Consider the following 115,343-nt stretch of genomic DNA (forward strand, 5'->3'; position numbering starts at 1 on the left):
CAACCATGAACGATCAAAGAAAAAATTAGCTGGATTGAGTCCAGTTGAATACCGAACTCAATCCAGCCAATCAGCTTCATAATAAAACTCTAACTTTTAGGGGTAACCACCTCAGGTTTGGGCTATTTTTAATCTAACTATCAATCAAGCAAAAGCTGGTATGCTTTACGCTCACCGTGTTCAATCGGAAAATAGATCATTCCACTATAATTAAATCCTGCATTCACAATCACTTTTTGCATAATCTCATTTTTTGGATATGTATCAACGCGTACATCTTTAAATTCCTTTTGACGGGAAAGTACAATTAAATCATGTAATAATATTTTAGATAACCCTTTTCCACGAACATGTAAATCTACCGCAATTCTATGGATAACGATGTAAGAATCTTCTTGTTCTTCCCATGATCCTTCTGTTATATTTTCATAAGGCGCTTCTGGTCCAGGGACTAACGCGCCATAACCTGCTACCTTGTTATTGTAGATTAAGACATGTGCATATCCTTTTTCGATATCCAGTTTAACTAATTCAAGTGTCGGGCCTTCACCATTTTGCCATTGTGGTAGCCCTTGCTCCTTTAAATAGGCAATTCCATCATTTAAAATCGACATGATTGCTTCTGCGTCATGTATTGTTGCTTTTCTTGTATAGACGAACATCGTTTAATCCTCCAATTTTTTAAAATGTGTTTTCTTATTATTACCGAGTTTACAGCGTTTTAACAAGCAAAACGCATTTCCTAAACAAGGATAGCAAGTGGTTTTAAATTGTGTGCTTCGTTTAATTCAACTGTTTCTTTATACCGATTAAAGCTAAAAGAATAATAGTTTTTATCAAAAGATGACCAACTTCCTAACGACTCCCAAACAAAATGACTAATATTGCATAAATCATAATCATTACTATTTACGTTTTGGTTTCAATGGGTTATAATATCATATAATCGTAATGATTACGATTTGTGAAGTTTTTGGATAGTTAAATTGATTCTTAATAGAAAGGAGAACGCTACTAATGTTGGTAGGTTTAAAACTGCTTTTATAACTTAAATCTATTGATCGAGAAGATAAATAAATGCTGCTATTTAAAACGTAATCATTATTATTTGAAAAATAAATATATATATAGGAGAGAAAAGAAAAATGAAGAGACTACTTATTAGTTTATCAAGCTTATTGCTACTAAGCTTCTACTTAACAGCATGTCAAGGTACAGAAGATGAGCAAGTGGACGGAACAGTAGAAGAATCAGAGGTACATACCGATGAGGAACATGATCATCATGAAGACGAAGGACAAGAGATAGAAGCACCAGAAGGCATTGAAATCGAAGGAGTTGCTGACCACTATCATACAGGAGATACGATTGAGTTAACTGCTGTATTAGATGAAGAAGCAGCGTTTGACCATTGGCACTGGTATAGTAGAGAAAGTAAAGATGATGAATGGGAAGTTGTTTCAGGTCAAGAGTCGGAAACATTTACAGGTGAAGCAACTGTTGATGGTGTAGAAATTAAAGCTGTTTTATTCGATAATGATCACGAGCCTTACGTTCAATCGGCATCTGTTGTTGTGGTAATTGACGATCATCACGGACATGATGAAGAAAGCCAACAAATATATAATGGCTATTTTGAAGATAGTCAAGTGGAAGATCGTGAGTTGTCAGATTGGGAAGGAGATTGGCAATCGGTTTATCCTTATCTTTTATCTGGGGATTTAGACGAAGTGTTTGAACATAAAGCAGAAAATGGAGATATGACAGAAGAAGAGTACAAGGAGTATTATACGATAGGATATGAAACAGATGTTGACCGCATCATCATTGAGGACAATGTTGTAACCTTCTTTGAAAATGAAAACGAGTATTCAGGAGAGTATGTATCAGATGGTTACGAGATTCTCACCTATGAAGCAGGTAATAGAGGTGTACGTTTTATCTTTGAATTAGTAGATGGAGCTGATGAAATGCCTCCATACATTCAATTTAGTGATCATCATATTTTCCCAGTTGATTCACACCATTATCATTTATATTGGGGAGATGATCGAGAAGAGCTTCTAGAGGAAGTTACTAATTGGCCAACGTATTACCCTTCTGAGTTAGATAAAGATGGTATAGTGAATGACATGCTAGCACATTAATTTAGGTAAAGCCACTTTAACTTTCAAGAAAATCTGATAAGCTAAGTGGGGATAGCTGCCGCAACATTGCGATAAGCGTTTTGTTCACCTTCAACGGGGGACAACAACTCCATTAGGGGAACTCGCTTTATTGTCTGTTATAACAAATTGGTTACTAGTTTATATCTTACTTAAGTTTTATTATGGAGAAAGCAATAGATTAATAGTTTTTTTTAGGCTCTAAATCGTAATCATTACGTATTTGTGATGTAAGGAGAATGAATAGTGAAAAGAAATTGGTTAGTTACTTTTTTATTTAGTTTAGTTGTAGGTGGTACTCTGTTGGGATGTACGCAAAATGAGGATGAAAGCACAGAAAACGAAAAATTATCCGTTATAACATCGTTTTATCCTATGTATGAATTTACACAACAAGTTGCAGGGGATCGAGCAGAGGTATCATTAATGGTCACTGGAGAAGATGCACACCACTATGAACCAAGTGCGCAAGATGTTGCAGGTGTTAATGAAGCAGATGTATTTGTGTATAGTAGTGAAGAAATGGAACATTGGGTGGAAAGCTTATTGAATACAGTAGAGAATGATGGTCTTATAATAGCTCGTACAGCAGATGGTGTTGATTTCGTTGATACAGATCACCATCATGATGATCGACATGGAGAAGAAGAAAGTTTATTCATTAACGGTGTTGCTGATCATTATCATACTGGTGACGTGATTGAATTAACAGCGGAATTAGCTGAAGATGTGGATTATGATCACTGGCATTGGTATACAAGAGAAAGTGTTGATGATGAATGGGAAACTGTTCCGAATCAGGGAGGACCAGAATTCCAATATGAGGCATCAGATGAAAGCTTTGAAGTGAGGGCAATGCTTTTCGATAATGATCACAATGAATATGCTGAGTCAACAGTAGAAATTGTTGTGGATAATCATGGACATGATCACGGTCATGGAGAAGAAGGCGATCACGACCACGCTCATGGTCATGAGGAAGAAGATGATCACGGAGAAGAAGGTAGTCATGAACATGGAAGTGATAATACACTTGAAATCGTTGGATTAGCTGATCACTATCATACAGGAGATATCGTTACACTCGTTGCTGAGCTTGAAGAAGATGTAGATTACGATCACTGGCATTGGTACACACGGGAAAGTGAAAATGAGGAATGGGAAGCTGTATCTGGTCAAGAAACGGATCACTTTGAGTATAAAACAACTGGAGAAAGCTTTGAAGTAAAAGTAGTACTATTTGATGCCGATCATAATACGTATGCGGAATCAGATTCAGTATCCGTGTTGATTGATGACCATGAATCACACGATCCTCATATTTGGTTAGACCCTGTATTAGCCCAAGAGCAAGTGAATGTCATTCGTGATGCACTAATGGAAGCAGATCCAGATGGGCAAGAAATTTATGAAGAAAATGCAGAAGCATTTATTGAAGAACTTCAAGCATTAGATGAGGAATATCAAGCTGCCCTTAAGGATGCAGAAAGTCGTACTTTTGTAGTACAACACCAAGCATTTGGGTACCTTGCACAACGTTATCATTTAGAGCAAATCGCTATTGGAGGTTTATCTACAGAAGTAGAACCAAGTCCATCACGTATTGCTGAGATTGGAGATCTGGTGGAAGAATACGATGTACCAGTTATTTATTACCAACAAGGGGCCAATTCAGCAATTGCCGAAACTGTTGCTATTGAGACAGGGACAGAGACAGCTGCTTTGTATGATTTAGAAGTATTGTCAGAGGAAATACAAGCAGAGGATTTAGGCTACGTGGAGGCAATGCGTCAAAACTTGGAATCATTACAGTTAAGTATCAAATAACGAAATGATTACAGAAAGTCATGATATTTATAGGTCTCCTGAAAAGATCAGTGGAAAGAATACAATAAAAGAAAGGTCGCTTAATGGTGCATTATATTGAAGTGAAGAATCTCGCCTTTCAGTATGAGGATGAACCTGTGTTAGAGAATATTTCATTTGAAGTAGATGCAGAAGATTTTGTAATGCTAACTGGAGAAAATGGTGCCGCAAAGACGACCCTATTGCGCAATATTTTGGGCTTACTTAAACCATCGAAAGGAAGTGTCCAAATATCTCCAAAAAATCGCTTTGGTGAAAAATTAGTTGTCGGATATGTTTCACAACAGGTTGCATCCTATAACGCTGGATTTCCAAGTACTGTATTGGAACTTGTGAGATCTGGCCGCTATCAAAGGGGCAAATGGTTTAAAAGATTAGATAAAGAAGACAAGGAGCATGTTCGTCGTTCACTCGAATCAGTAGGGATGTGGAATATGCGCCATAAAAAAATTGGAGAATTATCTGGTGGTCAAAAGCAGCGGATTTCTCTTGCGCGAGTATTTGCAACAGATCCAGATTTGTTCATACTAGATGAGCCTACAACAGGCATGGATGTGAATTCTCGCGAAGAATTTTATAAATTATTGAAGCACAATAGTAGTGAACATGGTAAAGGAATTTTAATGGTTACCCACGATCATGAAGAAATTCGCCATTACGCTGATAAACATATTGAGCTGGTTAGGAAGGAGGATTCTCCTTGGAGATGTTTTTCCATGGATTCATGCAAAGAGCTTTCCAAGCCTCACTCTTAATTTCATTAATTGCACCAATGTAAGGTTTATTTTTGATATTGCGTAGGCAGTCGCTAATGGCGGATACTCTATCACATGTCTCCTTAGCAGGTGTAGCATTAGGTCTGCTAATCGGTGTTAATCCAACATGGACCAATATTTTAGTAGTAGCGCTCATTGCAATATTGCTTGAATATTTGCGTGTAGTGTATCATACGTATTCAGAAATTTCTATTGCGATTTTAATGTCTGTCGGAATGGCCCTAGCACTAGTTCTGATGGGATTAAATGAAGGTGGGGCCACTTTAAGCATGAACCAATTTTTATTTGGTTCCATTGTCACGATTAGTGTGCAGCAAGTTTGGATGTTATTCGTGCTAACCATTATTATTGGTCTCCTATACTTAGTTTTTCGAAAACCTATGTATGTTCTGATATTTGATGAGGAGACAGCCTTTACCGCTGGTTTGCCTATCAAAACGATGTCTATTTTATTTAATGTGTTAACAGGGGTAACCATTGCAGTAATTATGCCGATAGTCGGTGCTTTATTGGTCTCTGCTATTATTGTTTTACCGGCAGCTATCTCGATGCGATTAAGTAAAAGCTTCAATGGTGTTATTCTAATTGGAATAATTATTGCATTAATTGGAATGTTAAGTGGTTTAGTTGCTTCTTATGATTTAGGGACACCTCCTGGAGCTACTATCACTTTAATATTAATAGTGATTTTTGCTGTCATTACACTTATTAAGAGTATATTACGTCAGTTAAAACTGGAGAGACTATTTAATCGAAGCAATCTATCCTAAGTCTGGGTTAAATTATTGAAGCAATAAAGAAGAAATCGCGACATCTTTATAGATGTCGTGATTTTTTCATGAAAAAGAAAATATAAATTGACTGAAAAATAGGAAGGTTTCCCAAGCTTTGAGAAGCGATTATAATAGGTATAGTAACTTAGGGAAACTAAGCATTTTTTATTTTTGAGTGAAAAGTTAAGCATGCACAAAAACCAAAAACGAACAATGGTAACAAATAAATAGAAAATATTCGGATTCAGACTTGACGAAAAGATGATTGCCTAGTAATATATGAGTTGAACTTAATATGAATTATAATCATTCATCGTATAATATTGGGAATATGGCCCAAGAGTTTCTACCAGAGCACCGTAAAATGCTCTGACTACGAGGAGGATGTAGATATTAGATTGATTTATTACTTTACTACACCGAATTGTAAAACACTCTTGGAATTACTAAGAGTGTTTTTTTTTTCGGTCTATAACAAAGGGAGGAAAGAAAAAGTGAGAAAGTATTTTGAATTTGATCGATTGGGGACAAATTATCGTACGGAAACAGTAGCAGGTATTACAACCTTCTTAGCGATGGCCTATATTTTATTTGTTAACCCTGACATGTTAGCTACAGAAGGAACAGGTATGGATAGAAATGCTGTATTTGTTGCCACAGCTTTAGCGGCAGCAATCGGTACTTTACTTATGGGTGTTTTTGCCAAATATCCTATTGCACTTGCCCCAGGGATGGGATTAAATGCATTCTTCACCTATACAGTTGTATTAGGACACGGAATTCCATGGGAAACAGCATTAGCTGGTGTTTTAGTTTCAGGTATTATCTTTATCATTTTAACGCTAACAGGTATTCGTGAGAAAGTAATTAATGCCATTCCTCCAGTATTAAAAATGGCAGTAGGTGCAGGTATTGGTTTATTTATTGCTTTTATTGGCTTTCAAAATGCGGGAATTATCATTGCAGATCCATCCACAATGGTAGCATTAGGTGATCTTACAGCAGGACCAACATTATTGGCAGTGTTTGGTGTTGTAATTACGGTTATTTTACTTGCTATGGGCCTAAAAGGTGGCGTTTTTTATGGAATGATCATCACGGCCATTGTGGGGATGATCTTTAGCCAGGTGCCAACACCAGATGGTATTGTGGCACCAGTTCCAAGTATCGCACCAACATTTGGTGCTGCATTTGCTCACTTAGGGGAAGTATTTACTTTAGAAATGTTAGTGGTTATTTTAACCTTCTTATTTGTAGACTTTTTTGATACGGCGGGTACCTTAGTTGCGGTTGCTTCAAAGGCTGGTTTTATCAAGGATAATAAATTGCCAAGAGCAGGAAAAGCATTATTTTCTGATTCAGCAGCTACGGTAGTGGGAGCCTCACTAGGTACATCAACAACAACTTCTTATGTAGAATCCGCAACTGGTGTTGGTGCAGGTGGACGTTCCGGTTTTGCTTCAGTAGTAACAGCATTATTGTTTGTTTTGGCATTATTCTTTTCACCTTTACTAGGTGTAGTAACTTCATCTGTTACAGCTCCAGCATTAATTATTGTCGGGGTACTAATGGCATCATCTTTAAAGGATATTCCTTGGGATGAATTTGATGTAGCAGTACCAGCATTCTTAACTGTTGTAACAATGCCGTTAGCATATAGTATAGCGACAGGTATTGCAGTAGGGTTTATTTTCTATCCAATCACAATGGTTGCTAAAGGTAAGGTGAAAGAAATCAACCCGATTATGTGGGTCTTATTCGTTATTTTCATCCTCTATCTAGCATTTTTACATTAAAGCAAACAAAGGCTTTGGCAAATTGTCAGAGCCTTTTCTGATTCTTGAAATAAATTACTGGAAATGACCTGAATGCTCTAGTATGCCTATCATTTTCCCCTACCATCAGTACGCTTCTTACATCTCATCTATAGGATAGATATCTATAATGACATAATACATGATAGCCTTACTACACAAGGGTTAGTAGGCTTACATAAACTTTTAATAAACTAATTGGCAGAGGAGCGTACTGAATGTCCGAACATTGCATTTCTGTTCCAATTGTTTATGATTGGATAACGAAAGAGGAAGATATTAAAAAATGCAAATATATTCCTTCTAAAAGTAATGTCAAACAAATTGAAGATTGCATTTGTATTAATTTTCTTGTAGACTGTCAGACTGATACCCCAACTACTATTTGGCAAGCTGTTGGGGAAACAATAAATGCAGCCTCGTTTTCTATCGAACACAAAGGAGGATGTTCTTGTGATTGGCTGCTATTAGCCAATGATGAGGAATTATCGAGCGTTTCGCGGAATAATACGTTTAGTGCAACCGTTGGAGAATTAGAAAGGCTTTCTGTTATTTGTGCTAATGATTGCTCTGATGAGATACATTGTGAAGGAACACTTTATATTGTTGTTCATTATCAGATTTGTACGAACGAAAAATCAGAAAAAAATATTACATGCTTTTTATCGGACAAACATGGAAATCCAATTGATTCAAGTGCTGGAAATGCGTTTATTTGTAAAGAGGTTAGTAAAGATACAGGTAGGATAAGTGAATGGTTTCTATCACCAAATGGAGATAAAATATTTCTACAGAAAGTGACTATATTAATAGAAGGTTATTATAGTGTGAAAATAGCTGATTTATGTGATAATAGCTTTGTACTATGTACTTTCCCCATATCCATATTGAAATCATTCTTCCTTTGTGCACCTGATGGAACACGTGTAGAGTGTGATGTGGCTAACTTTAATTGTAATGCATGTATTAAAGATGGGAAGAATTATAAGCATTGTTTGAAAGTCATGGTAGAGATGGATTTCTGTTTGAATGTTCGGTCCATTTACCGTTCAGTAATCGCTATAAAAGGAAAGTTATGTGAACCAAGAACATTCATAAATGAAAAATTATATAATGGTCATTAAAGGTAAGCAGATTCTAAAAAATAGAATCTGCTTACCTTTTTTATACGAGTGTGTCATCTATTCTTATAATCGTTAAGGAAGCACCTTGACCGGCTTGTAATGTTGCAAGACCTAACAAACCGAATAATTCAAGTGTAACGGTATCCCCTGCGTTTAAATTTGTAATAACTGAGGCGCTTAAACTACTTACTGTAAGAACAGGGTTTCTTGAAGAGCTTGCTAATGGGGTGCCGTTTATTACAAGTCGTGCACCAACTAATAATCCTGCGGTAAAGTTTACATTATATTGGATGAAATATCGACCAGTCTCGGAAACAGTAAAAACTGTATTTGCAGCATTGGCTGTAATACCATTTAAATTCTGAGCATTTGGTAAAGGTACAGAAGTTCCTCCAAGTATAACTGAAATTACTGATTGTGAAGTATTAGCTGCAAAACCTGAAGTCTCAGTTATTACTGGCCCAGGAGGTCCTTCAGGTCCAACAGGTCCTTCGGGTCCAACAGGTCCTTCAGGTCCAACAGGTCCTTCGGGTCCAACAGGTCCTTCAGGTCCAACAGGTCCTTCGGGTCCAACAGGTCCTTCAGGTCCAGCAGGTCCTTCGGGTCCAGCAGGTCCTTCAGGTCCAACAGGTCCTTCGGGTCCAGCAGGTCCTTCGGGTCCAACAGGTCCTTCAGGTCCAACAGGTCCTTCGGGTCCAGCAGGTCCTTCAGGTCCAACAGGTCCAACAGGTCCAACAGGTCCTTCGGGTCCAACAGGTCCTTCGGGTCCAGCAGGTCCTTCGGGTCCAACAGGTCCTTCGGGTCCAGCAGGTCCTTCAGGTCCAGCAGGTCCTTCAGGTCCCACAGGCCCTTCGGGTCCAGCAGGTCCTTCGGGTCCAACAGGTCCTTCGGGTCCAGCAGGTCCTTCAGGTCCAACAGGTCCTTCGGGTCCAGCAGGTCCTTCAGGTCCAACAGGTCCTTCGGGTCCCACAGGTCCTTCAGGTCCAACAGGTCCTTCGGGTCCAGCAGGTCCAGCAGGCCCAGCAGGCCCCTCTGGCCCTCTAGGTCCTCTTGCACATCCTCCGCTACTACTATCATGAAAATTTATACCTGACAATTGCTCATCACCTCTCTAATAGTTTTTACAGACTACTAACCTCTTGGCTAAACAGAAAGAGCATAGCTAATAAATTGGTGTGAAATAAGCTTATAGTTGAACAGTATTAAAAGTCGCACTCTACCTGATAGCGCGGCGTAATACATAGTTGTCCTATTGATATAGCTCCTTCTTCTCCTGCAGGAATGGTAACTTCAATACGTGTGAAATTGATACTCGTGAACGCCACACTGCTTCCTTCATATACTGTAAGCGGACCACCAACTAATTCGCCACCATTGAAAAAACTAAACGTTACAAATTCAAACGCCCCTTCATCATATGCTAAATAACCAGATGCAACTACATTCAAGCCAGATGCAACGTATATATCCTGAGATATACCCTGAGGGGCACTCCATCCAGAACAGATTTGATCCGTGACAAAGTCACAGTCACTCTCATTACGTTGATAGCAATTGCTGCATATTTTCCCCATATAAGCACTACTCACCCTTTCGTCTAAAGTTATTTACACCTGAAGGAAGAAAAAAACAACTGGGATATATATTAGATGTAACTGCTTTTTTCACCATTCTTCTAGTACAGGAATACAATTTTATGCATATATTAGTAGCAAAATTGGATACTAGACTATTATCTTCCAAAGAAATGGATCGAATATTTTCCTCCTATCTCTGTATTCTTAGCATTATATGCGGTAGGATTGAAATGAATATGGTCATTTATAGTGGATAAGCTTCAATTTAGGCAAACTAGTTTTCTAATGTCACTAGCATTCACCTAGATATGAAAAGCATTTGCTTATGGTTAAACTGTTTAGCTATATTGAAATACCTTTGTAAATATAAAACTATCGTGGTATACTTTTAACAAAGTGAACAAATGAAAGAGGTTACATTAATATGCCAATCATCCAGTCTGTCGATAGAGCATTAAAAATTCTTGATTTATTTAATGAACAACAAAGTGAAATGAAAATCACGGAAATCAGTAGAAAATTAGATTTAAACAAAAGTACTACACATTCGTTATTAAAAACACTTAAAGAGCATAACTATATTAAACAAGATACCGACAGTGGCAAGTACAGCTTAGGATTAAAGCTGCTGGAGCGAGGTCAATTTATGTTAAATAGTATGGATATTAGAGAGATTGCTCGAAAATATCTGATTGATCTATCTGCTACTACCGGTCAAACAACGCACTTAGTTATATTAGAGGGTATGTATGGTGTTTATATTGATAAGGTGGAAGGTGCATCGGCCGTTGTTTATTCTCGAATTGGCAAGCGGGTTCCAATTCATAGTAGTGCTGTTGGTAAATCTTTAATGGCATTTAGACAACAAGAAGAAATCGAAGAGTTATTACAAGGTTATCAATTTTTCTCCCAAACAGATAATACCATTACAGATAAACAAGTATACCTAGACGAATTAGCAAAAGTTAGATCACAAGGTTATTCTATTGATAATGAAGAAAATGAACCTGGTATCTACTGTATAGCCGTACCAATATTTGATCATACGAATCAAGTAGTCGCAGCTATTAGTATTTCTACTACGAAGCAAACAATAACATCAGCATTAGAAGCGGAAATCGTCCGTACATTGAAACAAACATGTTCCGAAATTTCTAAAGCATTAGGTAATAGAAAAATTTATCTGTAACAAGATAAATTTTTTAATAACTATATTAGAGAACTATGTTTTATATTATAAAACAAAAGGAGGTTGTGACATTATTTGTTTCTATAAAAAATAGGAGGGGAATAAAATGAAGGTAATCAGATTTAAAAAAGAATCAGGTGCAGATCAATTAGCGGTAGTGACGGATGACAATCAAATCTTTGAGCTCTCTGTAGCTTCCTTTCAGGATTTAATACGGAAAGCTGACAAGCTGAATAAGAGTTGCAGTCAAGTGATCATAGAGGAAATAATAAATAAACAACCAATCACCAAAGATTTATCAGATTTAGAATTATTGGCGCCAGTTGTATCAGATGAAGTTTGGGCTGCAGGTGTTACCTATTTAAAAAGTAAAGAAGCACGAAACCGCGAAGCTAATGTAAAAACTAATTCATTTTACGATAAAGTATACGATGCCGATCGACCTGAAATATTTTTGAAATCAACTGCGAGAAGGTTGATAGGTCCTGATGTGCCTGTTGGAATTAGAACGGATTCCAATTGGCAAATACCAGAGCCTGAATTAGCACTGGTTATAAAAGCTGATGGTGAAATATTAGGATATACAATAGGTAATGATATGAGTAGCCGTGACATAGAGGGAGAAAATCCCCTTTATTTGCCACAGGCGAAAATGTGGAAGCACTCTTGTGCAATCGGTCCGGCAATTTTGTTAGCGGATACAATTGAAGATCCTTACAATCTAGCAATTGAATGTCGTATTGAACGTGATGGTGAATTAGTGTCGAAAGGTAGTGCGAATACATCGATGTTAAAAAGGTCTTATGATGAATTAGTTACCTATTTAATAAAAGACAATGATATTGTAGATGGAACTACTTTACTTACTGGGACATGTATCATTCCAGATGACAGCTTTACCTTACAGGAGGGAGATATCATAGAAATACAAATTGAATCGATTGGTATACTAAGAAACCCAGTTAAATTAACGAGCAATATTAACAAAAAGGAGAGTCTAATATGAGTGGAGAAGCATTCCTAAATTATATCGGAGGAGAATGGCGAGCATCTGTATCAGGTAAGGTATTCGAAAGTTACAATCCAGCGAATAAAAAAGAAGTGGTAGGCTCTGTGCAAGATTCTACAAGGGCTGATCTAGAGGAAGCAGTAGCACAAGCAAAGAGTGCGCAAAGAGCTTGGCGAAAATTATCGGGAGCAGACAGAGGTAATTATTTGTACCAAGCAGCGAGATTATTAGAAGAAAACTTGGAAGACATTGCAACGACCATGACGAAAGAAATGGGGAAATCCTTGCCTGAAGCCAAAGGGGAAACAAGTCGTGGAATTCAAATCCTGAAATACTATGCAGGTGAAGGCATGAGATCAGACGGTGATATGATACCATCTACCGACGCAAGTGCACTAATGTTCAGCAAACGAGTACCGATAGGAGTTGTTGGTGTTATTACACCGTGGAATTTTCCAGTGGCAATACCAATTTGGAAGATGGCTCCAGCGTTAATTTACGGAAATACCGTTGTCCTAAAGCCTGCAACAGAGGGAGCAGTTACAGCGGCTAAGGTTATCGAATGCTTTGAAAAAGCTGGTTTCCCAGCAGGTGTTGTTAATTTTATCACAGGGAGAGGTTCTGTTATCGGTCAAGGCTTGGCTGAGCATGCTGATGTCAATGCAGTGACTTTTACCGGTTCTAATAATGTCGGACAGAATATTGGAAAAATTGTTGCAGCACGTGGAGGCAAATATCAATTAGAAATGGGTGGTAAGAACCCGATTATTATAGCGGAAGACGCGGATATCGAAGCCGCAGTTGATGCAACATTAAGTGGAGGTTTGAAATCTACTGGACAAAAATGTACCTGCAGTAGCCGAGTTATTGTTCAATCCAGTATTTATGAGCAGTTCAAAGACCGTCTCATTGAAAAAGCGAAAGAAATAACGGTAGGGGACGGAATGGATGCTTCCACTTGGATGGGGCCATGTGCAAGTGAAGGGCAATTTAATACTGTTAAGCATTATATTGCAAAGGGAAAAGAAGAAGGAGCAACATTATTATTAGGTGGTAACCAGCTAACTGAAGGGAAATTAAAAGATGGCTACTATATCGAACCAACCATTTTTGATAATGTGACAACTGATATGACCATCGCTCAAGAAGAAATATTTGGACCAGTTCTTGCCTTAATGAAGGTAGATACCGTGGAAGAAGCAATCGAATTAGCGAATGATGTAGATTTCGGGCTTAGTGCGTCTATCTTCACGAAAAATATTGATCATATTCTATCCTTTATCGATGATATCGAAGCTGGGCTGGTTCGTATCAACTCTGAAACAGCAGGTGTAGAACTACAGGCGCCATTCGGAGGAATGAAAGCATCTAGCTCTTACTCGAGAGAACAAGGTCAAGCAGCAAAAGAATTCTTCACGACGATGAAGACGGTGTTTATTAAAGGATAAGTACAAAAGCGGAAGTCAGGGAAAAAGACTTCCGCTATTTAAATGGATAGAAAGAAATACAACTAATAGTTATATATCGTTTATCGTGGTACTAAACCTCTGTAAGCCCCCCTGATCATAGCCCCATATTATCAATGATCTTGGACTATTTTTTCTTTATCATTTGCCTCTAATGCCTTCTCCCCAGCTTCCAACACCTCAATAATACGATCCACATCATACACGCTGCCTTTCCATGTCCCACCGCTCACTTTCTGTAAAGCAGCCCAAAGACGTGTATCATCAGGTAGATCATCTGATGGTTTAATATTTGGATTGACTTGTCTGGAGGCAAGAATTCGAGCACCTTCATCAGGGGTAACCTCTTGCCCTGATTCCCCTAAAAAGTGAAGCGAACCTTCCAGATTTTTAGCATCTATTTTCACTTCTATAAGATCTCCATCTTGAAGTTTGCCAATAGGACCGTCTGCTAATCCTTCTGGCCCAACATGACCAATACATGCACCAGTTGAAACACCTGAAAAGCGTGCATCGGTTATTAAGGTTACATATTTACCATAGGATAGATGCTTTAAAGCAGAGGTAACCTGGTATGTTTCCTCCATTCCAGTCCCCAAAGGACCACAGCCAGTGAGAACCATGATATCACCTTTTTTAATTTGTTTCGTTTTTATTGCTTCAATAGCACTTGCCTCACTGGTAAACACTTTTGCCTCGCTTTTGTGGTAATATACTTGGTTTTCGTCTAACCTTGATGGATCAATAGATGTAGATTTAATAACCGCTCCTTCGGGGGCGATATTACCAGAAGGAAATGTCACCGTAGAGGTTAATCCACGTTGCTCTGCTTTTTCCTTTGACATAATTACTTCATCAGCATCAATTTGATCGGCTTCCATTAATTTTTCTTTCATTTTTTGACGACGTTCTGATTGCTCCCACCAATCCAGATTTTCTTTTAGCGTTTGACCAGTGACAGTCATGACATGTTCGCGTAATAAACCTAAATCACGGAGATGTAGCATAACTTCAGGAACACCCCCTGCCAGAAAAGCACGGATAGTTGGATGTGGTGTCGGGCCATTTGGCAATACACTGACAAGGCGAGGAGTCTCTTTATTGATTCGGTGCCAGTCTTCCAAAGATGGAATGTTACATTTGGCAGCATGAGCAATAGCAGGGATGTGTAATAGTAGATTCGTAGATCCGCCGAATGCTGCATGTACTACCATTGCATTATGGATTGCATCATCTGTCACAATATCTTTCGTAGTTAATCCTTCTTCTTCCATTGTAATAATTGCCCTGGCAGATTGTCGAGCCATCTCCTTCCATACCTTTTGACCAGAAGGGGCTAGTGCAGCGTGTGGCACCGTCATCCCTAATGCTTCGGCAATTACTTGTGCAGTCGCAGCTGTACCAAGGAATTGGCAGCCACCACCAGGAGTCGCACATGCCATGCAGCCTAATTCAGCAGCTTCTTCTAATGACAATTCATCATTGGCATATCTTGCACCGATGGTTTGCACTTTCCCAGCATCTTCACCATATAACGGTGGCAATGTTACACCGCCTGGTATAACCACTGTAGGTAAATCATGCATCGATGCTAATGCAATGATCATGGCTGGCAGTCCTTTATCACAGGTAGCTATTCCGAGCACAGCATCCCGAGTTGGCAAGGATCTGATCAAACGGCGGTATACCATAGCGGCATCATTGCGATAAGGAAAAGAATCAAACATTCCGGTCGTTCCTTGAGATCTTCCGTCACATGGGTCACTAACATATGCTGCAAAAGGGATACCTCCATGATGACTGACTTCATTCGCGGCATTTTTCATTAAGATATCTACTTCCCAGTGTCCAGTATGGTAACCTAAAGCTAGTGGATTACCGTTTTCATCCTTTAAGCCACCTTGTGTGCTTAACAATAATACCTGTTTCCCATCTAGCATATTTGGACTCCAGCCCATTCCAACATTTTGAGAAAGCCCAAATAAATTCCCACTTGGAGATTTTCGAAGCATCTGGTCAGTTAAGGGTAATTTGCCGATCGGGCCCCTAGCAACAGTTTTAATATCATAGATATCTTCAGGGTGATGCATTAAATGATCTAATGTATTCATAAAGAACAACCCTTCCTTTAAAGCGTTTTCAAATACTTAGTATAAGTATAGAAGTATTAACTATCAGTGTCAATAATATAAAAATAAGTTTTATATTATAAAACAAAATGAGTGGTTAAACGTTTACATTTTGTTATTGACATTAAATTACCAGCTAGTTATAATAGCCTTGAATCGCTAAAAAAGTTTTATAATAATGAACACAGTTTTATAATTACACCATAATATATAAATTTAAATGGGCTTGGTGTGATCAATACAAAATTATAAGGGAGGGTGACACATAATTAGTTTTTAAATGTAAGCGGTGACAAAAATGAGAGAGGGGTTGGAATATGTTCAATAAAAAATTGCTTTGGATAATGTTAATATTAATTTTATTGGTTTTCGCTGCTTGTGGCCCAACAGATTCATCTGGCACGAATGACACACCTTCTGATGATACAGGAGGAGATACGAATACAGAAGATAACAGTGAAGAGGCTGAAGGGAATGGCGAACAGGTTACATTAACGTTATGGCATATTGAAACAGGTCCTTCTGAGCAAGCAATAGAATCGGCAGTAGAACGATTTGAGGAGAACAATCCGAATGTTACAGTGGAAGTTTCACAACAAGAAAATGATCCATATAAATCTCAATTAAGTGTCGCGATGGGGGGAGGTAACCCGCCAGATGTATTCCATTCCTGGGGTGGCGGTTGGCTGAAGCAATTCGTGGATTCTGACCAAGTAATGGACATTACTGATTCGGTTGATGCAAGTCTTTACAATGAAGCTGCTTTATCAGTATCTACTTTTGATGAGCAGATATATGGTACGCCAGTAAGTATGGACGTCGTACCGGTTTTCTATAATAAAGACATATTTGAAGAATATGGACTAGAAGAACCGGAAACATATAATGACCTATTAGAAATAATTCAAACATTAACTGATAATGATGTAACTCCTTTTGCGTTGGCGAACCAAACGAAATGGACAGGTTCTTTTTATTTAATGTATTTAGCGGAACGAATTGGTGGTCCAGAGTTATTTAATGAAGCTTTTGAACGTTCTGGCCGTACATTTGATGACGAGGCTTATATAGAAGCAGGTCATAAACTTCAAGAATTAGTGGATATGGGTGCCTTTCCAGAAGGTGTAAATGGAATGAACTATGATACTGGACAATCTCGTCAAATGCTATACACAGAGAGTGCAGCAATGATGACAATGGGAGGATGGTTAGTAAATAACATACGTGATGAGATGCCGGAGTTTGAAGAGAAATTAGGTTTCTTCTTGTTTCCATCAATTGAAGGAGGAGAAGGTGCAAAAAACCATGTAGTAGGTGGAGTTTCTCCAGTATTTTCCGTTGCTCAGCAAACAGAGCATCCGGAATTAGCTGTTGAATTAGTGAATGAACTATCGAGTCTCGAAACTGCTACAGATATGTCCAATAACGCAGGTTCTATCTCAGCGTTGAATGGTGTTGAATATGATGATCCATATATAGAGGAGATGAGTGAAGTACTAGAAACTTCTGAGGCAATGCAAACATATTATGATCAAACATTGCCACCAGAATTAGCACAGGTTCACTTAGATACAACACAAGCTTTGTTTGGATTGTCGATAACTCCAGAAGAAGCAATGGGTGAAGTAGAAGAGACGGCTCAACAGGTATTAGAAGAATAATCATTTTTGAGAACTACATGAAGCGTGTCTTTAATGTAGTTCTCTAATTATTAACCAGGTGGTGATTAGGTGAGTAGCTCACAAGAATTGAGTTTAGATTCCGTAAAGGTACGCAAAAAGAGAAAAAATAAAGATACCTGGGCAATTATTGGGTTCATAGCACCTGCTTTTATTATCTATGGGGTATACGTTGTTTACTCTATCTTTATGACATTCTACTACAGTATGTTTAACTGGACGGGTATCGATGCGAATATGGTTTTTGTAGGATTAGAAAACTATTTCCGTTTGTTTCAGGATGGTGTATTTTGGACATCTATTCAGAATAACTTCTTGCTAGTGATTGCCTCATTAGTAACACAGCTACCTGTAGGTTTAATTATGGCGCTGTTGCTATTCAGTCCAATCAAAGGAATGAGGTTATTCAGATCAGTATATTTCATGCCATTCTTAATGTCCACGGTAGCGATTGGTATACTGTTTATTTTTATTTATGAAGGTAATTATGGTCTGTTGAATGCAATATTAGGTGCGATCGGCTTAGAATCTCTGCAAACTGCTTGGATAGGAAAGGAAAGCACTGCTATTTGGGCGGTTATTGCAACAGTTTGTTGGCAATTTGCACCTTTTTATATGATCCTCTTTCGAGCAACGATTGTCGGAATTCCAGAGGAATTATATGAAGCAGCAGATATTGACGGGGCAAGTGGATGGCAAAGATTTAAAAATATTACCCTCCCCTTATTAATGCCTATTATTATTACTTCTGCGATTCTATCTGTAATAGGCTCCTTAAAATACTTTGACTTGATCTATGTAATGACTGGCGGAGGGCCGAACAACTCTACCGAATTAATGGCTACCTATATGTATAAACAAACGTTTACGAATTTTAACATGGGATATGGTAGCAGCATTTCCTTCTCCATGTTTATAATTGCCTTTATTGTAACGCTCTTCATTTTATTAGGCGACAGATCAAGAAGGGGGAATGAATAATGATTAGAGTGATAAAAGGGATTCCGTTATATTTATTAGCGATCGCCATTCTAATTGTGACTGGTCTTCCTTTTTTGATTATGCTTCTTACATCCTTTAAAGGACAAATGGAGTTTATGACCTCGCCATGGTCTATTCCTGAAAGTTTTTCGTTAGACAATTACCTACTTTTAGTGGAACTTGAGTTTTTTGGATATTTTATGAACAGTCTAATTGTATCGGTTATTTCTGTGATAATTGTTATTATCATCGCAGCAATGGCCAGCTACCCACTAGCAAGGCTGAAATTCCGTTTGAACCGGCCGATCTTTATCTTATTTATGGTCGGGATGATGATACCAATTCATACGACACTTGTTCCGATTTTTATCATAACAAATAAAGCGGGTTTATATGATTCGTTATTTGGTTTGATCGGCCCTTACATTGCATTTGCATTGCCGATTTCTATTGTTATTTTTACACAGTTTATGCGGGATATTCCAAAAGAACTTGAAGAATCTGCTAAGATAGATGGATGCAGTCATTTTAGACTGTTTTGGAGAATTATTTTCCCTTTATTAACACCGGCGGTAGCAACAGTTGCCATTTATAATTTTATTCATATTTGGAATGAATTTATCTTTGCTTTAGTCCTTACAAATTCCACTCAGAATGCTACTCTCCCAATAGGTTTACGAGAGTTTTATGGAGAGTTCTCTGTAAATATACCTGGAATAATGGCAGCCCTTACACTTGGAAGTTTGCCACTATTATTGGTATACTTTATAGCACAGGAGAAAATAGTTACAGGACTTGCTGCAGGTTCTGTGAAAGGTTAGGAGGTAAATATGAAAACGATAACAAATCCAGTGTTACCTGGTTACCATCCGGATCCATCAATTGTAAGGATAGGAGATGATTATTATCTTGCGGTTTCCACCTTTGAATGGTTTCCAGGTGTGCAAATCTATCATTCTAAAGATCTGGTAAACTGGGAGCTGACAGGCTACCCGTTAACGAGATCCTCCCAATTAAATATGATTGGGAATGTAAACTCAGGAGGAGTATGGGCTCCGTGTCTATCCTACTCTGAAGGTGTTTTTTACTTGATTTACACAGATGTAAAAAGTAGACAAGGTGCATTTAAAGATACCCATAATTATTTGGTAACAGCTGACAATATTGAAGGGCCTTGGTCAGACCCTATTTATCTGAACAGTAGTGGGTTTGATCCATCCCTTTTCCATGATGATGATGGCAGGAAATGGCTCGTCAATATGATTTGGGACCATCGAAAAGGAACCAATTCCTTCGCTGGTATTGCTTTGCAAGAATATTCGCTTGCAGAACAAAAATTAGTTGGTCCAATTAAGAATATTTTCAAAGGAACTGAACTAGGATTAACTGAGGCACCTCATTTATATAAGAGAAATGGCTACTATTATTTACTAACAGCTGAAGGTGGGACATGGTATACCCATGCAGCAACTGTAGCACGATCAAGGTCTATTGATGGTCCATATGAGGTGGATCCAACCAATCCAATTCTTACTTCTGATAAGTCAAAAGAGGATCAGCTCCAAAAAGCAGGGCATGGTTGTTTTGTCGAGACACAAAATGGCGAATGGTATATGGCCCATTTATGTGGACGTCCTGTTGTTGAAGACAAGTGTATATTAGGGAGAGAAACAGCTATTCAAAAATGTTATTGGACAGATGATAATTGGATTAGAGTAGTAGATGGCCCCAATCCTAGCCTGGTGGTTGAAGCACCTAATCTTCCAGAATTTAAAGCAGAAAAACTGCCAAACAATGATGATTTTAATCATACGAATTTATTGAAATATTGGAATGCACTTAGACGACCCTTTGATGATGATTGGTTTTCATTAACAGATAGACCAGGTTACTTGCGTTTATATGGCGAAGAGTCAATGAGTTCGTTGCATCGACAAACTATGTTGATGAGAAGATTGGAACATTTTCATGTAGAAGTCGAGACTAAACTAGATTTTAGCCCAGAAAACTTTCAACAAATGGCGGGCTTAATGATTTATTATGACACGCATGATCATGTTTATTTGCGAGTGACAGATCATGAAGAACATGGCAAATGTTTAGGAATAATTGAAACCAAGTATAACAAATACGATGAACTGTTGGAGCAAGAGGTGTCCTTACCTGAAAATACCGAAATATACTTGAAAGCTGTGATTAATCGCCACCTTTTACAATTCTTTTATGCAATAGAGGCAGAAAAGTGGCAAGCAATCGGAGAGCAAGTAGATATCGGGCATTTATCGGATGATGACGCAGAATATATTCGCTTTACTGGAACATTCGTTGGTATGGCGGCACAGGATTTAAGCGGTCAGCGCAAAAATGCTGATTTTGATTATTTTCACTATAAAATATTAGATGATAGGCAATAATGGAGGGATTGTATTGAAGAAAGCACTGATTTTTCAAGGTGGTTGGGAAGGTCACGAACCAGAAGAAGTAGCAGGAATTTTAGGGGGTATTCTTGAGGAAGAAGGATTCGAGGTAAAAATAACCGATACATTAATGACATTACAAGAAGAAGATTTAACACAATATGACTTAATTGTTCCTAACTGGACACAAGGAACGATTGAAAAGGAACAATTGCAACCATTATTAGAAGCAGTTGCTCAAGGAACAGGATTGGCTGGTTTACATGGTGGGATGGGTGACTCATTTCGTTGGGAAGTTGACTATCAATTTATGGTTGGTGGCCAATGGGTAGCGCATCCAGGAAATGATGGGGTTTCCTATAACGTACATATTGTAGACCCGGACCACCCTTTAACAGAAGGTATGGAGGATTTTACTGTCGTATCTGAGCAATATTATATGCATGTGGATCCAGCAGTAAGGGTGCATGCGACAACACGTTTTCCCGTTGCGGAAGGACCATATCAGACGAATGGTGAAGTGGATATGCCAGTAGTTTGGACGAAAAAATGGGGAGAAGGAAAAGTGTATTATTGTGGGTTGGGCCATGTTGCAGAAATCGTTCGAATGCCACAAGTGATGAAGTTGATGAGAAAAGGAATGACTTGGGCAAGCAGATAATTGGGGGGAACAGCATGAAAGTAGGAATTATTGGTTGTGGGAATATCAGTCGTATTTATCTACAAAACGCAGCACGATTCGGTAATTATAATATCGAAGCAGTAGCAGATATCGTCAAGGAAAGAGCGGAAGAGCGTGCGCAGGAATTCAAGGTTCCTAAGGCCTACACTACCGAAGAATTGTTAGCGGATCCAGAGATTGAACTAGTGATTAATTTAACGATTCCAGCTGTACATGCAGAGATTGCCATTCAAGCTTTAGAGAATGGTAAGCATGTTTACGGAGAGAAGCCGTTAGCGGTTAGTCGTGAAGATGGTAAGCGGATGTTGGAAGTAGCAAAAGAAAAAGGCTTATACATTGGAAATGCCCCTGATACATTTTTAGGTGGAGGAATTCAAACCTCAAGAAAACTGATTGATGACGGCTGGATTGGGAGACCAGTTTCCGCTACGGCCTTCATGATGATTCCTGGCCATGAAAGCTGGCATCCGGATGCTACCTTTTATTATCAAGAGGGCGGTGGTCCGATGTTTGATATGGGACCATACTATTTAACAGCACTCATCAATTTGATGGGACCTGTATCACGTGTTACCGGATCAGCGCAAATGACATATAAGGAAAGAATGATTACTAGTGAACCGAATTATGGCAAAAAAATTCAAGTAGAAGTACCGACACAGATTAACAGTGTACTTGATTTCACATCAGGTGCTGTTGCTTCTGTCATTACAAGCTTTGATACATGGCACCATCAGTTACCTACAATCGAAATTTACGGGACAGAAGGCACTATTTCTGTGCCGGATCCGAATACATTCGGTGGACCAGTATTTATAAGAAGAAAAGAGCATAAAGAATGGTCAGAAATACCTCTTACACATGGTTTTAGCGATAATAGCCGTGGATTAGGTGTTGCAGAAATGATTGATGCTATTGAGAATAATCGAACTGCAAGAACAGACGGTCAGCTTGCATACCATGTGTTAGATATTATGCATGGAGTCCATGAAGCATCACGAGACAGTAAACATTATGTGTTAGCTAGCAGTTGTGAGCAGCCCGAACCATTACCAATAGGCATTGATGAAGCATTCTTTAACAATAGGTAAGCATATACATGAAGTGTAAAAACATCATTTTGGGAGTAACGATGTTGTGAATTTCTCTCTTTCCGTGGGCACGATCTCAGCTAACTTGGTAAAGAAAAGTATGTTATCAAGTTAGCTGAAGCAGAGCCGAAGGCATAGAAAACACTGCGAAAGCGATTCTTGCTTGGGTAGATGTTGCACTTATGCATTAGGTGAAAGGGAGTGTTTTTCCGTAACGTCAACATAGCACTTATCAACAATCACAATGGTAGAAAGCCTCACCAAAAGGGAATTGTCGCTATGTCGCAGTATGTTTCTATCCGGCTTTTGTCCGGTTAAAAAATATTAAATGAGGTGAATGGAATGAAATTAGGTGTATTTGCTGTTTTATTTGGGGATAAGTCGTTGGATGAAGCACTTGATACAGTGAAAGAGGCAGGATTGCAAACTGTCGAAATCGGGACAGGAGGTTATCCGGGGAATGCGCACTGTAACCCGGCAGAGCTTTTAGCCGATGAAACAAAATTACAAGCATTCCAACAAGCTTTTACCGATAGGAGCCTCGAAATTAGTGCACTTAGTTGCCATGGTAATCCATTGCATCCAAATAAAGATATTTCCAATCAACACCATCAACAATTTGAAGAGACCGTGTTATTAGCAGAAAAAATGGGTGTTGATACAGTCGTCACATTTGCAGGATGTCCTGGAGAATCTGAATATTCCCAATATCCGGTGTGGGTGACAGCAGCTTGGCCAGACGATCATCCAGAGGTATTGGAATGGCAATGGCAGGAGAAGGTTATTCCTTACTGGAAAGAACAAAATGACTTTGCTGCTGAACATAATGTGCGCATTGCCATTGAACCACATCCAGGCTTCGTAGTGTTCAATAATGAAACCGCTTTGAAGCTCCGTGATGCATGTGGAAAAAATATTGGTGTCAACTTTGACCCAAGTCACTTATATTGGCAGCAAATGGATCCTGTCGTTAGCATTAAAGAACTTGGTAAGCATGATGCGTTGTTCCATTTCCATGCCAAAGATACCGCAATTGATCCACAAAACACGGCAGCTAACGGGGTTTTAGACACCAAGCCATATAGTGATGAATTAAATCGCTCGTGGATTTTCCGTACTGTCGGATATGGTCATAGCGAGGAAGAGTGGAAACGAATTATTAGTGCACTACAACTGATCGGCTACCAAGGGGCGGTTAGTATTGAGCATGAAGACAGCCTTATGTCTGTTGACGAAGGTTTTCAGAAAGCAGTTGAGGTACTAAAGAATGCTTTAATTAAAGAAAAGGTTGGTGAAATGTGGTGGGCATAAACCGAAAAGTCAGAATTGGGATGATTGGTTATCAATTTATGGGGAAAGCACATAGCCATGCCTATCGTGATCTGCCATTTTATTTTGATAACCCACTCGAACCGGAATTAAAGGTGATTGCCGGTAGGAATGAGGAAGCAGTAAAAGAAGCACAGGAAAAAATGGGATGGGAAAGCTATGAAACTGATTGGAAAAAAGTAATAGAAAGAGACGATATTGATGTAATTGATATCGTAACTCCAAACCATACCCATGCAGAAATTGCAATAGCTGCAGCAAAGGCTGGTAAACATATTATTACGGAAAAGCCATTAGCATTAACAGTAGAGGAAGCAAAAGAAATGCTTCAAGCTGTTGAAGAGAATGGTGTGAAACATATGATTTGTCATAATTATCGGTTTGCACCAGCAGTTCAATATGCAAAGCAATTAATCGAGGATGGTAAAATAGGGCGGATTTATCATTATCGAGCAAACTATCTACAAGATTTTATTATGGATCCGAATTTCCCACTAGTATGGAGACTAAAAAAAGAAGTTTCGGGTTCTGGTGCATTAGGAGATATCGGTGCACACAGCATTGATCTTGCCCGTTTTCTAATTGGAGAATTTGCAGAAGTAACAGCTACCATGGAAACATTTATTAAACATCGTCCACTTGGTGAGATGACGGGTGGTTTAAGTGCAAAAGGCGATGCTAGCAAAATGGGAGAAGTAACAGTAGATGATGCTGCCCTATTTATTGCTCGCTTTGAGAATGGCGCATTAGGTACATTTGAAGCAACTCGTTTTGCTGGAGGAAACCGTAACAAAAATAAATTTGAAATTAACGGTGAAAAGGGATCGATACGCTGGGATATGGAAAACATGAACAATTTAGAAGTTTACTTTGCGGATGATGAAGAAGGGGTGCAAGGCTTTAGACTAATCAATTGTACGGAGGAAGTCCACCCATATGCAGGGGCATATTGGCCACCTGGACACATTATTGGATATGAGCATACATTTATTCATTTAATCGATGAATTTTTCCGTGGTATTGCGGAAGATTACCAACCGGCACCCAATTTTGATGACGGAGTGAAAAATCAAATTGTCTTAGAAGCTATAGAGAAATCATCAGAAAGTAAATCCTGGGTAGCCATTAATGAGTGAATTGTGCAATAAGTTATAACATGTCGATAAATTGAATGGAGCAGGAGAGACCAACGTGTTTCTCCTGTATTAACATTGTCTTCGTTTGTCTGTCAATCTTCAAATTCCTCTATGTCGATTACTTGCTTTTTCTTTTTATCATTTACTAGTCGGTGAAGATGAATGGTCATTAATCCTTGTTTTAAGGAAGCTGTGATACGATCTTCCCTCACTGGAAAAGGCAAGTCAATTTTCCTTGAGAACTCTCCATGTAAAATCTCCTGTTTAATAAGTGTACCTGCCTGCTTTACAGGGAAAAGGGTCCCCTTTACTTCCAAAACATTATAATCAACAAATACTTTTACTTGTTTACGATCTTTTATTCCGGGCAAATTAACATAAATGATTAACTCATTGTCCAAATCATACACATTTACCGCTGGAATAGGCGGTTTAATAATATGTTCAAAATCGTTCCAAAAGTTTCCACCAAAAAATTGGTCTAAGTTATTTTTCCAGTCATGCATATGTTGAAATGGATCCAAGACTATCTCTCCCTTTTCTCTTTTAGCTGTGGTAAAATGGTTTCGCTATAATATAAGATATGACTCTGATAAATCATTGTGCATAAGCGGAGGTGTGTCCATAATGCTTGAAAATGCAATCATGATGGTTGTAATTATTATGACTATCAATATTGTCTATGTATCTTTATCTACATTAAGGGTAATTCTTACGTTAAAAGGCAGAAGGTATGTTGCAGGAACGATCGGTACCTTTGAAATAGTTATCTATACACTCGGTCTGGGGCTTGTGTTAGATAACCTCGGTGAGATTCAAAATTTGATTGCTTATGGTCTAGGCTACGGCCTTGGCGTGATCATTGGTTCCAAGATAGAGGAAAAATTAGCACTAGGATATATCACCGTGAATGTCATTTCCTCTGATCCGAATATTAGTTTCACAAAACAATTAAGGGATAAGGGTTACGGAGTGACAAGCTGGTATGCCTATGGAATGGATGGTGACCGATTAGCAATGCAAATCCTGTCACCAAGAAAGTATGAGCTACATTTATACGAAACCATTAAAACTATTGATCCGAAAGCATTTATTATTGCCTATGAACCGAAACAGATATATGGCGGCTTCTGGGTGAAACAAGTAAAGAAAGGAAGGATTCGTAAAAGTGTCCAAAAAGCAGAGGAACAAAAACAGCAGGAAGCCAGTCAAGAAGAAGTTCGAAGTGATGGAGAATGAAACAATAGATGATTGCTTAGCAAGAATAAAACGAGAAGGTTATCAGCCGACCAGACGTGTGGAAGAACCGGTCTTCATTGAAGAGAAAGGGCAGCCGGTTCCTACTGGCAGAAAAATAGTATTTGATGCTAAGTTAGAAAAAAACGAACATTAGAAGTGAGTCCAACTCGCTCTAAAAGGATAATAGGAGCTTGTATGTCCATACTTGGATGGCAAGCTCTTTTTGGTTGGGGAAATTCTGTTGGTAAGATTATGCCTTTTGTTTGCAAGAAAATGGAGTCTGTTGGTGAGATAATACCTCCTGTTCACAAGGTAATCCAAAATATCTCGTGAAGAGTGACCGATATCTCGCAAGCAGCAGAGAAATCGCTTGTTTTCTTATATGGGTTAAAATGAATCCCCTAACCTAAATAAACGGTTCTATGCTTGATTTTTTAAAAATTAAGCTATTTATAAACTGAAAACCGAACGATGAAATAAATCATTTGCTTAATGTTCGATTTTTTGTTGACAGGATTGATATGCTCTTGTTATCATATCAGTGTAGTAAAAAAATCTAACACAATAACTACCTCATATAATTTGGGAATATGGCTCAAAAGTTTCTACCCATCACCATAAATGATGGACTATGAGGGAAGATGGACGATGATTTTACATGAGAAAAATCATCAGGATAGTTATGGAAATCAAACCTATTCATCTTCTCTCCTGATAGAGAAATGAATAGGTTTTTTGTATCCAAATAGTAATGCGTAGAGAGAGGACTGTTCTTCGTTCTAATTGAATAGATACGCTCTGGAAGATATTATGCTTGTCGAAGCCTTTAAAAGTATTAATTAATATCCAAGAAAGCATATGATGAGGAATCATACAGACATTATATAGAGGGAAGTGGATTGAATGGCACTAGTTGGTGTGATTATGGGAAGCATATCAGATTGGGAAACGATGAAGCATACTTGTGAAGCATTAGAAAACTTAAATATCAGTTATGAAAAAGAAGTCATCTCTGCACACAGAACACCGGATGACATGTTTGAATACGCTGAAACAGCAAGGGACAGAGGTTTGAAAGTAATTATTGCAGGAGCAGGTGGCGCAGCCCACTTACCAGGAATGGTTGCTTCTAAAACAACCTTACCAGTGATCGGTGTGCCTGTTAAAACAAGCACACTTAGCGGTGTCGATTCACTCTATTCTATCGTCCAAATGCCTGGGGGTGTACCAGTTGCAACTGTGGCAATTGGTAATGCAGGTGCAAAAAACGCAGGTATTCTCGCAGCACAGATCATTGGCACAAGCGATGCAGAAACAGCAGTACGTTTAGCGGACCATCAACTACAACTAAAAGTAAAAGTAGCAGAAATGAGGGAGAATCTTGCAGACAAATAAATTGTTATTCGGATCTACTATCGGAATCATTGGTGGAGGACAACTAGGCCGAATGATGACAACAGTAGCCAAGCATATGGGATATCGTGTTATTGTGCTTGACCCGACTCCTGATTGTCCGACAGCACAAGTAGCAGACGGGCAAATCGTCGCTGCTTATGATGATTTAGCTGCAGTCCAACAGCTTGCTGACAAATGTGATGTAGTAACATACGAATTTGAGAATGTTGATTTAACTGCAGCACAAATCCTGGAAGAGGCAGGTATTCTCCCACAAGGTGCCAACTCACTAAAGGTTACACAGGATCGAGAATTAGAGAAAAAAGCAATGGTGGATAGTAACCAGCCTGTTGCGGATTTTGCCATTGTTACTACAAAAGAGGAGTTGCAAGTAGCAGCTACAAAAATCGGCTACCCATCTGTCGCTAAAACATGTCGTGGAGGCTATGATGGCAAGGGACAGGTAAAGCTATCAAATGAAGCAGATATCGAAACAGCAACTGAAATGCTTCAGCAAGCAGGTCGTTTAATCGTGGAAAGATGGGTACCTTTTGATAAAGAAATCTCGATTGTTTTCACCAGATCCCAGACAGGGGAAATCACTTACTTTCCAGTAGCAGAAAACATACATCGCGATCATATTTTACATGCTACGATTGCACCGGCACGGGTTTCTGAACAAATTGCTGAGAAAGCACGTCAGGCAGCAAAAGCAATTGCAGAAACCATTGATGTAGTTGGCACATTTGCTATCGAAATGTTCGTCATTGAGGAAGGTATTATGATTAATGAACTGGCACCACGCCCACACAACTCTGGCCACTTTACAATCGAAGCATGTGACGTCTCACAATTTGAACAGCATATAAGGGCTATTTGTGGCTTACCATTAATACCGATTCATGCTCATGGCGGGGCGGTAATGGTTAATTTACTTGGAAAAGACGTAGAACCATTTTTCCGTCAATTAGATAAGAATCCACATGCACATATTCATATGTATGGAAAAATAGAAAATAAGCCATTGCGTAAGATGGGACATGTAACTTTTATTGGGGACGATCCTATTCTCATATATAATGAACTAGTGGAAAAAAAGATAATCGAAAACTAGGAGGAAACATTTTATGATCGAACGTTATACAAGAGAAGAAATGGGAAAGATTTGGACAGATGAGAATCGCTTTAACGCATGGCTTGAAGTGGAGATTTTAGCATGTGAAGCATGGAGTGAATTAGGAATTATTCCTAAAGAAGATGTGAAAAAAATTAGAGAAAATGCATCTTTTCATATCGATCGTATTTTTGAAATTGAAAAAGACACTCGTCATGATGTAGTTGCATTCACTCGTGCAGTTTCCGAAACATTAGGGGATGAGAAGAAGTGGGTACACTACGGCCTAACCTCAACAGATGTGGTGGATACGGCACTCTCTTATTTACTAAAACAAGCAAATCAAATCATTCGTCGTGATATTGTCAACTTCATTGATATTTTAAAAGAAAAAGCAATCGAGCATAAAAATACTGTGATGATGGGTCGTACACACGGTGTTCACGCAGAACCGACAACTTTTGGTTTGAAAATGGCGCTATGGTATGAAGAAATGAAACGTAATCTGGAACGTTTTGATGCAGCAGCAAAAGTAATTGAAACAGGTAAGCTTTCAGGTGCGGTTGGTACTTATGCTAATATCGATCCATTCGTTGAAAAATATGTATGTGAACAATTAGGATTGCAGCCGGCACCAGTTTCGACCCAGACATTACAACGTGATCGTCATGCTCACTATATGTCGACACTAGCATTAATCGCAAGCTCAATTGAAAAATTCGCAACGGAAATCCGTGGTCTTCAAAAAACAGAAACACGTGAAGTAGAAGAATTTTTCGCAAAAGGTCAAAAGGGTTCATCCGCCATGCCCCATAAACGGAACCCGATCGGTTCAGAGAATATGACGGGAATGGCACGTGTTATCCGTGGTTATATGATGACTTCGTATGAAAATGTGTCCCTATGGCATGAACGTGATATTTCTCACTCATCTGCAGAGCGTGTCATTTTACCGGATGCGACGATTGCATTGAATTATATGCTCAACCGATTTGGTAACATCGTGAAGAATTTAACGGTATTCCCGGAAAACATGAAACGTAATATCGATCGTACGTATGGCGTTATTTTCTCACAACGTGTGTTGCTTTCCCTTATTGATCAAGGTATGAGCCGTGAGGAAGCATATGATATCGTTCAGCCAAATGCGATGAAGGCATGGGAGACAGCTACACCATTCCGTCAGCTAATTGAACAAGAAGAACGCATTACCAATACATTATCAAAAGAGCAATTGGATGATTGCTTTGACTATACGTATCATTTAAAGAATGTCGATCAGATTTTCAAAAAAATAGGCCTGGCATAAGGAGAGGGATCCAATGAAAGACAAGCTGTTATATGAAGGGAAAGCAAAGCAAGTATTTACGGTGGTGGATAATCCGAATTTATTAGTCCTTTCTTATAAGAATGATGCAACAGCCTTTAATGGGGAGAAAAAAGCACAATTCCAAGGAAAAGGTCGTTATAATAATTTGATTTCAGCTAAAGTGTTCGAATATCTTCATGACCATGGCATTCATAGCCATTTTAAAGAGGCATTAAATGAGACAGAACAATTAGTAGAAAAAACAACGATTATTCCACTTGAGGTTGTCATTCGTAATGTTGCGGCGGGGAGTATTGTCCGTCGCACTGGAATAGAGGAAAAAACAATCTTTCATCCGCCTTTAGTAGAACTCTTTTATAAAAAAGATGAGCTCGGTGATCCGTTAATCAATGACGATCATGCATTACTTTTAACAGATGTAACCGAAGCAGATTTGGAACAAATTAAAGAAATGGCACTTCAAGTAAATCAACAATTGCAAGCTTTCTTCAAAGAAATTCATTTACAGCTTGTCGACTTCAAATTAGAATTTGGTCGCAATATGAATGGTGAGATTGTGTTATCGGATGAAGTAAGTCCTGATACTTGCAGACTTTGGGATATCGCAACAGGTGAGAAGATGGACAAAGACGTATTCCGAGAAGACTTAGGTGACTTAGTTACTGTATATGACAATATATTATCGAGACTGGAGGCAAAACAATGAAACTAGTAAAAGTACACATTACATTAAAAGAGGGTGTGTTGGACCCTCAAGGAAAAGCAGTTCAAGGTTCATTACATACATTAGGGTATGCTAATGTTCAAGAGGTCCGTGTTGGTAAGTATCTAGAATTAACGGTTAACGCTGATGCGAATATTGAATTAGAAATTGAAGAAATGTGTAACAAACTACTTGCAAATCCAGTTATCGAAAATTATTCGTATACAGTGGAAGAGGGGGTTGTCCAGTGAAATTTGCTGTGATTGTCTTCCCTGGCTCCAACTGTGACCGCGATATGTATTATGCGGCAAAGGATGCACTGGGGGAAGAAGCGGATCTACTTTGGTATCAGGAAGCAAACCTTGAAGGCTATGATGCGATTTTAATCCCTGGTGGCTTCTCCTACGGTGATTATCTTCGTTCCGGCGCAATCGCGTCAACCTCAGATATCGTCGTGCAATTACGTGAACAAGCAGCCAAAGGGATTCCGATTCTTGGAGTCTGTAATGGTTTTCAAATTTTACTAGAATCAGGATTATTGCCAGGTGCAATGCTACGCAATAAAAACTTGAAATTCATGTGTCATTTTGAGAACTTAATCGTGGAAAACAATGACACCCTTTTTACTTCAAAATACGAAAAAGGCGAAGTAATTTCCATTCCAATCGCACACCATGATGGAAACTATTATTGTGACGAGGAGACACTTGCTAGATTAAAAGAAAACAATCAAATCGTCTTTACGTATCAAAATAACCCAAATGGTTCTGTAAGTGACATAGCCGGAATCATTAATGAACAAGGAAATGTGTTAGGCATGATGCCTCACCCAGAACGTGCGGTAGAAGCTATTCTAACTAGTGATGATGGATTGAAACTATTCCAATCAATGCTGGAAAACTGGAGGGAACGTTATGTTGCAGGCGCCTGAGATTACTCCTGAATTGATAGAACAAGATAAGGTCTATCAAGAAATGGGGTTAACAGATAAAGAGTATGACATGATAAAAGATATTATGGGCCGTCGCCCGAATTTTACCGAAATCGGTATTTTCTCGGTAATGTGGTCGGAACATTGTAGCTATAAAACTTCTAAGCCTTTATTAAAGAAATTCCCGACAGAGGGACCTCAAGTAGTGCAAGGTCCAGGAGAAGGTGCTGGTGTTGTAGATATCGGGGATGGCCAGGGGGTCGTATTTAAGGTCGAAAGTCACAATCACCCTTCAGCAGTAGAACCTTATCAAGGAGCTGCAACAGGTGTTGGTGGTATTATCCGTGACGTTTTCTCCATGGGGGCTCGTCCTATCGCATCATTGAACTCATTACGTTTCGGTAATTTAAACACTGGTCGTGTGAAGTACCTTTTTGAAGAGGTTGTACATGGTATTGCTGGCTATGGCAACTGTGTAGGGGTACCAACTGTTGGGGGAGAAGTGCAATTTGATGATTGTTATGAAGGCAACCCACTAGTGAATGCGATGTGTGTAGGGTTAATTGATACGAAAGATATTCAAAAAGGAATCGCAGCTGGCCTTGGCAATACGATTATGTATGTTGGTTCCAAAACAGGCCGTGATGGAATCCATGGTGCAACATTTGCATCAGAGGATTTGTCGGAAGACTCTGAAAGCAAACGCTCCAATGTACAGGTTGGCGATCCTTTTATGGAAAAATTGTTAATCGAAGCATGTTTAGAAGTAATTCATTCTGACGCATTAGTTGGCATTCAAGATATGGGGGCTGCTGGTCTTACCTCATCTGCAAGTGAAATGGCGAGTAAAGCTGGCATGGGAATGGAAATGAACTTAGACTTAATTCCACAGCGTGAAGAAAACATGACTGCTTATGAAATGATGCTGTCAGAATCCCAAGAACGCATGCTTTTATGTGTGAAAAAAGGGCAAGAACAGGAAATCGTCGATATCTTCAAAAAATATGGATTGGAAGCAGTAGCAGTAGGTAGGGTAACAGACGATAAAATGTTCCGTTTATTGCATAAAGGGGAAGTGGTGGCAGACATCCCAGTTGATAATTTGGCAGAGGATGCACCGATTTTCCATAAAGAATCAAAAGTACCTAGCTTTTATGAAGAGTATCAAGCAATGCCTGCCTATCAACCAGAAATTAACGATCATGCAGAAACATTAAAACAATTGCTCCAACAACCAACTATTGCAAGTAAAGAATATGTCTATGATCAATATGACTCAATGGTACAGGCAAATACCGTTTTCTCCCCAGGCTCTGATGCTGCCGTTGTTCGTGTTCGTGGCTATGATAAAGCACTTGCGATGACAACAGACTGTAATTCCCGTTATATCCATTTAGATCCGGAAACAGGCGGTAAAATTGCGGTAGCAGAAGCAGCACGTAATATCGTTGCCTCTGGGGCAAAACCACTTGCACTTACAGATGGCTTGAACTTCGGTAATCCGGATAAACCGGAGAACTTCTGGCAAATGGAAAAAAGCGTAGAAGGAATGAGTACAGCCAGCTTAAAGCTGAACACGCCGGTTATTAGTGGGAATGTTTCTCTTTATAATGAATCGAACGGTCAAGCAATTTTCCCCACACCAGTTGTTGGTATGGTCGGCTTACATGAATCACTAGAACATATTACACCATCCCATTTCCAACATGAAGGTGACTTGATTTATGTGATCGGTGAAACAAAAGCAGAATTCGGCGGTAGTGAATTGCAAAACTTGTTGGAAGGTAAATACTTCGGTAAAGCTCCAGCAATTGATTTAGATGTAGAAGTAAAACGTCAAGATCAATTATTAGCAGCAATTCGGGCTGGTCTTGTAGCTTCTGCTCACGATGTTGCTGAAGGCGGGCTTGGTGTTGCATTGGCAGAGAGCTTATTTAGCAACAAAGATTTAGGCGCAGATGTTCAGTTAGAGGGTGATCTAACTACGGTGCTTTTTAGTGAATCACAATCACGTTTTGTTGTGTCAGTTCCTGAGAAGGATCGTGAGGCATTCGAAGCAAAAGTAGAGGATGCGCAATTAGTAGGAACAGTTATCGCAACTAATAAACTAATTGTCCGTAATGGTGAGAAAGAAGCGATCACAGAAGATGTAACAGCACTACAACAGCTGTGGAAAGGAGCTATCCCGTGCTTGCTGAAATCAAAGGCTTAAACGAAGAATGTGGTGTATTCGCGATCTGGGGACATGAAAAAGCAGCCGAAATGACTTACTATGGTCTGCATGCTCTCCAGCATCGTGGGCAAGAAGGTGCTGGTATTGTCACAACAGATGGAGAAAATTTACATGTCCATAAGGGAGTCGGCTTGATAAATGATGTTTTTTCAGAAGGGGAATTCTCCCGATTACAAGGACATGCGGCAATCGGTCATGTTCGCTATGCAACACAAGGTGGCGGTGGCTTTGAAAACGTCCAGCCACTTGTCTTTCGCTCACAAACAACTAGCATGGCATTGGCGCATAATGGTAACCTCGTCAATGCCCATGCACTGAAGAGCCAACTGGAAGCGCAAGGTAGTATTTTGCAGACGACATCTGACACAGAAGTAATCGCACACTTGGTAAAACGAAGTGGTAATGTACCAATGGAAGAAGCGATCGCTTCCGCCTTAGGGATGATTAAAGGTGCTTATGCATTTTCCATTTTAACAGAGGATCAGCTGTTTATCGGATTGGATCCACGGGGATTACGTCCATTATCAATTGGTCGTCTAGGTGATGCTTATGTTGTTGCGTCAGAAACCTGTGCATTTGATTTAATCGGTGCGACCTATGAACGGGAAGTGAAACCAGGTGAATTAATGGTCATTGATGAGCATGGACTAAGAACCAAACAATTTACCTCTCCAATGCAACGTACGCTCTGTTCGATGGAGTATGTCTACTTTTCTCGCCCGGATAGTGATTTGAACGAAAAAAATGTACACGCAAGTCGTAAAACAATGGGTAAACAATTAGCAACAGAATCTCCCGTAGATGCAGATGTTGTCACAGGTGTACCAGATTCAAGTATATCGGCAGCAATCGGTTTTTCGGAAGCAACAGGGATTCCGTATGAGCTCGGTTTAATTAAAAACCGGTATGTCGGTCGTACTTTTATTCAACCATCACAAGAATTACGCGAACAAGGTGTAAAAATGAAGCTGTCAGCGGTTCGCGGAATTGTGGAAGGTAAGCGTGTTGTCATGGTCGATGATTCGATTGTTCGCGGTACGACAAGCCGTCGAATCGTGCGTTTGTTGAAAGAAGCAGGCGCGACAGAGGTGCATGTCCGAATTGCTTCACCGCCAATTCAAAATCCATGTTATTACGGAATTGATACTTCTACGAAAGGCGAATTAATCGCAGCTAATCATTCGATTGAAGAGATGCGTGAAATTATCGGTGCCGATAGCCTATCCTTTTTATCTACTGAAGGATTAGAAGCGTCTATCGTAGAAGGCCGCGATCGACAGGAGCATGGCGTGTGTCAAGCATGCTTTACTGGTAATTATCCGACAGAAATTTATCCGGATACAGTTATTCCGGCTTATAAAGAGTAAAGTGGCCATCAAATAGTGAAAAGTGGCCAGCAAGTGCGCAAAAGTGGCCATCAAAATGAAAAAAGTGGCCATAAAACGCATAAAAGTGGCCATTAAATCACCAAAAGTGGCCAGCAAAATTCCGCATCAAAAAGGAGTCCAAATCATGAGTGATATTTATAAAGATGCTGGTGTAGACGTACACGCAGGTTATCAAGCAGTTGAATTAATGAAGAAGCATATCGCCAAAACGAACCGTCCTGAGGTTATTGGTGGTGTGGGTGCTTTCGCCGGCCTTTTTGATCTGAGTAAGTTTTCATATGAAGAACCAGTGCTTGTCTCAGGGACAGATGGTGTCGGAACGAAATTGAAGCTCGCCTTTACAATGGATAAACATGATACGGTCGGCATTGATCTTGTGGCGATGTGTGTCAATGATATTGTTGCTCAAGGTGCCGAACCACTCTTTTTCTTGGATTATATTGCGTGTGGGAAGAACAAGCCGGAAAAAATTGAACAGATTGTAAAGGGAATTACAGATGGCTGTGTCCAAAGTAATGCTGCACTTATCGGTGGCGAAACAGCGGAAATGCCCGGAATGTATGACGAGGATGAATATGATCTCGCTGGCTTTGTTGTTGGTATTGCTGATAAGAAACAGATTATTACAGGTGACAAGATTGAAGCCGGTGATAAGGTAATTGGTCTTGCTTCATCTGGTGTTCATTCCAATGGTTTTTCACTTGTTCGAAAAATTATCGAAGATAAAGGGTTAAGCTATCATGACGAAATTGTCGAGCTCTCGACAACATTAGGGGAAGCGTTGCTGGAACCGACGAAAATTTACACGAAAGCAATTCAACAGTTGAAGCTAAATCTTACGATTAAAGGAATCAGTCATGTCACAGGCGGTGGTTTCTATGAAAACTTACCACGTGCACTCCCTGATCATCTAGGTGTAAAGATTCAGCGAGGATCATGGCAAAAGCCTGTTATTTTTGATTATTTACAACAACAAGCAAACGTAAAAGAAGAAGATATGTACGGAGTCTTTAATATGGGAATCGGCATGGCCGTTATCGTTGAAGCACATGAAGCAGATATGGCACTTCAATTATTAGCAGATATCGGTGAAAATGCAGCTATTATTGGTGAGGTTACGAAAGAAGCTGGGGTGACATTTTCCAATGACTAAATTAGCCGTGTTTGCATCTGGAACAGGAAGTAACTACGATGCTATTGTTGCAGCTGTGAAAAATGGTACACTGGAAGCTGAGGTATCCTTACTAGTTTGTGACAAGCCAAATGCAAAAGTAGTCGAAAAGGCTCAAAAAAACGGTACACCTACATTTGTATTTGATCCTAAACAATATCAAAATAAGCATATGTTCGAAGCGAAAATAGTAGAAGTTTTACAGGAAAAACAGATTGATTGGGTTATTCTTGCTGGTTATATGCGTCTAATCGGTGAGACGCTATTACGTCCCTTTGAAGGAAAAATAATTAATATTCATCCCTCACTTTTACCAGCCTTTCCAGGTTTAGACGCAATCGGTCAAGCATTTCGCGCTGGAGTCAAAGTATCAGGAGTTACCGTCCATTATGTCGATGCTGGCATGGATACCGGGAAAATTATTGCCCAACAAGCAGTGAATGTAACAGAAGGTATGTCGAGAGAAGCGTTGCAACAAGCAATTCAACAGGTCGAACATCAGCTTTATCCAGCTACGATTCAAAAACTGATCACGAGAGGAGAATAACGTTGAAAAAACGTGCATTACTAAGTGTGTCTGACAAAAGTAATTTAGTACCTTTTGCAGAAGGACTAGATAAATTAGGTTATGAATTGATCTCTACAGGTGGTACATTAAGAGCACTACAAGAGGCTGGTCTGCCTGCAAAAGGTGTTTCGGAAATCACTAATTTTGATGAAATTTTAGATGGTCGTGTCAAAACATTACATCCATATATCCATGCAGGGCTTCTTGCTCGCCGTGATCAAGCATCACATGTAAAGCAACTAGAAGAACGTCATATTGCACCAATTGATGTGGTTGTTGTAAATCTTTATCCCTTTAAAGAAACGATTGCTAAAGAAGGGGTAACAGAAGAAGATGCAATTGAAAATATTGACATCGGCGGTCCAACAATGCTCCGTGCTGCATCGAAAAACTTCCGTGATGTGACGGTTGTTGTTGATCCATCTGATTATGATGCGGTACTAGAAAATTTAGCTGACAATGGCGGAACAGTGGCATTCCGTAAGCAGTTAGCAGCAAAAGTATTTCGTCATACTGCAAACTACGATGCAATGATTGCTAACTATTTTGTTGATATTACTGATGAAGAAGATCCGGAAACATTTACACAAACCTTTGAAAAGGTTCAATCTCTTCGTTATGGTGAAAACCCACATCAGCATGCAGCATTCTATAAAGAAGGAAATGTCCAAGGTGCATCCATTGCTAACGCAAAGCAATTACACGGGAAAGAATTATCTTATAACAACATTCAGGATGCCAATGCAGCATTAGAAATTGTGTTAGAATTCCCTGAACAGCCGGCAGCAGTAGCAGTGAAGCATATGAATCCATGTGGTGTTGGTGTTGGTGATTCTATTTCTAATGCTTTTAAGAAAGCATATGATGCCGATCCAGTATCGATTTTCGGTGGAATTGTGGCATTAAACCGCGAAGTGGACGAAGTAACAGCGAACCAACTAAAAGAAATTTTCTTAGAAATCGTCATCGCACCAAGCTTTTCAGACAAAGCAATCGAAATTTTAACCGTGAAGAAAAACATCCGTTTACTGGAAACACCAATGAAAGTAAATGAGAACGATACGAAAAAAGTAGTCAGTGTAATCGGCGGACTCCTCGTACAAGATCGTGATAATGGTAAAGTATCAGCAGACGATTTAGAAGTTGTAACAGAACGTAAACCTGATAAAAAGGAAATTGATGAGCTACTATTTGCATGGAAGGTAGTAAAACATGTGAAGTCGAACGCGATTGTGGTGGCAAAAGGTGATCAGACTATTGGGGTTGGTGCTGGCCAGATGAACCGTGTTGGTGCCGCTGGCATTGCTTTTGAACAAGCTGGAGAAAAAGCGCAAGGTGCCGTCATGGCTTCTGATGCATTCTTCCCAATGCCCGACACAGTAGAAAATGCAGCAAAAGCAGGTATTAAAGCGATTATCCAACCAGGTGGTTCTAAACGTGATCAGGACTCCATCGATGAATGTAACAAACATGGTATTGCGATGGTATTCACGAAAATGCGTCACTTTAAGCATTAAACTAGAGGGGATTGGCACACAAAGGAGGAGTGGAGAAAGAATGTTTCTGTTCTATCACTGCTCCGTCAAAATACATTCGGATTTTGCATTCTATGTCAGAGTTTTGTCACCATATTCTTTTCGTTAAAATAGAGGAGGGCTCCCATGAAAGTATTAGTAATCGGCGGCGGTGGTCGCGAGCATATGATCGTCAAAAAACTAAAGATGAGTGAGCGAGTAACAGAGATTTTCGCTGCCCCTGGAAACGGTGGGATGACACAAGATGCTACATGTGTGCAGATTAAGGATGATGCTATCGAGGAATTAGTTGCATTCGCACAAAAAGAACAAATCGATTGGACGATTGTCGGACCTGAAGTTCCTTTGACAAAAGGGATAGTAGACGCCTTCCGCGGAAATAATTTGAAGGTATTTGGTCCATCAAAAGCAGCAGCACTTATTGAAGGTAGTAAAGATTTTGCCAAAGCATTTATGAAACAATATAATATTCCAACAGCAAAATACCGAACATTTACGGATGTGGAAAAAGCAATAGCGTACATACAACAAGAAGGTGCACCAATCGTCATTAAAGCGGATGGACTAGCTGCCGGAAAAGGTGTCGTCGTTGCAATGACCGAACAGCAAGCAATCGATGCTGTTGAAAAAATGTTAGTTGGAAATAAATTTGGAGAAGCCGGTAGCAGAGTGGTAATCGAGGAATATCTAGAAGGAGAAGAGTTCTCCCTTTTTGCTTTTGTCAATGGTGAAAATGTTTATCCAATGGTACCAGCTCGTGATCATAAACGTGCCTTTGATCATGATGAAGGGCCCAATACGGGAGGGATGGGTGCCTATTCACCGGTTCCAGATTTAGACCCGAAGCATATTGAATTTACTGTTGAAAAGATTCTCAAGCCAGTTGCCCAAGGAATGAAAAAAGAAGGTCGCAACTATACTGGCGTACTCTATGGTGGTTTAATTGAAACGAAGGAAGGTCCGAAAGTCATCGAATTTAATGCCCGTTTCGGTGACCCGGAGACACAGGTTGTACTACCGCTATTGGAGAATGATCTTATCCAAGTGATCGAGGATGTAACAGCAGGAAGAGATCCACAATTAAAATGGAAGAAAGGCTATGCTATCGGGGCAGTGGTTGCTTCCAAGGGCTACCCCGGATCATATGCTAAAAATGTAATGCTTCCTGATCTTGCGGCAAATGATCAGATTGATGTAATCCATGCCGGCACGGGCCGAGCGGAAGATGGCTCATTTTACTCAACAGGCGGCCGTGTTCTTTTAGTAAGCTCCCTCCAGGATAGCCCTGAACAAGCACAAAAAGAGATTTATCAATACTTGCAGCGTTTTGATGAAACAGACGACTTTTTCTACCGAAAAGATATTGGATTTCACAAGAAAGGGAAAGCTACTATTCTGTAATGGATTAGTAGCTTTTTCTTGATCTCCATTACTTACAAAAGTATAATTACTTACATAAAATAACCTATAGAGGAGAAAAATCATGAATTTTCACCGAAAACCGATTACATTTGTTAGTAATGTGACGATTAAAGTACTTGATATAGAGCGCTCCATTTCCTTTTACCAAAGAGTCATCGGATTTGAGCTATTAGAAAAATCAACGACAACTGCAGCACTTACCGCAGATGGTAAAACAAGTATTCTGACACTTGAACAACCAGAGAATGTGGAGCCTAAAAAAGGGCGCACGACAGGCTTATACCACTTTGCGATTCTATTGCCAACAAGAGAAGACCTCGCCAATTTTGTCTATCATAGTATCGATGTGGGCTTACCTTTAGCATCATCTGATCATTTAGTAAGTGAAGCATTATACTTCTCAGATCCAGACGGAAATGGTATTGAAGTGTATCGTGACAGAGAACCTGAGGGATGGAGTTGGCAAGGTGATCAAGTGGAAATGGCGGTTGATCCATTAGATTTTGAGGATCTCTTAAAAACAGGTGAAAAAGGTGGATGGCAAGGTCTACCACAAGCAACCGTAATGGGACATATCCACCTTCACGTATCGCAATTAGATGATACGAAGTATTTTTATGAAGAAGGTTTAGGATTTGAAACAGTAAGCCAATTCGGTAATCAGGCATTATTTATTTCAACTGGAAAATATCATCATCACATTGGCCTAAACACATGGAACGGAGTAGGCGCTCCAGCACCATCAGAAAACAGTGTCGGATTACAATCCTATACACTAACCTATCCAACAAAAGAAGCGGTTCAGCAAACAGTTAAAAATCTCCAAACAATAGGCGCTTCTGTTCAGGAAGAGGGGAATCAAGCTGTTACACAAGATCCGTCTGGGAACAAAATCATTATTACGTATTAGAGAAAAGATGATGCAATGAAAAGAAAGAGGTGAAATCAGAATAAGCACCTATCATCACGCAATGAAGGACAGAAAAGCGACAGAATCGGAAAAAGTGTCCATCATTAGCGTTATGAAGGACAGAAGAGCGACAGAATCGGAAAAAGTGTCCATCATTAGCGTTATGAAGGACAGAAAAGCGACAGAATCGGAAAAAGTGTCCATCATCAGCGCTATGAAGGACAGAAAAGTGGCAAAATCGGAAAAAGTGTCCATCATCAGCGTTATGAAGGACAGAAGAGCGACAGAATCGGAAAAAGTGTCCATCATCAGCGCTATGAAGGACAGAAAAGTGACGAAATCAGAAAAAGTGTCCATCATCAGCGCTATGAAGGACAGAAGAGTGGCAAAATCGGAAAAAGTGTCCATCATCAACGCTATGAAGGACAGAAGAGTGAGAAAACCGAAAAAAGTGTCCATCATCCACATGATCATTACAAAAAGAACAAAAGCTTGGTAAGTACCAGGCTTTTGTTTATTCTTCAAAATTTATTATCAAGCTGCTGTCCATCGATTTCCAAATCTGTTGTAAGGCTACGGTATCTACTTTTTCGCAGAGTCCCTGTCAAGGGTTCTTTGAATTTTTTCTTTTCTTACTTCCTTAATAGATTACCATTAACTTAATTTTCCAAGGTGTCGTATAATAGTTCAAGAGGAGGAGCACATGATGCAAAAAGTTTTAATAGCACTCAGTTGTATGATCGTCCTAATCGTTATCTTTTCGGTAATCTATGAACAAAATCGCGAACCGGTCTCTTTACCTTCATATAATATTGAAGAGAACCAACAACATGCAGAAAGTAATCCCCCAGAAGAAAAAGAGCCGCCATTGGTTCCGATAAATATAGAGGACGCAATAGGTTACAGTCTGCAGAATGATCAATTACAAATCACTTATGACAACGGTAATTCATGGTTGTCTGTTCCGATCAAAAAAGACCTACTTTTTCAAGGAGAGTACCAAGGCGACACAATGGCATTAATTGATAATAGCTTTATTTTAACAGAAAATGTTGCTGCTTTTCTTTATTCAGAAGGAGCAATAAAAGTGATCTATTCACAAAATCAAGGGGAAACATGGGAAGAGAGTGTGGTAGTCGATAGTCTGCCTGCCATCAGATTCCGAAAAATAACATTCCTTGATGACCAATTTTGGTATGTAATTGTTTCTGCTGATCGAACGATGTCATCAGAAGCGGCGTTCATCTACATATCTACTGATCAAGGTGAAAATTGGGAATCTATTAACATGCCGGATACATTTAGACTAGTAGCGGATGGCGGCTTTGTCGATGAGGATACAGCCTTTATGAGTTACGGTACCATTAATCCGGAGAAGCCTGATTTATATGTAACAAACGATCAAGGTGAAACATGGGAACAGGCGGCCTTTGATATGCCTTCTCAATATGATCAAGTCTTTGTCATTGCCAGAGCACCCTTTAAAGAAGAAGATCATTTAGCATTAATCATGGAACAAGGACCAAATGGTGATTACTATCGAGACGGGTTGATTAGGGCGAAATTCATTTCAACTGATAATGGACATACATGGGAATTTGCAGAGGAGGTAGAACCAGAAAATGAAGAAGTGGACTAAGTGGAGCGGAATCAGCTTTTTTTTAATGGCTATTGGATTTAGTATATTGCAAATAGGTAGTTTAATTGTTCAATCACGCTTTCAGGCGGAATATATTGATAATCGTTTACTTTACATCTTTAATATAATCATCATTATTAGTCTAGCAATAAGTATGTTGTTACTCTTGTCCTTTAGGAAAATAGGGAATAGCATACTTATAGTGATAGCAATCTTAATGGTAAGTGCAAATGGCTATTGGATGTATCAAAGTAATCAAACAATTGAAAATATTACCAGTATATCACCAGATAGGAAGCAAGTTTTTTCACTTAAGAAAAATGCTGACACGGATGCAGCAACCTATTATCGCAGTTATTACTGGATATTAGCTCGTCCGAAAGAAGCTTTGCCAAGTCCGATTGATACGGAAGGAGAGGTAAAGTGGTTAGCTGATGATATAGCTGTTTTCACGTATAGAGATAAACAGGAGCAGATACAGCAATTTGTTGGTACATATGGGGATCGAAATGACGGGTTATCCTATTCCTATGTTGGATCCCAAATTCATGGGCAATGGGAAGAGGAGAATACGGAAGTAACGGTTAGTTCAGAAGGCATTATGGTTGTCCATCAGGGCTACCAACACCTGTATGAATGGGAACAGGTTCATCAATATGGTACATTGGCAATCGTATTAGAGGAAAATAATGAAGCGGAATGGACGATTGGATTAGGCGATGATTTTTCCTATGATCAAAACACATTAGATTCTCCTACCGGTGAAATTTTGTTATATGAAGCTACTCTAGCAGACAATGAAGCGATCTCCAATACCAAGGAGGGTAATGGAAGCTCACCAGAAAAGCCTCATTAACAAGATAAGAGCTTGTAAATCACGAATAGAATAAGAGTAATACCACAAAACTATATAATTATTACAAAATCAGTGTTGAATACTATCAATCTATGATGGTCAGATTTTGTACATGTTATAATTAGGTTCAAATAACAAAGAGGAGTGAAACGATGTCAAAGGCACACAAAGCGGAAGCCCCTCAAACAGTTAGATGTAAAATCATTACGGTAAGTGATACTAGAACAAAAGCTACCGACAAAAGTGGCAAATTGATGCATCAATATTTAGAAGAATACCATCATCAAGTCAATGCTTACGATATCGTTAAAGATGAACAGAGTGCAATCAAACAAGCAATAGAGAAAGGGATACTACAAGAGGACATTGATGCAATCTTAATCAATGGTGGTACAGGCATTGCTAAACGGGATGTTACGATTGAAGTGGTGGAAACCTTACTAGATAAAGAAATGCCGGGATTTGGAGAAGTATTCCGCATGCTTAGCTTCACAGAAGATATTGGTTCAGCAGCAATTCTTTCTCGTGCAACAGCAGGTGTAGTCCAAGATAAAGCCGTTTTTGCAACACCAGGTTCTTCAGGCGCGGTAAAATTAGCGATGGAAAAGTTGATCATTCCTGAATTGGGGCATTTGATGAGAGAGATACATAAAGATCTATAATGATGATTAATTTAAGGACCGTTAGCTTCTTTATTTAAGAAATTCTGTACTTAAGAGCTTAAGAGCCAGGTTCCAAGTAAATAATGTGTTCGAGTAAGCTTCTTTGAGAATATTCACAAAGTAAAAACAATAAATATTGCTCTTTATAGTAGTACAAACAGTAATTTGCCCAGAAATAAAATTTGAAGGCATACCCACCATTTCTAGGAGTACGGTGGATATAAGCGTCATTGAAGTTAATTAGGATCTCATGAATTAGATATTTCGATGAGTTACCTACGTATTACCCAGTGTAGTGCAGGCTATAAGATTATTGACAAACGGATGTGAGCAGGAAGGAGAGGAGAGACATAAAAATAGTTTTATATATACGGCGGTCATTCTTAACTACTCGGGAATACTTTAAGTAGAAGAAGCTGGTGATGCTAAACAGAGTTATACCATCGCATACAATCCAAAAGAAATAGCATGGGAAGGCAGAAGAAAGATTAAATCGTCTAAACAATTGAACATAGGTAGAGAAACTAAATCAGTAAAGAAATATGATAGTAAGTATTTAATTCGAACTTACGAGGATACACTATAAAATGAAGGTGCACTTGGTTACAAACAATTCTTTCAAGTAAAAGATGCCTTTAGAACTTAAAAATTCCTGTTGTCTTTAAATTTGAGGTGTTATAACGATTAATGGATTGGATACCGACGCATGTGACTATTAGTAGTACGAGACTATTAGAGATCGAACGGATGAAGCTGAGGTTAGCGGTGTCAAAGTAAAACGATTATAAATTGGTCACTTTCCCGTAAAAGAAGTAGAAAGTAATAGTTGAAAAAATACAGCTACTTCTAGAAATCTTTGACATTCATCTTAGGGTTAGTAACACGATGAGTATGTCCATTAACCTCCTTTATTTCTTATCTCTCAAGAAATAGAGGAGGTTTCATTTAAAGATAAGAAAGTATAAAAGTCCAGGTCGCCTTTGGCTCTAGCACAGTCTTTATGACTGTGGTATCTTTAACCTATTAACTGTTTTATTCAAAAAATATCAATTTAATTAGGATAATATAATTTTGCGAAGGTGTGAATTATTAATAGATAGTAGCTTTTTTATTGATGTTTATCCGTATCAATTCAAAAGTTATTATCTTATTAGAGTGATGTTATTTATATCAATTTATCAAAATAAATTGTAATAGTATGAATTCTCTTGCACATTATTACAAAAAAATACAAAAAAATACAAAAAAATACAAAAAAATATAAAAATATATTATTTACCATTTATTGTCAGGAATGTATAATAGAAGTGAGGTTACTTTTAACAAAAGGAGGTGATAAAGGTGGTAGATGAGTTTGATTTAGATATTAAATTAAAAAAATCAGATGATAGTGTAGAACCTGATAGTCTAACTCCTGTATTAACGTCTAGTGTTCCGTGTGCTAATGCAATAATAGCTAGTGTGCGTTTATGCACACGTATTACTTGTAGAGGATGTTTTTAGAATAAAAGAGGGCATCTGCCCTCTTTTATTCTAATATTATTAAAGGAGTGTAATGAACAAATTTGAGATTGAAATAAAAGCGCTCTTGGTATCATAAGAGGTGTCCAAATCTTCAAAGCAAAAAATAGACCCTTAAGAAGTAACCAAAGGAGTATTCATAACACGTGCAACTATTACTCTTGTAAATCGAATGCATTGCTTTCAAAAACTAGTTGCATAGGCAGAAAATCTTCGGAAAAGAACATGACAAAATTATGACGTTCTAGGTGTAGAACTTACTGGTCAATGTTGGTTTAGCATAGGCTTGTTTCCAGTGGTGCAAGGATAAGATTTTGTCATCATACGTTAAGGGAAAAGGGGCTTGAAAATCAGCTCAGGCAACTTCAAAGCTGAAGCGAATTACGAAGAGAGGGAGCAACCGTTTGAGACTGTGATTTTGTGTAGAAACTTTCAGAACGGTTATCAACTTATTTTCCAAACTAATTCAGTTTTGGTTGATAGGATTACCATCCCCTCCTTGGGAAGTATTTATAGATATTCATATCACTCAATAATTTTGGTGAGTCAACTATACGGTGTTTATTAAATGTTGAAAATAATGAAGTATTTCGAAGAGAAATTAACTTTTTTGAGGGGGGTTAAAATTTATGAAAGATGAAAAAAAACCTACTGATAATGTGTTTGAAGCCGAGAATTATTATATGTTGAGAACACCAGCTCTTCCTTTGGGCTCTTATTTTAATCATAACAATTACGAAATTGATAAGTTTGTAAAAGAAAAAATTAATGATAGTACTTTTTTAGAAGCTATAGCAATCGCAAACCCAAACCTAAAGAAATCATTACAAAGATATAAAGAGGATTTATTTGAAAACAAAGATACAAAAAAAGTGAGGAATATTATTTCTAGTTTGATAAAGTATCATACTAGAATGAGTACAAGACCCACGCCATTTGGTACGTTTGCTTCTGTATCTTTAGGTGAATTTACTGATAAGGAAGTTAGTAAAATTAAAATTCAAGGTGTGCCCAAAAAAGCTGTTAGACCTGATATGGAATGGTTGCTAGGTTTAGTAAAGGAATTAGAAAAGTATGATAATATCTTTTATAATTTAAAAGTAAAAGCAAATCCTACTATTCACAATGTAGGTGATAGGATTCTAGTAAAAGTTATCACCCTTTATGGTCAGAGCAAAACAAATGAAGAAAGAGAGATATCTGTTTCACTAACGAACCCTCTTGAAAAAGTATTGAAATTAACAAAAAATACAATTACAATAGGAGATATTTTACATGAACTTGTTAGAGCCTTTCCTGATCAGAAAAAAGGTAAGTTGTTAGATTATTTAAAAAAATTAATTGAACAGGAAATTCTAATTTCAGAATTAAGGCCTTCTATTAACGAAAACTCTTTAATGTGTAATTTATCAACGACACTACAAAGAATATATCCACTATTACATGATGAGGATAAAGAAAAATATTACATAAAAAAAGTAATAGAAATCGATAAGGAAATTGCAGAATTTAATCAAATAAATTATAAACAAACTCATGCTAATTATATTGATATAATAAATAACATGAAAAGTATAAATTCCTCAAGATCATACCTCAAACTTGATTCTTATTCGAAGGTTGAAAACAACTATCTTCCATCCAAATTAAAGCCCGAAATAGAAGACGCAGCAAATTGTTTATGGAAATTAAACAGGCACAAAAAAAATACAGTCATAGAAGACTACAAGGATAAATTCGTTGAAAATTATGGATTATTCCGTGAGATTCCTATCCTAGAAGTAATTAACGAAGAAACGGGAATAGGCTTTCCTAAGTTTAACAATAATAAACAACAAGATCACTTGAAGGACCTGTTGCATACTCAGGAACCTGCTAGGCAAATATTACTTAATACACTAGTTCAAAGGGCGATTAAAAACAATGATAAAGAAATACTACTTGATGATGACCACCTCGACCATTTATGTGATATTTCATACAGTGGAGAATACCCAGAAGGAATGGACATATATGCAGAAGTGATTAGAGAGGAGAATTTGGAATCAAAATATAGGATTATTCTTAATTCTAGTGCAGGATCTCAAGGAGTAGGAAAGTCCTTTGGTAGATTTTTGTATAATCATAGTAAAATGAAACAAAAATTCATGGAAACTAATAAAAATGTAATAAAAAAAAATAAGGAAATAGAATATATAGAATTGATATATACTCCATCGCTAGGTAAACTTAGTAATGTTATGCAGACAGTAATTCCAACTAATTATAAGCTAGATCTAAGTAACATTAATGAAGACGAGATTACAAACTTAAAGTTGAATGACATAATGCTGTTATGTGATGGAGATTCTCTTCGATTAAAGTCAAAGATGTTAAATAAAGAAATACGAGTAATTAGTAGTCATATGTTTAATTATCATAATTCGCCAATATTATGCAGATTATTACTTGAAATTACAGATAGCATCTACTCCCATTGGAATGTTTTTGATTGGGGATTATTAAAATTTAATGAGTATTTGCCGAGAGTAAGAAGAAATAATATTATTTTATATCCTCAAACTTGGAGATTTATTTATGATAAAAACCATAAGATTTCAAGAGATAGTGAGCATAATATAAAGAGTAGTATAGAAAAGTGGATTAAAGTCTGGGAAATTCCAAGATATGTATATTTGGTATATTCTGACTTGAAGTTACTTATTGATTTATACAATGATATGCATGTAAAAGAGCTTATAAATGAAACTAAGAAAAATCATCAATTTGAGTTACAAGAAATAATAGGTAATTTTAATGATAGAATTGTAGAAAGTGAAAATGGAAAACATATGATGGAAATTATAGTTCCTGTTATATGTCAAAAAAAGCAAACTGATAGTAATAAAAAATTCTATGATATATCTCAAAACTTTTATTCCGGTTCTAATATCGTAAAAAGAACTTTTCTCCCAGGAGAAGAGTGTCTATTTATAAAATTATATTGTAATTATAGTGAACAAGATTTATTTATTTCAAATGAATTATTTAAAAAAATGGAAAACATGAAAGACAAAAAATTAATTAGTAAATGGTTTTATATACGATATTATGATACGGAATCACATTTACGTATACGAATATTCGGAAATAAAGAAACATTAAACTCTAACGTGTTGCCGGAAATCACAAATTTTGTACGTTACAATATTAAAAAAGGAAAATTAAAAAGTTTTAGTATTGCCCCGTATGAAAGAGAAATTGAAAGATACGGTGGACCATACGTATTCAGAAGTGTAGAAAACTATTTTTACATTGATAGTTATGTTTCTTCAATGTTATTAAAACAAATGAGGGAGAATTATGCAGCAGAACTTACTGATAAAGTAACATTGACAATAATTATTATTATAAAAATGCTATATGATTTTAAATTAACAAATGATGAAATTATGAATCTAATTTACCCAGAATCACTAAGTAAAGCTTTTATGGATGAATTTCGAAAAAGAAAAAAATATTTAAATTTCGTAATAGGTCCACAACTAGATTTTACTTGTCTTAAAAATGAAAAAGGTGGAGAAATGATAATGAGTTTATTAAATGAAAGAATTTCTTATATACAAGAAATAAGTGAAAATATTGAAAATCTTCAAAATGAGAATTTGTTAACACAACAACAAATTAAAATACTAATTGATAGCTTAGTGCATATGACATGTAACAGATTTCTTGGTGATACAGCACAGGAAGATTGTGTACGAGCGCTAATACAACTACTTATCAAATCTTTCGAGTACCAAAATCAAAATACGGTATTGTAAAAAAATGTAGCTAATACTTTGATTAATGTTAATTCAAAATGTTTTCAGTTGATCATATATTTAACGTTTAAGTTTTAAATATGCTCATCTCTACTTATTCATGTCAAGTCGTGTTCGTGGAGATTTAATTGTAAGCATGTATTTTAAGAAATGCAAATATTAAATGTAAAAATAAGATACGTATTTGAAAGGAAGGTACTTTTGATACTAAAAAATGAAAATATTAGTAAAGTAATAAGTACTTTTAAAGTCTGGCCTAAAATGTACAAATTTATATGGGAAACTAACAAATTATATTTTTTATTTATACTTACCTTAACATTTGTATCAGGTTTAATTCCAGCTGCTATGATTTATTTGTTAGAGACCTTGGTTGATAGTTTGGATAATCAAAGTTATAAAACTTTTAATATAATATTCATATTTGCAATATCTTATATTGCATTAATTGCCTTATCTACTATCCTGGATTCATATCTTGAATTAATTAAAGGATTATTTCAAGAATCGCTACTTAAAAAGGTTAATATCACAATTATAGATAAGGCTTCAAAGATTCCATATATATATTTTGAAGATAACCAAATATACGATATTATCCAACGCACAAGAGATGAATCTACATACAGACCCTTTCAAATATTCGATCAAAGTTTGGCAATAGTAAAAGGTTTTATTATTGTCATTTCAGTCGCTAATATTCTTATACAATGGAAATGGTGGATAATAATATTGTTATTAATTATTCCATTTCTATCTGCAGTTTCATTTATTAAATTAGGCGAACAAGAGTATCTTATTAATTTCTTTCAGGCTTCGAAAAGGCGTGTCCTTTATTATCTTACTCACTTGATTACAAAAGATGCTCACATTAAAGAACTAAAGACATTTAATAGGACGAGCACAATTAAAAATAAATACGAGAACCACTATAAAATTGTTTATAATGAAAACAAAGAGATTGCTGTACATAGATTTAAAGTCTCTCTTACATATGACTTATTAACAATTTCAATTGTGGGATTAATCGTTTTTTTTATAATTCAACAGGCCTATATTGGAATTATTTCTATTGGATCAGTTGTTGCGTACATACAAGCTGTTAACAAAACACAATCTACTTCATCGGGAGTAATAAGACAAATTTTTAGTTTGTATGAGAATAATCTTTTTATTAACTTGCTCTTTGATTTTTATTCACTTCCAGAGGAAAATGAAGGAGAAGCAAAATTAAATCATCCATTGTCGAATAATAGCAAAATGCTAGTTATGGAAAATGTATCCTTTTCTTATCCCTCCAGAAATGAATTTGCTGTAAAAAATGTATCACTCAGTTTCAAACCAGGTGAAACGGTAGCTATTGTTGGAGAGAATGGATCCGGTAAATCCACTTTAATTAAACTTTTGTGTAACTTATATGAGCCGAATAATGGCACGATAACTTATAACAATATTCCCTTGCAAAATTACCCAATCAATGTTTGGCGTGATAAATTAGGTGTAGTCTTTCAAGAATTTAATAGATATGAATTCACAGCCGAGGAAAATATAACCTTAGGTGGAGAATATACAGAAACAGAGATTAAACAAGCTGCATGCTATTCGGGAGCCGATGAATTTATTACATCACTGAATAAAAACTATAAGTCGCAGCTGGGAGTTCAATTTTTAAATGGTGTACAATTATCAGGTGGTCAATGGCAAAAAATAGCAATATCACGTGCGTTTTTAAAAAATGCTGATATTTTTATTTTAGATGAACCTACAGCATCATTAGATGGTCTTTCTCAAGAAAAGATATTTGAAAATTTCAAAACAATATGTCAATCAAAAATAGGTATATTCATTTCTCATAGATTATCTAATATAAAACATGCAGATAAAATTATTGTAATGAACAGTGGTGAAATAGATGACATTGGAACTCATAATGAATTAGTAGTGAAGAAAGGTTTATATTTTGATTTATATCAATCACAAGTAAGTACTAAAGGTATCGATGAAGAATATATTATAGGTTGAAGGTTAATATATAATTCTAGTGGATGGGATAGTGATTCTAATGGATAACACCACAAATACTGTACTAATAGAAATGTGTTTAGAAAAAGTAAAAAAATTCAAGGATCCTGATAGGATAAAAAGTGATAATATTATAGGAGATTTGGAGGAAAAGGATTTACTTTCTATCGCATATGGTTATCCGGGTATAATTGTAATGTTCGCAGAATTAGATGCTTTTTTTCCAAATGAAGGTTGGGATAAGGTAACACATGAATATATGAAAAATTTAAAAAAACTGTTGGAACAAAACTCTATTTCTGACATTTCATTGTTTCATGGATTAGCGGGTATTAACTATTCAGTTCAGTTAGCTTCAAAGAAAGGAACAAGGTATCAAAAAATAATAAAAGAGTTGGATACTTTATTAATTAATAAGGCATCATTTTTTTTGATGAATGTAAAAAAAATAAATAGTAATCTAGAATTAGGGACATCGGAGTTTGGATATGACCTAATAACAGGTATAACTGGTATAGGGACATATATTTTAAAATTCAAAAAACAGAATTTATATCCTTTGCTTAAAGATATACTTACATTTCTTATTGAGCTGTCAACAAATATAAAAACAACAAAGGGGCAAGTGCCAGCATTTATTACCTCACCAAAAGCAATGATCGTTGAATCAGATAGAGTCAAGTATCCAAATGGATATTTGAATCTAGGGATTGCTCACGGAATATCCGGACCTTTAGCATTACTTTCACGTGCCTATCTTGAAGGAATAACTGTAAAAGAACATTTAAGTTCGATTATCTACATTTCAAATTTGTTATCAGATCATTTTAACTTTGATAAGAACGGTTTATATATACAAAGAATAGTAACATTAGAGCAAATGTTAGAAGAACAAAGGGATAAAGAAAAAGAAACAAGATTTGATGCATGGTGTTATGGGGGATTTGGTGTTAGCTACTCTTTACTCTTAGCTTATCAAGCAACATATAACACTAAAATCAAATATAATTTGATAGAGTTACTAAAAGGTATATTATCTTGTTCAATTGAAGAGTGGAGTATAAAAACACCAATTCTATGTCATGGTTATGCCGGCAACATGCAAATTATTAATCGTTTGCTAAGTGCAGAAGAAATTTCACAAGAAAAAAACGTAGTGAAAGAATTAATAAATAAAAGATCAGAATTATATAATCGGATTAATGAATATTATGAATCAAACCCTGAAAAGGTGAATATAAGTCTACTTGAAGGGGATATAGGAGTGATTTTAGTGTTATTAAGTATAAGTAGGTTGGAATATGTACACTGGGATGGTTTTTTGTTACTATCTTAATGTTTTTTGGGGATTATTAGTATGTTTTAAAGTTATTTTACTTCATATGGTGGGGGAGGCAAAAAATGAAATGTATGAGAGAAAAAATTAACAAATTATGGTATGAAGAGTTAAAACAAAATTCTTACGATATAAGTGATGATGATTTCTCAGTATTGGATCATTATATATCAGGGAAACGGATTATTTTATTAGGTGAAAATTCACATGGAATATCTGATTATTTTACTATTAAAAACAAAATCATAAAATACTTACATAAAAAACATGATTTTAATATAGTTGTATTAGAAAATAGCTTTTTTGAATCCTTTATTTGTAATGCTTTTTTGAAAGATGATCCTCCTATTAAAAAAATCCAAAATTGTTTACTGGACATTTATCATCATGAGAAAATGAATCCTTTATTTGCAGAAGATTGGGCTAATGAAATACAAATATTTGGGATGGACCCACAACCTACTTATTCTTATGGATCTAATTACTTAGTAGAGTGGTTAAAGGATAACTTTGGCGAAAAATTATACTCTCAAATAAGCAAAGCAGAGAAACAATTTTTTGAAATAGATAGAGATATAATGGACGGTAGAAGAGGGAGCAGGAGCGGAATTAAGCGGTTAGTATATGAATATCAACATTTGATAATTGTGTTAGAAGAAATCAAGAAGAGTGTTAAAGATGATCAAGGAAATGAGATGTTTTTGTTTCTATTACGTGGAATGGAGAATAGAATCAATTGGTTAAAATTAAATTTAAAGGGAGCAATTATCTCTGGAATTAAAAGAGGATACTATATGTATCAAAATTTAAAATGGATTATGGAAAAATATAATGACAATTCAAAAATCATTGTCTGGACGCATAATTTTCATATTCGGAAGAGTCAGACGTTTATTACTAAGACGTTAGGAATAAAATCAGTCGGCTATTGGTTGAATAAAAACTACTGTGATCAATTCTATTCTATAGGCTTTTATGCAGGGAGTGGTACATTTTCAACACAACTACGTGTGCAATTAAGTATTCAGCTTCCTCATGAAAGACATCTAGAGTCATTCTTAAATCGTATAACTAATAAATCAATATTCCTCCCTATAAATGGAAAGGAAACTAAAAAAAATTGGTTTAAAAAAAGGTGGATGTTACTAGAATCTAGTTTCATGGGATTGTCTTCAGTAGTGTTAAAACCAAAAAAACACTATGATGCAATAATATTTATGAAGCATGTAAATGCCCCTGAATACTATAGTCGAAAAAGTTAAGTGAGTATGTGCTTTTAAAGATTGAAGATAGCTGAAAGTAGCCCATTCGAAAATTAGGTAGGAGCTACTTTCTATTCATTATTCTTTTATCCAATAAGTTTTACTTTTTTTACTAGTTTTTTCAACTAAATGCAGATGATATCGTCAAAGATGAACAGACTGAAATCGTCCAAGCAATTGATAAAGATATTCAGCAAGATAATATTGATGCAATTTTAAATAATGGTGTTACAGGAATAGTGATTACTTCTCTCTCCTATATACCCCACTTTTCCCCCCAGTTTTTTCAACTAAATAAGTCTGGCCAATTACCATACCTTTATCAACTGCTTTACACATATCATAAACGGTTAACGCTGTAATAGAAGCAGCGGTTAAGGCTTCCATCTCCACACCAGTACTTCCTTTAGTTTTGGCTTCTACTGTTATCACTAACTCATATGTATTCTCATCGTTTTTCCAGTCAAAATGAATGTTGACCCCGCTTAATGGTAACGGATGACACATCGGAATAATTGTCGATGTTTGCTTGGCTGCCATAATTCCGGCTACTTGTGCAACAGAAAGGACATCCCCTTTACCAATGGTTTGATCTACGATTTTCGTGTAAATCTCCTTGTTTACCAAAATACTTGAGCGGGCAATCGCGGTTCTGCTTGTTATCTGTTTGTCTGTTATATCCACCATTTTTGCTCTACCTTGTTTATTTATATGAGAAAATTCAGTCATGCTATCACCAACCTTCATCCCTATTATACGATAACAACTTGTGATACTCCTCACCATTATACTATAACAAAACATGTTATAATAGAAAGATCTTGACAGGAAGGGTTACCAATGAACATGAAACGAATACTATACATAATATTAGCTCTTGCCTTAATAACGGCATGTCAGCAGGAAAAAGAAGAAATAACGATTTCGGCAGCGGCATCCTTAACGGACACATTACAAGAAATTATAAATCAGTTTGAAGAGGAAAACCCTCATATCACCGTTTCACTTAATCTAGGCGGATCAGGTTCATTGAGTCAACAAATTATACAAGGGGCACCAGCAGATATCTTCTTTTCTGCGTCTCTTCCACATTTTGAACGGGTTTTACAAGAAGGGTTAATCGAGGAAGAGAGTGCTCACGCTTTATTAGCCAATCAACTAGTGTGGATTCAGCCACAAAATGTTCAACTAGCTACTACAGTCAAATCATTTGATCAAATGGCAATTGGTACACCAGTAACCGTACCAGCTGGTAACTATGCAAAACAAGTGTTGGTAGCGCAAGGAATTTATAAGGAAATAGAAGAGCAACTCATTTTTACGAAAGATGTTAGACAAGTCGTGCAATATGTAGAAAGTAATAATGTAGATGCAGGCATTGTTTATCGAACGGATGCGATGATCTCTGATAAGGTGCAAATCAATGAAACTTTGCCATTGGGAGAGCATGAACCAATCATATACCCCATAGGTATCATTAAGGATTCCCAAGCGGTTGAAGCTTTTTATAACTATTTACAGTCAGAAGCTGCACTCGAAATATTTCAACAATACGGATTTCAAGAAATAGATGGTGACACAGATGGAAGCATTTTTTCAACCGATTAAATTATCATTAATTGTTGCAAGTATAGCATTATTAATCGTCTTTATTTTAGGCGTTTCAGCAGCATGGCTGATGTCCAAAAAAAAGTTTAGAGGAAAAGTGTTAATTGAAACGATATTATTATTGCCAATCGTTTTACCTCCCACTGTAATTGGGTTTATGTTAATAATGGTATTTGGTCAAAACGGATTGTTAGGTAAATTAACTAATCTGTTGTTTAATCAGTCCCTAATGTTTACAATTTGGGCAGCAGTTATCGCAGCAGTGGTGGTTGCTTTTCCCCTCATGTATCAATCTGTCAAAACAGGGTTAACATTCGTGGATCACGCTATTGAAGATGCAGCAAGAGTAGATGGAGCTAATGAGTGGAAGATTTTTCGCTATATTACATTGCCATTAATTCAGAGGTCTATTCTTACCGGAGCCATTCTCAGCTTTGCCCGAGCTTTAGGCGAATTTGGCGCTACACTAATGTTTGCTGGGAATATTCCTGGACGTACGCAGACAATACCAATGGCGATTTATGTAGCATTTGAATCCAATAAAATGACATTAGCATGGGCATGGGTTTTGTCTATCATTGTCGTATCTTTTGTTATGCTATTTTTTATACGTAAATCTGCCTAAAAAATAGTCATAAATTTGTAAAAACCACACAATGCAAACGCTATCAATGCGTGTTAGAATAGAAGGAAATCACAAAAGAAGTTGAGGAGATTAGGATGAATGATCATTTATATAGATGGAGAAATAAAGAAATTCGTAAGCAAGTAGCTGTTATTGATGGCAAAGAGTCACCTACACTGATTTTGACAAATGCCTATTATTTAAACGTTTTTTTAAGAAAATGGCTGGAGGCTCATATTTGGATTTACCACGACCGAATTGTATATGTGGGTTCGAAATTACCAACATCCTTAACAGGTATAGAAGTAGTGGATTGCACAGGTAAATATGTGGTGCCAGGATATATTGAACCACATGCACATCCGTTTCAACTTTATAATCCTTATGAACTAGCTATGTATGCCGGGCAAACAGGAACAACAACATTGATGAACGACAACTTACCATGGCTTTATTTAACAGACAGAGAGAAAGCGTTTTCATTATTAGAGGATTTCATGCAGATTCCTGTATCGATGTACTGGTGGGCCCGGTTTGACTCTCAATCTGAAATCAATGAAGAACAAGAAATTTTTACGGATGAAGAAGTGCAAGCGTGGTTACAGCATGAAGCAGTCGTACAAGGTGGGGAATTAACAGCATGGCCGCAAGTGATGCGCAATGACGACCGTATTCTGTACTGGATGCAGGAAGCAAAGCGGCTTCGTAAACCAGTTGAAGGACATTTTCCGGGAGCTTCTGAGCATACATTAGTGAAGCTAAAGCTACTCGGTGTTAGTTCAGATCATGAAGCCTTATCTGGTGAAGAAGTATATAACCGTTTATCAATGGGATATCGCGTAGGTTTGCGCAATTCATCAGTTCGCCCTGATTTGCAAAAGCTGCTGAAAGAACTGCACGAGCTTGGTCTTGAGTCATATGATTTCTTAACGATGACGACTGATGGATCGACACCTGCTTTTTATGAGAATGGTGTGATTAATCAGTGTATCCAAATCGCCATTGACAGTGGTGTACCTGAGATTGAAGCGTATATGATGGCAACCTACAATGCGGCAGAGCAATTTCATTTAGAAGAGCGACTTGGTGGCATTGCACCAGGCAGAGTAGCACACCTGAATATTTTATCTGAAAAGAATAATGCCACACCTGAATCGGTTATAGCAAAAGGAAAATGGTTGAAAAAAGCTGGTAAGCTAATAGATCAACATATCGAAATAGATTGGGATAAATATGGATTAGGAGAGCTTACATTAGATTGGCAGTTATCAGAAAAAGACTTGCAATTCTCGATGCCGGTCGGGCTGAAAATGGTCAATGATGTGATCATGAAACCATATCCCATTACGATTGATGCCAATACAGAGGAAATAACGAATTCAACTGATGAATCGTTCTTGATGTTGATTGATCGTGAAGGAAAATGGCGCGTGAATACGATTGTTAAAGGATTCACGAAAACATTAGGAGGATTAGCCAGCTCCTATTCCTTAACTGGTGATATCGTCTTAATTGGAAAAAATAAATCGGATCTGCTACTTGCATTTTCAAGAATGAAAGAAATTGGTGGAGGTATTGTTCTTGTTCATGAAGGCAAAGTGATATTGGAATTGCCGCTACAAATTGCAGGTATGATGTACAAAGGCAAGCTACCAAAATTGATAGAGGAAGACAGAAAATTAAAAGAAATTTTAATAGGCCACGGCTATCAATATGACGATCCGCCATACAATTTATTATTTTTGTCATCTATGCATCTACCATTTGTTCGTATTACACCACTAGGAATTATCGATGTGAAGAAAAAAGAGATTCTCTTCCCAGCGATTATGCGCTAAAGGTGCACCTACTTTCAGTTATTCAAGATCCTTGCGAATTAATAAGAGGTTGGCGGTTAGTCAACTTTCCACTATAATGAAGATAGTTCTATCGGCATGCAATGAATAGGCATGCCGATATTCGGTTTATTACTATTTTTTAGATGAAAAGGTGGCCTTTTTAATGAAGAAACTATGTTTACTATTTATTTTTGTGATTTTCTCATTAGTAGCATGTACAAATAATGATAGTAGAGTAGCTAATGAGGAAGAACAGGAAGAACCAGAAGAAATGGAGGAAAAGGAAGAAATACCTGTTCCTGAAAAGCCAAAGAGTGTTTATCCTTTGACAGGTTTAGAGGTAGAAAGAGAATTGAAAGATCGAATGGTCGCGATTATGGTGAATAACCATCCGAAAGCACGGCCCCAAACAGGACTTTCGCAGGCAGATATAGTGTTTGAAATTCTTGCAGAAGGTAATGTTACTCGTTTTCTCGCAATTTATCACAGTAATATACCTGATCGAGTTGGTCCAGTCAGAAGTGCTAGACCATACTATTTTAATCTAGCAAATGATTATGATGCGATCTATGTCTACCATGGTGCTGCAGATCATATTGAAAATATGATTCAAACAGGTGCTGTGCAAGGATTAAATGGAATGTACTATGACAATGATAAGGTACTTTTTGAAAGGTCAACTGACCGAGTTGCACCACATAATTCCTATACAATGTTTGATGGTATTTATCAACGGGCAGAGGAAAAAGGTTATGAAATTGAGGCAGATTATCAACCAATGACTTTTTTAGATGACGAAAATATAGAAGGTGAACAAGCTTTTGATATAAGCTTTAACTATGGAAATAATAGTGTGAGTTATCACTATGATGAAGTAACGGAAAAATATTTACGATATAGTGATGGCGTGCAGACGGTTGAATATGCCGATAGTACCCCTATTGAGTTGGATAATGTGCTAATTATCGAAACAACTCATCAAGTAATAGATGAGGAAGGACGTCGAGAGATTGACCTTCAGTCCGGAGGAAATGCTTTATTACTACAGCAAGGTAAAGTACAAGACGTGCAATGGGAACGAAATGATGGTAGAATAATTCCAACGAAAGATGGACAAGCTGTTCCGTTTGTTCCAGGACAAACTTGGATTAATGTGATCCCTATAAACCCTGGCATTGATAGTGTAGAGCTATCAAGCAGCGACACGGAATAAAAAGGAGAGGTGTATACCATGCAAATCGATAAATTGCGTGGCAAAGAATTGGACCAACTATTTGATGCTATTTTATCGCTGGAAGACCGGGAAGAGTGCTATCGTTTTTTTGATGATATTGCAACCATGAATGAAATTCAATCATTGGCACAACGGCTACAAGTTGCAAAAATGTTAGATGAAGGCAGAACATACACTGCCATTGCAGAAGAATCAAGCGCATCCACGACAACGATATCTCGTGTAAAGAGATGCCTGGCATATGGGACCGATGGATATCGTATGGTGTTGGACCGATTAAAGGAAAAAGAGTAAGATAAAAGAGTGCCTCTTATAATAGAGGGACTCTTTTTCGGTGTTGAAAAAGCATCCAGAAAAATAAACATTGGAGGTAGAATCTATGATTCGTTTTGGAGTGATTGGTACGAATTGGATTACCGATCGATTTATTGATGGAGCAAGTAAGCTAGAGCATTTTCAATTAAAGGCTGTATACTCAAGGACAGCAGAAAAAGCATTAGAGTTTGCTGATAAATATAAAGTGGAGCATACCTATACAGATCTAAATGAACTTGCAAGTAGTGACCAAATCGATGCAGTTTATATCGCTTCACCGACTGCATTACATAGCAAACATGCGATTACTTGTATGCAAGGTGGGAAACATGTAATCGTTGAGAAACCTTTTGCTTCCAATGAAGAAGAAGTACGAGCAATGATTGAAACGGCAAAGCAAAACAATGTTACATTAATGGAAGCAATGAAAACAACACATCTCCCTAATTTTAATCTGATGAAGGAAAATCTCGATAAAATCGGACCTGTTCGTCGTTACGTCGCAAACTTCTGCCAATATTCCTCACGTTATGATAAATATAAAAAAGGAATTGTATTAAACGCATTTAAGCCGGAGCTATCTAACGGGTCCCTGATGGATATCGGTGTCTATTGTATTTATCCGATGGTTGCTTTATTCGGTGGTCCAGAACGTGTGAAGGCAACTGCCTTTATGCTGGAGTCAGGTGTTGACGGAGAAGGAACGGTAACCGTAGACTATCCTTCTTTAAATGGTGTCTGCATGTTTTCTAAAATCACCAATTCAGAAATGCCATCGGAAATCCAAGGAGAAAATGGCTCGATTGTGATCGGGAAATTTTCAGATATGGATGATATAAAAATTGTCTACAAAGATGGCTCTGAGGAGATATTGGACGTGGGACAAGAAGAGAACACGATGTATTATGAAGCAAAGTCATTTATGGAATCGATTGAAAACAATGAAATAGAAAATAAAGTAAATACATGGGAAAACTCATTGGAAATAATGCGAATTCTTGATCAAGCCAGAAAAGAAATTGGATTAGTATTTCCCGCTGATAGGAGATAGCTCTTTACAACCCCCTATTTAACTGGATAGGGGGTTTTTCTGTAAGTTGCAAGAAGAGCCCCGAACTTGCAAGAAAGTAGTGTGGAACCTCACTACATTTTTATTTACAGCAAGTATAAAAAGGTGTATCATTGACTAATGACTAAAAATGTATTATAGTCATTTTTTAGGAGGAAGTCTAAATTGGATAGAAAACAACTTATTATCAATGCAGCATCACAATCTTTTTCACAATTTGGTTATAAAGCTACTACAATGGACCAAGTCTCTAAAATTGCCCATGTAGGTAAAGGCACCATTTATCTGTATTTTTCTAATAAAGAAGATCTGCTCAGGGAAATAATGAAAGATGTTGCACAAGAAATGCGTGCTGTTGCCAATCAAACTATTCAAGAGGATCAAGCATTTATTAATAATTTTAATGCAGCACTAAATGGCATTTTGGAATTTAGGGAACAACATGAACTAATTATTAAGTTATCACAAGAGTTAAAAGATTTTGGTACACCTGCTGTAGCTGAAGCACTTCGATCTTTAGAGGAAGAAATTTGTAACTATATTGAGGAGAAAATAGCACAAGCTGTAAAGAGAAACGAAATAAAAGATTGTGATCCGAAAATCACTTCCTTTTTAATGTTTAAAATGTACATTAATTTAGTTAATGATTGGAAGGAACGCCATCAACCATTATCAAAAGATAAGGTGGCATCCCTTATTAACTTATACTTTATAGAAGGCTTGGCACCGTAGAAACACTTCATCACAGAAATGGATGATTGATCAAACTCGGTACCTTTCAGACCTTCATCTACCAGTGATTTACTGGCATAGTCGCTACGTTTCTATACGGGCGCTTTTCTTATGTAGTATATGACCAAAATTACAAAATGGTCATTGGTCATTAAATGGAGGTATAGTAGTGAAAAATAGTTGGAATATTTTCAAACAAGATTTAAATAACATCAGACGCGTTCCACTTGTCGGCTTTTTGTTACTAGGGTTAGCAATATTGCCCTCGTTATACGCATGGTTTAATCTAGGGGCAGCATGGGATCCGTATGCAAATACGGAGGAAGTGAAGGTGGCCATTGTTAATGATGATGAAGGAACGGAATTACAAGGGGAAACAATTAAAATTGGCGAGCAATTAGAGGAGAATTTAAAGGAAAACGAAAGCTTAGGCTGGGTATTTACCACCAAAGAGGAAGCAGAAAAAGGTATACGCAATGGGGACTATTATGCCGGGATTTTTATAGATGCTAATTTCTCAGAAGAACTTGCCAACGTAATAGAAGGCGAACCTACACAAGCAACCGTAACCTATCAAGTTAACGAGAAGAAAAATGCTATTGCACCGAAAATGACTTCTGCAGGAGCATCCACGATCGTAAATACTATTAATAATCAATTTGTTGACGAAGCGGCCAAAACACTTTTTGAAGAATTTAACAAGCTCGGCATTCGTTTAGAAGAAGACTTACCAACGATAAGAAAAATAAAAAATGCATTATATGAGCTTGATGAAAATATGCCTGAAATAGTTCGAGTCGGTGAGTTTATTGAAAAGATTGACGAGGATTGGGATGAAATAGATGAGCAAATTGATCATTTTATGACCATTCAAGACTACTTGCCACAAATCAATGAAGGCGCAGATCAAATTCTGACATTACAGAAGCAATTCCCTAAAATATATGAAATAACGAATCATATTACAGAAGTCGAGGATGCGTTACCAACGATTGCAAAGGCAGTTGATGGATTTAATGAAATGGATTCCATGTTGGATGAGATCGATAGCTTTTTGGAGGATTCCCAACAACAATTATCGGATACTAAAGGGGAAATACAATCAACACGATCGATGTTAAATGAAATAGATGAGCATGCAACAACGATTGAAGAATATGCAAATGATTTCCAATCCTTTCTTTCGGAAGCAAACTTAGACGCTGATCCTTTTGTTCGTGCTTTTCAAACACAATTGGTAGAAATGAATCAAACATTGTCAGCGTTACATGCTGTAATGCAAAATATAGAAACGGAAGGAGACGCAGCTGCAAAGGAACAAGATTTACGTAGTATTCAACAGGAGATTGAACAACACCATGCATATCTTGAAAGTAATATTCAAGTATATTCGAATCTCAATAAACTTTCGGACGATAATATCGCTGGATTTATCGAGGAAATGGAACAAACGAAAGCTAGCTTCCATCAACTGAATCAAGATGTCGAACAGCTACTAACAGGTTCGGTCAATGAGGGAATATATCAGCATATCCAAACAACACAAGATCATTTAGAAAACCTGTCTGTATGGTTAGATGCCAATGGCCATGATAGCTTAAATAATAGTTTTGCGCAATTACAAGGTATGATCACTGATTCCGATATGGAGATGGATCAGCTTCATGAGATAAACGAATCATTACAGTCATTTTTGAGTAGCACAGTTGAAGTTATGAATACTATTGATCAAGATATTACAGAAATAAGAAAGGACTTGCCAGAAATTCAGGAAAAATGGCAAGAGGTGAATGGGAAAATGCAAGAAACTTTCCCATTAGTAGAGAATGCTATTCATGATTTTGGGAATTTTGTTGAAAATGATTTACCAAATGTGGAGGAGAAGGTAAATACGTTAGCTAATTTTATTGAAGCTGATTTACCTCGAATAGAAGATACGTATTTACAAGTAGTGGAAGAAATCGAGAAAAATTTACCGACAGCTGAGTCTGCTATTCACCAGTTAGCCACCTTTAGCAAGGAAAAGTTACCTGAATTGCAAAAAGGTGTAGCTGATGCAGCAGATAAAGTGCATGAAGTAGAAGACGAGGATCAATTAAATCAGTTAATATCCATATTAAGAAATGACTTAGCGGATGAAGGTGATTTTTTTGCTAGTCCAGTTCATCTAGAAGAGGAAGAGGTTTTTCCTGTACCAAACTATGGTTCAGCAAATGCTCCTTTTTATACTACTCTATCTTTATGGGTCGGAGCATTATTACTTTCGAACCTGGTTTCAACAAATTTGCATAAATTAGACATGCGTGAAAATTATACATTGCGTCAAATTTACTTTGGCAGGATGATTCTTTTTCTTATTGTCGGCATTTTACAGGCAATTATTGTTAGTATTGGAAATTTAACAATTTTACAGGTGTATACTAGTAATTCGATACTGTTTGTAATTTTTACCGTATTAATCGCCATAACGTTTATGACGATAGTTTATACGTTTGCATCTATTCTAGGGAATATAGGAAAAGCATTAATGATTGTGCTATTAGTGTTGCAATTATCTAGTGGTGGTGGAACATTTCCGATCGAAGTAGCCCCGCCATTCTTTCAACATTTACATCCTTTTATGCCATTTTCCTACGGTATTGATTTATTACGTGAAGCGGTCGGTGGAGTCGTGCCTGAAGTTGCGTGGTATAACATTTTAATGTTAGTCGTTTTCTGGATTATCGCTATTGTCATAGGAATATTACTAAAACCATTGCTTGCAAACAGAATTGAACATACTGCACGTAAATCAAAAGAAAGTAGGTTAATTGAGTAACCTGAAGGTAGTGGCTCTGCTTTTTGTCACGGTGCTAATTGTCTGAAAGCACCAAAAGAAAAGAGGTTGTCCTCATTAAAGAGAGACAACCTCTTTCTAATTAATTTCGAATTAAATGATCAAATGCCCCTAATGCGGCTGTTGCACCAGAACCCATTGAAATAATGATTTGTTTATAAGCACTATTTGTACAGTCGCCTGCTGCAAATACACCAGGTATACTAGTAGTACCGCGCTCATCAACAACGATTTCACCGAATTTGTTTAACTCAACCGTGTCTCTTAACCATTCGGTGTTAGGTATGAGACCGATTTGAATGAAGACACCAGCAAGTTCGATGCTTTTCTCTTCTTCTGTTTCACGATCGACATATTTTAGTCCTTCGACTTTATCAGAACCATAAATTTCAGAAGTTCTTGCGTTTGTAAGCACTGTTACATTAGAAAGGCTATATAAGCGCTCTTGTAAAACTTGATCAGCTTTCAACTCTGGAGCGAATTCAATCAAAGTTACGTGCTTAACGATTCCTGCTAAATCAATAGCTGCTTCAACACCAGAGTTTCCACCACCGATAACCGCAACATCTTTTCCTTCAAAGATTGGACCATCACAGTGAGGGCAGTATGCTACACCTTTGTTTTTGAATTCTGCTTCACCAGGAACGCCGATATTGCGCCAACGTGCACCTGTTGAAAGTACAATGGTTTTACTTTTCAGTGTTGCACCATTTTCTAGTTCAAGTTCAAAAAGGTCTTTTTTCTGTAAAGACTTCGCACGCATAGAGTTCATGATATCCACATCATAATCACGAACATGTTCTTCCATATTAGCAACTAATTTTGGACCTTCTGTATACTTCGTTGTGATAAAGTTTTCAATACCTAATGTATCTTGAACCTGACCACCGAGGCGTTCAGCCACAATCCCCGTGCGAATACCTTTACGTGCAGCATAAATGGCAGCACTAGAACCTGCAGGACCTCCACCAACTACTAAGACATCATATGGATCTTTCTCATTTAGTTCTGAAATGTCCGCAGTACTTCCTAACGCTTCTAGGATACTTTCAATCGTTTGTCGGCCATCAACAAATGGTTCCCCATTTAAATAGACAGAAGGAACAGCTAGGATATCTTTACTATCCACTTCTTCTTTAAAAGCAGATCCTTCCACCATTGTATGTGTAATATCAGGATGTACAACACTCATGATGTTTAGAGCTTGGACAACATCAGGGCATTTTTGGCATGATAAGCTTACATATGTTTCAAAATGTAATGGACCTTCCAATTTTTTAATTTGTTCAATAATAGCATTTTCCACTTTTGGTGGACGTCCACTTACTTGTAATAAAGCTAACACAAGAGAAGTAAACTCATGACCAAGTGGGACACCTGCGAAAACAACGCCAGTGTCCTCACCTACACGATTGATGCTAAAACTTGGAGTGCGGTCAAAAGATCCTTGCTCTACGGTGATTTTATCAGACATGCTTGCAATTTCATTAACTAGTTCGTCTACTTCTTTTGAAACATTATCAGATCCAATACTTGTCTTGATAACAATATCATTTTCTAATAGTTTCAAATATTCATTAAGTTGTGCTTTTATTTCTTGATCAAGCATTTTGACCCTCTTTTCTTATATTTCTGAGAAAGATATAGCTACGAGCACCAGCCACTAGCCCCCTATAATCGCCAATTTCGGTCAGGTCCTCTGACCAACATCGATACTAGAATTTCTTGTTTGATATGACCCTCGGAGAGAGTGGCGTGGTACAGGCACTCTTTGCTTTTCTTAGATTTTACCTACTAAGTCGATACTTGGTTTAAGTGTTTCGCCGCCTTCTTCCCATTTAGCAGGGCATACTTCCCCTGGGTTGTTACGTACGTATTGTGCAGCTTTAATTTTCGAAATTAATGTACTTGCGTCACGACCAATACCTTCTGCATTAATCTCTGCTGCTTGAATTACACCATCAGGATCAATAATGAACGTTCCTCGATCAGCTAAACCTTCCTCTTCACGTAGTACATCAAAGTTTTGAGAGATGATGTGTGAAGGGTCACCGATCATGGTGTATTCAATCTTTCCAATTGCATCAGAGCTTTCGTGCCATGCTTTATGGGTGAAGTGAGTGTCAGTAGAAACAGAGTAAACTTCTACACCTAATTTTTGTAATTCAGCATATTGATTTTGTAAATCCTCTAATTCAGTTGGACAGACGAATGTAAAGTCTGCCGGATAGAAACAAACAATGCTCCACTGGCCTTTGAAATTTTCTTCTGTTACATCAATGAATTCTCCTTGACGAAAAGCAGATGCTTGAAATGGTAGTACTTCTTTTCCGATTAATGACATAGTGATTGTCCTCCTAATTTTTTTTCTTTGTTTGTTTTTTCTGGTAATGGTATCCATTCCCTATCAAACATTATTATAAAATAGATTATCTTACAAGTGTAACGATATAATATATCGTTCATAAATTTGTAAGAAATCCTAGAGAGCACAGAATGGTAACATGACGCACAGGAATTCTAGTTTCACGCTAATAACTGGACGATTGGATCTTTGATCTAAGTGGTAAGAAATGACGCTTTTCTACCATTCTGAACGTAAGATTCGCAGTTTATTCACCTTTTCCAAATAATTACGAATAACATGCGCAGCTTTTAAAAATAACGTCCACACATCTATAGAATGGAATGGACCTTAGTCCTTTTAGTCTAGTAGTTGCTTGTATGTTTTTGGAAAAAGGACATTTCATCTGTGTTCCATAAAATGGATCCTTCTACTCGTCCACTAACGATTATGACGTTTTCTTAAAATCTTTACCTATATCATTCTAAAAAGGTGTATATTTTTGCTATAATGAAATAATGGATATAGAATCGTCATTATTGGAGGCTTAGATGGTGTATAATATCGACGAATGGAAACATATCTTCAAGTTAGATCCTGCTAAAGAGATCTCTGAAGAAATGATAGATAAAATATGTGAGTCAGGAACAGATGCGATCATGGTCGGTGGTACAGACAATGTAACATTGGATGGTGTACTGCAATTATTAAGTAGCATCCGCCGTCACACGGTACCTGTTATTTTAGAGATATCTACAATGGAATCAGTAACACCAGGTTACGACTATTACTTTGTGCCAATGGTGCTAAACAGTCAAGATAAAAAATGGATGATGGATATTCAACATCAAGCAGTGGTCGAATATGGTGACATCATTAATTGGGACGAGATGTTTGCTGAAGGATATTGTATTATGAATGATAAGTCAAAAGTGTATCAGCATGCTAATTGCAAGCTACCAACCAAAGACGAAGTGATTGCTTATGCAAGAATGGCAGAACATTTATTTAGGCTACCTTTTTTCTATTTAGAATACAGTGGTATATATGGTGATCCGGCACTTGTACAATCAATCAGTCGGGAGCTTCATAATACAAAATTGATTTATGGCGGTGGCATTGCAACAAAAGAGCAAGCTGCTGAGGTCAGTGCATATGCCGATATAATCGTGGTCGGTAACGCATTATATGATAATCCGAAAGAAGCCTTAAAAACGGTGGAAGCAACAAAGTAGAAGGACGGTGTTACAATGAGTCGGATGATGCACGACTTGTTAAAAGGATTAAATAAAGAACAGCGTGAAGCTGTACAGCATACAGAAGGGCCGTTATTAATCATGGCCGGGGCGGGAAGTGGAAAAACACGCGTACTGACCCACCGTATTGCTTATTTATTGGATGAAAAGGAAGTTTCTCCACGTAATATTTTAGCGATTACCTTTACCAATAAAGCAGCACGGGAGATGAAGGAAAGAATAGCCGATCTTGTTGGGGCATACGGAGCAGATATGTGGGTATCGACCTTTCACTCTATGTGTGTACGGATCCTGAGAAGAGATATTGATAGGATCGGATATAGTCGAAATTTTTCGATTCTAGACAGTGGTGATCAGCTGACTGTCATCAAAAATATTGTGAAGGATAAAAATATTGATGCTAAAAAATTCGAGCCGAGGGCAATTCTAGGTACCATTAGTAGTGCGAAAAATGAACTGATTACACCAGAAAAATTTGCGGAATCAGTTAATAACTTTTTTGATCGCCAAGTTTCGGAAGTGTATATCGAATACCAACGTCGATTACGTAAAAATCAAGCACTCGACTTTGATGACTTAATCATGCAGACTATTCATCTATTTCAGCGCGTGCCAGAAGTATTAGAATATTATCAGCGACGGTTCCAATATATTCATGTGGATGAGTATCAAGATACGAACCATGCTCAGTATTCCTTAGTAAAGCAGTTGGCCGCACGTTTTCAAAATCTTTGTGTTGTTGGTGACTCTGATCAGTCCATCTATGCATGGCGTGGTGCGGATATTTCCAATATTCTTTCCTTTGAAAAGGATTATCCGTCAGCACGTGTTGTCATGCTTGAGCAAAATTACCGATCGACGAAGTCCATTCTTCAGGCTGCTAACCAGGTCATTGAAAACAACACTGGGAGAAAACCGAAAAATCTATGGACAGAAAATCAAGACGGGAATAAAATTCGCTATTTTCAAGCATCCACAGAACGTGAGGAAGGTTTGTTTGTAGCTGAACGGATTGAAGAACTGGTACAACAAAATAAATATAAGCATAAGGATATTGCGATTTTGTATCGGACAAATGCCCAATCACGTGCAATTGAGGAAACCTTTATGAAAGCAAATATTCCTTATCAAATGGTCGGGGGGACAAAGTTCTACGATCGTAAGGAAATTAAAGATCTACTTGCTTACTTGCGTTTAATCGTCAATCCGGATGATGATATCAGTTTTGCCAGAGTGGTTAATGTACCTAAACGTGGTATCGGAAAAACATCAATGGACAAACTAGAGGCTTATGCAGCAGCAAATGATATCTCCTTCTATACCGCAGTACAAGAAGTAGACTTTGTAGGTGTCAGTGCAAAAGCAGCTAAATCATTAATGGAATTTGGCCAGATGATTAAAAACTGGGAACAGCAGCAGGAATTTCTGAGTGCAACAGATATGGTTGATGAAGTAATTGAAAAAACAGGCTATGAAGAAATGCTTCTCAATGAACGAAGCATTGAAGCACAAACACGCCTAGAAAACATCGAAGAATTCAAGACCGTTACGAAGCATTTTGAGGAAACAAATGAAGACAAAACGCTGGTTAATTTTCTGACTGACTTAGCATTGGTTTCTGATATTGACCGAATGGACGATGATCCGACATCAGAGGATAGTGTCACGATGATGACACTGCACGCAGCAAAAGGATTAGAGTTTCCTGTAGTCTTTTTGATTGGAATGGAGGAGAGTGTTTTTCCGCATAGCCGTTCCATGATGGATGAGGAGCAGATGCAGGAGGAACGACGTCTTGCTTATGTAGGGATTACTAGAGCAGAGGAGTTATTGCACGTTTCACATGCAAAGATGCGTACATTATTTGGTCGAACAAATATGAACCCTGTAAGTCGCTTTATTGATGAAATTCCAAGTGAATTATTAGAAGGAAAGGAAGAATTACAGGAATCAACGTTTGGCTCACCGTTTGGGCGAATTGCGATTAACGATCAGGATTTACCTTTCGAAAAACAAGAAAAAGCCAAACGCAAACCAATACGTAATGTTAATCCAACAACCGGCGGAGAAAAAGAAGCATGGAATGTTGGTGACAAAGTCAATCATAAAAAATGGGGGCAAGGAACAGTTGTCAAAGTGGAGGGTTCTGGTGATGCAATGGAATTAGATATTGCATTTCCGGCACCAACAGGTATTAAACGACTGCTTGCCAAATTCGCTCCCATCACGAAAGTGTAAGAAGGAGGTGCTTGCTAATGAAGGAACAAGAAGCACGTAAGAAAATAATTGCCTTAAGAGAAAAGTTAAATGAATATAATTACCAATACCATGTATTAGATACCCCAAGTGTATCGGATGCAGAATATGATATGAAAATGAAGGAATTAAAAGCAATTGAAGCTGAATTCCCTGAATTAATTACGCCGGACTCTCCTACACAACGAGTCGGTGGAGAACCTTTAGATGCATTTAAAAAAGTTACCCATCGTGTACCAATGTTGAGCTTAGGAAATGCCTTTAATGAAGAAGACTTAAAGGATTTTGACCGCCGTGTTCGTGAAGGCTTAGATGCTGACAAGGTTACCTATGTCTGTGAATTGAAAATCGATGGGCTGGCGATATCCTTACGATATCAGGATGGTCTTTTTGTCCAAGGTGCTACTCGGGGGGATGGAACGACCGGTGAGGACATAACAAGTAATTTAAAAACAATCAGAAGTATCCCTTTGAGAATTAAGGACCATTCCCCGATTGAAGTTCGCGGGGAAGCATATATGCCACAGAAAGCATTTCTTGCTTTAAACGAAGAACGTGAGAGAAATGAAGAAGAACCTTTTGCTAATCCTCGAAATGCAGCGGCAGGTTCTTTACGCCAGCTTGATCCGAAAATTGCTGCAAAACGTCATTTGGATATTTTTCTGTATGCGGTAGGTGAATGGGAATCCGGAGTTTTAGAAACCCATAGTGAACGCCTCACTTATCTCAAGGAATTAGGCTTTAAGACTAATCCAGAATGGCGAAAATGTCATGGTATCGATGAAGTGATAGAATATGTCGAAGAGTGGGTAGAAAAAAGAGCAACACTTTCCTATGATATTGACGGGATCGTTATAAAAGTCGATAATCTTGAAGCACAGGAGCAGCTTGGATTTACAGCAAAGAGTCCACGGTGGGCAATTGCTTATAAATTCCCCGCAGAAGAAGCAGTGACTAAGCTGACAGATATTGAATTAAGTGTTGGAAGGACTGGTGTTGTCACACCGACTGCTATTCTGGAACCTGTTAAAGTCGCAGGTACGACTGTACAACGGGCATCTCTTCACAATGAAGATTTAATTAAGGAAAAAGATATCCGTATTGGTGACACAGTTGTGATTAAAAAAGCCGGTGATATCATTCCTGAAGTTGTCCGTGTTGTCACAGATATGCGTACAGAAGAACAGCTGCCTTTTGCAATGCCGGAAGTATGTCCGTCTTGTGGAGACGAGCTTGTCCGTTTAGAAGAAGAGGTTGCTTTACGTTGTATTAATCCAAACTGTCCAGCACAATTAAAAGAAGGCCTGATTCACTTTGTATCGAGACTAGCAATGAACATTGAAGGACTTGGTGAAAAAGTAATAGAGCAACTATTCCAGGCCGAATATATTCATACGATTGCTGACCTTTATCGGTTGGAGCGAGATGAATTATTAAAATTAGAGCGGATGGGTGAGAAATCAGTAGAAAACTTGTTAAATGCTATCGAAAATTCGAAAGAAAACTCGTTAGAACGATTGCTCTTCGGTCTTGGCATTCGTTATGTTGGCTCGAAGGCTGCAAGAACATTGGCAGCACACTTTGAAACAATCGAGCGTCTGCAGGCAGCAAGCTTTGAAGATTTAATAGCAATCGATGAAATAGGCGATAAAATGGCAGATTCGATTGTTCAATATTTCGAGGATGATAAAGTACAACAGCTTATCATCGAATTAAAAGAATTAGGCTTAAATCTTTCGTACAAAGGACCAAAAGTTAGTGAAGCACCGGCAGATAGTGCTTTTGCAGGTAAAACGGTTGTCTTAACAGGTAAATTAGCGATCTATACAAGACAAGAAGCAAAACAGCAAATTGAAGCACTTGGCGGTAACGTAACAGGAAGTGTAAGTAAGAAGACAGATCTACTTATCGCTGGAGAAGATGCCGGTTCCAAACTGGATAAGGCGAAAAAGCTAGAAGTTGAAATTTGGGATGAAGCTAAGCTCCAAGAAGTGTTAGAGGAGGAAGCATAATGAGGAAAATAGTAGCTAGCCTCTTCATTATCATATTGTTAGTAGGATGTGCACCAGATTTTGGGGATCGAGAAGAAGCTGTAATTGATGAAAGTATAGATGAATCATTAGAAGAAACAGCGATCATTCCGAAATATAATCTGAACGAGGACAATTACAGAGTATTAATTGACTCCAACTTAAGCCAAGCAAGAGGTGTAATTACCAATCAAGTCGCAAATCGATTAGATATCGATGAACTGGAGGAAGGGTTAAGACGGCACTCAATGGAAGTATATGACCCTGAAACATATTATTTCCAGGAAGGTCAATATTTAACAGATGATATACTTTATAGTTGGCTAGATCGTTATGATGAAGATAAACAGCCACTCGGGCTGAACCCAGAAGCAGATGAATCCAAAGAAGATGAAGACAGGAAAAAAGAGGAAGAAAACAATCCGAAATATCTTTCCCATATTTTAGAACAAAACTATCTACGAAAAACGGAAGATGATGCCGTTGAATTGGCTGGAATATCTATCGGGATTGCGATGAAATCTGTCTACCGATTCCAGACTGAAACTGGTGGGCCGTATTATTATGAAGATATTTCTGAGAGTGAAATGATGAGTGAAGCTAATCAAATAGCAGAGGAAGTCGTACAACGAATTCGTCAAATGGAAGGACTTGAAAATGTCCCTATTATGTTAGCTATCTATCGTGAAGAATCCCACAGTTCACTTGTGCCTGGTAACTTTGTTGCTAAAACAAATATAGCTGGTGACAGCGCATCTGTTGGTGATTGGCAGGATATAAATGAGGAAAATGTATTGTTTCCATCCAATTATGGACAAAATACGTACCCTGATGTATGGGCAACATTAGTCGATTTTGAATCAGATATTGGATCCTATTTTCCTAATTACGTAAGTGTTATTGGAAAGGGCTTTTTCCAAAATGGTGAGTTACAAAAACTAACGGTGGAAATACCGGTCTCCTTTTATGGCAAAGCTGAATTAATAGGGTTTACCCAATATGCATATGGACTTGTCTTATCCGGTTTCCCTACGGATTATCATTTAGAAATAAATATTACATCAGGTGAAAGACAAGAGGCGTTAATTGTACGAAACCCTGGAGAAGAGGAAGGGTTTGTCCATATATACCGTTAATTCTATTCAAAAATGTTTTGCTAAAATAGGATTAATGGTAAAATAAAGTGAGATTTTGATCAGTGTGGGGCTCGTCCCTGTAGATCATTAGCGAAACTTGTCAGGATGTGAGTGTCTGTTAACCCCCACTTGGCTTCAAGAACTTAAAGTGGGGGTCACAGACGTTTACCACCGAGGTAAAGGTTATATGGATTTTACGAATGTATTATTGGTTTCAACTATATATGGAGGTGAATCAACATGGCAGAAATCTCAAAAGAACAGGTAAAGCATGTTGCAAATCTAGCACGTCTCGCTTTAACAGATAAGGAAGTAGAGACATTTACACAACAATTAGGAGATATCATCAATTATGCAGAGCTTTTGAACGAGTTGGATACAGATAACGTTAAGCCAACAACCCACGTTTTAGACTTAAAAAATGTAATGCGTAAAGATGAACCGAAAGATTGGATAACGAAAGAAGACGCATTAAAAAATGCACCAGATCAAAAAGATGGTCAATTCCGTGTGCCATCAATTCTTGAATAAGGAGGGTTTCTTTTGTCACTTTTTGATTATACGTTAAAGGAATTACAAGAAAAACTACATAATAAAGAAATTACTGTTAGTGATCTTGTCGAAGCTTCATACACTCGTATTAATGAAGTAGATGGTCAAGTTAAAGCATTTTTGACATTAAATGAAGAAGAAGCGAAAAAACAGGCGAAGGAATTAGACGAAAAGCTAGGTTCAGATGCATCGATTTTATACGGGATGCCGATCGGAATTAAAGATAATATCGTCACGAAAGGATTGCGCACAACTTGTGCAAGTCAAATCCTCGATAACTTGAACGATCCATTGTATGATGCAACCGTCATCCAAAAATTAAACGCAGAAAACACGATCAATATTGGGAAATTAAACATGGATGAGTTTGCGATGGGTTCTTCTACAGAGAATTCTAGCTACGAAAATACACGTAACCCATGGAATACGGACTATGTCCCGGGTGGTTCCAGTGGTGGTTCGGCAGCAGCGGTAGCAGCAGGAGAAGTATTTTTCTCACTAGGATCTGATACAGGTGGTTCGATTCGTCAGCCAGCAGCATTCTGTGGTGTAGTTGGGATGAAACCTACATACGGCCTTGTTTCCCGCTTTGGTCTTGTTGCGTTTGCCTCTTCATTGGATCAAATTGGACCAATCACTAGAACCGTAGAAGACAATGCACACTTACTACAGGCAATCGTAGGTCATGATCATATGGATTCCACCTCTGCTAATATAGATATTCCTAATTATAGTGATGCATTTAAAGAAGACGTAAAAGGTTTACGTATTGCTGTACCTAAGGAGTACATACAAGAAGGGGTAGACCCTGAAGTAAAAGAAGCAGTTCTTGCCGCTTTAAAGCAGTATGAAGAATTAGGTGCAACATGGGAAGAGGTATCATTACCACACTCTAAATATGCAGTTGCTGCTTATTACTTACTAGCAGCATCAGAAGCAAGTGCGAACCTAGCGCGTTTCGACGGAGTTCGGTATGGTAAACGTACGGAGAAGAATGTCGACATGGTTGATATGTTCAAAGAATCTCGTGCTGAAGGCTTTGGCGATGAAGTAAAACGTCGAATTATGCTTGGTACATTTGCATTAAGCTCTGGTTATTATGATGCTTACTACAAAAAAGCACAAAAAGTACGTACACTGATTAAAAATGATTTCGAAAAAATCTTTGATGAATTTGATGTAGTAATTGGACCAACAACACCAGCCCCAGCATATAAAATTGGTGAAAAAATCGATGATCCATTAACGATGTATACTGATGACGTATTAACAACACCAGTAAACCTCGCTGGACTTCCAGGTATGTCGATTCCTTGTGGATTCTCAAGCAAAGGTTTACCAATCGGATTACAAATTATCGGCCGACACTTTGATGAATCAACCATTTATCGCACGGCATATGCATACGAACAAGCAACAGATCATCACAAGAAACGTCCTCATTTAGGAGGTGACAAGTAATGACAAATTTTGAAACAGTTATTGGTTTAGAGGTGCACGTGGAGCTAAAAACCGCTTCTAAAATTTTCAGTCCAGCCCCTAACGCTTTCGGATCTGAACCGAATAGCAATGTTAACCCAATCGACTTAGGATATCCTGGTGTATTGCCGGTATTAAATGAAGAAGCGGTCAATTATGCGATGAAAGCAGCAATGGCGTTAAACTGTGAAATTGCAACAGATACAAAATTTGACCGTAAAAACTATTTCTATCCAGACAATCCGAAGGCTTATCAAATTTCTCAATTTGATCAACCGATCGGAGAGAACGGCTGGATTGAAATTGAAGTAAACGGTGAAAAGAAACGGATCGGTATTACTCGTCTTCACTTAGAGGAAGATGCAGGGAAACTAACCCATGGTGATGATGGTTATTCGTTAGTTGACTATAACCGTCAAGGTACTCCACTAGTAGAAATCGTATCGGAACCGGATATCCGTACACCGGAAGAAGCATATGCTTACTTGGAAAAATTAAAAAATATTATTCAATATACAGGTGTATCTGACTGTAAGATGGAGGAAGGCTCTCTTCGCTGTGATGCTAACATCTCGATCCGTCCAGTAGGGCAAGAAGAATTCGGTACTAAAACAGAATTGAAAAACTTAAACTCCTTCTCTTTTGTGCAAAAAGGATTGGAATTTGAAGAAAAACGTCAACGTGAAGTATTACTAAACGGTGGTGAAATTCTTCAGGAAACTCGTCGTTACGATGAGCAAAAGAAAGAAACAATTCTTATGCGTGTCAAAGAGGGTTCTGACGACTATCGTTACTTCCCAGAACCAGACCTTGTTCCATTATATATTGACGATGAGTGGAAAGAACGGATACGTGCTGAAATTCCAGAATTACCAGATGCTCGCCGGGAGCGCTATGTGAAAGAGTTAGACCTGCCAGTTTATGATGCAGGAGTACTAACAAGTACAAAAGAAATGTCTGACTTCTTTGAAGCAACAATCGAAGCAGGTGCAGATACAAAGCAAGCCTCCAACTGGTTGATGGGCGAAGTATCAGCTTACATGAACAAGCAGCAAGTGGAAATACAGGATTTAAAGATGACACCTGAAGCACTTGCAAAAATGATTAAGCTTATCGGAGACGGAACTATATCCTCCAAGATGGCAAAAAAAGTCTTCGCAGAGCTTGTTGAAAATGGTGGCGATCCTGAAAAAATCGTTAAAGAAAAAGGACTAGTGCAAATCTCTGATGAAGGTCAGCTTCGCGAGATTATTACAGGTATCCTTGATGAAAATGAACAATCAATCATCGATTATAAGAATGGTAAAGATAAAGCACTTGGTTTCCTAGTTGGTCAAACAATGAAGGCAACAAAAGGACAAGCCAATCCGCCTATGGTTAACAAAATTATCTTGGAAGAAATCGAAAAACGATAAAAAAGCGAAAGGGCTGTGCAATACATCGCACAGTCCTTTCTTCGCGAGATAGATAACCTTATTCTGTTCACAAATGTATCTAGTAAACAGATGCATTTATCTAAATCATTCGTCATAAAATGTTTGCAAATTTTGTTAAAACGATTATGATGATAGATAGAAGTTACGTTAAGAGGAGAATGACTATGAAACGTGCACGCATTATCTATAATCCAACTTCTGGTCGAGAAGCTTTTAAAAAAGAGTTACCAGAGGTTTTAAGACGCTTTGAAGAAGCAGGATATGAAACCTCTGCCCATGCGACTAGGTATGAAGGTGATGCGACAAATGCTGCAAAAATAGCAGTAGAACGCAAATTTGACCTGATCATTGCTGCAGGTGGAGATGGCACGATTAATGAAGTTGTACATGGAATAGCAGAACAGGAATACCGACCAAAGCTAGCGATTATACCTGTAGGAACCACCAATGACTTCGCAAGAGCACTAGGGATTCCTCGAGAAATCCAGAAAGCTGTCAATGTAATCCTCGAGCATAATATTCGTAAGCTTGATATTGGCAAAGTTAATGATCATTACTTTATGAATATAGCTGGGGGTGGAAAGCTGACAGAATTAACCTATGAAGTACCCAGCAAATTAAAAACAGTACTCGGGCAACTTGCCTACTATTTGAAAGGGATCGAAATGCTTCCATCATTAAAGCCGACAAAAGTAAAAATTGAGTACGACGGCAAGTGGTTTGATGATGAAATTATGCTTTTTCTTGTATCCAATACGAATTCTGTCGGAGGTTTCGAGAAAATTGCACCAGAAGCAAAAATGGATGATGGTTACTTTGATTTACTAATTCTCCGAAAGACCAACCTAGCTGAATTTGTTCGAATTGCCACCCTTGCGACAAAGGGTGCACATATAGAGGATAAGCACATCTTTTACGCTAGAGCAAACCGCATAAAGGTTCATACAGATGAAAAAATGCAGCTTAATTTAGACGGAGAATATGGTGGCCTGTTACCAGGTGAGTTTGAAAACCTCTATCAACATATCGAATTTTTTGTCTCTCAAGAATTCATCGAGAAGCAAGCGAGAATCGAATAGTATCAAAAGGTACATTCTCTGGTAGAGTGTACCTTTATTTTTCGATAAAATGATTGGAATATTTCCCAGGAAATGATGAAATTAGACACGGTATTTTCTATTTGTCGTAAGCTATGATAAAATTTGGACAATATATGATAAGTAAGAATGTCGACTGATCAAAGAAGGCATTACCAGTGAAGAAGGACGTTGATAATATGACAAAAACAGCCCCACCTGTGAAGAAGAACCAAACAATAGAATTAACATTTGAAGATATTACCCACGAAGGTGCCGGAGTGGGAAAAGTAGATGGGTATCCACTTTTTGTTCCTTACGGATTACCTGGTGAAACGGCTGAAGTGAAAGTAATAAAAGTTAAAAAAAACTTCGGATTCGGTCGTTTAGTAGAAATAACAAAAGAAAGTGAAGATCGTGTCAAACCACCATGTAATGTGTATTATAAATGCGGTGGATGTCAACTGCAGCATATGAGTTATGAGATGCAGCTTGAAATGAAACGAAGTCAAGTACAAAGCGCATTAAAAAAGATTGGTCACATTGAAGATATCCCAATTCACCCAACAATTGGAATGGAAGACCCGTGGCGCTATCGTAATAAAGTGCAAATTCCGGTAGGATCGAAAAATGGTGAATTAATTACCGGTTTTTATCGAAAAAGAAGCCATGAAATCATTGATGATATGGCACGCTGCATTATTACAGATGAAGTGAATGACCGCATGGTGGAGGCAGTGCGTGAAATTGCCAATCGCTTAGGAATCCCTGCTTATGATGAGGAAAACCATCGTGGTATCTTGCGTCATATTATGGTGAGGTCCGGGCAGGAAACTCAACAAACGATGATCGTATTAGTTACTAGAAAAGAGAAAGTGGATGGCTTAGATACATTAATCAAGGAAATAACGGAAACGAATCCACACATTAAATCGGTCGTTCAAAATATAAATCCTGATCGTACTAACGTTATTCTCGGTAAGAAAACAAAAGTACTATGGGGGGAGGAATATATTTACGATCAAATTGGTGATATTAAATTTGCCATTTCTGCCAAATCATTTTACCAAGTAAACCCACCACAAACGAAAAAATTATATGACAAAGCGTTGGAATATGCCAACCTGTCAGGAAATGAAACGGTTATCGATGCCTACTGTGGCATTGGAACCATTTCGCTATTTCTCGCACAAAAGGCAAAAAAGGTATATGGTGTCGAAATTGTACCGGAAGCAGTAAGTGATGCCAAAGAAAATGCAAAGCTAAATCATATTGACAATGCAGAATTTTTCGTAGGAGAAGCAGAGAAAGTAATGCCATGGTGGCGAGCACAAGGTCTTGAGCCAGACGTGATTGTTGTTGATCCACCAAGAAAAGGCTGTGACGAGGCATTATTGGAAGCAATGCTACAAATGAAGCCAAAACGTATTGTTTATGTATCTTGTAATCCGTCAACATTAGCAAGAGACCTACGGATCTTAGAGGATGGAGGATATGAGACAAAAGAGGTACAGCCAGTTGATATGTTTCCGCAGACGACGCATATTGAAGCAGTCGTAAGACTAGAATTGAATTTGTCTAACTAAAACATAAACTTCTCAGTAAAAATAAACATTCCCGATTCAGACCCAGTTTTCGTGAAAATAAATATTTCCGAATTCCGGGTCTTTTTTATGCCAACCCCTTGCCTTTACTCGGTTTTCTCTTCTTTCCATTACTCAACATTCTCGGAGAACTTTATTTTAAAACAGAAAAATAGTTGAAAAAACGTCCATTTTTGATCCGAAAATACTTCAAAAAGGGGGTTCCGTAGCAAAACTTTATTTTAACTCGAACGGTGGAATGCGGGTTGGAGGGGTGGGATTTAGCAGGAGTTTGTTTTGGTTTCACAGTAAGACTAAAATATGGATTTATTAAATTATTTCCCAGTATACTGCAATTATTATTCGCTCAACGCAGGCAAACTATTAACAGTTTTAACACAGAGTCGAGTTATTGATATGTTATGGTTAAAAGTAGGAGAATTATTCTAAATACAAGGTATTTGAAAAGTTGCACTGTATTCCCAAGTATGTTAGTGTTTGAATGAAAATTAAAATATTCATTCAGTGGGTGATGATAATTTGAAGAACATAAAGAAAGAAATATTTGATTGTGGCAAGGAGATATTCCTATCTAAAGGATTTAAAGGTACCAATATCTCAGAAATTACAAAAATGGCAGGGATAGGGATTGGAACTTTTTATAGTTACTATTCCTCAAAAGAACAACTCTTCTTAGATGTTTATATCACGGAAAACACAAAAGTGAAAAAAAAGATTGTAGAATCACTTGATATAAATAAAGAGCCAATCGAGTTGGTTAAGGAGTTTATGGCACGGAGCTTTGATGCCATGCGCTCGAATATGGTACTTAAGGAATGGTATAACAGGGATGTCTTCCGCAGACTTGAAAAGTATTTCGTTGAAAGTGAACATAAGGATGAAGAATCGATACGGAGCTTTTTCGTAGGGCTGTTAAAACAATGGAAAGTAGATGGAAGAATAAGAAGTGATATCGATGATGATCTCTTAGCTGCCCTTTTTGACTCTTTAGCATATATTGATTCCCATAAGGAAGATATCGGGATTCAATATTTTCCTGAGCTTATTCAGTACCATGTAGAGTTTATTATGAAAGGTTTAACTGGTAGCAGTAAATAGAGATAGGCTTCCTTTTGTTTCTTTCAAATGACAGTGACAAGGTATGAACAAAGTATTATTTTCATTGTCTCGGTTATCTGAAACGTAATGACGTATAGCGTGAGAGGATCCATCACGGGTCCCAATGAACTTGGTGGAACGAGAGATTTTAGAGAATCTGTTTGATTACACGGAAAAGTCATAGAAATACTATATCTTTAACAACAAATGAATGAATAAATTTTTATTCATTTGAGTATGAGCGGCGTAAAATGAGAGGTAGTGTCTATTTTAAAGTCAATCGATCTAGGAGGTGATCGAAATACGCTAAAAATGCTGTTATAAATAATTTTTAGTTAGTAGAATCAATGTTCTGGGTTTGTGTTCATTTTATTTCTATGGAGATTCATTCATAGGGAGCGCGCACAACAGAAATGGTAGGAGGAAGTGAAAAAATGAAAAATGAAAGTTGGATCCCTACATTTGAAACCTATGCAGAAAAAGTGATGAAAGAGTCTCACCTTCCTGGTGTTGCCATCGGGCTAGCAAAAGACGGGCAGGTCTTATATGAAAAGGGGTTTGGTTACCGTGATGTGGAAAATCAGTTACACGTGACGAGTGATACTGTCTTTGCTATTGGATCGATTACGAAATCTTTTACATGTGTTGCCTTAATGCAATTACAGGAGATGGGAAAGCTCTCTTTGCATGACCCGATTAAAAAGTATTTGCCTGATTTTCATCTTAAAAATGAGATATCTGCCGATCAAATGACCATTCATCATTTTATGACACATACAAGCGGTATCCCCGACCTTCAAACGTTTCCAATGGTCATGTATGAAAGTTTATCGGAGGATGATTTCAGGTATGACCCAACGATCCAAGGTAATAAAGAAGAAGTTCAACCGATTCAAACGTATGAAGAATATCTTGAATATCTCGGACAATTAGATTTCAAAATGTTGAGTGAGCCAGGGGAAAAATGGCATTACAGTAATGATTGCTATGGTTTGTTAGGAGCAGTTATCGAACAAGTAAGCGGGCAAAAATATGAAACGTATGTCCATGAACAGATTTTAGAGCCTTCCGGGATGAAATATACCTCCTTTTTTCTGAATGACTTAAATGATAAAGATGTAACTAAAATCTATGTATCTCGTGAAGTGAGGGGGAAAAAAGCAGTCATTCCTTCCCCAAACTGGTGGGACACTCCTGTACAACGAGCCTCTGGTTTCCTGAAATCGAACGTTTCTGATATGCTGAAATACGCAGAACTTTTCCGAACAGGCGGTAAGGTAGGAGCCGAACGAATTTTGACAAATGATAGTATTAAACAGATGACAGAGGTTCATATATGGAGAAATCCACTTATAAATCAAGGTTACGGATACGGCGTTTCTGTCGTTCCCGATTACCATGGAACAAGATTGATTGAACATGCGGGCGGTATTAAAGGAGGGGGAGCGCAAATGTTTATTATTCCTGAAAAAGGTTTAACGGGAATAGTCCTCACGAATATTTTAAGTATGGCACCGACTGCGATCATGAACGGGGTATTTAATTGTATGGAGAATCGGGCGGCAGAGACATCCCACGTTATCGATGAAAACAAGTCGATAGGAAAGAAAAATTTGTCACAGTATGTTGGCAATTATCAATCTGAGTCGATGAATTTGTCTCTAACTATTAAATTAAAAGAGGATCAGCTTCAGGCATATGTGCTTGACTCTCCAATTGGTTTAAAGCCGATTCATAAAGATGCTTTTTTATTAGAAGGAACAATGGATGATATCCAATTTAACAGAAGTGGCCCCGATCGGATCACAGAAATAGATTTCAAAGGGATAAAATTAAGGAAAGAAAAGGAATGAAGCCTGAAAAGAACATCCATATGGTCAAGGTTTTCGTCAATTTGGAAGAATACTAGGCCGGTGAGGTTTCCGTCATATTTTTGCAAAAGAAGGCAAAGCTTGAATAAACAGTATATCTCATCGTGAGACATGATGCTCTGGAATAGAAATCAAAACATGCCATAGAAAGTATGACGACAAAGTAATATCATATCGAAACATGTGGTTACAGTTTCATAGGTAGGCTGGCTTATCCATAGACAAAAATCCACTTGACAAATAATTAAAGCGGAACTATAATAACTTTAAATTGATTAGTTATCGCTAACTAACATAGAGGTGAAAAGACTTTGAATGAGAAATCAGAAAGTACTGCTGATAAAATATTAGAAGCAACTGTACAACTAATGTCTGAGAAAGGCTATAAATCTGTAACGATTAAAGAAATTGCATCTGCTACATCTGTTAGTGAAATGACTGTGTTCCGAATTTTTGGGACGAAAAAAGCAATATTAGAGGCAATCGTTGATAATTATTTATACTCCATGCCTTTGGAACAATCAATCCAGAAAAAAATTACTTTTGACTTAGAAACAGATTTACTAATGATTAGTAAATTGTATCATGAGGTTTTGAAAAAAAATAAGCAAGTTTATTTAATTTCCATTATGGAAAGGAATACAATGCCAGAAATCCATTTTAATGTCCATAAAAATGCCGCAAAGTTTTTGAATGTGGTCATCGAATATTTAAAAACAATGCAACAGAAAGGTAAAGTAGTCAAAGGTGATCCTGAAACTCAAGCATTAACCCTCATGCAATTTAATTATGGAAAATTTGTTGCCAGTGCATTGCTAGAGGATTCTACATCATTATTGCCGCATGATGATTACTTGGAAGATGCAATAATGACTATAGCTAAGGGGTTACGCCCTTAATTTTTTTAAATATAATGTTAGTTATTAATAACTAACGAAGGAGGGTAAATGATGGAACATCTTTGGACTAAATCATTCATTGGGATGACTTTGACTTTATTTTTCCTGTGTTTCGGGTTTTATTTGCTTCTGCCAACATTGCCACTGTATATTAAGCAGCTAGGTGTTAGTGAATCACAAATTGGATTAATTATCGGTATCTTCACATTATCCGCAGTAGTAGCCCGTCCGATTATTGGCGGACTGCTAGATCAGTACGGCAGACGTATTTTCATTATTTTGGGACTGATTACTTTTGCCTTGTCCATGTATCTGTATAGCTGGGTAAGCGGAATTGTACTATTACTTCTGCTTCGAATATTTCATGGTGTCAGTTGGGCTATCTCAACCACTTCCATTGGGACTTCTATTACTGATGTTATTCCTACCAACCGACGCGGTGAAGGGATGGGTTGGTATGGTTTGTCTATGACAGTATCAATGGCGATTGGACCAATGATCGGTGTGTGGATTATACAAGGTAATTCATTCTCGACTTTGTTTCTTCTCGCTACTGCATTAACTGTTATCGCACTGCTGTTTGCACTAATAACCAAGGTCCCTTTTTCACTAAAGGAACATAGTGGTAAAATTGAATTCTTCGATAGGAATGTTACAACGATAAGCATTGCTATTTTCTTTTTATCATTCACGTATGGAGGGATCACGACATTTTTACCACTTTTTGCTGAATCTCTTCAAGTTAATGCAGGTACTTTCTTTTTGGTCTATGCTATTGCATTGACGCTGAGTCGCCCTATTGCTGGAAAGTTGGCGGATCGTTATAGCTATGGATTTGTTATTATTCCTTCTTTAGCCATTACAAGTTTGGCTCTGCTAGTATTAAGTTTATCTAATAGTCTTATCGGGGTTCTTACTACAGCTATTTTATATGGAATTGGCTTTGGTGCAGCACAGCCCACCCTTCAAGCAGCAACTCTTCACCTTGTTCCATCTCATAAAAAAGGAGTCGCTAATGCTTCCTTTTTTACTGCGATTGATTCAGGGATTGGAATTGGAGCGATTTTACTTGGACTCGTAACTCAGTTCATGGGATACCATTTTCTTTTTACAGTTTGTGCTGTTTCAGGATTAATCTCTTTGTTTATATATACGGTTTTTGTAAAGCGAACATTACTATCTAAGGAGGATGATAGAAACTTGGAGGTTTAAATTTAATAAATGTTTTGAACATCATGTTAGTTATTAATAACTACTTATTTGTTGGGAGAATACTTCTCCCATCTAGTGTATGTAATTTTACAATAATCCTAAGGAGGATGGACGATGACAAAAATCAATTTAACTATTGGAATTATTCTAGGAAGCTCACGCCCGGGAAGGGTAAGTCCACAAGTAGGTGAATGGGTAAAAGAAATTGCTGACAAGCGCAATGATGCCAACTATGAGATTGTCGATATCGTAGATTATAACTTACTTTTCTTTGGAGACATCAGTGGTGAAAAACAAGTCTTAGATTGGGCAAAGAAAATTAGTTGTTTAGATGGGTTTGTATTTATTACCGCTGAATACAATCACAGCATTACGGGAGTATTAAAAAATGCCCTTGATTCAGCTCGGGATGAATGGTATGACAAAGCTGCTGGTATTGTAAGCTATGGTTCATCAGGAGGAGTTCGTGCAGCAGAGCATTTACGAGGAATTTTGGCAGAATTGCGTATTGCAGATGTTCGCACCCATCCCGCATTGTCAATATTTACAGATTTTGAAAAATTTAATATTTTTAAACCTGCAAACTTACATGAGAAACATGTTAATGAAATGTTAGATCAAGTAAATTCATGGGCATCCGCTTTAAAGTCAGTTCGCAACTAGAAAATAGGTCAAATAGTCTTCTTTATTCCAAAAACATTCATAATTTATCGAATATTAACTCTAAATACTCTTCTAAAGGGTTAGATATTAAAATAGGAGCTGATTATTTGAGCTTACAGCATATATCTTTACGCACGAATACCACCTAAAAAACCGTTGTTTGTTAGGAGTGTAAAACTATATATAGTTAAAATATCAAACGGCGGTTTTGAAAATAAGAAAATTCAAAGCCGCCGTTTTTCTGAAAATTACGATTTCAGACCCGGTTTTCGTGAAAATAAACATTCCGAATTCCGGGTCTTTTTCATGCCATCCCTTGTCTTGATTGTGTTTTCCCCTGTTTCCCTCACTCAAAATTATCGTAGAACTTTATTTTTAAACATAAGAAAAGTGAAAAAACGGCATAATAAAGGGAATTAAATGGAGTCTTATCGAGGGAGAAATTGTCATAATAGGGGTTCTGTCGGTAATTAACCCCAACGGTGGAATGCGGGTTGGAGGTGGGATTTATATTAAGGAGTTGCGATAAATTTTTTGAATAAATTATAATTTTATTAACAATCTATTGAGGTGATTATATTGATAAGGAAGAAAGAAATGATGGACTTAGGAATGAACTTTGCTCTTAATTGTGAAAAAATTAGACTCTTTACTCTTGAGGGTTCACTAACAAATAAAAATATTCCGAAGGACGAATTTCAAGATTATGATTTCAGTTATTTTGTCACAGATATGGATTATTTCAAAAAAAGTGATGATTGGTTAAATTATTTTGGTGAAAGGATCATTATGCAAAAACCAGAATCAATGGAATTGTATCCTCCAGAACTAGGTAATTGGTACTCGTATTTAATGCTTTTTGAAGACGGCACGAAAATTGACCTTACACTTATTCCCCTTAATGAATATGAAGACTATTTCAAGAATAGCGATGGACTAGTTGAAGTGTTATTGGATAAAGATCACCTTATTCAAAATCCAGTTATTCCGACAGATAGCATGTACCACATTCAAAAACCAAGCGAACAATCATTTGATGACTGTTGTAATGAGTTTTGGATGACATCTACATATGTTGTAAAAGGTCTTGCAAGAAGGGAAATTCTCTTTGCTATTGATATCATGAATAATGCATTTCGTCCAAGTTTGCACACCATGTTACGTTGGAAAGTTGGAATGGAAACAGGTTTTTCTTTAAGCATAGGAAAATCTGATAAGTTCTTAAAAGAATATATTTCTGACGACATGTGGAATAACGTTTTATCTACTTATGATATGGGCTCCTATCAAAAAATGTGGGGAGCACTTAATAATAGTATTAAATTATTTAGAGAAACGTCCCAATTTCTTGCAGAAACATTTGGTTATGAATATCCTAATTATGATAAAAAAGTGAGCATGTATATAGAAAGTATACATAAAAAATATACCCAATTTTAATTGGTGCACTTGCCCTGGTATGTCAATTTGGTGCCTAATATATGCTTACGAGGATTACCATTTTCAAGAAGCGTAAGTTAGTAACAATTATATCAGCACATCTAATCAACCTTTAAATGGCTTTCTCCATAAAAGTTTGCTTTGTTTTGCCAGCTTTAAGCACTACGGATATATACACAATTTTTTCATGGCGTATTCGCTGGAAACCCATCAGATACCAATTTGCCGATTGTTCATGATTGTGCACCCTTATTGCTACATGGTCAATATGATTATCCTGCATTATGATTCCTGCTTTTTTAATATCTTACTACGGTCTTTTGCTCCAAGGGTGTAGTGTGCCAATCACAGCCTTCCTTTTGTTATGATATATAGCTGAAATGACACCGTTAGAAATCTCTTTATGAGTTAGCCAGCGTGATGTGGAACCTTCTATTTTAAATCCAAGCTGCACCTCACAGTACAGGCAATTTTTGGGGACAGTGATTTCTTTCGAAATGGCTGAAAGGTCACGGCTACTCCCTTTAATATGAACAAGTCGCCATGGACTCTTTTGATGCTGGAGTTCTCCAAGAATGATAGGGATAGCATCTGGGGCGACACTATGAATCCATGAAACAACAAGATCAATGGGACCGTATGCCTGAATAGTTCGTCGTAAAAATTCTCTTAAAGCCTCACTATCTTTATAATCTAATGTAATAAGCTGTAAATTGCTGTTGGCATGTTTTGGGCGCAAACGTTCTAACCTTTGTTTGTTTCTCCCGACTACAGATGTATGTTCTGCATTTTCAATAAGCCATTTTGTTGCTCCGGCAAGCATTCCAGTTCCTCCAAATATGATGACATGTTTCATGGAATTTCCTCCTTTTTCTTTCTTGTTTTCACCATGATGGCTTAACAAATTGACCCGCTCCTTTGGTTGCTGAAAACATAACTCTAAAGAAGATGTTCAAGAAGTGCAGCTACCGTAAAAGTTTTTATGTGTTACTCCAAGCGAACGTTTTATTTAACAAGACTTTGTTATTGTCAAGATGTATCTTTTCCCTACTAATCCCTCCTATCTGGTGCAATTCCTTTAATTAGCATCTCCGTCCATTCTTCTGTGTAATTCCCTATTTTTTCATATATCTTTGGATTTGAAACCCCTTCTACAATGACCTGAAAATACAACATCAAAAATTCATCAGAATATTTTAAATCGACCTTTCCCTCTTTACGCCCTCGATGGAATAAATCTAACATCATCATAAAATTTTGTTTGGTATAATGCTGCATCATACGAGAAAATCCATCCTCACTCTTTTCAGTAAAATAATCCATCATTTTTAGATAAAATGACTTATTGATTTGATTTAAAAACCTAATTTTATTTTGACTTAATGCAATAAGGGTTTCCTCAAAAGATTTATTTTCATCCATAATTTCTTTCGCTGTTTCTATCATTTGATTTATAGAGTGTTCGAAAACTTTCTGGATAAGATTCTCTTTGCTACCAAAATACTTAAAGAGAGTGGTTTTTGCAACATTTGCATGTTTGACGATATCCTCCACAGTTATGTTCCCATTATTAGCATCTCTATTCATCAGTTCAAAAGTTGCTTCTAAAATTTTCTTTTTCTTTTCTTCTGTTCGTTTTTCAAAACCATTCAATTTTATCACCTGCATTTTCTATATCATAAAAAAATACTTTTCTGATAATGGTGTTTTCACTTGTATTATATACTTATTTTATGCACTTTCAAATAAAAATAGTATTTTTTATTGATTATATACTATAAAAAATAATATTATTGGACTAATAAGTTAAATATAGTTTTATATTCGATTTAAAATGTAGCTTGTGAAAATAATGTGAACCAAACGTGTGTCAATAGTTCTATTTGTGTTTTAACTTTTTTCTTTAACTGAATAGCACGTTATAAATTTTATTAAAGTAGGAGTGTGAGTCTTATGCCAGATATGGTGAAATGATAAGGCTTGAAAAGAAGCTTAGTAAGTTTTAAACGATAAGTGATGTGAGGTTCACCGTAGAAGCTAGAGAAGTTGTAGACTTTATCGGACTAAAGGTAACCTTTTGATAAAAAAAACAAAGGGTTTTAATTCTGTTACAAACAACGAGGAGGAAAAGATATGTTTGCTTATAAGACCAATGTTCAGAATGATTATGTTACAACTGAAGGTGACACGCTTTACTTCGAGGTACGTGGGCAAGGAGACCCTTTACTAATGATTTCACCTGGCGGTGGTGATGGCGATCATTTTATGCAACTTGCAGACATTCTTAGTGATGAATTCAAGGTCATCACGTATGACCGACGCGCAAATGCAAGAAGCACTAGAAACTATCCCCAAAATTTTGAGATTAGCCAACAGAGTCGTGACGCTGTGGCTATACTGAGAGCAGCAGGAGAAACATCCGCCTATGTCCTTGGAAGCAGCAGTGGTGCAAACATTGCACTGGACATGGCAAAAACACAGCCACATGCTTGTCGAGCTGTTATCCCTCATGAACCACCTATCCCAGGCATCCTTGTGGAATCAAAAAAATGGAAGCGTTTTTTTGCAAGTATCTATAAAACAGGATGCGGAATAGGAGGTCCCAACCTCGCAGCATTACGATTTATTATGGGAATCGGGGAGCCTGTAAAGAAGTTGAGCAAGGCACATAAACAGGCAGACGAATATGCTAAAGGTCAACGTATAGAACCAGATCGACCTCGCATCAGTAATGCCGATGCTGTTAACGTTTTAATCAAAAATGAACTTCTTCCAGTAACGAATTATCTGCCAGACACCGATAGAATTAAGGAAAACGGCGTGAGTATGTTTATCGGAGTGGGTAACTGGGCTTTTAATAAGAAAACATGGTTGGCAAAAGCAGCGTGGATCTTAGCAGACAGGTTAGATTGTGAAATTGTAATATTCCCTGGTCATCATGGCTCATTCATGGATATGCCTAAGGAGTGGTCTTCCGTCTTAAGAGATGTGTTGCAGAGAGCACAAAAAGAGAATTCGCAGAAAGTACCGAGATAATAAAGTAAAAGCCTGCTTAATCAGATTTTCCATTGTAGAATCAATTATCGGTACCATTACGAGTTTTGGTACAGAGAAAATTTTATCAGTTTATTGGAGAAAAAATCTTTATAATTAGGATGAAGGTTAATTAAATTTCCATATTAGGTCATTTCATTGTTTCATGTTCACCGTAAGAAAAAGGAGGAAGATAATGAGAATTTTAATCATTGGCGGGACAAAATTCATTGGTCCTCATGTTGTACGTTTATTATTGGAAGAAGAACACGAGTTAACCTTATTTCATAGAGGGAAAACAAGCATGAATTTATCAGGGAGTATTCAGCATATATATGGTGATAGAGATGAATTAGATCGACATAGCAATATTCTTCAAAAAATAAAAGCCGATGTTGTTTTAGATATGATTCCTTATTCAGAGAAAGACGCGCAAACAGTAATGAAAGTATTCTCAGGGTTTGCTGGACGTGTGATTGCCATTAGCAGTGCAGATGTCTATAGAGCGTATGAAATCCTCCACCGTATAAAAGATGGACCCGTTCAAGAAATTCCTTTAAAGGAAATTGACGAATTAAGAAGCACGTTCTATCCTTATCGCGGGAAAATAGAAGAAGATTTTGCCTACGATTATGAAAAAATACTAGTGGAAAAAACAGTTCTTAATGATATTAATCTTCCCGGAACTGTTTTGAGATTACCAATGGTTTATGGTCCGAATGACCCGCAAAGGAGAATGTTTGAATACATTCAGAAAATGAAAGATGAGCGACCTTATATTTTATTAGATGAACAACTGGCTCATTGGAAGACTTCCATGGGATATGTAGAAAATGTCGCTTCTGCCATTGCCATGACTGTGTTAAAAAAAGATACCGCTTCCCATGTATTAAATATTGGAGAAAAGGAACCTTTATCTATGCTTGAACGGGTTAAAGAAATCGGGAAAGCTATGAATTGGAAGGGGCAAGTGATTACAATTCCTAAAGGGTATTTACAAAATGAAATACCTTTTGACACCCAGCAAGATCTTGTTTTGGACACAACTAAAATACGTGAGCAATTTAATTATAAGGAAGCAATTTCGCGGGATGAAGAAGTAAAAAGAACAATTCAATGGGAACTGAACAACCTGCCAATTAAGTCTCCATTTGATTACAGTCAAGAAGATAAGCTTATTCAGGCATTGAACTTAGGAAATGGTATAGGATTATAGAAATCATCTATGACCTTATTGGTTATTCCTAAAGAGCTTAATGGTTCGGAATAGTCTATGTCTTAGAACTGCTTTGCCATATGTAGTGGTGAATTAGTTCTTTGACATTGGACAGTTTTGTGAGAGTATTTTACTCGGAAACGGTGTTGACTAACTCTATGGCAAATTTCTTTTGCGTTTTGGGAACGGTATTCATCCATTCAAGGAGTGCTGGACGGATAAAGCTCTCAGTTAGATTTTGCGTATCGCACTTCCATAATCAAATAGTTGTTCAACTTTGGCTGGATTCAACAACGGGTTCAGTCATTTTTTTGGCCAATAAACGATTACGGATGAAAAACTTAAGCTTTTCTTAAGAAAAATATTAATCTCTTCTTATGTTTTTGTGTGTATATTGAAAATAAAGTATACATGATTTCTTGATAACAGAAGAGGAGAATGATTATGACTGAAACAAAGGTATATATTCTTTTAACAGATACAGGTTCATTATTTACAAAGCTGATAAAGCGATATACAAAAAAGCCATATAATCATGCTTCCTTATCCTTCGACTCTGAATTATCAGAGGTATATAGTTTTGGAAGAAAAAAGATCGGAAATCCATTTAATGCGGGATTTGTAAAAGAGGATGTGAAGGAAGGGTTATTTAAACAAGCAGATAGCGCAATTTACTCCCTTACAGTAACAAATGTTCAAATGGAAAAGATGAGCAGCTATATTAAGGAAATCGAAGCACAGAAGGAATGTTATCGTTATAATTTCTTAGGATTATTCGGTTTTTTATTGGATAAGCCAATTATAAGAGAAAGAGCATTTTTCTGTTCCCAGTTTGTTGCTACAGTACTGAAGAAATGTAATGTTATTCACTTTGAAAAGCCGGTATCACTGATAGCGCCAAATGATTTACAGGAGGTTTCTGAATTGCAGCTGGTATATGAGGGAAAACTAAAGGTTTATCATAATAATGATGTAGAATCGTACGTTGCTGATCAATTCATTCCAGTTGAAATGTGATACACCTTTCTTTAGTCTTACAATATATTATACGAAAAAAGGAGAACGTCAAGTGGATCAGATGATTAACATTTTAGTTGTTGAAGATGACAATGATATTAACCAGTTATTATGTAACATTATTAAAAAAAGTGGTTACCATCCACAACCTGCTTATTCTGGCACAGAAGCTCTGATTTATTTGGATAAACAGAAGTGGGACTTAGTTTTACTTGATTTAATGCTTCCAGGTATGGCTGGAGAAGAAATTCTTACGAAAATAACAGAAAAAAGCGCTATTCCAGTTATTATTATTTCAGCAAAAAATGAACAGAAAACCAAAATTAATAGTTTACGTTTAGGTGCAGATGATTATATTTCTAAACCTTTTGATGTGGAAGAAGTATCTGCGCGAATTGATTCACTACTACGTAGATACAAGCATTCGAATGAGATGCCAGAACAAGTGTTGACCTATAAAGATATTCATCTTGATTTAGAAACAAAGACCGTATATATGAAAGGCACAGAGATTACATTGACAGTTCGAGAATACAAGATTCTTGTTCTTCTTATGACTTCACCCAGTAAAATCTTCTCCAAATCAAATTTGTTCGAAAGTGTATGGAATGAACAATACCACGGTGATGATAACACAGTTAATGTTCATATGAGTAACTTAAGAACGAAGCTTTCTAAAGCAAACCCAGAGGAAGAATATATTGAAACGATTTGGGGGATGGGGTATCGGATGAAATCTTAATGTTTTCTTAAGATTTGTCTTAAGAAAATTTTATGTTTTAGGTCCCATACTCATGTTATAGGCAAAAGGAGGTTATAGGAATGAGTGAATATGTCCTAAGAACAAATCATCTATCCAAAAAATATCGAAATGATTTTGCCCTTGAAGATATTAATATATCTATTAAAAAAGGAGATATTTATGGATTCATCGGTCAAAATGGTGCTGGTAAGTCAACAATGTTACGCATTGTTACAGGGCTTGCCTTTCCATCAAATGGATCGGTGGAGTTATTTGGGAAAGAAAATCCTAGTCTATTGACAGAGGCGCAGAAAAGAATGGGAGCTATTATTGAAAGTCCTGCACTTTTCCCGAATATGACAGCATATGAAAATCTAGAAGTCCATCGCTTACAAAAAGGTATTCCAGGAAAAGACTGTATTCATCATTCATTAGAGCTTGTAGGACTTAAGGATACAGGAAAGAAAAAGACAAAAAACTTTTCTCTCGGCATGAAGCAAAGACTTGGACTTGCCGTAAGTCTATTGAGTGATCCAGAATTCTTAATTCTTGACGAGCCAACAAATGGACTAGATCCAACTGGAATCGTTGAACTTAGGAAACTAATTATGAAATTGAATCAAGAAAAAGGGCTAACGATTTTAATATCCAGTCACATCTTAAGTGAACTACATCAACTAGCAAGCAGTTACGGTATTATTCATAAAGGGAAACTGTTAGAGGAAATCTCTGCAAAAGATTTAGGAGAAAAATGCAAACAACATTTGCAGATTAAGGTGGATCAACCAACAAAGGGAGCCACTGTACTAGAATCCACTTTATCCACTGATAATTTTGAAATAATGCCGGATGGTACAATAAAACTTTACAGCTATCTTGATGATGTTCAGAAGGTGTCCATGGCTCTAGCTGCCAATAACCTTGTAATTGAACATCTATCACAAAATGGTGACAGTCTCGAAAGTTACTTTTCTAGGCTTGTTGGAGGTGAAGGAGTTGATTAATCAAATTAGAGTAGAATGGTTTAAATTACAAAGGAATAATACATTTTGGGTATTAATAGTAACTAGTGCGGGCTTAAGTGCATTGCTCCACTATTTAGTGATTATTGAATGGTGGCAAGTGCATAATACCCCGTTTAATCAAGTTGGTTTAAGTGAACTGAATGCTCTTTCTACATTTACTGTTCCTTTATATTTTAACTTAATAGTCAGTACGCTAGCAGGCTTTTTTATCTCGAATGAATTTTCACAAAGTAACGTGATCAAAAATCAAATTCTAAGTGGTAGCAAAAGAAGCCAAATTTACCTATCTAAATACCTCCTATTTACACTTGGATCCATTGTGGTTACGATAGTGATTCCTCTAATAACAGCAATCATAGAGGTTATACTATTAGGACACGGAGATATATTGACAACTTCAAGTATGTTATATTTAGGAAGAGCTTTAGGCTTATTTCTGCTTCATTTTTTAGGCTATACATCAATTATCCTATTGTTAGCTATCATGATGGAAGAAAGCGGAAAAACAATTATATTTTCTATAATATTTACAATCGTGATGTTTGCCATTGAAAAACTTCCTAAGCCCCCATTCATGGAGATGATGTATGAGAACACTATTTTTTATCAGTTCAGTGAAGTCTTTAAGTTTTCCATTACAAACGGAGAGATACTAAAGTCTATTCTCATTGCCCTCGTAACAATTATTATTATAACCATGTGTGGGATAGTTGTTTTTAACAAAAAAGAAATTAAGTAACTCTTTACAAGAGCAGGTGAAAAAAATGCTATTGTCATATCTATTAATAATCGTTTCCCTTGTAGTTGTATTTCTTTTCACTCGTTTATTTTCTTTAAAGAAAGAAGTGAAAAAAATAGGGAGGCAACTACAAGACTATAATAACCAATCGACGAATAAAAAAATAGATTTGGCGCTTTTGGATCAACATATTGAAAATTTAGGAACGGAAATTAATCACCTTATTGATTTACATGTTAAAGAAAAAAGGGAAAGAATTCGCTTTGAAAATGAACTGAAACAGACCATTGCAAATATGTCACATGATCTGAGAACCCCTTTAACTTCTATTATAGGATATATCCAGATGGCTGAATCAAATGAAATTCCAGATGAAGAGCGGAAAGAGTATATAGTAATTGCAAAAAATCGTGCAAAAAGGCTGGAAGCCTTATTAAATGACTTTTTTGAGCTATCTGTGATCGAATCTGCGGATTATAAACTTATAGTAGAAAAAGTTAATATGAAGAATTTAGCAATAGATGTATTAATAAGTTTCTTCGACCGTTTTAATGATAAAAATATGGAACCAACTTTCAACATGCCTGATAGAGATGTATTTATTATGGCTGATAAATCCGCAGTAGCAAGAGTCATTGAGAATCTGGTTGCTAATGCTGTTAAACATTCTAGTGGACATGTAGTCATAAGTCTTGAGGAGAAGAAATCAGGGGTAATATTCCTTGTCCAAAATGAAGCAAATACTTTAACGGAACATGATGTAGAATTCCTTTTCGACCGATTTTATGTGGCAGATCAATCTCGTACAGGAAAAAGTACGGGACTTGGCTTATCTATAGTAAAAAGCCTCATGGATAAAATGAATGGGAGTATAACTGGCGAGTTAAAGGATGGGCAGTTGAAAATTATATGTGAATGGCAGTTTTAAAGTCAATACGGATTTTTCCCTTTTATGTCTAGCTAAAATAAACATCACTTAAACAAAAAAACATTTCGTATTAGGAAAAAGTGATAAAGGGCAAAATCACAATTGAATTTGCCTTGTTCTATTAAATTTTGAAGGTCTACTGGACTTAGAATGCAACATGACAGGTTACGCTACTTTATAATTATCAATAAGTAATGAAACCACCAGTACGTAATAATTATACCAGTTGCTTATCTTTTAAAGTCCGTCGAGTTAAGTCGATAAAGGACTGTAAAGGAATGGTCATTTCCTTATCTTTATGCCAAGCAATTTGAGTGAAAAAAGGAGGAATGGTTTGCTCCCATTTAATTTCTTTTATGCGCCCTTCATTAATATCTCGCTCTACTACCATTGCTGGTAATATAGCTATTCCTAGCTCCGCAATAACACATTGCTTAATAGCTTCTATACTAACAAATTCAAATTTATTAGTAGGGAAAACATCTGCATCTCGTAAAGTATCCTCTAAAATTGTACGGTAAGAGCACCCTTTTTCCGTTAAAAGAAAGGTTTCTTGTTCCAAGTCTTTTGTAAAAACGTTCATTTTACTTGCTAAGCGATGATTGGATGAAGCCACAAGTTTCAGTTCATCTTGAATAAGTGCTTCCGTGGTTAGCGATTCTCCTGGTTTCACTATATCCATGATGAAAGCTATATCAAGATTCCCTTTCAGTAATTGTTCTTTAGCCATTTCGTCGGAATGAGCAGGTTTAAAAACTAGCTTGACGTGAGGAAACTGGCTTTTAAATTCTTTTAGTATTGGTGGAAGACGGTATGTACATTGACTTTCCTGTGCCCCAATTACAAGCGTACCCGAAGGTTCTTTTATCCCACTAGTTACTAATTTTGCTTCCTCTGAAAGAGTAATCATTTTTTCCGCATACTCCTTAAACTGTCTTCCGGCTTCTGTTAAATATAATTTTTTTCCTAATCGCTCAAATAACTTTGTATCAAGTTCTTTTTCCAGCGATTTAATTTGTGCGGTAACACTAGATTGAGCAAATTTTAGTATCTTTGCTGTTTGTGTGAAGTTCAAATTCTCTGCCGCAACTTTAAACGTAATCAATTGTTTTGTCTCCATCTAAATCATCTTCTATTAATCGGAATTTACGATTGATACCATCAAAATAATCATCTTTATTGATTTTTAATTCCATTATAAGATAGGTGTAATGAAACAGCAAATTTATATAGAGAGGCGATAACTGATGAAAATTGGCGTTATATATGGAGGAAGCCGAACAAATGGTAATACGGAGGTTCTAACAGAACGGGTAATTGAACATTTACCCGTTGAGAGAATCTATTTAAAGGATTATGAAATTAAACCGATTGAAGATCAGCGACACCGTCAAGGTGGATTTAAAGATGTAAATGATGATTATAACGATATCATTAGCCGGATCCTAACCTATGACATTCTACTATTTACAACACCTATTTATTGGTATAGCATGTCTGCGACAATGAAATTATTTATCGATCGCTGGTCACATACTTTAAAAGATCCAAAATATCCTCATTTTAAAGATAGCATGTCTTGTAAAAAAGCATATGTAATTGCAGTTGGAGGTGATAGCCCATTAATAAAAGGATTACCGATGATTGAGCAATTTCAATACATTTTTGATTTTATAGGAATTTCCTTTGAGGGATATGTGCTTGGCAAAGGGAATAAACCAGGTGAAATTCTCGAAGATGAGCAAGCATTGGCTGTTGCAAATCAAATCCAAAAAACTTTAAAAACAACAGATAAAAAATAAATCATTGTCCATATAGGTGTGTATAAATGAAGAGTTGCAATTGTGTAGCTCTTTTTTTGGTCAAAAAGGAAAAGATTGAGATTCATTTGATATGATTATAAAGAGAGAAGGTAGATGAATGATAATAATAAAAGGAGGGAGATAATTGCCAGATAACAATATACTTGGAAAGATTGTGATTCTAAACGGAACGCCTCGGTCAGGGAAATCAAGTATAGTTAAAATGGTCCAACATACTTTTGAAGGAGTTTGGATGAACATAGGGGTTGATACATACATGAAGATGACTCCTCCAAACTACCAACCAGGAATTGGATTAAGGCCTGGAGGAGAGCGGTCAGACTTAGAACCATTTATTGTCACGATGTATCAGGCAATGTACGAGTCAATTGCTGTACATAGTCGATTAGGGTTAAATGTTGTAGTTGATATTGGCCATCATGATTTCTATTCAACTAAGAGGGGGATTCTTTATAACTGTGCGCGGATTTTGCAAGACTTACCTGTGTTATTTGTAGGTATTCACTGTCCTTTAAGCGTTATCATGGAGCGACGAATGGCAACTTGGGGTACCGGTTATACGGAAGATGGAGCTGTACCGCAACCTGTTATTCATTGGCAAGAATCTGTCCATGTGCCTGGCATTTATGATTTAGAACTTGATACATCAATTTTAAGCTCTGAAGAATGTGCTGATGCAATCCAAAAACGTTTAGAAAAGGAGCCTTATGGCATTGCATTCAAGAAAATTGCGAATAGGAAGTAGCAGAAAGGCATCCGAACGTATGTTGATTTGGTTTAGTAATCAAATCAACATACGTGTTTTTACTCTTCAACAAGATAATTGTTAAAAGTGGTTAGTTTTATGAAAAAAGCAATCTTTAATATGGAATATTATGGTAGTATAAATGTAAGTATTTTGGGGAAGAGGGTTTTATGATTACTGAATTAAATAAAACTAAATTTTATAAATGTAAGCACTTAATCAATAATCGAGGACAGGTTGAAGTCAAAGCAGTCATTGATGAAATTAATTCTGGACGAATTTTTGTGGATGATATAAAGCATCCAAGTTCTGGATTAATGTGGTTAGGTAATAATGATGGATTTTTCTTACAATAAAGAAAAATGGCGGTATCTGAAGTTATCTAGATTCACAGAAACGCCACTAATTGATTTAGTTTACTTGCTCAACATATTTTTTGAAATTATTTAAAATCGCTTGCCATCCTTGTTGTTGAGAATCAATGGGCTGTGTTGTTTCTGCATCAAATGTTTCAATTATTTTGGTTTCGTTTTCTTGATCTCTAAAATGGATTATCACTTTTCTTCCATCATCCATGGTATAAGCAATAACCTTATATAATTTTACTTCATCATAGGTCCCACCAAAATCGAAACCAGCACTGCCATCTTTGGCTTCCATTCTTGAAACGAATTTTCCACCTACTGTTAAATCATTTTCTGCAGATGGTGTGTGCCAATCATCTGATGCATTGTTCCATTTTGTTATGTGATTTGGTTCTGTCCAATACATCCATACCTTTGTTACTGGTGCTTGAACGGTTGCTTCTACGGTGACTTTTTTAGAATTTTGCAATTAATTTCCCTCCTTCCTAAATTATTTTTGCTGCTTGGAGATAGTATAATGGATTCTTAGGTTTTTCACTAGTAAAAAATAGAAAAAAGGAGGAATAGTACCATGTAAGCCCTTTGGTGCCAAAGAGAGTAGTATATAAAGAAGAAGCTCCCATGTTAAACTGTTATGGAGAAATAATCAGAGAGGGCAACTATAATGAAAATAATACTGGAACAATTACAAAAAGTTGATGCGAAAAAATTGTATGAATTTGAACTTGAAAATAGAGACTATTTTGAAAAAATGGTACCCAGTCGAGTGGAAGAATACTATAATTTGGAGACTTTTAAAATCAGGCATGGCGCTTTGTTGGATGAACAAACTAAAGGGCGATCGTATTTTTACTTAATTAAGAATGAAAATGGTTCTATTCTTGGGCGAATGAACTTAGTAGATATTGATACATCTCTTAGGCTGGGTTATATCGGTTATAGAGTAGGAGAAGCACACACTGGAAAAGGCGTTGCTAATAAAGCATTAAAGCTGTTAATAGGAATGGTTAGTAAGCAAGGTGTTAAACAGATTTTAGCAAAGACAACTACCAACAACATCGCCTCACAAAAAATCTTGGAGAAGAACGGATTTAAGTATTTATCAACAAGTGATGAAGAATTTATAATGAATGGAAACAGTTTAAAGTTTGTTTATTATAAGTGGGCTAAATAATGAAGTATGTTGCTAACGCTATTTCGAATAGCTTCAGATTACGAAAGTACTATAAGCCCTATAAAATAAATATTTTACTTTTTTAATAAAGTACAAGTATGACGATCTTCAACTGATCGTCTTTTTTTATGATTTAAGAGGCGCGAAAGCGTTGGTTGAGGTCAAACAATTAAAATTAATTATTTTTCATTGCGTTTGTGAATTTAGTATTGACTCTCACACTAGTGTCATAGTTTACAATAAGATCGATGAAGATTCACAACACAAAATGAAAGGGAGATATGGAATGAAAAATAATGTAACAGTAATCGGATTAGGACCTATGGGTCAAGCACTGGCCAGTACTTTGTTGAAAAAGGGATATGATACGAGCGTATGGAACCGTACGCTTAAAAAAGCCGCCCCTCTTAAAGAACAGGGAGCTGTTGTTGCGAACACGGCTGCAGAAGCGATATCGGCAAGTCCATTGATTATCATTTGTGTGTTAAATTATGACGCTGTCGAAGAGATTCTTCATTCGGCTGCTGACCAATTGAATGGGAAAACAGTAGTAAATTTAACCGCTGAGTCTCCAGAAAGAGCACGGCGTATGTCCGAATGGGTACAAGGACGAGGAGCGGCTTATCTAGACGGAGCAATTATGAGCCCGACACCGACGATCGGAACCGATGACGCAGTGATCTTGTTTAGCGGTCAAGAAGAAGTGTTTAAGGTTCATGAACCGATTTTAAAAAGCTTTGGTGGAACACCGGCTTATCTAGGTTCAGACCACGGTCTTGCGGCCGCGTATGATGTAGCATTGCTGGACTTTTTCTGGACTTCCATGAGTGGGTACTTGCACAGTCTAGCCGTTGCTAGGAAAGAAGGTATATCTGCACGGGAATTTGTTCCTTTTGCCCAAGGCATGGTGGATATTTTACCGAATATTATGGTTGATACGGCTCAAGAAGTAGATGAGGGTAAATATAATCAGGATGATTCAAGCTTGATTTCCAATGCTGCCTCGATGAAGCATATTATCGAAGTCTCTGAAGCTCATGGGATAGATGCGAGTGTTATGCGTGCTGCCAAAGCATGGGCGCAACAGGCTATTGATCAAGGATATGGGAGGGAATCTTTTTCTAGGTTGAGCGAGATACTGAAGTAATCGTCCATTTGAATAAAATTGTCCACCAATTAGGTACCAACCCCCAAGAGTTAGAGTGTAAAATCTAACTTTTGGGGTGTTTTTGTGTGAAAAACCAATTTTATGCTAATATGGAAAAAATGAATACCTGTCACCTTGGCAATGGAGGGAAAATAATGGTTATCTATGATCAAATTTACGGTGAATTTGCAGTAGACAAAGTAATAGAAGAATTAATTGCGAGCGAGCCAGTTCAACGTTTAAAGGGAATCCATCAGGGCGGAGCAAGCTACTTGGTTAATGAAAAGTGGAATGTAACTCGTTTTGAGCATTCCATAGGTGTCATGTTGTTAATAAAGAAACTTGGTGGCTCAATCGAAGAACAAATTGCTGGATTATTACATGATGTCTCGCATACAGCTTTTTCTCATGTCATTGATTTTGTCTTTGACAATAATGAAGAAGATTATCATGAGAAAATATATCGATCTGTCGTTGTGAATTCAGAAATTCCAACTATTCTGGCTAACTATCATTATCATTACCAAGATATATTGTTAGATGAAACTAAATGGACACTGTTGGAACAACCAGCACCAGAACTATGTGCAGATAGAGTAGATTACACGCTTCGTGATATGTTTACGTATGGACATATTTCATTAAAAGAAGTTCATCATTTTTTGGACAACCTAATTGTTTTAGATGGAAAAATGTATCTGCAAAACATTGAAATAGCTGAATGGTTTGTCGAAACGTATTATAAAGAAGTAATTGACTTCTTTATGGACCCGTTGAATATCTATGGTTATGATAGATTAACGAAATTACTACAACTTGCGTTAGAGAAGAATGTTATAACTGTTAATGATTTTCTTGCTAAAGATGACGAATTAATCGAGAAAATAAAAGCATCAAATGATACAGAAATACTCCACTTATTACAAAAACTCCATCCTAACGTACAAGTGAAGGAAGATCGAGAAAATTATGATTTGCATAGAAAAAATAAAGTTCGTATGATCGATCCTTCTATTATTCAAGATAATCAATTAATACCAGCTTCAAAATTATCAGAAAGTGTTAGGAGTATGTGGGATAGAGCATATGAAAAAGCTACAAGTGGGATGTATGTAAAAGTACTATCTGACTAAGTTTCCAAGTTGTTTTCAACGTACCTTTGCATCTATTCCATCCAATTTTCATGGTTGTGTGTTAAAAAAATATTTGCAATCAGTTTGATAAAAAGTGCTTAAACATGGTATAAGTATAAAGGAAGCAAAGACATTTTGCTTTTTTATTTTGGAAAAAAGGATATCACGGTGCTAACCGTCTGTGAGAATCCCATTTCAAGGTGTAAGTAACACAAGGATAAGTGGAGAGATAACAGACGTTAACACGTTGATAAGTTTCGCTAATGATCCGTGTGAACCAATTCCCCTGATCATAGCCTCTCTTTATCTTGATATCCGAGAATGAAAGGAATTTGATGATGACCGATAACTTTTGGCGTGATTTACCACGACCGTTTTTTATATTAGCACCAATGGAAGATGTGACAGATGTTGTTTTTCGCCATGTAGTGAGTGAAGCAGCTAGACCAGATGTGTTTTTTACAGAGTTTACTAATACAGAAAGTTATTGTCACCCAGACGGGAAACAAAGTGTGCGTGGACGTTTAACCTTCACAGAGGATGAACAACCAATGGTAGCCCATATTTGGGGTGACAAGCCTGAATATTTTAGGCAAATGAGCATTGGGATGGCGAAGGAAGGATTTAAAGGGATTGATATCAATATGGGCTGTCCTGCACCTAATGTGGCAGGGAATGGCAAGGGATGTGGCCTTATCCGTCGTCCAGAAGTTGCAGCAGAGCTAATACAAGCAGCGAAAGCAGGAGGTTTGCCTGTAAGTGTGAAGACAAGGCTTGGTTACACGTATGTAGAGGAATGGCGTGACTGGCTTACACATCTTTTGAAGCAAGACATTGTGAATCTTTCCATTCATCTGCGTACAAAAAAGGAAATGAGCAAAGTAGATGCTCATTGGGAATTAATTCCGGAGATCAAGAAGCTTCGTGACGAAGTGGCACCAGACACACTGCTGACGATTAATGGCGATATCCCTGATCGTCAAACAGGGTTACAACTCGCTCAGCAATATGATGTGGATGGGGTAATGATTGGGCGTGGTATTTTTCATAATCCATTTGCCTTTGAAAAGGAGCCGAGGGATCATAGTAGTAAAGAATTACTCGATCTTTTGCGGTTACATTTGGACCTTTTTGATAAATATTCGAAAGTTGAACCGCGTCTATTCAAGCCTCTTCGCCGCTTTTTTAAAATATATGTTCGTGGATTTAGAGGAGCGAGTGAATTAAGAAATCAATTGATGAATACAGAGTCAACAGATGAAGTGCGTGAATTACTGGATAACTTTGAGGCAAAGAATGTTGAAGAGATAGAACAATAATAGAACATTCCCAAATCAAGGTGAAAGCAAAGAGAGATGGTAAACTAGTCTGCTCTAAATGATATAGCTTATCAAACAAGAAAATTGGCAGGAGTGAATTCGGTATTGAACCGGAATCATCCCGCCAATTTTTTTATGCGCAACGATAGTAAGTTATCGATTTTCGATAAAGTAAGTAATTAGGAGAGACTTCCACCTTTTCGAGTTTAATGACGAAAGTTTAAGGATAATGAACCAATAGAGAGGTGGTTGAAGATGACTGCAGAAATTGTAATCATGAATAAACAAGGGGTAGCACTGGCGGCAGATAGTGCTATTACAAGTGGGCGTGATGATATCAAAAAGGTCTATAATACGGCCAACAAGCTTTTTTCTTTAACAGAGAATCAAGCTGTAGGAGTAATGGTATATGGCTCTGCTTCCTTTATGGAGATTCCATGGGAAGTAATCATTAAGTGTTATCGTGAATATTTAGGAACACGTACCTTTTCTACCCTTCCTCAATACATGGATCACTTTTTAGATTTTCTCCGCAATGATGCCAGATATAATAATCCGGATATGGAAGAAGTAAGTATTTATAACACCTTTTACGAAATCTTAATACAAATCGTTCGTAAAGTAGAGGAGGATATCAACGAAAGCGAAGAAGAAGCGACGGACAATATAGTCGCAAAATGGATGGATAAATATATCGATCAAAATATTAAAGAATTCCAGCAACAGGATGAGATTCTCTTGGAGTTGAGCTATGACGAATTTAAAGAAAAGTATCGTGCAATCATAGAGGAAATGGAAGAAGAACTAATCTCCTTTCCCTTAACAGAGAGGTTGAAAGAAAAACTGATAAAATTAGCGTTTGAAGCTGCAAGAGCAAATTCCTTTAGCACGGGTAGTAGTGGCTTGGTATTCGCTGGCTTTGGTGATAAAGATTTATTTCCTCACTTATTGAATTACCGTTTGGAAGGATTTATTCTAGGTCAACTGAAATTCACTAAGGAAATAGAAAAACAGATTAGTTATACGAATCAACAGAAGGATGGAACTGCTGCTATTGTACCTTTTGCCCAAAGAGAAATGATTGACTCTTTTATGGGAGGTATGGAGCCTAACATGCAGGATGCTATTTTCAATATTATTCAAAAAGTACTTACCGAATATCCCACTCAAATACAGAAGCACGTAGAAGATATCTCCTTGTCTGAAAATCATGTTACAAATCTAGAAAAATTGGGTAAAGATGTATATCAAACAATTAAGGAAGCTGTCTGGGAATATCAGCAGGATTATTATATTAACCCTCTGCTTGGTATTGTACGTTCCTTACCTAAAGAGGACCTTGCAGATATGGCTGAAACACTGATTAACCTTACTTCCTTTAAAAGAAGAGTTAGCAGAGCCACTGAATCAGTAGGTCTTCCTGTAGACGTTGCCTTCATTACGAAGGGCGATGGGTTTGTATGGAGAAAAAGGAAAGATTTTATTAATCATGAGCTTAACGCCAGACTCTAATAAAAAGAAAGGTTGATCCAACATGGTCCCCAAAGAGAGAAGCGGAAAAAAGAGATTTTTTAACGTACCTAAAGAAGACGAGCTTCACTTTACCTTAAAGGATAAACAAAAAGCAGAAAAAGAAAAGGTAGTAGAAAAAGTTTTCAAAGAGCTAGATAATAAATATCGAAATAAAAAAAATAAAAAATGAGTTTTTAGATAGATAAGAAAAATCACCATAACATAAATAGTATGTAAGGAAAATATCCTATTTAGAATCAATAGCCTTCTATAGGGTATTTTTTTTGTTTATTTGGAGAGATGGGCACTACAAATAAATCTGATCAACCTACTATCAAAGATGAAAAGAAATGGTTTGTTTAAAAACACTATACAGTGGGAAGAAGACGAAAAAGGCTGAATAGTCTTTGAATTTTTACTAACAACAAGAAAGGATGAGTCTTGTGAGAGCAGTTACTTTTCAAGAAGAAAAACGCGTAGAAGTAAAAGAAGTTCAAGAACCGTCCATTCAGCAAAAAGATGATATGATTGTACGAATCACAGCAAGTGGTATTTGTGGCTCTGATTTACACCTTTATCATGGAGGAATTCCTTTGCCGCAAGATTATATCATTGGCCATGAACCAATGGGAATAGTGGAAGAAACAGGACCAGAGGTGAAGAGCTTAAAAAAAGGAGATCGAGTAGTCATTCCATTTAATATTAGCTGTGGGAGCTGTTATTATTGCAATAACCATATGGAAAGTCAGTGTGACAACTCCAATCCTCATGGAGAAGTAGGTGCACTCTTTGGATATTCAAAACAAAATGGAAATTATCCTGGTGGACAAGCAGAGTACCTACGTGTTCCATATGCAGATTTCTCCTCATTTAAAGTGCCAGAAAGCAGTGAACTTGATGATGAAAGTGTGCTGTTTCTCTCTGATGTGATACCAACTGCTTATTGGAGCGTGGAAAATAGTGGTGTCAAAACAGGAGATACAGTCGTTGTTCTAGGGGCTGGTCCGGTTGGACTGATGGTGCATAAATTTGCCTGGTTAAAAGGAGCAGAACGAGTAATTGCTGTCGATCAGGTTGACCACCGACTCGAGCATGCGAAGAGAACAAACAATGTCGAAACGTATAATTTTAAAGAAAATCCAGAGATTGGAAGTCTTCTGCATGAGGAAACACAAGGAGGAGCAGATGTAGTAATAGACTGTGTTGGGATGGATGGTACTGTTCCACCTAATACTACTCATGGTTCTGAAGGAGATAATCAATTTGGTACAATAAGTCCTATTATTACGGCGTCTCAGGCTGTTAGAAAGTTTGGGGTCGTTCAACTAACAGGAGTATACGGTACAGAAGCCAATAATTTTCCTCTTGGCGACTTCTTTACTCGCAACGTAGCACTGACCATGGGACAAGCTCCTGTGATTCATATGATGCCAGCTTTATATAAGATGGTAGAAAATAAACTTATTGATCCAACAGATATCATTACACACGCTATGCCACTAACAGAAGCCGCTGAAGCTTATCGCATTTTTGATAAAAAAGAAGAGGGGAGCATTAAAACGATTTTAAAACCATAGATAAAGTTTCCAAAATTTAGTTGCTATTCCAACCTCTATCTGTTATGCTTAATAAGAATTATTTTTGTTCGGTCTCGGTCTGAGAGGAAAGAGTAACTTTTGCACTTTTCACCTTTTATCTAAATTGAACAATAATAGTATTAAATAGTGGGGTTATCCACACAGGAGGAAACAAATATGCAACAAGGTACAGTTAAATGGTTTAACGCAGATAAAGGGTTCGGTTTTATCGAAGTAGAAGGTGGCGAAGACTTATTCGTTCATTTCTCAGCAATTCAAGGTGAAGGTTTTAAAACTTTAGAAGAAGGTGAAGCAGTTACCTTCGATACAGAAGAAGGTCAACGTGGACTTCAAGCTACTAACGTTCATAAAGCATAATGTGAAAAGGGCTCTATCATAGAGTCCTTTTTCTTATTTTAAAGAAAGAACATCGTGGCTTGTAGAACAAATGGACTTTTCAACTAATAGTATATGATTAATTATCTGTGCAAACATTATAAGTAAAATCTACTATAAATGAGGTTAAAGAATGAATGAAGCAAATTTTGAAGGCTATCCATTAAGTGATGCAATAAAAAAAGCACTTAATGTATTAAAATATAATAAACCTACACAGGTTCAAAGTGAAGTGATTCCACGAGTACTGCAGGGTCAGGATTTAATCGTGAAATCTCAAACCGGTAGTGGGAAGACAGCTGCTTTTGCGATTCCAATTTGTGAAAAAATAGTATGGGAAGAGAATAAACCCCAAGCACTAGTGCTAACACCAACAAGAGAGCTAGCTGTTCAAGTTCGTGAAGATATAACCAATATCGGCAGATTTAAACGAATTAAAGCTCTGGCTGTATATGGGAAAGAACCGCTTGCTAATCAAAAGGCTGAATTGAAACAAAAAACACATGTAGTGGTTGGTACACCAGGTCGAGTAATGGATCATATTGAAAACAGAACACTCGACTTAGCGCATATAAACTATCTTGTAATAGATGAAGCGGATGAAATGCTAAATATGGGCTTTTTAGATGAGGTAGAAGCAATCATAAAACAGGTACCTTCCAATAGAGTAACGATGTTATACTCTGCTACCTTACCAAAAGAAATCGAAGAACTATGCCATCACTATATGCAATCCCCTCAAAAAATGGAAATGACTACGGATGTGACAACAAATAGAATTGAGCACCGTTTAATAAAAGTGATGAAACGTGATGAGAAGATATCTTTGCTTAAAGATGTGACGATGGTAGAAAATCCAGATAGCTGTATCATTTTTTGCAATACACAAGAGAAAGTGAATGAAGTATCGCAGGAATTGCAACAGGCTAATTATGCGTGTGACCAGATTCATGGCGGACTTGAGCAGGAAAAACGATTTGCAGTAATGGAAGGCTTTAAATCAGGAACATTCCGTTACCTTATCGCAACAGATGTAGCTGCAAGAGGGATCGATGTGGATAATGTGTCACTTGTTATTAACTTTGATGTCCCGAGGGAAAAAGAAAGCTATGTACACCGAACAGGAAGAACAGGTCGTGCGGGTAATAAAGGTAAAGCAATCACATTTGCAGATGAATTGGACATGAGGTATCTGCAATCAATTGAGAAGTATATCGGTCTTCCACTTCGTAACAGGGAGATACCGTCAAAGGAAGAGGTAAGGAAAGCAAAAGCAGCCTTCGACGAAAAAATGGCAGAACGGCGTATAGTGATGAATAATAAAACTGCTAGAATCAATCAAGATATAATGAAATTGCATTTTAATGGTGGGAAAAAGAAAAAAATCCGAGCGGTTGATCTAGTTGGTACCATTTCGAACATCCCACATGTAACAGCAGAGGATATAGGGATCATTACGATTAAAGATAATTGGTCCCATGTTGATATTCTGAATGGTAAAGGGTCATTAGTATTAGAAGCAATGGAACATACGACAGTTAAAGGTAAAAAATTAAAAGTAAGCAAAGCGAGAAAATAGAAATATATAACCAAATGGAAGTGCGTCCTTTTTTTAATGTCTCACTAAATGTGGTTTGATGATCTAACCGAAAAACGATCCACCACCATCTCATTAATATTCCGCACAATTTGTAGTAGAATGGAATTGATTAGAGATAAAGATATAAGGTGATGCGCATATGGAAATTCGTGAGATGATAGAAAAAGATAATCAAGCAATGGAGAGAATTATCAAGCAATCTCTAGAGTCATTTTCTTTAAATATCCCAGGTACAGCTTATTTTGACCCACAACTAGGAAGACTAGCGCAATTCTACAAGCAACAACCTCATGCAAAATATTGGGTGATTGTAAATAATCATGATGAAGTGCTGGGTGGAGTAGGAATTGGTCCATTCGATCAGGAAAAGGATATTTGCGAGTTGCAAAAATTGTACATTGTACCGGAAGCTCAAGGAAAAGGATTATCAAAGAAGTTGCTGACAGTAGCATTAGACTTTGCAAAGCAACACTATACGCATTGTTATTTAGAAACAATGGACAAACTTCAAATAGCAAACAGCCTCTATCGTAAATTTGGGTTCAGGAAGCTTGAGAAGCCATTGGAAGCGTCAGAACATAACGCCTGTGATTCTTGGTATATAAGGGAGTTATCCGAAGAAAAACAATAAAATAACAGTGAGTATATGTTTAAAAGAAGGAAAGTGTGAAGTTCACACTTTCCTTTTTGTAAGGCTTAAATTATTTTTCTAATAATTTAAGTGATTCTCTATTAAACGCTGGAAGGTCGTCAGGAGTTCTACTAGTTACTAGATTGTTATCCACTACCACTTCTTCATCTTTGACGATTGCGCCAGCATTTTCTAAGTCTTTACGCACGGACACAAAGCTTGTCATTTCTCTACCTTTTAAGAGATCTGTTTCGACAAGGAATTGTGGTCCATGGCAAATAGTAAATACGGGCTTGTCTTCTTGTAAGAATGTTTTAGCGAATTGTCCATTTTGCGGATTGATCCGTAATAAATCAGGAGAGAATCCTCCGGGGATTAATAAAGCGTCATAATCACTCGGATTGACTTCTTCTATCCCTTTATCCGCTTTAATGGTATCACCGTTTTTCCCTTTTATTTCTTTATTAGCTTCTTCACTGATAATTTCAACAGTGTGTCCTGCTGCTTCGTATGCTTTAGCAGGATCAGTCAATTCGATTTCTTCTACCATATCAGTTACTAAAACTGCAATTTTCTTTCCCATGTTCCATCTTCCTTTCTATCTAAATAATAATTTAATCATAGGAGACAAAATAGGTTATGTAAAGTAGATTGCTTATAAGGTAAGCTGTCTTAAGCGTGAGAGACGCTAAAATGGATCACTATTTATTAATTCAATATATAGTATATTCCTTATATCGATTTACTATATAATGTGTTATACTATGTAAGTTGCTTTTTAATAAGTAAATAATACGCATGTAATTAAATGAACAAAAAGGGGCATTGTGAAAGCTGGTTGCTACCTGATACATAGAAATCAACATGATGATTCTATATGTATATAAAGTTAAAGAAGTTAACTATAGCCATAAAGTAAGTTCTTTTATTTTTGTGAATTATTCTTAATTCATAGTTAATGAAAGTCCAGGTTTTAGATTTTTTTTCAAAGGGGCTATTAAGAATGAAAAGCTTTTATCAAGATTGTTTGAATAGGTTACAAAAGACAGAAGGAGATGGATGGAAAATGATTACGATAGATGGTGTAGTAGGGGTAGGGAAGACTACATTAATGGAGATTGTTGTAAAGGAGTTAGGGTATACACCATTTGAAGAACCAGTTGTGAATAATCCAATTCTAGATAAATTTTATTATAATCGTGAACGATACAGCTTCCCTTTACAAGTATTCTTCTTAAATGAACGTTTCAAACATATAAAAAATGCCAGTAAGCTCGATCGGGCTGTATTGGATCGTTCCATATATGGAGATGTCATTTTTGCCAAAATGTTGCAGGATAATGGTGAAATGTCTGAAGAGGAATTTAATATTTATTTAAGCTTGTTCAAAAATATGATTGAACACTGCCAACCTCCAGCATTAATGATTTATCTCGAAATATCTACAGAAGAAGCTATTCGTCGAATTAATAAACGTGGCAGAAGTTATGAGGTGGATACAGAAACGGCATATTGGGAAAGATTAAATAAAGAGTACAGAGCCTATTTTGAAGCCTACGACGCATCACCAGTGTTAAAAATTAATGTGGATCATCTCGATTTTGAAAACAATCCAGAGGATCGGGAATATGTCGTATCCCAAATAAAAAAAGAATTACAAGCAATCGACAGAGATAAATTCTAAACATGAAATACTTCTAGTAGAAAAACGTGTCTTCATATTTTCATGACATTGAATGATTATCCTTGTTCCTAGCTTATTAGAAAGAGGAAGCTTAATCCTGTAGCTTCCTCTTTTTTTATACGAAAAATTAGGATACCCCTTGATTTCTCTATAAAAAGGGATTGTTGGAAATCCCGATAGTCTAGCTTCATGTTTGTGAAGATATCTTACATAATTATTTAACGTAATGAGTATGTCCAAGTTGTTTTGCTTTTACTGTTTGTATAAATAAATCAGTAATTTACTGTTATATAATACTGATTATAGACAAAACGGTAAGTAAATACAGATTAATTTGAATAAGTGTTCAATTGACAGAAGGAATTTATCAGTAAAAGGAGGTTACCTAATGTCAGATAAGGTAACAATAGGGTTAATTCAAGCGAAAAATGATGTAGATGGAGCACAGCCTGTAGAACGGCATAAAGAAGCTGCAATCCAAAAACATATCAAGATGGTACGTGATGCAAAAGAAAAGGGGGCCCAAATAATTTGTTTGCAAGAGATATTCTATGGCCCATATTTTTGCACCGAGCAAAATCCGAAATGGTATGCTGCTGCTGAAGAAATTCCAGATGGTCCCACAACAAAACTATTTCAAGAGTTAGCCAAAGAGTTAGAAGTTGTCATTGTTTTACCTATATATGAAAAAGTAGGTATCGCCACCTACTATAATACTGCAGCGGTCATTGATGCTGATGGTAGTTATTTAGGTAAATATCGAAAACAACATATTCCTCATGTAGGAGTAGAAAAAGAGGGTTGTGGTTTTTGGGAGAAGTTTTATTTTAAACCAGGTAATCTAGGCTATCCTGTTTTTGACACGGCCTATGGAAAAATCGGTGTTTACATCTGTTATGATCGCCACTTTCCTGAAGGTGCCAGATTATTAGGATTGAATGGGGCAGAAATTGTGTTTAACCCATCAGCTACAGTAGCTGGTTTATCGGAATATTTATGGAAATTAGAACAACCCGCACATGCTGTTGCTAATGGTTATTATGTAGCAGCTATTAACCGTGTAGGTGTGGAATCCCCTTGGGATATGGGAGAGTTCTATGGTCAGAGTTATTTGGTAGATCCGAGAGGTAATTTTGTCAAAATCGGAAGTCGTGACCAGGATGAAATCATTATAGCCGAAATGGATAAAAAACTAATTAGAGAAGTGAGAGATACCTGGCAATTTTACCGAGATCGTCGTCCGGAAACATATGATGAGATGAGTGCCTTACTTCCCTAGAATGAGTGGAATAGTGATGGAGGTGTTAATGAATGATAAAAACCTCAGTGGAGGAATTGAGAAAAAATTTTGCGGAAATCATTCCGGATTTAACATCCCAGGAAGCGATAGAGGAAGCAAATCGTTGCTTATACTGTTACGATGCACCTTGTACGATCGCTTGCCCAACCGGAATTGATATCCCTTCGTTTATCAAAAAAATTGCCAGTGGAAATATGAAGGGATCAGCAAAAACAATTATGCAAGCAAACCCTGTTGGTGCAAGCTGTGCTAGAGTCTGTCCCACGGAAGAGCTTTGTGAAGGTGCTTGTGTATTAAACGAATCTACAAAATCTATAATGATTGGAGATCTACAACGCTATGCAACCAATTGGGCGATAAAAAATGAACAGATATTATTTAAAGCAGGCAAGAAAAATGGAAAAACAGTTGCCATTGTAGGTTCGGGTCCTGCTGGATTGTCTGCTGCCCGAGAACTCGCTCTATTAGGCTATAAAGTTACTATTTTTGAAGCAGAAGAACAAGCTGGAGGTTTAAATCATTATGGTATTGTCTCCTTTCGATTACCTCAAGATATCGTGTTTTGGGAGGTAAAACAAGTTGAAAGTCTAGACGTGGAAATAAAAACAAGTACAAGAGTTGGTACAGATATTTCTATCAATAAAATAATCAAAGATTTTGATCGTGTCATTCTAGCTGTAGGGATGTCAACTGTACCTGATTTAGGTATTGAGGGAGAAGAAGGTAAAGGAGTTCTTGATGCCATCGATTTTGTTAAGAGAACCAAAACAAGTCCGCTTCCGCAAGAATTAATAGGTAAAAAAGTTGTAGTTATAGGCGCTGGGAATACAGCAATTGATGCTGCAACTTGTTCCGTTCGTTTGGGTGCTGAGAATGTAAAAATTTTATATCGAAGATCAAATGAGGAAATGACTGCTTACGATTTTGAATACGAGTTAGCAAAACAAGATGGTGTCGAGTTCCGGTGGTTAACTCAACCAACTAAGGTTATTGCAGATGATACTGGTAATGTCGTTGGCTTAGAATGTATGAAGATGAGACTGCGCGAAAGAGAAAGGGATGGACGACGGAGACCTATACCAGTGGAAAATTCAAATTTCATACTGGAAGCAGACTTTATTATTAAAGCGATTGGACAAAAGAGACATCAATCTTTACTGCAAAGTTTTGCTATCCAACTTAAAAATGGTATTCCAGTAATAGATGAAGACACCTATCAAACGTCTAACCCAAATGTCTATGCTTGTGGTGATGTGATCTTTCAAGGTGGAAAAGGGGATGCCATGGTCGTAACTGCTGCAGAACAGGGGAAACAAGTAGCTTATTCTCTCCATCAACAATTGTTCAGTGTCGATACAACTGCTTCATAATGAAGAAAAAAGGGAGGTAAAAAAGATGGCAGACCTAAGCATCGATCTAGCTGGTATTAAATCACCGAATCCATTTTGGTTGGCATCTGGTCCACCAACAAACACAGGTTATCAGGTACAGCGTGCGTTTGAAGCGGGCTGGGGAGGAGCCGTATGGAAGACATTAGGAGAACCAATACTTAATGTATCTTCTCGATTTGCCGCTTTACATTATAATAATCAACGAGTAGTAGGTTTCAATAATATCGAATTAATTACCGATCGTTCATTGGAAGAAAATTTACATGAGATCTATGAAACAAAGAAAAAATATCCGGATCATGCAATTATTGCGTCTCTAATGGTTGAACCTGAAAGGGAAAAATGGCATGAAATTGTAAAGCGAGTAGAGGACACCGGTGTAGATGGCTATGAACTAAATTTTGGTTGTCCACATGGAATGGCGGAAAGAGGAATGGGATCTGCTTCAGGTCAGGTTCCTGAGCTTGTTGAAAAACAAACATATTGGACGAAAGAAGTGGCAACAAAACCTGTTATCGTAAAACTTACACCAAACATTACGGATATTACTTTTACAGCGAAGGCTGCTGCTAAAGGAGGAGCAGATTCCATAAGCTTAATCAACACCATTAATAGCTTAGCAGGTATTGATATTGACAGCTGGGATACGATACCGCATGTAGGCCATCAAGGGGCACATGGAGGTTATTGTGGTCCGGCAGTAAAACCAATTGCGCTTCATATGGTTGGTGATTGTGCTAGAAATGACGAGATAAATATTCCGATTTCTGGTATCGGTGGTGTATCCAACTGGAAAGATGCAGTCGAATTTCTGCTAATGGGATCAACTAGTGTGCAAGTCTGTACAGCTGCTATGCATCATGGTTTCCGTATTATTGAAGATATGATAGAAGGGCTAGATAACTATTTAGAAGATAAAGGAATCTTTTCTGTTATGGATATAGTAGGAAAAACCGTCCCTAAATATGTAGATTGGGGTGATTTAGATTTAAATTATAAAGTGGTAGCACAAATCGATAATGATATTTGCATTAATTGTAATAAATGTCACATAGCATGTGAAGACGCATCGCATCAATGTATAGATATAGTGAAAGATGAGCAAGGTGTAAATTATTTACAGGTGAGAGAAGAAGATTGTGTTGGCTGTAACTTATGTTCGATTGTTTGTCCAGTAGATGGTGCCATTAATATGGTTGAGGTAGAAAGTGAATTTTCGCCTATGACATGGAATCAACGACAATCTATCACAGGTCTGGAAAGTGGTTTTGCTGATATAAGTAAGTAAAGGGATGTGACAGTAATGGGAGGTGCCCATATGGGGTTAAAATTAGTGAAAAATGGAACGATTGTAACAGCTTCTGATATTTATCAGGCAGATATTCTGATAGAAGATGAACAAATCTCGTTGATTGGGAATGATTTAGAGATTAAGAGTGCTGAAATCATAGATGCTGAAGGATATTATGTCATGCCAGGAGGAGTGGACCCACACACTCATTTAGAGATGCCATTTGGGGGGACTGTCAGCAAAGATGATTTTGAATCTGGTACGATTGCCGCTGCTTACGGTGGTACTACTACATTAATTGATTTTTGTATTACTAGAAAAGGAGAATCTCTCCAAAAACCGATCAAGGAATGGCACGATAAATCGAAGGATAAGGCAGTGATAGACTATAGTTTTCATTTAATGATTGGGGAAATAAATGAGCAAGTATTACAAGAATTGCCGATTATTCTTGTAGAGGAAGGAATCACATCATTTAAAGTCTTTATGGCTTACAAAGATGTTTTTCAGGCTGATGACGGAACATTATTTCAAACATTAAAAACTGCAAAAGAACTAGGAGCCCTTGTAATGGTTCATGCAGAAAATGGTGATGTAATTGATCATTTGGTGAATGAAGCACTAGAAGCAGGTAACACGGAACCTATATACCATGCATTAACACGCCCACCAGAAGCAGAGGGAGAGGCAACAGCAAGAGCAA

102 protein-coding genes, 2 pseudogenes and 2 riboswitches (1 of these 106 running past the window's edge) are annotated in these 115,343 nt (G+C 37.2%); of the genes and pseudogenes, 90 read left to right on the forward strand and 14 right to left on the reverse strand.

The annotated features are described in order from the left end of the window. Positions 1 to 82, forward strand: an 82-nt coding sequence (locus ACTNEP_RS11360) for an IS3 family transposase (RefSeq protein WP_441160601.1), incomplete at its 5' end; no start/stop codon positions are given. A gap of 58 nt (positions 83 to 140) precedes the next feature. On the opposite strand, the gene ACTNEP_RS11365 is transcribed toward ACTNEP_RS11360, so the two are convergent. Then, positions 141 to 662, reverse strand: a complete 522-nt coding sequence (locus ACTNEP_RS11365) for an N-acetyltransferase family protein (protein WP_441162125.1) — start codon at positions 660 to 662, stop codon at positions 141 to 143. Between the two features lie 483 nt (positions 663 to 1,145). On the opposite strand from ACTNEP_RS11365, the gene ACTNEP_RS11370 reads away from it, so the two are divergent. The 6 genes and pseudogenes from ACTNEP_RS11370 (at position 1,146) to ACTNEP_RS11395 (ending at position 8,518) form a co-directional block, all read left to right on the forward strand. Then, complete coding sequence (locus ACTNEP_RS11370; protein WP_441162127.1) at positions 1,146 to 2,147, forward strand: ZinT family metal-binding protein; 1,002 nt, start codon at positions 1,146 to 1,148, stop codon at positions 2,145 to 2,147. 264 nt (positions 2,148 to 2,411) lie between these two features. Next, positions 2,412 to 3,992: a metal ABC transporter solute-binding protein, Zn/Mn family gene (locus ACTNEP_RS11375; RefSeq protein WP_441162128.1), complete on the forward strand. Its 1,581-nt coding sequence runs from the start codon at positions 2,412 to 2,414 to the stop codon at positions 3,990 to 3,992. Positions 3,993 to 4,075: 83 nt separating this feature from the next. Next, positions 4,076 to 4,786: a metal ABC transporter ATP-binding protein gene (locus tag ACTNEP_RS11380; protein WP_441162129.1), complete on the forward strand. Its 711-nt coding sequence runs from the start codon at positions 4,076 to 4,078 to the stop codon at positions 4,784 to 4,786. Continuing rightward, a pseudogene (locus ACTNEP_RS11385) lies at positions 4,732 to 5,577 on the forward strand (metal ABC transporter permease). Before ACTNEP_RS11380 ends, ACTNEP_RS11385 begins: the two are co-directional and overlap by 55 nt. Positions 5,578 to 5,873: 296 nt before the next feature. Beyond that, a riboswitch (purine riboswitch) is annotated at positions 5,874 to 5,976 on the forward strand. Positions 5,977 to 6,074: 98 nt separating this feature from the next. After that, positions 6,075 to 7,376 (forward strand): NCS2 family permease, encoded by a 1,302-nt coding sequence (locus ACTNEP_RS11390; protein WP_441162130.1) that lies wholly within the window; start codon positions 6,075 to 6,077, stop codon positions 7,374 to 7,376. Positions 7,377 to 7,612: 236 nt separating this feature from the next. After that, positions 7,613 to 8,518, forward strand: a complete 906-nt coding sequence (locus ACTNEP_RS11395; protein WP_441162131.1) for an S-Ena type endospore appendage — start codon at positions 7,613 to 7,615, stop codon at positions 8,516 to 8,518. A gap of 40 nt (positions 8,519 to 8,558) precedes the next feature. On the opposite strand, the gene ACTNEP_RS11400 is transcribed toward ACTNEP_RS11395, so the two are convergent. Next, entirely contained in the window at positions 8,559 to 9,614 is a 1,056-nt protein-coding gene (locus ACTNEP_RS11400) for a BclA C-terminal domain-containing protein (RefSeq protein ID WP_441162132.1), read from the reverse strand. Between the two features lie 106 nt (positions 9,615 to 9,720). Then, entirely contained in the window at positions 9,721 to 10,092 is a 372-nt protein-coding gene (locus tag ACTNEP_RS11405; RefSeq protein WP_441162134.1) for an S-Ena type endospore appendage, read from the reverse strand. A gap of 427 nt (positions 10,093 to 10,519) precedes the next feature. Here ACTNEP_RS11405 and ACTNEP_RS11410 point away from each other — a divergent pair, with 427 nt between their 5' ends. The 3 genes from ACTNEP_RS11410 to gucD all read left to right on the forward strand — a co-directional run bounded on the left by ACTNEP_RS11410 (position 10,520) and on the right by gucD (position 13,741). Next, positions 10,520 to 11,284 (forward strand): IclR family transcriptional regulator, encoded by a 765-nt coding sequence (locus ACTNEP_RS11410; RefSeq protein ID WP_441162135.1) that lies wholly within the window; start codon positions 10,520 to 10,522, stop codon positions 11,282 to 11,284. Between the two features lie 106 nt (positions 11,285 to 11,390). Further along, the gene (locus ACTNEP_RS11415) at positions 11,391 to 12,290 is read left to right on the forward strand and encodes a fumarylacetoacetate hydrolase family protein (protein ID WP_441162136.1); all 900 of its coding nucleotides are present in this window, start codon (positions 11,391 to 11,393) and stop codon (positions 12,288 to 12,290) included. Continuing rightward, on the forward strand, positions 12,287 to 13,741 hold the full coding sequence (gene gucD / locus ACTNEP_RS11420; RefSeq protein WP_441162137.1) for an alpha-ketoglutaric semialdehyde dehydrogenase GucD: 1,455 nt from the start codon (positions 12,287 to 12,289) through the stop codon (positions 13,739 to 13,741). Before ACTNEP_RS11415 ends, gucD begins: the two co-directional genes overlap by 4 nt. A 131-nt stretch (positions 13,742 to 13,872) precedes the next feature. Here gucD and ACTNEP_RS11425 read toward each other — a convergent pair whose 3' ends face one another. After that, a complete protein-coding gene (locus ACTNEP_RS11425; RefSeq protein ID WP_441162138.1) occupies positions 13,873 to 15,870 on the reverse strand; it encodes a YjhG/YagF family D-xylonate dehydratase in 1,998 nt (665 codons plus the stop codon). A gap of 335 nt (positions 15,871 to 16,205) precedes the next feature. Between ACTNEP_RS11425 and ACTNEP_RS11430 the strand changes: the two genes are divergently transcribed. The 8 genes from ACTNEP_RS11430 to ACTNEP_RS11465 all read left to right on the forward strand — a co-directional run bounded on the left by ACTNEP_RS11430 (position 16,206) and on the right by ACTNEP_RS11465 (position 25,203). Continuing rightward, positions 16,206 to 17,549, forward strand: coding sequence for an extracellular solute-binding protein (locus ACTNEP_RS11430; RefSeq protein WP_441162139.1), 1,344 nt, complete (start codon positions 16,206 to 16,208; stop codon positions 17,547 to 17,549). Positions 17,550 to 17,618: 69 nt separating this feature from the next. Next, on the forward strand, positions 17,619 to 18,548 hold the full coding sequence (locus tag ACTNEP_RS11435) for a carbohydrate ABC transporter permease (protein ID WP_441162140.1): 930 nt from the start codon (positions 17,619 to 17,621) through the stop codon (positions 18,546 to 18,548). After that, positions 18,548 to 19,369: a carbohydrate ABC transporter permease gene (locus tag ACTNEP_RS11440; RefSeq protein ID WP_441162141.1), complete on the forward strand. Its 822-nt coding sequence runs from the start codon at positions 18,548 to 18,550 to the stop codon at positions 19,367 to 19,369. Before ACTNEP_RS11435 ends, ACTNEP_RS11440 begins: the two co-directional genes overlap by 1 nt. A gap of 9 nt (positions 19,370 to 19,378) precedes the next feature. Next, positions 19,379 to 20,962: a glycoside hydrolase family 43 protein gene (locus ACTNEP_RS11445; RefSeq protein WP_441162142.1), complete on the forward strand. Its 1,584-nt coding sequence runs from the start codon at positions 19,379 to 19,381 to the stop codon at positions 20,960 to 20,962. A gap of 13 nt (positions 20,963 to 20,975) precedes the next feature. Then, positions 20,976 to 21,626 carry a ThuA domain-containing protein gene (locus ACTNEP_RS11450; RefSeq protein WP_441162143.1) on the forward strand — a complete coding sequence of 217 codons (651 nt, stop codon included), beginning with the start codon at positions 20,976 to 20,978 and terminating at the stop codon, positions 21,624 to 21,626. Between the two features lie 14 nt (positions 21,627 to 21,640). Beyond that, positions 21,641 to 22,738 (forward strand): Gfo/Idh/MocA family protein, encoded by a 1,098-nt coding sequence (locus ACTNEP_RS11455; RefSeq protein WP_441162144.1) that lies wholly within the window; start codon positions 21,641 to 21,643, stop codon positions 22,736 to 22,738. 342 nt (positions 22,739 to 23,080) lie between these two features. Then, positions 23,081 to 24,049: a sugar phosphate isomerase/epimerase family protein gene (locus ACTNEP_RS11460; protein ID WP_441162145.1), complete on the forward strand. Its 969-nt coding sequence runs from the start codon at positions 23,081 to 23,083 to the stop codon at positions 24,047 to 24,049. A gap of 20 nt (positions 24,050 to 24,069) precedes the next feature. Continuing rightward, on the forward strand, positions 24,070 to 25,203 hold the full coding sequence (locus ACTNEP_RS11465) for a Gfo/Idh/MocA family protein (protein ID WP_441162354.1): 1,134 nt from the start codon (positions 24,070 to 24,072) through the stop codon (positions 25,201 to 25,203). A 92-nt stretch (positions 25,204 to 25,295) separates the two neighbouring features. On the opposite strand, the gene ACTNEP_RS11470 is transcribed toward ACTNEP_RS11465, so the two are convergent. Then, on the reverse strand, positions 25,296 to 25,727 hold the full coding sequence (locus ACTNEP_RS11470) for an Hsp20/alpha crystallin family protein (RefSeq protein ID WP_441162146.1): 432 nt from the start codon (positions 25,725 to 25,727) through the stop codon (positions 25,296 to 25,298). Between the two features lie 103 nt (positions 25,728 to 25,830). Between ACTNEP_RS11470 and ACTNEP_RS11475 the strand changes: the two genes are divergently transcribed. The 24 genes from ACTNEP_RS11475 (at position 25,831) to ACTNEP_RS11590 (ending at position 54,243) form a co-directional block, all read left to right on the forward strand. Further along, positions 25,831 to 26,442, forward strand: a complete 612-nt coding sequence (locus ACTNEP_RS11475) for a DUF2179 domain-containing protein (RefSeq protein ID WP_441162147.1) — start codon at positions 25,831 to 25,833, stop codon at positions 26,440 to 26,442. Beyond that, on the forward strand, positions 26,432 to 26,596 hold the full coding sequence (locus tag ACTNEP_RS11480) for an NETI motif-containing protein (protein WP_441162148.1): 165 nt from the start codon (positions 26,432 to 26,434) through the stop codon (positions 26,594 to 26,596). The genes ACTNEP_RS11475 and ACTNEP_RS11480 overlap by 11 nt, the downstream gene beginning before the upstream one ends. Before the next feature lie 399 nt (positions 26,597 to 26,995). Next, positions 26,996 to 27,094: riboswitch (purine riboswitch) on the forward strand. 251 nt (positions 27,095 to 27,345) lie between these two features. Then, complete coding sequence (gene purE / locus ACTNEP_RS11485; RefSeq protein ID WP_441162150.1) at positions 27,346 to 27,837, forward strand: 5-(carboxyamino)imidazole ribonucleotide mutase; 492 nt, start codon at positions 27,346 to 27,348, stop codon at positions 27,835 to 27,837. Beyond that, positions 27,824 to 28,951, forward strand: coding sequence for a 5-(carboxyamino)imidazole ribonucleotide synthase (gene purK / locus ACTNEP_RS11490; protein ID WP_441162152.1), 1,128 nt, complete (start codon positions 27,824 to 27,826; stop codon positions 28,949 to 28,951). The genes purE and purK overlap by 14 nt, the downstream gene beginning before the upstream one ends. Before the next feature lie 13 nt (positions 28,952 to 28,964). Next, a complete protein-coding gene (gene purB / locus ACTNEP_RS11495; RefSeq protein ID WP_441162153.1) occupies positions 28,965 to 30,260 on the forward strand; it encodes an adenylosuccinate lyase in 1,296 nt (431 codons plus the stop codon). A gap of 13 nt (positions 30,261 to 30,273) precedes the next feature. Continuing rightward, positions 30,274 to 30,987 carry a phosphoribosylaminoimidazolesuccinocarboxamide synthase gene (gene purC, locus ACTNEP_RS11500; protein WP_441162155.1) on the forward strand — a complete coding sequence of 238 codons (714 nt, stop codon included), beginning with the start codon at positions 30,274 to 30,276 and terminating at the stop codon, positions 30,985 to 30,987. Continuing rightward, the gene (gene purS / locus ACTNEP_RS11505) at positions 30,984 to 31,235 is read left to right on the forward strand and encodes a phosphoribosylformylglycinamidine synthase subunit PurS (protein ID WP_441162156.1); all 252 of its coding nucleotides are present in this window, start codon (positions 30,984 to 30,986) and stop codon (positions 31,233 to 31,235) included. Before purC ends, purS begins: the two co-directional genes overlap by 4 nt. Next, positions 31,232 to 31,915 (forward strand): phosphoribosylformylglycinamidine synthase subunit PurQ, encoded by a 684-nt coding sequence (gene purQ, locus ACTNEP_RS11510; protein WP_441162157.1) that lies wholly within the window; start codon positions 31,232 to 31,234, stop codon positions 31,913 to 31,915. Before purS ends, purQ begins: the two co-directional genes overlap by 4 nt. Next, complete coding sequence (gene purL, locus ACTNEP_RS11515; protein WP_441162158.1) at positions 31,899 to 34,127, forward strand: phosphoribosylformylglycinamidine synthase subunit PurL; 2,229 nt, start codon at positions 31,899 to 31,901, stop codon at positions 34,125 to 34,127. The genes purQ and purL overlap by 17 nt, the downstream gene beginning before the upstream one ends. Beyond that, the gene (gene purF / locus ACTNEP_RS11520) at positions 34,103 to 35,515 is read left to right on the forward strand and encodes an amidophosphoribosyltransferase (protein ID WP_441162159.1); all 1,413 of its coding nucleotides are present in this window, start codon (positions 34,103 to 34,105) and stop codon (positions 35,513 to 35,515) included. Before purL ends, purF begins: the two co-directional genes overlap by 25 nt. A gap of 145 nt (positions 35,516 to 35,660) precedes the next feature. Further along, positions 35,661 to 36,689 (forward strand): phosphoribosylformylglycinamidine cyclo-ligase, encoded by a 1,029-nt coding sequence (gene purM / locus ACTNEP_RS11525; RefSeq protein WP_441162160.1) that lies wholly within the window; start codon positions 35,661 to 35,663, stop codon positions 36,687 to 36,689. Then, on the forward strand, positions 36,682 to 37,254 hold the full coding sequence (gene purN / locus ACTNEP_RS11530) for a phosphoribosylglycinamide formyltransferase (RefSeq protein WP_441162161.1): 573 nt from the start codon (positions 36,682 to 36,684) through the stop codon (positions 37,252 to 37,254). Before purM ends, purN begins: the two co-directional genes overlap by 8 nt. 2 nt (positions 37,255 to 37,256) lie before the next feature. Next, positions 37,257 to 38,792: a bifunctional phosphoribosylaminoimidazolecarboxamide formyltransferase/IMP cyclohydrolase gene (gene purH, locus ACTNEP_RS11535; RefSeq protein ID WP_441162162.1), complete on the forward strand. Its 1,536-nt coding sequence runs from the start codon at positions 37,257 to 37,259 to the stop codon at positions 38,790 to 38,792. Between the two features lie 144 nt (positions 38,793 to 38,936). Continuing rightward, positions 38,937 to 40,211 (forward strand): phosphoribosylamine--glycine ligase, encoded by a 1,275-nt coding sequence (gene purD / locus ACTNEP_RS11540; protein ID WP_441162163.1) that lies wholly within the window; start codon positions 38,937 to 38,939, stop codon positions 40,209 to 40,211. A gap of 82 nt (positions 40,212 to 40,293) precedes the next feature. Beyond that, positions 40,294 to 41,142, forward strand: a complete 849-nt coding sequence (locus ACTNEP_RS11545) for a VOC family protein (RefSeq protein WP_441162164.1) — start codon at positions 40,294 to 40,296, stop codon at positions 41,140 to 41,142. A gap of 61 nt (positions 41,143 to 41,203) precedes the next feature. Further along, a complete protein-coding gene (locus tag ACTNEP_RS11550; protein WP_441162165.1) occupies positions 41,204 to 41,641 on the forward strand; it encodes a hypothetical protein in 438 nt (145 codons plus the stop codon). A gap of 207 nt (positions 41,642 to 41,848) precedes the next feature. Continuing rightward, on the forward strand, positions 41,849 to 42,781 hold the full coding sequence (locus ACTNEP_RS11555; protein ID WP_441162166.1) for a WD40/YVTN/BNR-like repeat-containing protein: 933 nt from the start codon (positions 41,849 to 41,851) through the stop codon (positions 42,779 to 42,781). Then, a complete protein-coding gene (locus tag ACTNEP_RS11560; protein WP_441162167.1) occupies positions 42,765 to 43,637 on the forward strand; it encodes a hypothetical protein in 873 nt (290 codons plus the stop codon). Before ACTNEP_RS11555 ends, ACTNEP_RS11560 begins: the two co-directional genes overlap by 17 nt. Before the next feature lie 152 nt (positions 43,638 to 43,789). Continuing rightward, a complete protein-coding gene (locus ACTNEP_RS11565) occupies positions 43,790 to 44,299 on the forward strand; it encodes a MogA/MoaB family molybdenum cofactor biosynthesis protein (RefSeq protein ID WP_441162168.1) in 510 nt (169 codons plus the stop codon). 1,341 nt (positions 44,300 to 45,640) lie between these two features. Then, positions 45,641 to 45,802: an FDLD family class I lanthipeptide gene (locus ACTNEP_RS11570; protein ID WP_441162169.1), complete on the forward strand. Its 162-nt coding sequence runs from the start codon at positions 45,641 to 45,643 to the stop codon at positions 45,800 to 45,802. A 647-nt stretch (positions 45,803 to 46,449) separates the two neighbouring features. After that, positions 46,450 to 49,623 carry a lantibiotic dehydratase gene (locus ACTNEP_RS11575; protein WP_441162170.1) on the forward strand — a complete coding sequence of 1,058 codons (3,174 nt, stop codon included), beginning with the start codon at positions 46,450 to 46,452 and terminating at the stop codon, positions 49,621 to 49,623. Between the two features lie 201 nt (positions 49,624 to 49,824). Beyond that, a complete protein-coding gene (locus ACTNEP_RS11580; RefSeq protein WP_441162171.1) occupies positions 49,825 to 51,645 on the forward strand; it encodes an ABC transporter ATP-binding protein in 1,821 nt (606 codons plus the stop codon). A 40-nt stretch (positions 51,646 to 51,685) separates the two neighbouring features. Continuing rightward, a complete protein-coding gene (locus tag ACTNEP_RS11585) occupies positions 51,686 to 52,981 on the forward strand; it encodes a lanthionine synthetase C family protein (protein WP_441162172.1) in 1,296 nt (431 codons plus the stop codon). A 65-nt stretch (positions 52,982 to 53,046) separates the two neighbouring features. Further along, entirely contained in the window at positions 53,047 to 54,243 is a 1,197-nt protein-coding gene (locus ACTNEP_RS11590) for an erythromycin esterase family protein (RefSeq protein ID WP_441162173.1), read from the forward strand. 243 nt (positions 54,244 to 54,486) lie between these two features. Here the strand turns inward: ACTNEP_RS11590 and moaC are convergent, their stop codons facing one another. Continuing rightward, entirely contained in the window at positions 54,487 to 54,972 is a 486-nt protein-coding gene (moaC, locus tag ACTNEP_RS11595) for a cyclic pyranopterin monophosphate synthase MoaC (RefSeq protein ID WP_441162174.1), read from the reverse strand. A gap of 111 nt (positions 54,973 to 55,083) precedes the next feature. Here moaC and modA point away from each other — a divergent pair, with 111 nt between their 5' ends. The 8 genes from modA (at position 55,084) to ACTNEP_RS11635 (ending at position 64,482) form a co-directional block, all read left to right on the forward strand. After that, on the forward strand, positions 55,084 to 55,851 hold the full coding sequence (modA, locus tag ACTNEP_RS11600; protein ID WP_441162175.1) for a molybdate ABC transporter substrate-binding protein: 768 nt from the start codon (positions 55,084 to 55,086) through the stop codon (positions 55,849 to 55,851). Then, positions 55,826 to 56,476 carry a molybdate ABC transporter permease subunit gene (modB, locus tag ACTNEP_RS11605; protein WP_441162176.1) on the forward strand — a complete coding sequence of 217 codons (651 nt, stop codon included), beginning with the start codon at positions 55,826 to 55,828 and terminating at the stop codon, positions 56,474 to 56,476. Before modA ends, modB begins: the two co-directional genes overlap by 26 nt. Positions 56,477 to 56,571: 95 nt before the next feature. Then, on the forward strand, positions 56,572 to 58,314 hold the full coding sequence (locus ACTNEP_RS11610; RefSeq protein WP_441162177.1) for an adenine deaminase C-terminal domain-containing protein: 1,743 nt from the start codon (positions 56,572 to 56,574) through the stop codon (positions 58,312 to 58,314). 163 nt (positions 58,315 to 58,477) lie between these two features. Next, the gene (locus ACTNEP_RS11615) at positions 58,478 to 59,527 is read left to right on the forward strand and encodes a DUF3048 domain-containing protein (protein WP_441162178.1); all 1,050 of its coding nucleotides are present in this window, start codon (positions 58,478 to 58,480) and stop codon (positions 59,525 to 59,527) included. A gap of 18 nt (positions 59,528 to 59,545) precedes the next feature. Next, positions 59,546 to 59,842, forward strand: a complete 297-nt coding sequence (locus ACTNEP_RS11620) for a YerC/YecD family TrpR-related protein (protein WP_441162179.1) — start codon at positions 59,546 to 59,548, stop codon at positions 59,840 to 59,842. Positions 59,843 to 59,927: 85 nt separating this feature from the next. After that, positions 59,928 to 60,914: a Gfo/Idh/MocA family protein gene (locus tag ACTNEP_RS11625; protein ID WP_441162180.1), complete on the forward strand. Its 987-nt coding sequence runs from the start codon at positions 59,928 to 59,930 to the stop codon at positions 60,912 to 60,914. 183 nt (positions 60,915 to 61,097) lie between these two features. After that, positions 61,098 to 61,664, forward strand: a complete 567-nt coding sequence (locus ACTNEP_RS11630; protein WP_441162181.1) for a TetR/AcrR family transcriptional regulator — start codon at positions 61,098 to 61,100, stop codon at positions 61,662 to 61,664. Positions 61,665 to 61,833: 169 nt separating this feature from the next. Beyond that, positions 61,834 to 64,482: a YhgE/Pip family protein gene (locus ACTNEP_RS11635; protein WP_441162182.1), complete on the forward strand. Its 2,649-nt coding sequence runs from the start codon at positions 61,834 to 61,836 to the stop codon at positions 64,480 to 64,482. 100 nt (positions 64,483 to 64,582) lie between these two features. On the opposite strand, the gene ahpF is transcribed toward ACTNEP_RS11635, so the two are convergent. Both ahpF and ahpC read right to left on the reverse strand, forming a co-directional pair. Then, positions 64,583 to 66,109, reverse strand: a complete 1,527-nt coding sequence (ahpF, locus tag ACTNEP_RS11640; RefSeq protein WP_441162183.1) for an alkyl hydroperoxide reductase subunit F — start codon at positions 66,107 to 66,109, stop codon at positions 64,583 to 64,585. A gap of 171 nt (positions 66,110 to 66,280) precedes the next feature. Beyond that, positions 66,281 to 66,844, reverse strand: a complete 564-nt coding sequence (gene ahpC, locus ACTNEP_RS11645) for an alkyl hydroperoxide reductase subunit C (RefSeq protein ID WP_441162184.1) — start codon at positions 66,842 to 66,844, stop codon at positions 66,281 to 66,283. Between the two features lie 554 nt (positions 66,845 to 67,398). Between ahpC and ACTNEP_RS11650 the strand changes: the two genes are divergently transcribed. The 15 genes from ACTNEP_RS11650 to ant(6) all read left to right on the forward strand — a co-directional run bounded on the left by ACTNEP_RS11650 (position 67,399) and on the right by ant(6) (position 86,852). Beyond that, complete coding sequence (locus tag ACTNEP_RS11650; protein WP_441162185.1) at positions 67,399 to 68,079, forward strand: heptaprenylglyceryl phosphate synthase; 681 nt, start codon at positions 67,399 to 67,401, stop codon at positions 68,077 to 68,079. A 15-nt stretch (positions 68,080 to 68,094) separates the two neighbouring features. Continuing rightward, positions 68,095 to 70,338, forward strand: a complete 2,244-nt coding sequence (pcrA, locus tag ACTNEP_RS11655) for a DNA helicase PcrA (RefSeq protein WP_441162186.1) — start codon at positions 68,095 to 68,097, stop codon at positions 70,336 to 70,338. A gap of 17 nt (positions 70,339 to 70,355) precedes the next feature. After that, positions 70,356 to 72,368 carry an NAD-dependent DNA ligase LigA gene (ligA, locus tag ACTNEP_RS11660; protein WP_441162187.1) on the forward strand — a complete coding sequence of 671 codons (2,013 nt, stop codon included), beginning with the start codon at positions 70,356 to 70,358 and terminating at the stop codon, positions 72,366 to 72,368. Further along, complete coding sequence (locus ACTNEP_RS11665) at positions 72,368 to 73,522, forward strand: CamS family sex pheromone protein (protein WP_441162188.1); 1,155 nt, start codon at positions 72,368 to 72,370, stop codon at positions 73,520 to 73,522. The genes ligA and ACTNEP_RS11665 overlap by 1 nt, the downstream gene beginning before the upstream one ends. 240 nt (positions 73,523 to 73,762) lie before the next feature. Next, on the forward strand, positions 73,763 to 74,053 hold the full coding sequence (gatC, locus tag ACTNEP_RS11670; RefSeq protein WP_441162189.1) for an Asp-tRNA(Asn)/Glu-tRNA(Gln) amidotransferase subunit GatC: 291 nt from the start codon (positions 73,763 to 73,765) through the stop codon (positions 74,051 to 74,053). A 12-nt stretch (positions 74,054 to 74,065) separates the two neighbouring features. Then, positions 74,066 to 75,535, forward strand: coding sequence for an Asp-tRNA(Asn)/Glu-tRNA(Gln) amidotransferase subunit GatA (gatA, locus tag ACTNEP_RS11675; RefSeq protein WP_441162190.1), 1,470 nt, complete (start codon positions 74,066 to 74,068; stop codon positions 75,533 to 75,535). Then, on the forward strand, positions 75,535 to 76,968 hold the full coding sequence (gene gatB / locus ACTNEP_RS11680; RefSeq protein WP_441162191.1) for an Asp-tRNA(Asn)/Glu-tRNA(Gln) amidotransferase subunit GatB: 1,434 nt from the start codon (positions 75,535 to 75,537) through the stop codon (positions 76,966 to 76,968). Before gatA ends, gatB begins: the two co-directional genes overlap by 1 nt. A gap of 185 nt (positions 76,969 to 77,153) precedes the next feature. Beyond that, positions 77,154 to 78,068 (forward strand): diacylglycerol kinase, encoded by a 915-nt coding sequence (locus tag ACTNEP_RS11685; protein WP_441162192.1) that lies wholly within the window; start codon positions 77,154 to 77,156, stop codon positions 78,066 to 78,068. Positions 78,069 to 78,265: 197 nt separating this feature from the next. Further along, positions 78,266 to 79,651 carry a 23S rRNA (uracil(1939)-C(5))-methyltransferase RlmD gene (rlmD, locus tag ACTNEP_RS11690; RefSeq protein ID WP_441162193.1) on the forward strand — a complete coding sequence of 462 codons (1,386 nt, stop codon included), beginning with the start codon at positions 78,266 to 78,268 and terminating at the stop codon, positions 79,649 to 79,651. 537 nt (positions 79,652 to 80,188) lie between these two features. Next, positions 80,189 to 80,767, forward strand: coding sequence for a TetR/AcrR family transcriptional regulator (locus ACTNEP_RS11695; RefSeq protein WP_441162194.1), 579 nt, complete (start codon positions 80,189 to 80,191; stop codon positions 80,765 to 80,767). A gap of 434 nt (positions 80,768 to 81,201) precedes the next feature. Beyond that, positions 81,202 to 82,620, forward strand: a complete 1,419-nt coding sequence (locus tag ACTNEP_RS11700) for a serine hydrolase domain-containing protein (protein ID WP_441162195.1) — start codon at positions 81,202 to 81,204, stop codon at positions 82,618 to 82,620. A gap of 329 nt (positions 82,621 to 82,949) precedes the next feature. Further along, complete coding sequence (locus ACTNEP_RS11705; protein WP_441162196.1) at positions 82,950 to 83,537, forward strand: TetR/AcrR family transcriptional regulator; 588 nt, start codon at positions 82,950 to 82,952, stop codon at positions 83,535 to 83,537. 51 nt (positions 83,538 to 83,588) lie between these two features. After that, the gene (locus ACTNEP_RS11710; RefSeq protein ID WP_441162197.1) at positions 83,589 to 84,749 is read left to right on the forward strand and encodes an MFS transporter; all 1,161 of its coding nucleotides are present in this window, start codon (positions 83,589 to 83,591) and stop codon (positions 84,747 to 84,749) included. Positions 84,750 to 84,863: 114 nt separating this feature from the next. Then, positions 84,864 to 85,412 (forward strand): NADPH-dependent FMN reductase, encoded by a 549-nt coding sequence (locus ACTNEP_RS11715; RefSeq protein WP_441162198.1) that lies wholly within the window; start codon positions 84,864 to 84,866, stop codon positions 85,410 to 85,412. A gap of 579 nt (positions 85,413 to 85,991) precedes the next feature. Beyond that, a complete protein-coding gene (gene ant(6) / locus ACTNEP_RS11720) occupies positions 85,992 to 86,852 on the forward strand; it encodes an aminoglycoside 6-adenylyltransferase (protein WP_441162199.1) in 861 nt (286 codons plus the stop codon). 112 nt (positions 86,853 to 86,964) lie between these two features. Here ant(6) and ACTNEP_RS11725 read toward each other — a convergent pair whose 3' ends face one another. The 3 genes from ACTNEP_RS11725 to ACTNEP_RS11735 form a co-directional block, all read right to left on the reverse strand. Next, positions 86,965 to 87,135 (reverse strand): hypothetical protein, encoded by a 171-nt coding sequence (locus ACTNEP_RS11725; protein WP_441162200.1) that lies wholly within the window; start codon positions 87,133 to 87,135, stop codon positions 86,965 to 86,967. Between the two features lie 27 nt (positions 87,136 to 87,162). Next, complete coding sequence (locus tag ACTNEP_RS11730; RefSeq protein ID WP_441162201.1) at positions 87,163 to 87,708, reverse strand: short-chain dehydrogenase; 546 nt, start codon at positions 87,706 to 87,708, stop codon at positions 87,163 to 87,165. Positions 87,709 to 87,902: 194 nt separating this feature from the next. Beyond that, entirely contained in the window at positions 87,903 to 88,505 is a 603-nt protein-coding gene (locus ACTNEP_RS11735) for a TetR/AcrR family transcriptional regulator (RefSeq protein ID WP_441162202.1), read from the reverse strand. Positions 88,506 to 89,081: 576 nt separating this feature from the next. On the opposite strand from ACTNEP_RS11735, the gene ACTNEP_RS11740 reads away from it, so the two are divergent. The 7 genes from ACTNEP_RS11740 (at position 89,082) to ACTNEP_RS11770 (ending at position 95,552) form a co-directional block, all read left to right on the forward strand. Then, positions 89,082 to 89,888 carry an alpha/beta fold hydrolase gene (locus ACTNEP_RS11740; RefSeq protein ID WP_441162203.1) on the forward strand — a complete coding sequence of 269 codons (807 nt, stop codon included), beginning with the start codon at positions 89,082 to 89,084 and terminating at the stop codon, positions 89,886 to 89,888. Positions 89,889 to 90,081: 193 nt separating this feature from the next. Further along, the gene (locus ACTNEP_RS11745) at positions 90,082 to 91,101 is read left to right on the forward strand and encodes an NAD-dependent epimerase/dehydratase family protein (protein ID WP_441162204.1); all 1,020 of its coding nucleotides are present in this window, start codon (positions 90,082 to 90,084) and stop codon (positions 91,099 to 91,101) included. A gap of 444 nt (positions 91,102 to 91,545) precedes the next feature. Further along, complete coding sequence (locus tag ACTNEP_RS11750) at positions 91,546 to 92,118, forward strand: hypothetical protein (RefSeq protein WP_441162205.1); 573 nt, start codon at positions 91,546 to 91,548, stop codon at positions 92,116 to 92,118. 52 nt (positions 92,119 to 92,170) lie between these two features. Continuing rightward, positions 92,171 to 92,860 (forward strand): response regulator transcription factor, encoded by a 690-nt coding sequence (locus ACTNEP_RS11755; RefSeq protein WP_441162206.1) that lies wholly within the window; start codon positions 92,171 to 92,173, stop codon positions 92,858 to 92,860. A gap of 80 nt (positions 92,861 to 92,940) precedes the next feature. After that, positions 92,941 to 93,864 carry an ABC transporter ATP-binding protein gene (locus ACTNEP_RS11760; protein WP_441162207.1) on the forward strand — a complete coding sequence of 308 codons (924 nt, stop codon included), beginning with the start codon at positions 92,941 to 92,943 and terminating at the stop codon, positions 93,862 to 93,864. Then, entirely contained in the window at positions 93,848 to 94,624 is a 777-nt protein-coding gene (locus tag ACTNEP_RS11765; RefSeq protein ID WP_441162208.1) for an ABC transporter permease, read from the forward strand. Before ACTNEP_RS11760 ends, ACTNEP_RS11765 begins: the two co-directional genes overlap by 17 nt. A 25-nt stretch (positions 94,625 to 94,649) precedes the next feature. Next, the gene (locus tag ACTNEP_RS11770) at positions 94,650 to 95,552 is read left to right on the forward strand and encodes a sensor histidine kinase (RefSeq protein ID WP_441162209.1); all 903 of its coding nucleotides are present in this window, start codon (positions 94,650 to 94,652) and stop codon (positions 95,550 to 95,552) included. A gap of 217 nt (positions 95,553 to 95,769) precedes the next feature. On the opposite strand, the gene ACTNEP_RS11775 is transcribed toward ACTNEP_RS11770, so the two are convergent. After that, positions 95,770 to 96,672 (reverse strand): LysR family transcriptional regulator, encoded by a 903-nt coding sequence (locus ACTNEP_RS11775; protein WP_441162210.1) that lies wholly within the window; start codon positions 96,670 to 96,672, stop codon positions 95,770 to 95,772. Between the two features lie 127 nt (positions 96,673 to 96,799). On the opposite strand from ACTNEP_RS11775, the gene ACTNEP_RS11780 reads away from it, so the two are divergent. The 3 genes and pseudogenes from ACTNEP_RS11780 to ACTNEP_RS11790 form a co-directional block, all read left to right on the forward strand. Next, on the forward strand, positions 96,800 to 97,354 hold the full coding sequence (locus ACTNEP_RS11780; protein WP_441162211.1) for a flavodoxin family protein: 555 nt from the start codon (positions 96,800 to 96,802) through the stop codon (positions 97,352 to 97,354). 145 nt (positions 97,355 to 97,499) lie between these two features. Further along, positions 97,500 to 98,120: a chloramphenicol phosphotransferase CPT family protein gene (locus tag ACTNEP_RS11785; RefSeq protein WP_441162212.1), complete on the forward strand. Its 621-nt coding sequence runs from the start codon at positions 97,500 to 97,502 to the stop codon at positions 98,118 to 98,120. Positions 98,121 to 98,290: 170 nt separating this feature from the next. Beyond that, positions 98,291 to 98,467, forward strand: a pseudogene (locus ACTNEP_RS11790) (GNAT family N-acetyltransferase); the annotation flags it as partial. 64 nt (positions 98,468 to 98,531) lie between these two features. Here the strand turns inward: ACTNEP_RS11790 and ACTNEP_RS11795 are convergent. After that, entirely contained in the window at positions 98,532 to 98,954 is a 423-nt protein-coding gene (locus tag ACTNEP_RS11795; RefSeq protein ID WP_441162213.1) for an SRPBCC family protein, read from the reverse strand. A 195-nt stretch (positions 98,955 to 99,149) separates the two neighbouring features. Here ACTNEP_RS11795 and ACTNEP_RS11800 point away from each other — a divergent pair, with 195 nt between their 5' ends. The 10 genes from ACTNEP_RS11800 (at position 99,150) to ACTNEP_RS11845 (ending at position 108,974) form a co-directional block, all read left to right on the forward strand. Beyond that, on the forward strand, positions 99,150 to 99,659 hold the full coding sequence (locus tag ACTNEP_RS11800; protein ID WP_441162214.1) for a GNAT family N-acetyltransferase: 510 nt from the start codon (positions 99,150 to 99,152) through the stop codon (positions 99,657 to 99,659). Positions 99,660 to 99,927: 268 nt separating this feature from the next. Then, complete coding sequence (locus ACTNEP_RS11805; protein ID WP_441162215.1) at positions 99,928 to 100,806, forward strand: NAD(P)-dependent oxidoreductase; 879 nt, start codon at positions 99,928 to 99,930, stop codon at positions 100,804 to 100,806. A gap of 155 nt (positions 100,807 to 100,961) precedes the next feature. Further along, positions 100,962 to 101,939 (forward strand): HD domain-containing protein, encoded by a 978-nt coding sequence (locus tag ACTNEP_RS11810; RefSeq protein WP_441162355.1) that lies wholly within the window; start codon positions 100,962 to 100,964, stop codon positions 101,937 to 101,939. Between the two features lie 338 nt (positions 101,940 to 102,277). Then, positions 102,278 to 103,258, forward strand: coding sequence for a tRNA dihydrouridine synthase (locus ACTNEP_RS11815; protein WP_441162216.1), 981 nt, complete (start codon positions 102,278 to 102,280; stop codon positions 103,256 to 103,258). A gap of 255 nt (positions 103,259 to 103,513) precedes the next feature. Continuing rightward, a complete protein-coding gene (locus tag ACTNEP_RS11820) occupies positions 103,514 to 104,770 on the forward strand; it encodes a hypothetical protein (RefSeq protein ID WP_441162217.1) in 1,257 nt (418 codons plus the stop codon). 22 nt (positions 104,771 to 104,792) lie between these two features. Further along, complete coding sequence (locus ACTNEP_RS11825; RefSeq protein ID WP_441162218.1) at positions 104,793 to 104,960, forward strand: hypothetical protein; 168 nt, start codon at positions 104,793 to 104,795, stop codon at positions 104,958 to 104,960. Between the two features lie 253 nt (positions 104,961 to 105,213). Then, on the forward strand, positions 105,214 to 106,347 hold the full coding sequence (locus ACTNEP_RS11830) for a zinc-dependent alcohol dehydrogenase (protein ID WP_441162219.1): 1,134 nt from the start codon (positions 105,214 to 105,216) through the stop codon (positions 106,345 to 106,347). A gap of 177 nt (positions 106,348 to 106,524) precedes the next feature. Next, positions 106,525 to 106,725 (forward strand): cold-shock protein, encoded by a 201-nt coding sequence (locus tag ACTNEP_RS11835; protein WP_441162220.1) that lies wholly within the window; start codon positions 106,525 to 106,527, stop codon positions 106,723 to 106,725. A gap of 151 nt (positions 106,726 to 106,876) precedes the next feature. Then, positions 106,877 to 108,322, forward strand: coding sequence for a DEAD/DEAH box helicase (locus ACTNEP_RS11840; RefSeq protein ID WP_441162221.1), 1,446 nt, complete (start codon positions 106,877 to 106,879; stop codon positions 108,320 to 108,322). A gap of 160 nt (positions 108,323 to 108,482) precedes the next feature. Further along, positions 108,483 to 108,974, forward strand: a complete 492-nt coding sequence (locus ACTNEP_RS11845; RefSeq protein WP_441162222.1) for a GNAT family N-acetyltransferase — start codon at positions 108,483 to 108,485, stop codon at positions 108,972 to 108,974. A gap of 70 nt (positions 108,975 to 109,044) precedes the next feature. Here the strand turns inward: ACTNEP_RS11845 and ACTNEP_RS11850 are convergent, their stop codons facing one another. After that, the gene (locus tag ACTNEP_RS11850) at positions 109,045 to 109,557 is read right to left on the reverse strand and encodes a type 1 glutamine amidotransferase domain-containing protein (RefSeq protein WP_441162223.1); all 513 of its coding nucleotides are present in this window, start codon (positions 109,555 to 109,557) and stop codon (positions 109,045 to 109,047) included. 420 nt (positions 109,558 to 109,977) lie between these two features. Between ACTNEP_RS11850 and ACTNEP_RS11855 the strand changes: the two genes are divergently transcribed. The 5 genes from ACTNEP_RS11855 to hydA all read left to right on the forward strand — a co-directional run. Beyond that, positions 109,978 to 110,658: a deoxynucleoside kinase gene (locus ACTNEP_RS11855; RefSeq protein WP_441162224.1), complete on the forward strand. Its 681-nt coding sequence runs from the start codon at positions 109,978 to 109,980 to the stop codon at positions 110,656 to 110,658. A 388-nt stretch (positions 110,659 to 111,046) separates the two neighbouring features. Beyond that, complete coding sequence (locus ACTNEP_RS11860; RefSeq protein ID WP_441162225.1) at positions 111,047 to 111,937, forward strand: nitrilase-related carbon-nitrogen hydrolase; 891 nt, start codon at positions 111,047 to 111,049, stop codon at positions 111,935 to 111,937. Between the two features lie 32 nt (positions 111,938 to 111,969). Continuing rightward, complete coding sequence (locus ACTNEP_RS11865) at positions 111,970 to 113,328, forward strand: NAD(P)-dependent oxidoreductase (protein ID WP_441162226.1); 1,359 nt, start codon at positions 111,970 to 111,972, stop codon at positions 113,326 to 113,328. Between the two features lie 25 nt (positions 113,329 to 113,353). Continuing rightward, a complete protein-coding gene (preA, locus tag ACTNEP_RS11870) occupies positions 113,354 to 114,637 on the forward strand; it encodes an NAD-dependent dihydropyrimidine dehydrogenase subunit PreA (RefSeq protein ID WP_441162227.1) in 1,284 nt (427 codons plus the stop codon). A gap of 30 nt (positions 114,638 to 114,667) precedes the next feature. Then, positions 114,668 to 115,343, forward strand: the 5' end (the start) of a protein-coding gene (gene hydA / locus ACTNEP_RS11875) for a dihydropyrimidinase (RefSeq protein WP_441162228.1). The gene runs 743 nt beyond the window's last position; 676 of the gene's 1,419 nt are visible here — the first part of the coding sequence; it begins with the start codon at positions 114,668 to 114,670; the stop codon falls past the right edge of the window.

It is taken from the genome of Gracilibacillus sp. HCP3S3_G5_2 (genome assembly GCF_052063305.1).
Classification (GTDB): domain Bacteria; phylum Bacillota; class Bacilli; order Bacillales; family Amphibacillaceae; genus Gracilibacillus.

Coding starts and splice junctions, on each gene's coding strand:
- ACTNEP_RS11740 (WP_441162203.1), top strand. CDS start 89,082: ATGATTTCACCTGGCGGTGGTGATGGCGATCATTTTATGCAACTTGCA.
- ACTNEP_RS11465 (WP_441162354.1), top strand. CDS start 24,070: ATGATTGGTTATCAATTTATGGGGAAAGCACATAGCCATGCCTATCGT.
- ACTNEP_RS11415 (WP_441162136.1), top strand. CDS start 11,391: ATGAAGGTAATCAGATTTAAAAAAGAATCAGGTGCAGATCAATTAGCG.
- ahpF (WP_441162183.1), bottom strand. CDS start 66,109: ATGCTTGATCAAGAAATAAAAGCACAACTTAATGAATATTTGAAACTA.
- ACTNEP_RS11800 (WP_441162214.1), top strand. CDS start 99,150: ATGAAAATAATACTGGAACAATTACAAAAAGTTGATGCGAAAAAATTG.
- purS (WP_441162156.1), top strand. CDS start 30,984: ATGAAACTAGTAAAAGTACACATTACATTAAAAGAGGGTGTGTTGGAC.
- ACTNEP_RS11850 (WP_441162223.1), bottom strand. CDS start 109,557: ATGGGAAAGAAAATTGCAGTTTTAGTAACTGATATGGTAGAAGAAATC.
- ACTNEP_RS11665 (WP_441162188.1), top strand. CDS start 72,368: ATGAGGAAAATAGTAGCTAGCCTCTTCATTATCATATTGTTAGTAGGA.
- ACTNEP_RS11480 (WP_441162148.1), top strand. CDS start 26,432: ATGGAGAATGAAACAATAGATGATTGCTTAGCAAGAATAAAACGAGAA.
- purN (WP_441162161.1), top strand. CDS start 36,682: ATGACTAAATTAGCCGTGTTTGCATCTGGAACAGGAAGTAACTACGAT.
- ACTNEP_RS11725 (WP_441162200.1), bottom strand. CDS start 87,135: ATGCAGGATAATCATATTGACCATGTAGCAATAAGGGTGCACAATCAT.
- ACTNEP_RS11370 (WP_441162127.1), top strand. CDS start 1,146: ATGAAGAGACTACTTATTAGTTTATCAAGCTTATTGCTACTAAGCTTC.
- ACTNEP_RS11620 (WP_441162179.1), top strand. CDS start 59,546: ATGCAAATCGATAAATTGCGTGGCAAAGAATTGGACCAACTATTTGAT.
- modA (WP_441162175.1), top strand. CDS start 55,084: ATGAACATGAAACGAATACTATACATAATATTAGCTCTTGCCTTAATA.
- purB (WP_441162153.1), top strand. CDS start 28,965: ATGATCGAACGTTATACAAGAGAAGAAATGGGAAAGATTTGGACAGAT.
- ACTNEP_RS11780 (WP_441162211.1), top strand. CDS start 96,800: ATGAAAATTGGCGTTATATATGGAGGAAGCCGAACAAATGGTAATACG.
- ACTNEP_RS11815 (WP_441162216.1), top strand. CDS start 102,278: ATGACCGATAACTTTTGGCGTGATTTACCACGACCGTTTTTTATATTA.
- ACTNEP_RS11475 (WP_441162147.1), top strand. CDS start 25,831: ATGCTTGAAAATGCAATCATGATGGTTGTAATTATTATGACTATCAAT.
- modB (WP_441162176.1), top strand. CDS start 55,826: ATGGAAGCATTTTTTCAACCGATTAAATTATCATTAATTGTTGCAAGT.
- ACTNEP_RS11380 (WP_441162129.1), top strand. CDS start 4,076: ATGGTGCATTATATTGAAGTGAAGAATCTCGCCTTTCAGTATGAGGAT.
- ACTNEP_RS11575 (WP_441162170.1), top strand. CDS start 46,450: ATGAAAGATGAAAAAAAACCTACTGATAATGTGTTTGAAGCCGAGAAT.
- ACTNEP_RS11825 (WP_441162218.1), top strand. CDS start 104,793: ATGGTCCCCAAAGAGAGAAGCGGAAAAAAGAGATTTTTTAACGTACCT.
- ACTNEP_RS11715 (WP_441162198.1), top strand. CDS start 84,864: ATGACAAAAATCAATTTAACTATTGGAATTATTCTAGGAAGCTCACGC.
- ACTNEP_RS11460 (WP_441162145.1), top strand. CDS start 23,081: ATGAAATTAGGTGTATTTGCTGTTTTATTTGGGGATAAGTCGTTGGAT.
- ACTNEP_RS11770 (WP_441162209.1), top strand. CDS start 94,650: ATGCTATTGTCATATCTATTAATAATCGTTTCCCTTGTAGTTGTATTT.
- ACTNEP_RS11405 (WP_441162134.1), bottom strand. CDS start 10,092: ATGGGGAAAATATGCAGCAATTGCTATCAACGTAATGAGAGTGACTGT.
- ACTNEP_RS11860 (WP_441162225.1), top strand. CDS start 111,047: ATGTCAGATAAGGTAACAATAGGGTTAATTCAAGCGAAAAATGATGTA.
- ACTNEP_RS11710 (WP_441162197.1), top strand. CDS start 83,589: ATGGAACATCTTTGGACTAAATCATTCATTGGGATGACTTTGACTTTA.
- ACTNEP_RS11565 (WP_441162168.1), top strand. CDS start 43,790: ATGTCAAAGGCACACAAAGCGGAAGCCCCTCAAACAGTTAGATGTAAA.
- ACTNEP_RS11615 (WP_441162178.1), top strand. CDS start 58,478: ATGAAGAAACTATGTTTACTATTTATTTTTGTGATTTTCTCATTAGTA.
- ACTNEP_RS11820 (WP_441162217.1), top strand. CDS start 103,514: ATGACTGCAGAAATTGTAATCATGAATAAACAAGGGGTAGCACTGGCG.
- ACTNEP_RS11730 (WP_441162201.1), bottom strand. CDS start 87,708: ATGAAACATGTCATCATATTTGGAGGAACTGGAATGCTTGCCGGAGCA.
- ACTNEP_RS11425 (WP_441162138.1), bottom strand. CDS start 15,870: ATGAATACATTAGATCATTTAATGCATCACCCTGAAGATATCTATGAT.
- gatB (WP_441162191.1), top strand. CDS start 75,535: ATGACAAATTTTGAAACAGTTATTGGTTTAGAGGTGCACGTGGAGCTA.
- gucD (WP_441162137.1), top strand. CDS start 12,287: ATGAGTGGAGAAGCATTCCTAAATTATATCGGAGGAGAATGGCGAGCA.
- purC (WP_441162155.1), top strand. CDS start 30,274: ATGAAAGACAAGCTGTTATATGAAGGGAAAGCAAAGCAAGTATTTACG.
- ACTNEP_RS11440 (WP_441162141.1), top strand. CDS start 18,548: ATGATTAGAGTGATAAAAGGGATTCCGTTATATTTATTAGCGATCGCC.
- ACTNEP_RS11395 (WP_441162131.1), top strand. CDS start 7,613: ATGTCCGAACATTGCATTTCTGTTCCAATTGTTTATGATTGGATAACG.
- ACTNEP_RS11835 (WP_441162220.1), top strand. CDS start 106,525: ATGCAACAAGGTACAGTTAAATGGTTTAACGCAGATAAAGGGTTCGGT.
- ACTNEP_RS11805 (WP_441162215.1), top strand. CDS start 99,928: ATGAAAGGGAGATATGGAATGAAAAATAATGTAACAGTAATCGGATTA.
- ACTNEP_RS11760 (WP_441162207.1), top strand. CDS start 92,941: ATGAGTGAATATGTCCTAAGAACAAATCATCTATCCAAAAAATATCGA.
- gatC (WP_441162189.1), top strand. CDS start 73,763: ATGGCAGAAATCTCAAAAGAACAGGTAAAGCATGTTGCAAATCTAGCA.
- ACTNEP_RS11455 (WP_441162144.1), top strand. CDS start 21,641: ATGAAAGTAGGAATTATTGGTTGTGGGAATATCAGTCGTATTTATCTA.
- pcrA (WP_441162186.1), top strand. CDS start 68,095: ATGAGTCGGATGATGCACGACTTGTTAAAAGGATTAAATAAAGAACAG.
- ACTNEP_RS11410 (WP_441162135.1), top strand. CDS start 10,520: ATGCCAATCATCCAGTCTGTCGATAGAGCATTAAAAATTCTTGATTTA.
- ACTNEP_RS11560 (WP_441162167.1), top strand. CDS start 42,765: ATGAAGAAGTGGACTAAGTGGAGCGGAATCAGCTTTTTTTTAATGGCT.
- moaC (WP_441162174.1), bottom strand. CDS start 54,972: ATGACTGAATTTTCTCATATAAATAAACAAGGTAGAGCAAAAATGGTG.
- purD (WP_441162163.1), top strand. CDS start 38,937: ATGAAAGTATTAGTAATCGGCGGCGGTGGTCGCGAGCATATGATCGTC.
- ACTNEP_RS11840 (WP_441162221.1), top strand. CDS start 106,877: ATGAATGAAGCAAATTTTGAAGGCTATCCATTAAGTGATGCAATAAAA.
- ACTNEP_RS11855 (WP_441162224.1), top strand. CDS start 109,978: ATGAAAAGCTTTTATCAAGATTGTTTGAATAGGTTACAAAAGACAGAA.
- ACTNEP_RS11685 (WP_441162192.1), top strand. CDS start 77,154: ATGAAACGTGCACGCATTATCTATAATCCAACTTCTGGTCGAGAAGCT.
- ACTNEP_RS11555 (WP_441162166.1), top strand. CDS start 41,849: ATGCAAAAAGTTTTAATAGCACTCAGTTGTATGATCGTCCTAATCGTT.
- ACTNEP_RS11445 (WP_441162142.1), top strand. CDS start 19,379: ATGAAAACGATAACAAATCCAGTGTTACCTGGTTACCATCCGGATCCA.
- ACTNEP_RS11550 (WP_441162165.1), top strand. CDS start 41,204: ATGAAGGACAGAAAAGCGACAGAATCGGAAAAAGTGTCCATCATTAGC.
- purL (WP_441162158.1), top strand. CDS start 31,899: ATGTTGCAGGCGCCTGAGATTACTCCTGAATTGATAGAACAAGATAAG.
- purM (WP_441162160.1), top strand. CDS start 35,661: ATGAGTGATATTTATAAAGATGCTGGTGTAGACGTACACGCAGGTTAT.
- ACTNEP_RS11745 (WP_441162204.1), top strand. CDS start 90,082: ATGAGAATTTTAATCATTGGCGGGACAAAATTCATTGGTCCTCATGTT.
- ACTNEP_RS11585 (WP_441162172.1), top strand. CDS start 51,686: ATGGATAACACCACAAATACTGTACTAATAGAAATGTGTTTAGAAAAA.
- purE (WP_441162150.1), top strand. CDS start 27,346: ATGGCACTAGTTGGTGTGATTATGGGAAGCATATCAGATTGGGAAACG.
- ACTNEP_RS11750 (WP_441162205.1), top strand. CDS start 91,546: ATGACTGAAACAAAGGTATATATTCTTTTAACAGATACAGGTTCATTA.
- ACTNEP_RS11865 (WP_441162226.1), top strand. CDS start 111,970: ATGATAAAAACCTCAGTGGAGGAATTGAGAAAAAATTTTGCGGAAATC.
- ACTNEP_RS11590 (WP_441162173.1), top strand. CDS start 53,047: ATGAAATGTATGAGAGAAAAAATTAACAAATTATGGTATGAAGAGTTA.
- ACTNEP_RS11545 (WP_441162164.1), top strand. CDS start 40,294: ATGAATTTTCACCGAAAACCGATTACATTTGTTAGTAATGTGACGATT.
- ligA (WP_441162187.1), top strand. CDS start 70,356: ATGAAGGAACAAGAAGCACGTAAGAAAATAATTGCCTTAAGAGAAAAG.
- preA (WP_441162227.1), top strand. CDS start 113,354: ATGGCAGACCTAAGCATCGATCTAGCTGGTATTAAATCACCGAATCCA.
- ACTNEP_RS11610 (WP_441162177.1), top strand. CDS start 56,572: ATGAATGATCATTTATATAGATGGAGAAATAAAGAAATTCGTAAGCAA.
- rlmD (WP_441162193.1), top strand. CDS start 78,266: ATGACAAAAACAGCCCCACCTGTGAAGAAGAACCAAACAATAGAATTA.
- ACTNEP_RS11430 (WP_441162139.1), top strand. CDS start 16,206: ATGTTCAATAAAAAATTGCTTTGGATAATGTTAATATTAATTTTATTG.
- ACTNEP_RS11625 (WP_441162180.1), top strand. CDS start 59,928: ATGATTCGTTTTGGAGTGATTGGTACGAATTGGATTACCGATCGATTT.
- ACTNEP_RS11810 (WP_441162355.1), top strand. CDS start 100,962: ATGGTTATCTATGATCAAATTTACGGTGAATTTGCAGTAGACAAAGTA.
- ACTNEP_RS11845 (WP_441162222.1), top strand. CDS start 108,483: ATGGAAATTCGTGAGATGATAGAAAAAGATAATCAAGCAATGGAGAGA.
- ACTNEP_RS11365 (WP_441162125.1), bottom strand. CDS start 662: ATGTTCGTCTATACAAGAAAAGCAACAATACATGACGCAGAAGCAATC.
- ahpC (WP_441162184.1), bottom strand. CDS start 66,844: ATGTCATTAATCGGAAAAGAAGTACTACCATTTCAAGCATCTGCTTTT.
- ACTNEP_RS11700 (WP_441162195.1), top strand. CDS start 81,202: ATGAAAAATGAAAGTTGGATCCCTACATTTGAAACCTATGCAGAAAAA.
- ACTNEP_RS11775 (WP_441162210.1), bottom strand. CDS start 96,672: ATGGAGACAAAACAATTGATTACGTTTAAAGTTGCGGCAGAGAATTTG.